This is a genomic window from Mesorhizobium sp. WSM4806, assembly GCF_055811635.1.
On the sequence record NZ_JBVVQZ010000005.1, the window covers coordinates 1 to 112,038 of the forward strand.

General features: G+C 60.6%; 104 protein-coding genes, 1 tRNA gene and 6 pseudogenes (1 of these 111 only partly in view). 58 read left to right on the plus strand and 53 right to left on the minus strand.

Annotated features, from left to right (window positions below):
• Positions 1–221: 221 nt before the first annotated feature.
• On the minus strand, positions 222–716 hold the full coding sequence (locus AC0L2M_RS09470; RefSeq protein WP_473534665.1) for an FxsA family protein: 495 nt from the start codon (positions 714–716) through the stop codon (positions 222–224).
• Between the two features lie 199 nt (positions 717–915).
• Here AC0L2M_RS09470 and AC0L2M_RS09475 point away from each other — a divergent pair, with 199 nt between their 5' ends.
• Genes AC0L2M_RS09475 through AC0L2M_RS09490 form a run of 4 tightly spaced genes read left to right on the plus strand, consistent with a single transcriptional unit; the run spans position 916 to position 3,710 of the window.
• The gene (locus AC0L2M_RS09475) at positions 916–1,617 is read left to right on the plus strand and encodes a Tim44/TimA family putative adaptor protein (RefSeq protein WP_473534666.1); all 702 of its coding nucleotides are present in this window, start codon (positions 916–918) and stop codon (positions 1,615–1,617) included.
• A gap of 24 nt (positions 1,618–1,641) precedes the next feature.
• Positions 1,642–2,775 (plus strand): murein transglycosylase A, encoded by a 1,134-nt coding sequence (gene mltA / locus AC0L2M_RS09480; protein WP_473534667.1) that lies wholly within the window; start codon positions 1,642–1,644, stop codon positions 2,773–2,775.
• On the plus strand, positions 2,772–3,302 hold the full coding sequence (locus AC0L2M_RS09485) for a Smr/MutS family protein (RefSeq protein WP_128176589.1): 531 nt from the start codon (positions 2,772–2,774) through the stop codon (positions 3,300–3,302). Before mltA ends, AC0L2M_RS09485 begins: the two co-directional genes overlap by 4 nt.
• A 42-nt stretch (positions 3,303–3,344) precedes the next feature.
• Positions 3,345–3,710: a helix-turn-helix domain-containing protein gene (locus AC0L2M_RS09490; RefSeq protein WP_023802676.1), complete on the plus strand. Its 366-nt coding sequence runs from the start codon at positions 3,345–3,347 to the stop codon at positions 3,708–3,710.
• 269 nt (positions 3,711–3,979) lie between these two features.
• On the opposite strand, the gene AC0L2M_RS09495 is transcribed toward AC0L2M_RS09490, so the two are convergent.
• From AC0L2M_RS09495 to AC0L2M_RS09505, 3 genes are all read right to left on the minus strand, one after another.
• Positions 3,980–4,597, minus strand: coding sequence for a transglutaminase-like cysteine peptidase (locus AC0L2M_RS09495; protein ID WP_091592049.1), 618 nt, complete (start codon positions 4,595–4,597; stop codon positions 3,980–3,982).
• A gap of 161 nt (positions 4,598–4,758) precedes the next feature.
• On the minus strand, positions 4,759–6,036 hold the full coding sequence (locus tag AC0L2M_RS09500; RefSeq protein WP_128171021.1) for a polyhydroxyalkanoate depolymerase: 1,278 nt from the start codon (positions 6,034–6,036) through the stop codon (positions 4,759–4,761).
• A 267-nt stretch (positions 6,037–6,303) separates the two neighbouring features.
• The gene (locus AC0L2M_RS09505; protein WP_023802673.1) at positions 6,304–6,663 is read right to left on the minus strand and encodes a septal ring lytic transglycosylase RlpA family protein; all 360 of its coding nucleotides are present in this window, start codon (positions 6,661–6,663) and stop codon (positions 6,304–6,306) included.
• A gap of 305 nt (positions 6,664–6,968) precedes the next feature.
• On the opposite strand from AC0L2M_RS09505, the gene AC0L2M_RS09510 reads away from it, so the two are divergent.
• The 10 genes from AC0L2M_RS09510 to AC0L2M_RS09555 all read left to right on the plus strand — a co-directional run bounded on the left by AC0L2M_RS09510 (position 6,969) and on the right by AC0L2M_RS09555 (position 18,207).
• Complete coding sequence (locus AC0L2M_RS09510; protein ID WP_473534668.1) at positions 6,969–7,154, plus strand: hypothetical protein; 186 nt, start codon at positions 6,969–6,971, stop codon at positions 7,152–7,154.
• 458 nt (positions 7,155–7,612) lie between these two features.
• Positions 7,613–8,065: an RrF2 family transcriptional regulator gene (locus tag AC0L2M_RS09515; protein ID WP_023802671.1), complete on the plus strand. Its 453-nt coding sequence runs from the start codon at positions 7,613–7,615 to the stop codon at positions 8,063–8,065.
• A 37-nt stretch (positions 8,066–8,102) separates the two neighbouring features.
• The gene (locus AC0L2M_RS09520) at positions 8,103–9,452 is read left to right on the plus strand and encodes an FAD/NAD(P)-binding protein (RefSeq protein WP_473534669.1); all 1,350 of its coding nucleotides are present in this window, start codon (positions 8,103–8,105) and stop codon (positions 9,450–9,452) included.
• A 192-nt stretch (positions 9,453–9,644) separates the two neighbouring features.
• Positions 9,645–11,072, plus strand: coding sequence for a pyridoxal-phosphate dependent enzyme (locus AC0L2M_RS09525; protein ID WP_473534670.1), 1,428 nt, complete (start codon positions 9,645–9,647; stop codon positions 11,070–11,072).
• On the plus strand, positions 11,069–12,250 hold the full coding sequence (locus tag AC0L2M_RS09530) for a cystathionine gamma-synthase (protein ID WP_254017567.1): 1,182 nt from the start codon (positions 11,069–11,071) through the stop codon (positions 12,248–12,250). Before AC0L2M_RS09525 ends, AC0L2M_RS09530 begins: the two co-directional genes overlap by 4 nt.
• Before the next feature lie 129 nt (positions 12,251–12,379).
• Positions 12,380–12,568 carry a DUF1059 domain-containing protein gene (locus AC0L2M_RS09535; protein ID WP_023802667.1) on the plus strand — a complete coding sequence of 63 codons (189 nt, stop codon included), beginning with the start codon at positions 12,380–12,382 and terminating at the stop codon, positions 12,566–12,568.
• A 197-nt stretch (positions 12,569–12,765) separates the two neighbouring features.
• Positions 12,766–13,743 (plus strand): GlxA family transcriptional regulator, encoded by a 978-nt coding sequence (locus tag AC0L2M_RS09540; RefSeq protein WP_473534671.1) that lies wholly within the window; start codon positions 12,766–12,768, stop codon positions 13,741–13,743.
• Positions 13,744–14,049: 306 nt separating this feature from the next.
• Complete coding sequence (locus tag AC0L2M_RS09545; protein WP_473534672.1) at positions 14,050–15,354, plus strand: M24 family metallopeptidase; 1,305 nt, start codon at positions 14,050–14,052, stop codon at positions 15,352–15,354.
• A 142-nt stretch (positions 15,355–15,496) separates the two neighbouring features.
• Positions 15,497–16,177, plus strand: coding sequence for an isochorismatase family protein (locus AC0L2M_RS09550; protein ID WP_473534673.1), 681 nt, complete (start codon positions 15,497–15,499; stop codon positions 16,175–16,177).
• 389 nt (positions 16,178–16,566) lie between these two features.
• Positions 16,567–18,207 (plus strand): ABC transporter substrate-binding protein, encoded by a 1,641-nt coding sequence (locus tag AC0L2M_RS09555; RefSeq protein WP_473534674.1) that lies wholly within the window; start codon positions 16,567–16,569, stop codon positions 18,205–18,207.
• A 283-nt stretch (positions 18,208–18,490) separates the two neighbouring features.
• Here AC0L2M_RS09555 and AC0L2M_RS09560 read toward each other — a convergent pair.
• The 3 genes and pseudogenes from AC0L2M_RS09560 to AC0L2M_RS09570 all read right to left on the minus strand — a co-directional run.
• Positions 18,491–19,012: pseudogene (locus AC0L2M_RS09560) on the minus strand (pyridoxal-dependent decarboxylase); the annotation flags it as partial.
• 110 nt (positions 19,013–19,122) lie between these two features.
• Positions 19,123–20,394 carry an aminotransferase class I/II-fold pyridoxal phosphate-dependent enzyme gene (locus AC0L2M_RS09565; RefSeq protein WP_473534675.1) on the minus strand — a complete coding sequence of 424 codons (1,272 nt, stop codon included), beginning with the start codon at positions 20,392–20,394 and terminating at the stop codon, positions 19,123–19,125.
• A 20-nt stretch (positions 20,395–20,414) separates the two neighbouring features.
• Positions 20,415–21,503, minus strand: a complete 1,089-nt coding sequence (locus AC0L2M_RS09570) for a PLP-dependent cysteine synthase family protein (RefSeq protein WP_287283823.1) — start codon at positions 21,501–21,503, stop codon at positions 20,415–20,417.
• 232 nt (positions 21,504–21,735) lie between these two features.
• On the opposite strand from AC0L2M_RS09570, the gene AC0L2M_RS09575 reads away from it, so the two are divergent.
• Positions 21,736–23,790, plus strand: coding sequence for a BTAD domain-containing putative transcriptional regulator (locus AC0L2M_RS09575; protein ID WP_473534676.1), 2,055 nt, complete (start codon positions 21,736–21,738; stop codon positions 23,788–23,790).
• Between the two features lie 616 nt (positions 23,791–24,406).
• On the opposite strand, the gene AC0L2M_RS09580 is transcribed toward AC0L2M_RS09575, so the two are convergent.
• The 5 genes from AC0L2M_RS09580 to AC0L2M_RS09600 all read right to left on the minus strand — a co-directional run bounded on the left by AC0L2M_RS09580 (position 24,407) and on the right by AC0L2M_RS09600 (position 27,740).
• Positions 24,407–24,646 (minus strand): hypothetical protein, encoded by a 240-nt coding sequence (locus tag AC0L2M_RS09580; protein ID WP_473534677.1) that lies wholly within the window; start codon positions 24,644–24,646, stop codon positions 24,407–24,409.
• A 240-nt stretch (positions 24,647–24,886) separates the two neighbouring features.
• Positions 24,887–25,105 (minus strand): hypothetical protein, encoded by a 219-nt coding sequence (locus AC0L2M_RS09585; RefSeq protein WP_036263676.1) that lies wholly within the window; start codon positions 25,103–25,105, stop codon positions 24,887–24,889.
• A gap of 184 nt (positions 25,106–25,289) precedes the next feature.
• Positions 25,290–25,982 carry a L,D-transpeptidase gene (locus tag AC0L2M_RS09590; protein WP_027155339.1) on the minus strand — a complete coding sequence of 231 codons (693 nt, stop codon included), beginning with the start codon at positions 25,980–25,982 and terminating at the stop codon, positions 25,290–25,292.
• The gene (locus tag AC0L2M_RS09595; protein ID WP_473534678.1) at positions 25,979–26,947 is read right to left on the minus strand and encodes an ABC transporter substrate-binding protein; all 969 of its coding nucleotides are present in this window, start codon (positions 26,945–26,947) and stop codon (positions 25,979–25,981) included. Before AC0L2M_RS09595 ends, AC0L2M_RS09590 begins: the two co-directional genes overlap by 4 nt.
• 370 nt (positions 26,948–27,317) lie before the next feature.
• The gene (locus AC0L2M_RS09600; RefSeq protein ID WP_473534679.1) at positions 27,318–27,740 is read right to left on the minus strand and encodes a hypothetical protein; all 423 of its coding nucleotides are present in this window, start codon (positions 27,738–27,740) and stop codon (positions 27,318–27,320) included.
• Positions 27,741–28,064: 324 nt separating this feature from the next.
• On the opposite strand from AC0L2M_RS09600, the pseudogene AC0L2M_RS09605 reads away from it, so the two are divergent.
• Positions 28,065–28,670: pseudogene (locus AC0L2M_RS09605) on the plus strand (magnesium chelatase domain-containing protein); the annotation flags it as partial.
• A gap of 348 nt (positions 28,671–29,018) precedes the next feature.
• Here AC0L2M_RS09605 and AC0L2M_RS09610 read toward each other — a convergent pair.
• Complete coding sequence (locus AC0L2M_RS09610) at positions 29,019–29,501, minus strand: SRPBCC family protein (RefSeq protein WP_473534680.1); 483 nt, start codon at positions 29,499–29,501, stop codon at positions 29,019–29,021.
• Positions 29,502–30,280: 779 nt separating this feature from the next.
• Here AC0L2M_RS09610 and AC0L2M_RS09615 point away from each other — a divergent pair.
• The 8 genes from AC0L2M_RS09615 (at position 30,281) to AC0L2M_RS09650 (ending at position 38,096) form a co-directional block, all read left to right on the plus strand.
• Positions 30,281–30,511 carry a hypothetical protein gene (locus AC0L2M_RS09615; RefSeq protein ID WP_473534681.1) on the plus strand — a complete coding sequence of 77 codons (231 nt, stop codon included), beginning with the start codon at positions 30,281–30,283 and terminating at the stop codon, positions 30,509–30,511.
• Entirely contained in the window at positions 30,508–30,702 is a 195-nt protein-coding gene (locus AC0L2M_RS09620; protein ID WP_473534682.1) for a hypothetical protein, read from the plus strand. The genes AC0L2M_RS09615 and AC0L2M_RS09620 overlap by 4 nt, the downstream gene beginning before the upstream one ends.
• A 580-nt stretch (positions 30,703–31,282) precedes the next feature.
• Positions 31,283–31,510, plus strand: coding sequence for a hypothetical protein (locus AC0L2M_RS09625; RefSeq protein WP_473534683.1), 228 nt, complete (start codon positions 31,283–31,285; stop codon positions 31,508–31,510).
• A 61-nt stretch (positions 31,511–31,571) separates the two neighbouring features.
• The gene (locus AC0L2M_RS09630; RefSeq protein ID WP_473534684.1) at positions 31,572–32,513 is read left to right on the plus strand and encodes a hypothetical protein; all 942 of its coding nucleotides are present in this window, start codon (positions 31,572–31,574) and stop codon (positions 32,511–32,513) included.
• A gap of 218 nt (positions 32,514–32,731) precedes the next feature.
• On the plus strand, positions 32,732–33,541 hold the full coding sequence (locus tag AC0L2M_RS09635) for an encapsulin (RefSeq protein ID WP_473534685.1): 810 nt from the start codon (positions 32,732–32,734) through the stop codon (positions 33,539–33,541).
• Positions 33,542–33,601: 60 nt separating this feature from the next.
• Positions 33,602–35,506, plus strand: coding sequence for a (5-formylfuran-3-yl)methyl phosphate synthase (locus tag AC0L2M_RS09640; RefSeq protein ID WP_473534686.1), 1,905 nt, complete (start codon positions 33,602–33,604; stop codon positions 35,504–35,506).
• An 89-nt stretch (positions 35,507–35,595) separates the two neighbouring features.
• Positions 35,596–37,599 (plus strand): carboxymuconolactone decarboxylase family protein, encoded by a 2,004-nt coding sequence (locus tag AC0L2M_RS09645; RefSeq protein ID WP_473534687.1) that lies wholly within the window; start codon positions 35,596–35,598, stop codon positions 37,597–37,599.
• Positions 37,600–37,697: 98 nt separating this feature from the next.
• Positions 37,698–38,096: a YybH family protein gene (locus AC0L2M_RS09650; RefSeq protein ID WP_473534688.1), complete on the plus strand. Its 399-nt coding sequence runs from the start codon at positions 37,698–37,700 to the stop codon at positions 38,094–38,096.
• Positions 38,097–38,144: 48 nt separating this feature from the next.
• Here the strand turns inward: AC0L2M_RS09650 and AC0L2M_RS09655 are convergent, their stop codons facing one another.
• Together AC0L2M_RS09655 and AC0L2M_RS09660 are read right to left on the minus strand one after the other, a co-directional pair.
• On the minus strand, positions 38,145–38,462 hold the full coding sequence (locus AC0L2M_RS09655; protein ID WP_473534689.1) for a hypothetical protein: 318 nt from the start codon (positions 38,460–38,462) through the stop codon (positions 38,145–38,147).
• A complete protein-coding gene (locus AC0L2M_RS09660) occupies positions 38,459–38,791 on the minus strand; it encodes a hypothetical protein (protein WP_473534690.1) in 333 nt (110 codons plus the stop codon). Before AC0L2M_RS09660 ends, AC0L2M_RS09655 begins: the two co-directional genes overlap by 4 nt.
• 259 nt (positions 38,792–39,050) lie before the next feature.
• Here AC0L2M_RS09660 and AC0L2M_RS09665 point away from each other — a divergent pair, with 259 nt between their 5' ends.
• Both AC0L2M_RS09665 and AC0L2M_RS09670 read left to right on the plus strand, forming a co-directional pair.
• Entirely contained in the window at positions 39,051–40,133 is a 1,083-nt protein-coding gene (locus AC0L2M_RS09665; protein ID WP_473534691.1) for an endonuclease/exonuclease/phosphatase family protein, read from the plus strand.
• Positions 40,134–43,121: 2,988 nt separating this feature from the next.
• Positions 43,122–45,878 (plus strand): hypothetical protein, encoded by a 2,757-nt coding sequence (locus AC0L2M_RS09670; protein ID WP_473534692.1) that lies wholly within the window; start codon positions 43,122–43,124, stop codon positions 45,876–45,878.
• Positions 45,879–47,213: 1,335 nt separating this feature from the next.
• Here the strand turns inward: AC0L2M_RS09670 and AC0L2M_RS09675 are convergent.
• Positions 47,214–48,008 (minus strand): class I SAM-dependent methyltransferase, encoded by a 795-nt coding sequence (locus tag AC0L2M_RS09675; RefSeq protein ID WP_473534854.1) that lies wholly within the window; start codon positions 48,006–48,008, stop codon positions 47,214–47,216.
• A gap of 226 nt (positions 48,009–48,234) precedes the next feature.
• Between AC0L2M_RS09675 and AC0L2M_RS09680 the strand changes: the two genes are divergently transcribed.
• From AC0L2M_RS09680 to AC0L2M_RS09695, 4 genes are all read left to right on the plus strand, one after another.
• Positions 48,235–49,665 (plus strand): radical SAM/SPASM domain-containing protein, encoded by a 1,431-nt coding sequence (locus tag AC0L2M_RS09680; protein WP_473534693.1) that lies wholly within the window; start codon positions 48,235–48,237, stop codon positions 49,663–49,665.
• A gap of 33 nt (positions 49,666–49,698) precedes the next feature.
• The gene (locus tag AC0L2M_RS09685) at positions 49,699–50,118 is read left to right on the plus strand and encodes a tail fiber domain-containing protein (protein ID WP_473534694.1); all 420 of its coding nucleotides are present in this window, start codon (positions 49,699–49,701) and stop codon (positions 50,116–50,118) included.
• 131 nt (positions 50,119–50,249) lie between these two features.
• Positions 50,250–51,248, plus strand: a complete 999-nt coding sequence (locus AC0L2M_RS09690; RefSeq protein WP_473534695.1) for a glycosyltransferase family 9 protein — start codon at positions 50,250–50,252, stop codon at positions 51,246–51,248.
• Between the two features lie 156 nt (positions 51,249–51,404).
• Positions 51,405–52,736 (plus strand): glycosyltransferase family 9 protein, encoded by a 1,332-nt coding sequence (locus AC0L2M_RS09695; protein WP_473534696.1) that lies wholly within the window; start codon positions 51,405–51,407, stop codon positions 52,734–52,736.
• Between the two features lie 55 nt (positions 52,737–52,791).
• Here AC0L2M_RS09695 and AC0L2M_RS09700 read toward each other — a convergent pair.
• Positions 52,792–52,899, minus strand: a pseudogene (locus AC0L2M_RS09700) (transposase); the annotation flags it as partial.
• Between AC0L2M_RS09700 and AC0L2M_RS09705 the strand changes: the two are divergent.
• Positions 52,891–53,808: pseudogene (locus AC0L2M_RS09705) on the plus strand (IS256 family transposase); the annotation flags it as partial. The pseudogenes AC0L2M_RS09700 and AC0L2M_RS09705 sit on opposite strands and share 9 nt — an antisense overlap.
• Positions 53,809–54,485: 677 nt before the next feature.
• Here AC0L2M_RS09705 and AC0L2M_RS09710 read toward each other — a convergent pair.
• Complete coding sequence (locus AC0L2M_RS09710) at positions 54,486–55,979, minus strand: hypothetical protein (protein WP_473534697.1); 1,494 nt, start codon at positions 55,977–55,979, stop codon at positions 54,486–54,488.
• Between the two features lie 770 nt (positions 55,980–56,749).
• On the opposite strand from AC0L2M_RS09710, the gene AC0L2M_RS09715 reads away from it, so the two are divergent.
• Entirely contained in the window at positions 56,750–57,256 is a 507-nt protein-coding gene (locus AC0L2M_RS09715) for an HNH endonuclease (protein WP_473534698.1), read from the plus strand.
• Here the strand turns inward: AC0L2M_RS09715 and AC0L2M_RS09720 are convergent.
• The gene (locus AC0L2M_RS09720; RefSeq protein WP_473534699.1) at positions 57,248–57,922 is read right to left on the minus strand and encodes an HNH endonuclease; all 675 of its coding nucleotides are present in this window, start codon (positions 57,920–57,922) and stop codon (positions 57,248–57,250) included. The two genes, AC0L2M_RS09715 and AC0L2M_RS09720, sit on opposite strands and share 9 nt — an antisense overlap.
• Before the next feature lie 266 nt (positions 57,923–58,188).
• On the opposite strand from AC0L2M_RS09720, the gene AC0L2M_RS09725 reads away from it, so the two are divergent.
• Complete coding sequence (locus AC0L2M_RS09725) at positions 58,189–58,827, plus strand: hypothetical protein (RefSeq protein WP_473534700.1); 639 nt, start codon at positions 58,189–58,191, stop codon at positions 58,825–58,827.
• 180 nt (positions 58,828–59,007) lie between these two features.
• Here AC0L2M_RS09725 and AC0L2M_RS09730 read toward each other — a convergent pair whose 3' ends face one another.
• Positions 59,008–59,808 carry a thermonuclease family protein gene (locus AC0L2M_RS09730; protein ID WP_473534701.1) on the minus strand — a complete coding sequence of 267 codons (801 nt, stop codon included), beginning with the start codon at positions 59,806–59,808 and terminating at the stop codon, positions 59,008–59,010.
• A gap of 421 nt (positions 59,809–60,229) precedes the next feature.
• Positions 60,230–61,393: an endonuclease domain-containing protein gene (locus AC0L2M_RS09735; RefSeq protein ID WP_473534702.1), complete on the minus strand. Its 1,164-nt coding sequence runs from the start codon at positions 61,391–61,393 to the stop codon at positions 60,230–60,232.
• A gap of 851 nt (positions 61,394–62,244) precedes the next feature.
• On the opposite strand from AC0L2M_RS09735, the gene AC0L2M_RS09740 reads away from it, so the two are divergent.
• Together AC0L2M_RS09740 and AC0L2M_RS09745 are read left to right on the plus strand one after the other, a co-directional pair.
• Positions 62,245–62,724: a bifunctional DNA primase/polymerase gene (locus AC0L2M_RS09740; RefSeq protein WP_473534703.1), complete on the plus strand. Its 480-nt coding sequence runs from the start codon at positions 62,245–62,247 to the stop codon at positions 62,722–62,724.
• A gap of 1 nt (position 62,725) precedes the next feature.
• Complete coding sequence (locus AC0L2M_RS09745; RefSeq protein WP_473534704.1) at positions 62,726–64,330, plus strand: phage/plasmid primase, P4 family; 1,605 nt, start codon at positions 62,726–62,728, stop codon at positions 64,328–64,330.
• Between the two features lie 137 nt (positions 64,331–64,467).
• On the opposite strand, the gene AC0L2M_RS09750 is transcribed toward AC0L2M_RS09745, so the two are convergent.
• Positions 64,468–64,665: a hypothetical protein gene (locus AC0L2M_RS09750; RefSeq protein WP_473534705.1), complete on the minus strand. Its 198-nt coding sequence runs from the start codon at positions 64,663–64,665 to the stop codon at positions 64,468–64,470.
• Between AC0L2M_RS09750 and AC0L2M_RS09755 the strand changes: the two genes are divergently transcribed.
• The gene (locus tag AC0L2M_RS09755) at positions 64,664–64,939 is read left to right on the plus strand and encodes a hypothetical protein (RefSeq protein WP_473534706.1); all 276 of its coding nucleotides are present in this window, start codon (positions 64,664–64,666) and stop codon (positions 64,937–64,939) included. The two genes, AC0L2M_RS09750 and AC0L2M_RS09755, sit on opposite strands and share 2 nt — an antisense overlap.
• Positions 64,940–65,090: 151 nt before the next feature.
• Here AC0L2M_RS09755 and AC0L2M_RS09760 read toward each other — a convergent pair whose 3' ends face one another.
• Together AC0L2M_RS09760 and AC0L2M_RS09765 are read right to left on the minus strand one after the other, a co-directional pair.
• Entirely contained in the window at positions 65,091–65,807 is a 717-nt protein-coding gene (locus AC0L2M_RS09760; protein ID WP_473534707.1) for a hypothetical protein, read from the minus strand.
• Between the two features lie 79 nt (positions 65,808–65,886).
• Positions 65,887–66,111 (minus strand): hypothetical protein, encoded by a 225-nt coding sequence (locus AC0L2M_RS09765; protein ID WP_473534708.1) that lies wholly within the window; start codon positions 66,109–66,111, stop codon positions 65,887–65,889.
• 161 nt (positions 66,112–66,272) lie between these two features.
• On the opposite strand from AC0L2M_RS09765, the gene AC0L2M_RS09770 reads away from it, so the two are divergent.
• Together AC0L2M_RS09770 and AC0L2M_RS09775 are read left to right on the plus strand one after the other, a co-directional pair.
• The gene (locus tag AC0L2M_RS09770) at positions 66,273–66,494 is read left to right on the plus strand and encodes a DUF6471 domain-containing protein (protein ID WP_473534709.1); all 222 of its coding nucleotides are present in this window, start codon (positions 66,273–66,275) and stop codon (positions 66,492–66,494) included.
• Between the two features lie 566 nt (positions 66,495–67,060).
• Positions 67,061–67,909 carry an SDH family Clp fold serine proteinase gene (locus tag AC0L2M_RS09775; RefSeq protein ID WP_473534710.1) on the plus strand — a complete coding sequence of 283 codons (849 nt, stop codon included), beginning with the start codon at positions 67,061–67,063 and terminating at the stop codon, positions 67,907–67,909.
• Positions 67,910–68,040: 131 nt separating this feature from the next.
• Here the strand turns inward: AC0L2M_RS09775 and AC0L2M_RS09780 are convergent, their stop codons facing one another.
• From AC0L2M_RS09780 to AC0L2M_RS09825, 10 genes are all read right to left on the minus strand, one after another.
• Positions 68,041–69,657: a tyrosine-type recombinase/integrase gene (locus AC0L2M_RS09780; protein WP_473534711.1), complete on the minus strand. Its 1,617-nt coding sequence runs from the start codon at positions 69,655–69,657 to the stop codon at positions 68,041–68,043.
• 156 nt (positions 69,658–69,813) lie between these two features.
• Positions 69,814–69,898 (minus strand) — tRNA-Leu (locus AC0L2M_RS09785).
• Positions 69,899–69,971: 73 nt separating this feature from the next.
• Positions 69,972–70,592 carry a 2,3-bisphosphoglycerate-dependent phosphoglycerate mutase gene (locus AC0L2M_RS09790; protein WP_287237800.1) on the minus strand — a complete coding sequence of 207 codons (621 nt, stop codon included), beginning with the start codon at positions 70,590–70,592 and terminating at the stop codon, positions 69,972–69,974.
• Positions 70,593–70,625: 33 nt separating this feature from the next.
• On the minus strand, positions 70,626–71,456 hold the full coding sequence (dapB, locus tag AC0L2M_RS09795; RefSeq protein WP_287237798.1) for a 4-hydroxy-tetrahydrodipicolinate reductase: 831 nt from the start codon (positions 71,454–71,456) through the stop codon (positions 70,626–70,628).
• On the minus strand, positions 71,453–73,306 hold the full coding sequence (locus tag AC0L2M_RS09800) for an ABC transporter ATP-binding protein (RefSeq protein WP_473534712.1): 1,854 nt from the start codon (positions 73,304–73,306) through the stop codon (positions 71,453–71,455). The genes dapB and AC0L2M_RS09800 overlap by 4 nt, the downstream gene beginning before the upstream one ends.
• A gap of 114 nt (positions 73,307–73,420) precedes the next feature.
• Complete coding sequence (locus tag AC0L2M_RS09805; protein ID WP_287225135.1) at positions 73,421–74,437, minus strand: glucokinase; 1,017 nt, start codon at positions 74,435–74,437, stop codon at positions 73,421–73,423.
• A gap of 338 nt (positions 74,438–74,775) precedes the next feature.
• On the minus strand, positions 74,776–75,960 hold the full coding sequence (gene mepA, locus AC0L2M_RS09810) for a penicillin-insensitive murein endopeptidase (protein ID WP_287237794.1): 1,185 nt from the start codon (positions 75,958–75,960) through the stop codon (positions 74,776–74,778).
• Between the two features lie 59 nt (positions 75,961–76,019).
• Positions 76,020–76,922, minus strand: a complete 903-nt coding sequence (locus tag AC0L2M_RS09815) for an SDR family oxidoreductase (protein ID WP_287237793.1) — start codon at positions 76,920–76,922, stop codon at positions 76,020–76,022.
• Entirely contained in the window at positions 76,919–78,079 is a 1,161-nt protein-coding gene (queG, locus tag AC0L2M_RS09820) for a tRNA epoxyqueuosine(34) reductase QueG (protein ID WP_473534713.1), read from the minus strand. The genes AC0L2M_RS09815 and queG overlap by 4 nt, the downstream gene beginning before the upstream one ends.
• Positions 78,060–78,752 (minus strand): glutathione S-transferase family protein, encoded by a 693-nt coding sequence (locus AC0L2M_RS09825; protein WP_128169289.1) that lies wholly within the window; start codon positions 78,750–78,752, stop codon positions 78,060–78,062. The genes queG and AC0L2M_RS09825 overlap by 20 nt, the downstream gene beginning before the upstream one ends.
• 181 nt (positions 78,753–78,933) lie before the next feature.
• Between AC0L2M_RS09825 and AC0L2M_RS09830 the strand changes: the two genes are divergently transcribed.
• On the plus strand, positions 78,934–79,740 hold the full coding sequence (locus tag AC0L2M_RS09830) for an undecaprenyl-diphosphate phosphatase (protein ID WP_023803684.1): 807 nt from the start codon (positions 78,934–78,936) through the stop codon (positions 79,738–79,740).
• Between the two features lie 279 nt (positions 79,741–80,019).
• Positions 80,020–80,346, plus strand: a complete 327-nt coding sequence (locus AC0L2M_RS09835) for a hypothetical protein (protein WP_287237790.1) — start codon at positions 80,020–80,022, stop codon at positions 80,344–80,346.
• A 16-nt stretch (positions 80,347–80,362) separates the two neighbouring features.
• On the opposite strand, the gene AC0L2M_RS09840 is transcribed toward AC0L2M_RS09835, so the two are convergent.
• From AC0L2M_RS09840 to rsmI, 4 genes and pseudogenes are all read right to left on the minus strand, one after another.
• Positions 80,363–81,667, minus strand: coding sequence for a tetratricopeptide repeat protein (locus AC0L2M_RS09840; protein WP_473534855.1), 1,305 nt, complete (start codon positions 81,665–81,667; stop codon positions 80,363–80,365).
• Between the two features lie 486 nt (positions 81,668–82,153).
• Positions 82,154–82,279, minus strand: a pseudogene (locus AC0L2M_RS09845) (winged helix-turn-helix domain-containing protein); the annotation flags it as partial.
• Positions 82,280–82,668: 389 nt separating this feature from the next.
• Positions 82,669–83,046, minus strand: a complete 378-nt coding sequence (locus tag AC0L2M_RS09850; RefSeq protein ID WP_473534714.1) for a YraN family protein — start codon at positions 83,044–83,046, stop codon at positions 82,669–82,671.
• Positions 83,039–83,968, minus strand: coding sequence for a 16S rRNA (cytidine(1402)-2'-O)-methyltransferase (rsmI, locus tag AC0L2M_RS09855; RefSeq protein WP_473534715.1), 930 nt, complete (start codon positions 83,966–83,968; stop codon positions 83,039–83,041). The genes AC0L2M_RS09850 and rsmI overlap by 8 nt, the downstream gene beginning before the upstream one ends.
• A gap of 166 nt (positions 83,969–84,134) precedes the next feature.
• On the opposite strand from rsmI, the gene AC0L2M_RS09860 reads away from it, so the two are divergent.
• The 3 genes from AC0L2M_RS09860 to AC0L2M_RS09870 all read left to right on the plus strand — a co-directional run bounded on the left by AC0L2M_RS09860 (position 84,135) and on the right by AC0L2M_RS09870 (position 85,646).
• The gene (locus AC0L2M_RS09860) at positions 84,135–84,332 is read left to right on the plus strand and encodes a hypothetical protein (RefSeq protein ID WP_473534716.1); all 198 of its coding nucleotides are present in this window, start codon (positions 84,135–84,137) and stop codon (positions 84,330–84,332) included.
• A 7-nt stretch (positions 84,333–84,339) separates the two neighbouring features.
• Positions 84,340–84,528, plus strand: coding sequence for a hypothetical protein (locus tag AC0L2M_RS09865; RefSeq protein ID WP_023803680.1), 189 nt, complete (start codon positions 84,340–84,342; stop codon positions 84,526–84,528).
• Between the two features lie 212 nt (positions 84,529–84,740).
• Positions 84,741–85,646: an FHA domain-containing protein gene (locus AC0L2M_RS09870; RefSeq protein ID WP_473534717.1), complete on the plus strand. Its 906-nt coding sequence runs from the start codon at positions 84,741–84,743 to the stop codon at positions 85,644–85,646.
• Between the two features lie 113 nt (positions 85,647–85,759).
• On the opposite strand, the gene AC0L2M_RS09875 is transcribed toward AC0L2M_RS09870, so the two are convergent.
• The 5 genes from AC0L2M_RS09875 to rph form a co-directional block, all read right to left on the minus strand.
• Positions 85,760–87,166, minus strand: coding sequence for a caspase family protein (locus AC0L2M_RS09875; protein WP_473534718.1), 1,407 nt, complete (start codon positions 87,164–87,166; stop codon positions 85,760–85,762).
• Between the two features lie 193 nt (positions 87,167–87,359).
• Positions 87,360–88,523 carry a radical SAM family heme chaperone HemW gene (gene hemW, locus AC0L2M_RS09880; RefSeq protein WP_287055311.1) on the minus strand — a complete coding sequence of 388 codons (1,164 nt, stop codon included), beginning with the start codon at positions 88,521–88,523 and terminating at the stop codon, positions 87,360–87,362.
• Positions 88,520–89,182 carry an RdgB/HAM1 family non-canonical purine NTP pyrophosphatase gene (gene rdgB / locus AC0L2M_RS09885; RefSeq protein ID WP_473534719.1) on the minus strand — a complete coding sequence of 221 codons (663 nt, stop codon included), beginning with the start codon at positions 89,180–89,182 and terminating at the stop codon, positions 88,520–88,522. The genes hemW and rdgB overlap by 4 nt, the downstream gene beginning before the upstream one ends.
• Entirely contained in the window at positions 89,182–89,592 is a 411-nt protein-coding gene (locus AC0L2M_RS09890; RefSeq protein ID WP_023803675.1) for a VOC family protein, read from the minus strand. The genes rdgB and AC0L2M_RS09890 overlap by 1 nt, the downstream gene beginning before the upstream one ends.
• A gap of 199 nt (positions 89,593–89,791) precedes the next feature.
• Positions 89,792–90,508, minus strand: coding sequence for a ribonuclease PH (gene rph, locus AC0L2M_RS09895; RefSeq protein WP_023803674.1), 717 nt, complete (start codon positions 90,506–90,508; stop codon positions 89,792–89,794).
• A 135-nt stretch (positions 90,509–90,643) separates the two neighbouring features.
• Between rph and hrcA the strand changes: the two genes are divergently transcribed.
• From hrcA to cysK, 3 genes are all read left to right on the plus strand, one after another.
• Positions 90,644–91,759: a heat-inducible transcriptional repressor HrcA gene (gene hrcA / locus AC0L2M_RS09900; protein ID WP_027155899.1), complete on the plus strand. Its 1,116-nt coding sequence runs from the start codon at positions 90,644–90,646 to the stop codon at positions 91,757–91,759.
• Between the two features lie 81 nt (positions 91,760–91,840).
• Positions 91,841–92,038, plus strand: a complete 198-nt coding sequence (locus tag AC0L2M_RS09905; RefSeq protein ID WP_023803672.1) for a hypothetical protein — start codon at positions 91,841–91,843, stop codon at positions 92,036–92,038.
• Between the two features lie 305 nt (positions 92,039–92,343).
• Positions 92,344–93,324: a cysteine synthase A gene (gene cysK, locus AC0L2M_RS09910; RefSeq protein WP_023803671.1), complete on the plus strand. Its 981-nt coding sequence runs from the start codon at positions 92,344–92,346 to the stop codon at positions 93,322–93,324.
• A gap of 334 nt (positions 93,325–93,658) precedes the next feature.
• On the opposite strand, the gene AC0L2M_RS09915 is transcribed toward cysK, so the two are convergent.
• Positions 93,659–94,909 (minus strand): RNA polymerase sigma factor, encoded by a 1,251-nt coding sequence (locus AC0L2M_RS09915; RefSeq protein WP_473534720.1) that lies wholly within the window; start codon positions 94,907–94,909, stop codon positions 93,659–93,661.
• Positions 94,909–95,262: a YciI family protein gene (locus AC0L2M_RS09920; protein WP_027155901.1), complete on the minus strand. Its 354-nt coding sequence runs from the start codon at positions 95,260–95,262 to the stop codon at positions 94,909–94,911. Before AC0L2M_RS09920 ends, AC0L2M_RS09915 begins: the two co-directional genes overlap by 1 nt.
• A 242-nt stretch (positions 95,263–95,504) precedes the next feature.
• On the opposite strand from AC0L2M_RS09920, the gene AC0L2M_RS09925 reads away from it, so the two are divergent.
• The 3 genes from AC0L2M_RS09925 to AC0L2M_RS09935 all read left to right on the plus strand — a co-directional run bounded on the left by AC0L2M_RS09925 (position 95,505) and on the right by AC0L2M_RS09935 (position 99,088).
• Positions 95,505–96,464 (plus strand): TAXI family TRAP transporter solute-binding subunit, encoded by a 960-nt coding sequence (locus AC0L2M_RS09925; RefSeq protein WP_128169299.1) that lies wholly within the window; start codon positions 95,505–95,507, stop codon positions 96,462–96,464.
• A gap of 162 nt (positions 96,465–96,626) precedes the next feature.
• Positions 96,627–98,729 (plus strand): TRAP transporter permease, encoded by a 2,103-nt coding sequence (locus tag AC0L2M_RS09930; protein ID WP_287246943.1) that lies wholly within the window; start codon positions 96,627–96,629, stop codon positions 98,727–98,729.
• The gene (locus AC0L2M_RS09935) at positions 98,726–99,088 is read left to right on the plus strand and encodes a DUF1850 domain-containing protein (protein ID WP_473534721.1); all 363 of its coding nucleotides are present in this window, start codon (positions 98,726–98,728) and stop codon (positions 99,086–99,088) included. Before AC0L2M_RS09930 ends, AC0L2M_RS09935 begins: the two co-directional genes overlap by 4 nt.
• A 114-nt stretch (positions 99,089–99,202) precedes the next feature.
• Here the strand turns inward: AC0L2M_RS09935 and AC0L2M_RS09940 are convergent, their stop codons facing one another.
• Entirely contained in the window at positions 99,203–100,198 is a 996-nt protein-coding gene (locus tag AC0L2M_RS09940) for a nucleoside recognition domain-containing protein (RefSeq protein ID WP_473534722.1), read from the minus strand.
• A 119-nt stretch (positions 100,199–100,317) separates the two neighbouring features.
• Between AC0L2M_RS09940 and AC0L2M_RS09945 the strand changes: the two genes are divergently transcribed.
• Entirely contained in the window at positions 100,318–100,770 is a 453-nt protein-coding gene (locus AC0L2M_RS09945) for an Lrp/AsnC family transcriptional regulator (protein ID WP_473534723.1), read from the plus strand.
• Between the two features lie 289 nt (positions 100,771–101,059).
• Here AC0L2M_RS09945 and AC0L2M_RS09950 read toward each other — a convergent pair whose 3' ends face one another.
• Positions 101,060–101,206, minus strand: a complete 147-nt coding sequence (locus AC0L2M_RS09950) for a hypothetical protein (RefSeq protein WP_023801394.1) — start codon at positions 101,204–101,206, stop codon at positions 101,060–101,062.
• Between the two features lie 419 nt (positions 101,207–101,625).
• Here AC0L2M_RS09950 and AC0L2M_RS09955 point away from each other — a divergent pair, with 419 nt between their 5' ends.
• Both AC0L2M_RS09955 and ligD read left to right on the plus strand, forming a co-directional pair.
• Positions 101,626–102,132: a YciE/YciF ferroxidase family protein gene (locus AC0L2M_RS09955; protein ID WP_027154740.1), complete on the plus strand. Its 507-nt coding sequence runs from the start codon at positions 101,626–101,628 to the stop codon at positions 102,130–102,132.
• A 43-nt stretch (positions 102,133–102,175) separates the two neighbouring features.
• A pseudogene (gene ligD, locus AC0L2M_RS09960) lies at positions 102,176–103,214 on the plus strand (DNA ligase D); the annotation flags it as partial.
• Between the two features lie 11 nt (positions 103,215–103,225).
• Here the strand turns inward: ligD and AC0L2M_RS09965 are convergent.
• On the minus strand, positions 103,226–103,900 hold the full coding sequence (locus AC0L2M_RS09965; RefSeq protein ID WP_473534724.1) for an ArsR/SmtB family transcription factor: 675 nt from the start codon (positions 103,898–103,900) through the stop codon (positions 103,226–103,228).
• A 68-nt stretch (positions 103,901–103,968) separates the two neighbouring features.
• Between AC0L2M_RS09965 and AC0L2M_RS09970 the strand changes: the two genes are divergently transcribed.
• From AC0L2M_RS09970 to AC0L2M_RS09980, 3 genes are all read left to right on the plus strand, one after another.
• On the plus strand, positions 103,969–104,196 hold the full coding sequence (locus AC0L2M_RS09970; RefSeq protein WP_023801397.1) for a DUF1127 domain-containing protein: 228 nt from the start codon (positions 103,969–103,971) through the stop codon (positions 104,194–104,196).
• A 97-nt stretch (positions 104,197–104,293) separates the two neighbouring features.
• Positions 104,294–104,626, plus strand: coding sequence for an NIPSNAP family protein (locus AC0L2M_RS09975; protein WP_023801398.1), 333 nt, complete (start codon positions 104,294–104,296; stop codon positions 104,624–104,626).
• A complete protein-coding gene (locus tag AC0L2M_RS09980) occupies positions 104,623–104,967 on the plus strand; it encodes an antibiotic biosynthesis monooxygenase family protein (protein WP_473534725.1) in 345 nt (114 codons plus the stop codon). The genes AC0L2M_RS09975 and AC0L2M_RS09980 overlap by 4 nt, the downstream gene beginning before the upstream one ends.
• Before the next feature lie 201 nt (positions 104,968–105,168).
• Here AC0L2M_RS09980 and mbfA read toward each other — a convergent pair whose 3' ends face one another.
• Positions 105,169–106,152 (minus strand): iron exporter MbfA, encoded by a 984-nt coding sequence (gene mbfA / locus AC0L2M_RS09985; RefSeq protein WP_287237768.1) that lies wholly within the window; start codon positions 106,150–106,152, stop codon positions 105,169–105,171.
• 173 nt (positions 106,153–106,325) lie between these two features.
• On the opposite strand from mbfA, the gene AC0L2M_RS09990 reads away from it, so the two are divergent.
• The 3 genes from AC0L2M_RS09990 to AC0L2M_RS10000 all read left to right on the plus strand — a co-directional run bounded on the left by AC0L2M_RS09990 (position 106,326) and on the right by AC0L2M_RS10000 (position 108,450).
• Positions 106,326–106,649: a hypothetical protein gene (locus AC0L2M_RS09990; RefSeq protein ID WP_023801401.1), complete on the plus strand. Its 324-nt coding sequence runs from the start codon at positions 106,326–106,328 to the stop codon at positions 106,647–106,649.
• A 127-nt stretch (positions 106,650–106,776) separates the two neighbouring features.
• Positions 106,777–107,754 (plus strand): threonine/serine dehydratase, encoded by a 978-nt coding sequence (locus AC0L2M_RS09995; RefSeq protein ID WP_128245705.1) that lies wholly within the window; start codon positions 106,777–106,779, stop codon positions 107,752–107,754.
• A gap of 42 nt (positions 107,755–107,796) precedes the next feature.
• Positions 107,797–108,450 carry a glutathione S-transferase family protein gene (locus tag AC0L2M_RS10000; RefSeq protein ID WP_023801403.1) on the plus strand — a complete coding sequence of 218 codons (654 nt, stop codon included), beginning with the start codon at positions 107,797–107,799 and terminating at the stop codon, positions 108,448–108,450.
• Between the two features lie 69 nt (positions 108,451–108,519).
• Here AC0L2M_RS10000 and AC0L2M_RS10005 read toward each other — a convergent pair whose 3' ends face one another.
• The 4 genes in view from AC0L2M_RS10005 to AC0L2M_RS10020 are tightly spaced (at most 8 nt apart) and all read right to left on the minus strand, a layout consistent with a single transcriptional unit that may run on beyond the window.
• Complete coding sequence (locus tag AC0L2M_RS10005; RefSeq protein WP_023801404.1) at positions 108,520–109,656, minus strand: ABC transporter permease; 1,137 nt, start codon at positions 109,654–109,656, stop codon at positions 108,520–108,522.
• A gap of 8 nt (positions 109,657–109,664) precedes the next feature.
• Positions 109,665–110,585, minus strand: a complete 921-nt coding sequence (locus tag AC0L2M_RS10010) for an ABC transporter ATP-binding protein (RefSeq protein ID WP_473534726.1) — start codon at positions 110,583–110,585, stop codon at positions 109,665–109,667.
• Positions 110,582–111,535: an HlyD family secretion protein gene (locus tag AC0L2M_RS10015; RefSeq protein WP_473534727.1), complete on the minus strand. Its 954-nt coding sequence runs from the start codon at positions 111,533–111,535 to the stop codon at positions 110,582–110,584. Before AC0L2M_RS10015 ends, AC0L2M_RS10010 begins: the two co-directional genes overlap by 4 nt.
• Positions 111,532–112,038, minus strand: partial view of a CerR family C-terminal domain-containing protein gene (locus AC0L2M_RS10020; protein ID WP_473534728.1) — the 3' portion only. 222 nt of this gene lie beyond the right edge of the window; 507 of the gene's 729 nt are visible here — the last part of the coding sequence; its start codon lies beyond the right edge, outside the window; the stop codon is at positions 111,532–111,534. The genes AC0L2M_RS10015 and AC0L2M_RS10020 overlap by 4 nt, the downstream gene beginning before the upstream one ends.

The window sequence follows — 112,038 nt, forward strand, 5'->3', positions numbered from 1 at the left end:
CATACCAAGGGGTGTACGGGCTTCCGCCGCAGCGGGTGATCCGGTCATGACCCGGGTCACCCGCCAACCCGATCATGATTCTAGAGACACAAGGGGTGTTGGAAGCATCGCCGTCGGTGCCAAGCTGGAACACCCCTCATCCGACCTCGCTTCGCGAGGCCACCTTCTCCCACAAGGGGACAAGGAAAGAGCCGCGCCGGGCTACTCGTCCTCGAGGCGATCTACTCGTCCTTGAGGCGGCTCCAGGGGGAGTTGTGCTCGGGGCCGTGCTCGTCGCCGCGCGAATAGTCGCTGTCATCGAGGTCGATGGTCTTGTCGCGTTGCCGGGCCCGGAATCCGCCGGTGCCGAAACTGGTGGCCATCACGATGCGGCCTTTCAGCCGGCGCCAGGCGAGGTCGCGGACCGGCGGCAGCAGCAGCAGAATGCCTAAAATGTCAGTGATGAAGCCGGGAATGATGAGCAGGATCGCCGCCAGCACGACCATGGCGCCATGCGCGAGCTGACGGCTTGGATCTCGTCCGGCGTCCATTTCGGCACGGACCCGGGTCATGACGCCGAACCCCTGGTATCGCAGCAACAGCGCGCCGGCGATGCTCGAAGCCAGCACCAGGCCGACCGTCGCCAGGGCGCCGACCTCCCGGCCGACAACGACGAAACCGGCGATCTCCAGCAGCGGAAGCGCGAGGATGAACAGGGGAAGCAGCGAAATGCGCAAATCTTGACCGATCGTTTCGATGTTTTGCCGGCAGGCGGGCAATCGCCGCTGGCACTGAACCTTTTAGATAGGTATGCCTGCCTTTAATTTGAATGATTGCAGCTTGCGTTCTATATGCTTTGGATGTTGAACGCTATGCGACCGCAGCCATTGCCTGGCCGGGCGGTCCGGCCGGAGTAGGGATTGATTGGCGGAAGATATGGGATTCTTCGACTTCGGCACGATTTTCTTTCTGGTTGCGGCGGTTGTGATCTTTTTCCAGCTGCGCAATGTGCTAGGCCGCCGCACCGGCAGCGAGCGCCCGCCGTTCGATCCCTATACGGCGGGCCGCACCCGCGACGACGCCCAAAAACCCGAGAATGTGGTTTCGCTGCCGCGCAAGCGAGCGCCGGGAGAGCCGGCAATCGACGCCTATGCGGCGATCGACGCCTTCGCCAAGCCTGACACCGATCTCAACAAGGGCCTGCGCGCGATCAAGGACAATGATCCGCAATTCGACCCCAAGACCTTCGTCGACGGCGCCAAGATGGCCTATGAGATGATCGTCATGGCCTATGCCGATGGCGATCGCAAGACGCTGAAGAACCTGTTGTCGCGCGAGGTCTATGACGGCTTTGTCGCGGCGATCGGCGACCGCGAGGCGAAGTCGGAAAAGATCCAATCCTCCTTCGTCGGCATCGACAAGGCCGACATAGTTTCCGCCGAGATGAAGGGCAGCGAGGCGCATATCACCTTGCGCATCGTCAGCGAATTGATTTCGGCAACGCGCGACAAGGCCGGCGCCGTCATCGACGGCGATCCCGAAACCGTCGCCGAGGTCAAGGATGTCTGGACCTTTGCCCGCGATACGCGCTCGCGCGACCCGAACTGGAAGCTCGTCGCCACCGAAGAAGAAGACTGAGCCCGGACCACGGCGGGGTCTGTCGTGTCGCTTTCTCAGGCGTTCCGCGAAAAGTCGTTTGACGATCTGCCCGGCTGGGACGAGGACGACCATCTGGCTGCGTTCGCCGCTTTCCGGCGTTCGGCTTTTCACATCCTGGCGAAACCCTATCGCTCCGGCGGGCTCGGTGTCGACTTCAATGCCTTCACCGAGGCCTATGCTGCAGCCCGCACCGTGTCGCCAACCGACCGGCGCGAAGCCCGCGCCTTCTTCGAGCGGCATTTCATCCCGGCGCACATAGCGGCGGAAAGCGGCGGCGCCGGCCTCGTCACCGGCTTCTATGAACCGGTGGTCGACGCTTCGCCGGTGCGAACCGAACGATTTACGGTGCCGCTGCTGTCGCGTCCGGCCGATCTCGTCGACATCGACGACGGCAACCGGCCCGTCGGCATGGATCCCTATCTCGCCTTCGGCCGCGCGACGCCGGACGGACCGGTCGAGTATTTCGACCGCGGCGAGATCGAGCGCGGCGCGCTCGTCAAGGGTTTGGCCCACAGGGGATTGGAAATCGCCTGGCTCGCCGACAAGGTCGACGCCTTCTTCATCCACGTACAGGGTTCCGCGCGGCTCACCATGACCGACGGCCGGCTTTGCCGCGTCACCTATGCCGCCAAATCCGGCCAGCGCTTTACCGGACCGGGCAAGATCCTGAGTGAGCTAGGCGAAATCCCGCTGGAAGCGGTAACCATGCAGTCGGTCCGCGCCTGGTTCAAGGCGCATCCGCAGCGCATCGACGAGATCCTGTGGCGCAACCGCTCCTATATTTTTTTCCGCGAGATTTCGGTCAGCGAGGCGGCGGTCGACGACCCGGACCTCGGGCCGATCGCTGCCGCAAAAGTGCCGCTGACGCCGGGCCGCTCCGTCGCTGTCGACCGTCTGCTGCATACCTTCGGCACGCCGTTCTACATCGATGGGCCGTCGCTGACCGCTTTCGACAACAAGCCGTTCCGGCGGCTGATGATCGCGCAGGACACCGGCTCGGCCATCACCGGCCCGGCCCGTGGCGACCTGTTCACTGGTACGGGAGATGCGGCCGGCGAGATCGCCGGCGTTGTCCGCAACCCTGCCGATTTCTACGCGCTGATCCCGCGTCGGCTTGTGCCGGGGGCGGGGCGATGACCCGGCGCATCGACAGGCTGAGCGAGGACGACCGGGTGCTGTGGAACCTGGTGGCGCGCACCGCCAAGCCGCTGAAGGGCAAGTCCGCCATCGACATCCCAGATATTGGCCCGGACATCGCTGATGGCAGCAAGCCAATGCTGCGTGACCAGGCGATGGCTCCTGCTACGGCCACGAAAGCCAGGACGCAGCATGTCTCGCATGCGCTCGACGAGCCGACGCTGGAAAAACTGTCGAAGGGTCGGCTGCCGATCGAAGGCCGCGTCGATCTGCACGGCCTGAGCCAGGACGAAGCCTATTCGCTTTTGTTCTCCTTCCTGCACCGGGCGCATGCCGGCGGCATCCGCTATGTGCTGGTGATCACCGGCAAGGGCTCCTCGTCCGGCGGCGACGGCATCCTGCGGCGCGCCGTGCCGGCCTGGCTGTCGACACCCGCATTCAGGCCGCTGGTCTCCAGCCACGACCACGCCGCCCGCAAGCATGGCGGCTCGGGCGCGCTCTATGTCCGCCTGCGGCGCGCGCGCTGATGCGGATGCGCGCATGAGAATGCACCCGACGAGGATGGACTTGTGACCCCGTTCGGCGAAAAGCTTCGCGCCCTGCGGAGCGAACGCGGCGTCAGCCAAAAGGCCATGGCCAGGGCGATCGGCGTCAGCGCCGCCTATCTGTCGGCGTTGGAGCACGGCCGCCGCGGCGCGCCGACCTGGACGCTGATCCAGAAGATCATCGGCTATTTCAATGTCATCTGGGACGATGCCGAAGAACTTGCGCGGTTGGCCGAGACCTCGCACCCGCGGGTAAAACTCGACACGTCGGGCCTCAGCCCCGCCGCCACCGAGCTTGCCAATGTCTTGGCCGAAAACATCGAAAAACTAGACGAGGCGGAGCTTCGCCGCATCACCGCATCGATCCGCGCCGCGCTGGGGCGGACGTAGGGTTTGCCCGACTCGTGTGGAGGCGATCAATTGTCGATGTTGGCGCCGCCCCTCATTGCCCTGCCGGGCATTTCTCCCCGTAAACGGGAAGAAAGAGGCTGATCGCGAACGTGGCCTGCAACGCCGGCGATTGGCGAAATCGTCAATGACAGCACCCCTCTCCCCGTCCCTATACGGGGATAGGATGCCGGCAGGCAGGTGAGGGGCAGCGCAAACGCCTGGAACAGGTAACGCGAAACGCAGCGATCCAGTGGTCGCTTGCAAGAACCTTACTGGACCGCGCCGACCAGAACCGGCTGGCCATCACGGATCGACACCCAGCGACCGGTATTGTCGATCGCCTGCCGCTTGAGGAAGCGGTAGCCGGTCCGGTCCCATGAGCGGACCTTTCCGTCGAGATTGTCGAGGACGTAGTCGCCCTTGCTTGTGCGCACGGTCAGCACGGCATGGCCCTCGCCGTCCGGCTTGCGCACGACGGTCATCAGAAGATTGGCATAGGACACGCCCAAGCGGTTCAATTCGCGGCGCTTTTCCAGGACATAGTCCTCACAGTCGCCAACGCCCCTGACGGGGTAGGCCCAGACCTCGTCCTTGCCGTAAATATCGATGTCGCTTATCGGCTTGACGGCGTTGTTGACCCTGGCGTTGACGCTGAGAATCTTGCGCCAGAGCGCGCCTGTCATGGTGGCGGGGGCGAGATTGCCCGGGTGGATCGAGCATTCGGCCGGACTGGTCTTGCAGAAATCGTAATGGCCGATCGGCTGCGATGTCGGGCCGCCGGTTGCCATTGGCCCGGCCGCCGAAGCCGCCGTAGACCAGCCTGTCGCAAGTGCCAGCCCTAACAGGGCGCACACGCGCAGCCCTCTCGCCATTGGTGAGGAAATCATTGTCCCCCTCGTCCCTTGTTGTTAATGAAACGTTAAGGGCGATCTACAGTCCCTGTCAATTATACCAACGGCCAGTTTTGCGATATGGTTACCCGCGCCGCCGAAAGCGCGGCTATTGTGCAACAGGTCGACTTGAACGGCGGCTGCCATCCGGGACATCTTTACTTTTTGGCGGTGCGAACCAGCTTCGGCCTCACCGCAACGCGGGTCTGGCGGCCATAGCTGGTGATGAAGTCGACGATGCGCGGCACGATTTCGGAGCGGAAGCGCGAGCCGTTGAAGACGCCGTAATGGCCGACCGCCGGCTGCATGTAGTGGGCGTGCCTGTCCGCGGGGATGTTGATGCAGAGGTCGTGCGCGGCCTGGGTCTGGCCGAGGCCGGAAATGTCGTCGTTCTCGCCCTCGACCGTGAACAGCGCAACATTGCGGATATCGGCGGGATCGATGGCGACGCCGCGATGCATCATTTCGCCCTTGGGCAGAGCATGGCGTACGAACACGGTGTCGACCGTCTGCAGGTAGAACTCCGCTGTCAGATCCATCACCGCCATATATTCGTCGTAGAAGTCGCGGTGCTTCTCGGCACTGTCGCCGTCATGCTTCACCAGGTGCATGAAGAAGTCCTTGTGGGCGATGATGTGGCGGTCGAGATTCATGCTCATGAAGCCCGAAAGCTGCAGGAAGCCGGGATAGACCTCGCGGCCGAAGCCCGGCACCGGCCATGGCGCCTGCATGGTGACGTTGTCGCGGAACCAGTCGGTGCCCTTTTCCTCGGCCAGAAGGTTGACCGCAGTCGGATTGCGGCGGGTGTCGATCGGCCCGCCCATCAGCGTCATCGTCGAGGGAACGAACGGGTCGCCCCGCGTTTCCATCAGCGCCACCGCCGCCAGCACCGGGACCGACGGCTGGCACACCGCCATGACATGGGTGTCGGGGCCCAGCGCATGCAGCATGTCGACGATGTAGTCGATATAGTCGTCGAGATCGAAGCTGCCCTCGCTGATCGGCACCATGCGGGCGTCGACCCAATCGGTGATGTGAACGTCGGCATGCGGCAGCATCGCCTCGACCGTGCCGCGCAGCAGCGTCGCGTAGTGGCCGGACATCGGCGCCACGATCAGCAGCTTCGGATCAGGCCGGCGGCCGGCGGGAACCGCCCGCTCGAAACGGAGCAGATTGCAGAACGGCCGCGACCACACCGTCTTTTCGGTGACAGCGACGCTTTTCCAGTCGACGACGGTCCTGGTCAGGCCGAACTGCGGCTTGCTGTAGCGACGCGTCGTGCGCTCGAACAATTCGGCCGTCGCCGCGACCGAGCGGCCCCAGGACGTGTGCGCAAACGGATTGAGCGGATTGGTGTAGAACATCCGCACCGCATCGGCATAGACGCGGGCCGGCTGCACGGCGGCGTGGTTCAATTCGTAGAGCTGGTAAAACATCGAGAACTCCGCTGCTGCGACCGAAGGGACGACAGCAGTGCCGAGCCTTGAATCTCTCGCGCAAAGGTTAACAACAAACTGCTGCGATGCAATACGTCAATTGAATTGATTTATGCTTATACTTTTGTCTAAGGCGTTGAAAAACGGTTTTGAACGGCGGCAGCCGGCTTATTGTGCAGCTGCGAAAGATGCCGGAGAGAGCATGGGCAATCGCTTCAGGGTTTGCGCTGCCCCTCATCCGCCTGGCCGCAAAGCGGCGCGGCCATTTCACACGCGGTCGGTGCACACAGCAGCATGGCCTGAGCTGATGAAGCCGAGCCGCCCCGCGGCGCCCTTCGACAGGTCGATCACGCGACCCTTGATAAACGGGCCGCGGTCGTTGATGCGCACGACGACGCTGCGGCCGTTTTTGCGGTTGGTGACCTTCAGTCTGGTGCCAAAAGGCAAGGTGCGGTGCGCGGCGGTCAGCGCCGACGGGTTCATCCGCTCGCCGGAAGCGGTCTTCGAGGTCAGCGCGTACCAGGAGGCGCGGCCGCATTGCGCGGCGGCAGGGGAGGTGGATGCGCCGACCATCAGGCCGGCCGCTATCGCCGCCGCGACAAGCGCGGTCCGGTTGGGTTTCTTCATCTGCGGCAAGGGGCTCCGTTTGACAGACCCGGCCGTTACGGATGGAATGTGGCACCAAATGCGGCAGTCGTCTGGCGGTTCCATGACAATAGTACACGTTTGGAGTCGGCGCGAAACAGTCTGTCATGGAATGTCGGGATTGCGCCGATGTATGTTTGGTGGTCTTCGCACCAGCACCGGGGTGTTTCCGGCAAGACCCGGCTTTATCATGCAAGTAGATGTGACAGCGAGCGGGTCGCTTCCTTTCGCCTTGCCATCGCGGCCATGGCGGAATTGACGATCGACTTGGGAAGGGAATTCCGGTGATGAGATTGATCAAGAATCTGCTGGCGCTGATTGTGCTCGCCCTCGGTGCGCTGTGGTCGCTGCAGGGCATCGGCTTCGTCGGCGGCAGCTTCATGACCGGCCAGTCGCAATGGCTTTATATCGGCATCGTCACTGCGCTGGTTGGCCTGGGCGGGCTGGTGTGGGCGAACCGTTCGCTCCCCTGACACTCGAACGGCCCTGGCGGCGTTTCGGTCAACCGGCGAATGCGCGGCCCGCCGCAAACACGCATTTCCTGTTTTGCGCGCAGCTTCGGCAAATGAATGCTGCGAATGGCCGACGATTTAAAAACCGGTTCCTGTATCGCGGCTAAGTATAGTAGTCTTATCGACATTACAGGAATTGGGAGAACGATGAGCGATGTCCATATCGCGGCGATCACCCGCATGAGTGCCGAGCGCCGGCTGTCGCCATTGCCGTGCCTCGCGGCTTCAGGAGGAAAAACGTCCGGCAAGTCGTCGCAGCGGCTTAAAAAATCAAGCAAAATCAATGGTGCCGTCTTGTATATCATGTCACTAGAATTTATGTGTCTTGAAAGCCTGGACGCGGACGCGGTGGGGACGCACGCCAGGCGTTTCGCAACCGGTGGCCCTTCGCCATCGCATGACAGAGAAACGTTCGGTCTATGCTCACAAAAAAGGGCAAGTACGGCCTCAAGGCGCTCGTCCATCTGGCGCGGCTGCCGGTTGGTCAGCTCGCCTTCGTCGGCGATATCGCCGCCGGAAACAACATCCCGAAGAAATTTCTCGACGCCATCCTCGGCGAACTGCGCAATGCCGGTTTTGTCCAGAGCCGCAAGGGCAAGGAGGGCGGTTACCGCCTGGCGCGGCCGGCGGATGAAATCAAGATCGGCCACGTCGTGCGCGTGCTCGACGGGCCGCTTGCCCCAATTCCCTGCGCCAGCCGCACCCGGTATCAGCGCTGTGAAGACTGCAACGAGGCGACATGCCAAGTCCGACATCTGATGCTGGAGGTCCGGCAAGCGATCGCCGAGGTGCTGGATCAGCGCAGCCTCGCCGAGATGCGCGATATCGCCGGCGACGACGACCTTTCGGCTGCGTTGAAAATCCAGGCCTGAGCCGGAACGGACGGCTCCTCAGGCAATTGGTGCGCGCATGACCGGCCGCGCAAATTCGATTGTCCCAAGTTCGATCATTGTCGTCGGCGGCGGCGCCAGCGGCGTCGTCCTTGCCGCGCATCTGTTGAAGTCGCCCAATCCCGATCTGCGTGTCACGCTGATTGAAAAGCGCCCGCATTTCGGCCAGGGCATCGCCTATTCCACGCTGCTGTCGGCGCATGTGCTGAATGTCAGCGCGGCCGGCATGAGCGCCCATGCCGATGACCCCGGCAATTTTTGGCGCTGGCTGCTTGAGCGCGGCCTGGCAACGCCAGAGCAGGCGCCGGTCTACGCACCGCGCAGCGTCTACGCCCGCTATCTGAAGGAACTGCTGGACGAGCTCGAGGCCCGCGAGACGGGGCGTCTTCGCCTGATCCGCGAGGAGAGCCTGTCGATCTCGCCGACCGGGTCCGGGGTCGAGGTGGCGCTGGCCAACGGTACCAGCGTCGTCGCCCACCTTGCCGTGCTGGCGACCGGACATGACGAGGAGCCAGGTGCCGGCCACGGCCATGCGATCAGGATGGGATCGGAGGCCGACACCGTGCTCGACGGGGAAGCCCGGGTCCTGGTGCTGGGCACGGGGTTGAGCATGGTCGATGCCTTCCTGTCGCTTGAACAACGCGGCCATCGCGGCGAGATTATTGCGGTGTCGCGGCGCGGCCTGATGCCTTCGCCGCATCGCAAGGGCAATCCGATCAAGCTCGACGTCGCCGACATTCCGCTCGGCACCCAGCTCTCCTATTTCGTCGGCTGGTTTCGCGACCTGATCCGGGAAAACCAGAAGGCCGGCATCGACTGGCGCGACGTCGTCGACGGTCTCAGGCCGTTCAACCAGAAGATCTGGCAGAACTGGCCGTCTTCGGCCAAGCGCCGCTTCGTCGAGCACACCAAGGCGTGGTGGGACATCCACCGCCATCGCATGGCGCCAGAAGTCTATGCCCGTGTCACCGAGGCGGTGAAGTCGGGCCGCATCCGGCTTGTCGCCGGGCGCGTCGTCGGCATCACGGCGGGCGACGAATTCAGCGTGCAGGTCCAGTCGCGTCACACGCAAAACATCGAGACGTTCGACGTCGCCCGCATCTACGATTGCACCGGCATCGCCAGGGACATCTCGACAACGTCGAACAGCGTGGTGCGGTCGCTGGTCGACCGCGGGCTGGCCCGGCCGGATCCGCTTCGCCTTGGCCTCGACGTATCGGACAATTGCGAGGTCATCGCCAGCGACGGCACCGTCTCGGCCAAGATCCTGGCGGTCGGGCCACTGACCCGCGGCACCTTCTTCGAGATCGACGCCATACCGGATATTCGTGTGCAATGTGCAAGGCTGGGGAAGCGGTTGCTGGGGTGAGGTCGGCGCTCTACGGCGGTGCTGTCCCGCGACCTTATCGTGATTGGCGTGACGGAGCGGCCCCACCGGAATCCCATTCCCCGTCTGGCCAATGGATTGGCACGATCTATCTTCTTTCAGACTGCAAACGGCTGGAAAAGAAGATAGGCTGACAGCCTGCCCAAGGCGGTCGCTTGACCATGGAGCATCAGCATGAGCGTGCACAAGATTGCCCTCCCGGACAGGGAAATGTCCCGCCTGCGTCCGCCCTATGCATCGGTTCTCGACCTGATCGGACAGACGCCGGTTGTCGAGCTGACCAAATTCGACATCGGCAAGTGCCGGCTGTTCATCAAGCTCGAAAGCCAGAATCCCGGCGGCTCGATCAAGGACCGAATTGCGCTGTCGATGATCGCCGACGCCGAAAAACAGGGCAAGCTGAAGCGCGGCTGCACCATTGTCGAGGCGACCGCCGGCAACACCGGCCTTGGCCTCGCGCAGGTCGGCATCCCCAAGGGCTACCGCATTATCCTGGTCGTGCCCGACAAGATGTCGCGCGAAAAGATCCAGCATTTGCGGGCGCTCGGCGCGGAAGTGCGCATGACCCGTTCCGATGTCGGCAAGGGCCACGCCGAATACTATCAGGACATGGCCGAAAAGATCGCCGCCGAGCTGCCCGGCGCCTTCTATGCCAACCAGTTCGCCAATCCGGCCAACCCGGACGCCCATGAAACCACGACCGGTCCGGAGATCTATTCGCAGCTCGGCGGTGACGTCGATGCAGTGGTCGTCGGCGTCGGCTCGGGCGGCACGCTGACCGGGCTTGGCCGCTATTTCGCAAAAACCTCGCCGAAGACCGAGATGATTCTCGCCGATCCGGTCGGCTCGGTGCTGGCGCCCCTGATCAAGACCGGCAAGATGCAAGAGGCCGGCAGCTGGACGGTGGAGGGCATCGGCGAGGATTTCGTCCCGCCCAATGCCGATCTGTCGCTGGTCAAGAAGGCCTACTCGATCCCCGACAAGCAGAGCATGCTGGCGGTGCGCGACCTGCTCTCCAAGGAGGGCATCCTCGCCGGCTCGTCCTCCGGCACGCTGCTTTCGACAGCGCTGCGCTATTGCCGCGAGCAGACCGTGCCGAAGCGGGTCGTCACCTTCGTCTGCGACAGCGGCAACAAATATCTGTCGAAAGTGTTCGACGATTTCTGGCTGATCGAGCAGGGCCTCGCCGAGCACGAGCAGCATGGCGATTTGCGCGACCTGGTGATGCGCACGCACCGCACCGGCGACATCGTGTCTGTCGGCCCGGACGAAAGCCTGCTCAACGCCTATGGCCGCATGCGCCGTTCGGATGTCTCGCAGCTGCCGGTGCTGGACGACGGCAAGCTGGTCGGCATCGTCGACGAAAGCGATATCCTCGCCCACGTCGAAGGCCCCTATGACAGCCGCTGGGACCGTTTCAAGGCCCCGGTGCGCACGGCGATGACTTCCAATCTGCACACGCTGCAGGCCAGCCAGACGCTGGACGCGCTGCTGCCGGTGTTCGACCGCAACGAGGTCGCCATCGTCTTCGACGGCGACGAATTCATCGGCCTGATTACCCGCATCGACCTGATCAACCATCTGAGGCGCCGCGCAAGATGACCATCAAAGCCACCGTTTCGGGCAGCAACCGCCTGGCCTTCTCGACGCGCACCATCCATGGCGGCCAGAGCCACGACCCGACGACCGGCGCGGTGATGGTGCCGATCTATGCGACCTCGACCTATGGCCAGCAGAGCCCGGGCGTGCACAAGGGTTTTGAATATGCCCGCAGCCAGAACCCGACCCGCTTTGCCTTCGAGCGCGCGGTGGCCGATCTCGAAAGCGGCGCAGCCGCCTTCGCTTTCGCCTCGGGGCTGGCGGCGATCGCCACGATCTTCGAACTGCTCGATTCCGGAGCCCATGTCGTTGCCACCGATGATATCTATGGCGGCACGTTCCGGCTGCTGGAGCGGGTGCGCAAGCGCTCGGCCAATTTGCAGGTCGACTTCGTCGACTTCACCGATCTGGCCGCGGTCGAAGCGGCGATCCGCCCGGAAACCAAGCTGCTCTGGGTCGAGACGCCGACCAATCCGCTGCTGCGCGTCGTCGATCTCGAAGCGGTCGCAGCCCTGGCCAGGCGCAAAGGCGTGCTCTCGGTCGCCGACAACACCTTTTGCAGCCCCTACCTGCAGCGGCCGCTGGAGCTCGGCATCGACATATCGGTGCATTCGACGACGAAATACCTCAACGGCCATTCCGACATGGTCGGCGGCGTCGCCGTGGTCGGCGACAACAAGGATCTCGCCGACCGGCTGAAATTCCTGCAGAACGCCATCGGCGCCATTTCCGGACCGTTCGACAGTTTTCTGGCGCTGCGCGGCCTCAAGACGCTGGCGCTGAGGATGGAGCGCCATTCGTCGAACGGCCAGAAGATCGCGCACTGGCTGGAAAGCCGTCCCGACATCCGCCGCGTCATCTATCCCGGTCTCCCCAGCCACCCGCAGCACGCCATCGCCAGGCGGCAGATGCACGCCTTCGGCGGCATGATCACGGTCGAGCTCGACCGCGACCTCGCCGGCACCAAACGCTTCCTCGAACACACGCAACTGTTCACGCTGGCCGAAAGCCTCGGCGGCGTCGAAAGCCTGATCGAGCACCCGGCGCTGATGACACATGGCTCGATCCCGGCCGGGAAGCGGGCCGAGATCGGGATTTCCGATTCGCTGGTGCGGTTGTCGGCTGGCATCGAGGACGGCGATGATCTGATCGCCGATCTGGATCAGGCGCTGGGGGGGTGAGGGGGGGTCCGTGCCCTGTTGGATAGTGGCGTCAGTTTGAAATTTCCCGGCTGACTGGCGCATCCAACTGTGAATTGACAAAGGCGACGTACCCTCGCTTTGCTATCGGGGCAACCTGGAGGGAAAGTCATGGCTTACTCGTATCGTTGCAGGGATTATCCGGGAAACGAGGCCTGTCCAGCGATGTTCACGGCAGAGACCGAGGCGGAAGTGATGAAGCACGTCGAGCTTCACGGCGCGATCGCTCACGGGGAAGACCCGAAGCAATGGTCGCCGGAAGACCGTAAACAGGTCAAGAAGCTAATTTTAGCGACCTAAACTCGCTTCTTATACGGGCCGCGCAGTGCGACCGTCACTATCTCCAATGCTACGGCAAGCATTTAGGAGTTCGGCCGATAGGCGACAACGCCTAGGCGCGATGAAATTTTCAAACTGACCCAACCGCCCGTTGACCTGAGTGGCATCCGGCGGAATTGTGGCCTTCCCTGCAATTGCCCACAGGCACGGTTGAAGTCATGACTACTCGAGAGCGAGACCAGCCGACGGCAAACGACGCCCCGCCCACCTTCGCGGTGCTGGTCTTCCCCGGCTTTCCGATGATGGCGTTCAGTTCGGTCATCGAGCCGTTGCGCGCGGCCAACGTGCTGGCCAAGAAAGAATGCTACCGCTGGATCATCGTCGGCGCCGCTGAAGGCCCGGTCGCGGCCTCGAACGGGGTCGTCATCCAGCCCGGCTTTTTTGCCGGTGATGCGCCGAAGGTCGACCGCATCGTCGTCTGCTCGGGCGGCGATGCCGATCATCTAGTGGCCGAAGACGCGGTGAGCTGGATCCGCAGGAGCCTGCGCGGCGGCGCCCATATCGGCGCGGTGGCGGACGCCGCCTTCTTTTTGGCGCGGGCCGGCCTGCTCGACGGCCATGCCTGCACCTTGCACTGGACCAGCCAGGCGGCGTTCACCGAGGCGTTTCCGGACGTCGAGCTCAGGCGCGATCTCTACGTGATCGACCGCAAGCGCTTCACCTCGGCCGGCGGCGTCGGCAGCCTCGACATGATGCTGGAGATCATCACATCAGACTATGGCGCCGAACTCGCGGCCGGCGTCGCCGAATGGTTCGTGCACAGCCCGCTGCGCTCCAGCGTCGACCGCAAGCTGATGCCGCTGCGGTTACGCACCGGCGTCCAGAACGAGCTGGTGCTGGCGGCCATCGCCATCATGGAGGATGCGGTGGAGGAGCGGCTCGGCATGGCGGCGCTGGCGGAAAAGCTCGGCGTCTCCTCCGACAAGCTCGAACGCAACTTCCGCTCCGAGCTCGCCATCTCGCCCAACGGCTATTACCGCCGCCTGCGGCTGAAGCGCGCCGCCGACCTCCTGGCGCATTCGACGCTGATGGTTCGCGACGTGGCGCTGGCCTGCGGTTTTGCTTCGATGTCGAGCTTTGCGCGGGCGTTTCGGGAGGAGCATGGGCATGCGCCGAAGGTGGCGCGGAGGCATTAGGCGTCCGCGCGCTGACGCGGCGCAACGACGGCGGGACAGCGCCCCCCTCTGGCCTGCCGGCCATCTCCCCCACTTGGGGGGAGATCGGGTGTCATCGCTGATTTCGCCAATCGCCAACGTTACAGGAATGAGCGGAACGCCGAAGCTGCCAATCTCCCCCCAAGTGGGGGAGATGTCCGGCAGGACAGAGGGGGCGCCCTAGAGCATCACGGAACGGCTTCAAGCGGTATCCGGCACAACATCTGCGGGATTCCGCACAGCCTCTTCGCGGTGCACCGCTATGTTCAGGGCTTCCAGGAGGCACCCATGAGCATTGTCGTGTTCGACCCCGACAGCACTGAGGACGTCGACTTCAAGAACCGCATGCGCCACCCGGCGGCGGCCGATCCGGCCGGCGGCATGTGGCTGTCCGACACCGAGCCGTCCTTCATCGATGCGGACGCGCTGCGCAAAAGCCGGCTGGCGAAGCTGCGTGCCTGGATGCGCGAGGCCGGCTATGGCGGCGTCGTGCTGTTCGACCCCTACAACCAGCGCTACGCCACCGGCTCGCGCAACATGTTCGGTTATTTTCTGCGCAACTCGACCCGCTACTTCTTCATCCCGACCGAAGGGCCGATCGTGCTGTTCGAATATCCGCAGAGCTATCATGTCTCGATGGTGCTCGACACGATCGACGAGGCGCGGCCGTCGAAGCTGGTGTGGTCTTCGGTGTCGGGCCGCGACGACGAGACCGCCGGCCCGTTCGCCGACGAAATCACGGAGCTGGTCAAGGCGCATGGTGGCGGCTCGATGAAGCTCGGCCTCGACCGCTGCGGCCATCTGCAGGCGCTGGCGCTGGAAAAGCGCGGCTGTGAGGTCCGGGATTGCCAGGGCGAGATCCTCGCCGTGCGGGCGGTCAAGACGCTCGAAGAGGTAAAATGCCTGCAGGTATCGATGGCCGGCGCCGAGGCGGCCGTCTATGCGGTGCGCGAGGCGATCAAGCCCGGCGTGTCCGAGAACGACCTGTTCGCCATCATGTATCACGAGGTGATCCGCCAAGGCGGCGAGTTCATCGAAACCCGGCTCTTGACCTCGGGCCAGCGCACCAACCCGTGGTTCAACGAAGCCAGCGGCCGCAAGATCAGGCCCGGCGAACTTTTGGCGCTGGATACCGATACGATCGGCTGCTACGGCTACTATTCGGACTTCTCGCGCACCTTCCGTTGCGGGCCGGGCAAGCCGACGGATTATCAGAAATCGCTCTACCGCATGGCCCACGACCAGGTTCAGCACAACATCTCGATCGTCAGGCCGGGCATGGCGTTTCGCGAAATTGCCGAAAAGGCCTGGAAGATCCCGGATCGCTTCGTCGACCAGCGCTACACGTCTGTCATGCACGGCGTCGGCATGCATGGCGAGACGCCGTTCATCGCGCACGCCATGGACTACGAGACCTATGGCCGCGACGGGTTTGTCGTGCCCGGCATGGTGGTCAGCGTCGAGAGCTATATCGGCGAGAAAGGCGGACGCGAGGGCGTCAAGCTCGAGGACGAGATCCTGGTCACCGAGACCGGCACCGAGCTTTTGTCGCGCTTTCCCTATGAGGACGACTTTCTGGAGAAAGAAGTTTGATCCCAGCATCCACCACCAATCGAGGTGCGGTATCGCAAACCTTCGGGAGTAGCCGCAGAGCCCATGCTCTCGTCATCCTAGGGCCTTCGCGACGCCGCTTCGCGGCTGCTTCGCCCTGGAATGACGAAGTTCAGGTGTCCGCATGAAGGGCCCGGTCTCGATCAAACGCGGCACGGTGGCCGCGGTGTTCGTCGACCTCCAGGAGGAGCATCGGCAGGACAAGCGTTACCTGGTCGAGGGTTTTGCCGACATCCTCGCCAACGTCCAGCGCCTGCAGGCGGCGGCACGGGCCAACGATGTGCTGCTCTATCATTCGGCCTATATCGTCGATCTCACCAGGGAGGCGCGGCGGTTCCATCCGGTCGATGCCAATGGCAGGTCGGCCTTCTCCGACAAGGACGATCCGCTGACGGCGATCTGTCCGGAAGTGGCGCCGGTCGCCGGCGAGATGATGCTGGTCAAAACCGAGGCCAGCGCCTTCGGTGCGGGCCCTGCCGCCGGCCGGCTCAAGGCCGAAGGCATCGAGTGGCTGGTCGTTGCCGGCGTATGGACCGAGGCCTGCATCGACGCCACCGTCAGGGATGCGGTGTCATCGGGCTTTCGGGTGCTGCTGGTCAAGGACGCCTGCGGCAGCGGCAGCACGGCGATGCACCAGACCGCCATCCTCAACCTTGCCAACCGGCTCTATGGCGGCGCCGTCACCACAACCGACGGCGCCTGCCGATTGATGGCAGGCGAGACGGTCGATGGATGGCAGGTCGTGGGCTCGGTGCCTTTGCGCTTCACCTATGAAAACGCCGCCCGGCTATACGCCGAGCTCTGAACCAGGAAGGCTGGCGATCCTTCGCGCCCCCTCTGTCCTGCCCTCCCTGCCAAAACTTGGCATCTCCCCCACGAGGGGGGAGATTGGCAGTTTCGGCGCTGCGCTCCTGCTGCGATGTTGGAAATTGGCGAAAGCCGGGACGACAGCCGATCTCCCCCCAAGTGGGGGAGATGCCCGGTAGGGCAGAGGGGGGCGCTGTCCCGCCGGCGTCTCGAAAGGTTCTGCGCCGCAGTAGCGCAAGCTTCTGCGGAACAGCGCACAACGCCTGCGGAAACCCGAACACTTTCCCGCTGAATCCCGCACTATCATCGCCTATGGCCAAGGGCGCCCGGCGACCGCATCCGCCCCCGCGAAGCGGTCGACCGGGCGCCGACAGGGAGGATTCGACGATGAAGTTGATGCTGACCGAAAGAGCGCTGCATCCGCAGGCCGAGCCCGTCGCCGACGGTTTTAAAAAAGGCAGCATGAACCGGCGCGAATATCTCGCCACCATGGCAGCACTTGGCGTCAGCGTCGCCGGCGCGCTGGCGCTGGTCGGTCTCGCGCCTTCCCCGGCCAGGGCGCAGGAGCCGAAGCGCGGCGGCGTCTTGCGCGTCGCCATGAACGTCAAGGGCTGGAAGGACCCGCGCACCTTCGACGGCGTCGAAATGTCCAATGTTGCCCGCCAGTGCAACGAGTATCTGGTACGCTGGAACCGCGACTTCACCTTCGAGCCGTGGCTGCTCGAGAGTTGGGAGACCAGCGACGACGCCCGCGTGCTGACGCTGCACGTCCGCAAGGGCATCACCTGGTCGAACGGCGACACTTTCAACGTCGACGACGTCGTCCACAACCTGACGCGCTGGTGCGATGCGAGCGTTGCCGGCAATTCGGTCGCCGAGCGGATGGGGGCGCTGGTCGACGCCGCCACCAAGAAGCCGATCGACGGCGGCATCGAGCGTGTCGACGACTTTACCGTCCGGCTCAATCTGCCGAAGCCCGACATTTCGCTGATTGCCGGCATGACCGACTATCCGGCGCTGATCATGCACCGCAGCTACGACGGCGACGGCGATCCGCTGAAGGCCTTGGCGATCACCACTGGACCTTGCGAACTGGTGGCATGGGACGCCGAGGTCGGCGCCGAGGTCCGCCGCAAGGACAAGCCGTGGTGGAAGGGCGATTTCTGGCTCGACGGCATCCAATGGGTCGACTACGGCTCCGATCCCAATGCGATGTTTTCGGCCTTCGAATCGGGCGAGATCGACACCAACCACGAAACCGCCGCCGATACCGTCTCGCAGACCGACGCCATGGGTCTGAGCAATTCCGAGCTTGCCACCGGCTCGACCATCGTCGCGCGCTTCAACGTCGGCAATCCGCCCTATGACGACATCAGGGTGCGGCGCGCCGCCCAGCTCTCCGTCGACAATGCCGCAATCCTGAAGATCGGCATGGACGACCGCGGCAAGCCGGCCGAGAACCATCATGTCGGCCCGATGCATGCCGAATACGCCGATATCGGCCCGTCCGTCCGCAATGTCGACGAAGCCAAGTCGCTGCTTGCCGAGGCCGGCAAGTCCGATCACGAATACGAGCTCATCTCTGTCGATGTCGACTGGCAGAAGAACACCGGCGACGCCATCGCCGCGCAGATGCGCGACGCCGGGCTGAAGGTCAAACGGACCGTGCTGCCGGCGGCGACGTTCTGGAACGACTGGAGCAAATATCCTTTCTCCTGCACCGAGTGGCTCGGCCGGCCGCTGGGCGTCCAGGTGCTGGCGCTGGCCTACAGATCGGGCGCTGCCTGGAACGAGACCGCCTACGCCAATCCGGAGTTCGACGCCTTGCTCGACAAGGCGCTGGCCACACCCGACGCCAGCGCGCGCAAGGAGATCATGGCCAAGATCGAGCGGAATCTGCGCGATTCCGGCATCATCATCCAGCCCTACTGGCGCTCGGTCTACCGGACGTTCCGCAAGGGCGTGCACGGCTGCGAGCAGCATCAGTCTCTGGAGCAGCATTTCGAAAAGGTCTGGCTCGAGGCGTGATCCTCGTTGCGGGGCACAGGGGCAATCGTTTCAGGTTTGCGCTGCCCTCATCGCCCTGCCGGGCACTTCTCCCCGTATAGTGACGGGGAGAAGGGGCTGGCCTCAATGCCGGTGCCCTTCCAGTAACGCTGGTGATTGAATGAAACCATTAATGAAAGCGCCCCTCTCCCCGTTCTACGGGGAGAGGATGCCGGCAGGCAGGTGAGGGGCAGCGCCGACATCAACAGTCGATCACCCCACACGCTTGGGCGCTGTGATTTGTCTGAGGTGATTGCCAGGATCCTTAGCCGGCGACGCCAGGCCTTGAAATCTCCTGCCCAAGCCGCACCGTCTCCCGCACCAACAACAGGTCGTCGCGCCGGGTGCGGTGGTTGTTGATCGCTACCCTGAGGCAATGCTGGCCGTGCACCGTCGTATCCGAAAGGGCGGCGATGCCGTCTTCCTGCAGCCGCAGCATGATCTCGGTGTTGAGCGCCTTCTGCCGCTCTCCCGTCAGCCCGTCGCCACGGTAGCGGAAACAGACGATGTTGATGCTCAGTGGCGCGACCCGTTCCAGCAGCGGTTCGGCGGCGATCAGCGTGCCGAAATAATGTCCTTGTGCGATGCTCTGGTCGATCAGGCGGCCGAATTTCTCGATGCCGTGCTGCTTCAGCGCCATCCACACCTTCAGCGCCCTGAAACCGCGTGACGTCTGCAGGCCAAAATCATGCAGCCACTGGCCCGACGCGAGGCCGCGCGGCGTCGATTCCAGATATTCCGGCGTCACCGCGAAGGGTTTGCGATGCGCTGAAGCATCCCTGACTAGGATCAGGACCTATTAATTTGGCATTCAGCAGTCGATTGCAACGGGCCGCCAGCCATCGCTCAAGCGATGGACCAGAAGCCCTTGTGTGAGCTCCTGCTCGCCAGGAGGAGTTAGGCTGCGACTTCCCGGATCGCTCGCGCAAAGACGGGCAAAGAGCGCTCCACCATGCCGTCGTTTGCAGTCAAACTGATCCGCAGACGTCCAGGCAATTGGGCGACGCTGCCGGGCAGCACCCAGACACCGTCACTTGCGAGGCGTGCCGCGAAGGCCATGTCGTCCGGTATTGGGGAGCGTGGAATGAGATAGAAGGTACCTTCAGGCACCGGCAGGTCGTATCCCGCTGCCCTCAAGCCTTCGACCATGCGATCGCGGCGCCGCGCAAGGGCTGCGACATCTATGCTGAGCTTCTCGAGATCAGGCAGTGCCCGCTGCAGGGTACGGCCGGCGAAAGCCCAACCGTGCGAAACCTGCGCTATGTCGACAGCCTCGCGCAACAGTATGCGATCGGCCTCGGGCATGTCCGCCCCGAGTGCGAGCCAGCCCAGGCGCTCGCCGGGCGCGAGCAAGGTCTTGCCGAAGGAATAGGCGATCAGCGTGTGCGGATAGCTCTCGGCCGGACTGATATGCGCATGGCCGTCAAACACCAGTCGCGCATAGGGCTCGTCGGCAAGGAGATAAATCACCTTGCCAAATCTTTCGGACGCGGCCGCGAGCTTGTCGGCGAGCGCGTCGAGTTGAGCGCGGGGAAAGATGCGGCCGGTCGGGTTGTGCGGCGTGTTGACCACCACCACGCGGGTGCGCGGGGTGATCGCTGCCTCAATCCTTTCGAGATCGAGGTCATAGGTTCCCGGTGCTAGGTCGACGGCGACGGGTGTCCCTGCCGCGCCGCGAATCTGGGCACCATAGGCGAACCAGCCGGGACGCGGATAGATGACCTCCTCTCCAACCTCGAGCACGGCGAGCAGCGCAGCCGCTATCGCGCCGAACCCTCCCGCGGTGATCGCAATGTCGTCTGGCTTGTAGTTTCGGCTTCGCGCCTGGCTGAGCGAACGGGCCACCGTTTCGCGCGCCAGCGCATCGTACTTTTTATAACCGAACCAGTGAACATCCTGTGGCTCGACGTGGCGGATCAATGCATCGACAAATCCACGCAACGGCGTTTCCTGCGGATTGCCGAACATGAAATCGCAGGCATCGGGCCCCAGGCCGTCGCCCTCCAGGACGTTTCGCGCAAAATCCATGACCGTGCGCATTTCCTCTGTGACGGCGAGCATCCGGCTGGACACGGTGGCGATTGGCACGACGCACTCCCCCTGCTGCAGGCGGGGCATGTCGAGCGTTTCTTCGAAAGCCATGCCAAAGGATTTTGGCGTCGCGTCCATGGTGGTTTCTCCCTCTCCTGCTACTCGGCCGGGAACTGGCCGCTGGGTGTCGACTGCGAAAGAGCCATTTCCTCCGCGTCCATCTCGGCTTCGATGCCGTCGAACAGCGGCGTCGTCATGTAGCGTTCGCCGGTGTCGGGAAGCATGCACAGGATCACCGAGCCGGGTGCAGCTTTTTCGGCGATCTGGCGTGCCACGGCAAAGGTCGCTCCGCCGGAGATGCCGGTGAAAATCCCTTCCTTTTGCGCCAGCGCCTTGGCCCATTTGATGCCTTCGGCCCCGGCAATCGGCACGACCTCGTCATAGAGGCTGGCGTCGACCGCCTCCTGCAGGACGTTGGGAATGAAATCCGGCGTCCAGCCCTGGATCGGGTGCGGCTCGAAGGCCGGATGGCTGGCGGCGGGTGCGCCGTCGGCGCCGCGCTCCTGCGCCTTGCCGCTGCCGATGAGCTGGGCATTGGCGGGTTCGGCCAGCACGATCCGGATCTCGGGACGCTCGCGGCGCAGCACGCGCCCGACACCGACGACGGTGCCGCCGGTTCCGTAGCCGGTGACGAAGCAGTCGAGCCGCGATGCGGCGAAGTCGTTGATGATCTCGCGCGCCGTCGTCGCCTCGTGAATGGCGGCATTGGCCTTGGTCTCGAACTGGCGGGCCAGGAACCAGCCATTGGCCTTGGCGAGCTCGACCGCCTTGTTGTACATGCCAAAACCCTTCTGGGCACGCGGCGTCAGCACCACCTTGGCGCCCAGCATGCGCATCAGCTTGCGCCGCTCGATGGAGAAACTGTCGGCCATCGTCACCACCAGCGGATAGCCTTTTTGCGCGCAGACCATGGCCAGACCGATGCCGGTGTTGCCGCTGGTCGCCTCGACGACGGTCTGGCCCGGTTTCAGGGCGCCGCTGCGCTCGCCCTCCTCGATGATGTTGAGCGCCAGCCGGTCCTTCACCGACGCTGCCGGATTGAAGAACTCGGCCTTCACATAGATCGTCACATGATCGGGGCCGAGATTGTTGATCCTGATCACCGGCGTATCGCCGACCGTGTCGATAATGCTGTCGAACAGGCGGCCGCGACCGGCCGTGGTCCTGATTTTCCGTTGCTGCAACATGTCTGCTCTCCCCTTTTTGTTGTCGTCACGAGGTGTTCGTTGTCACGAGCCGGTTACAAACCGGCGGCTTGGGCGGCGAGGTTTCGAGACCTTGCCGCGATACGGTCCGTTGCCGTCAACGCGGCCCGGAAAGCTGGCAATGCGGGCAACCGGCGCGGAAAATTCGTTGCCGGATGCCCTCGATCGCTTTCGATGGTAAAACAGAGGACAACTGGCCAGCGTGGGAGCAAGCGTGGAAACGCACGTGGAATCCGCTCGATCGAGCCTGGACGGCGCAGCGGCCGGGCTGTCCGTGCGGCTGCTCGGGCCGCTGACGGTCATCGGTGACGGCGCCACCGTGCAACTGCCGGCATCGCGCAAGCTGCGCGCGCTCTTCGCCTATCTGGCGCTCGCGCCGCATGCCGTCGGCCGCAGCCGTCTGTGCGAGCTTTTGTGGGATGTGCCGAACGATCCGCGCGGCGAGCTTCGCTGGTGCCTCAGCAAGCTCAGGGGCATTCTTGACGAACCGGATCGCCACAGGATCGAAACATCAGGCGACACGGTCGCGCTCGATCTGAAGGGCGTTTCCGTCGACGCCTTCGATGTCGCCTCGGCCGCCGCCACGGGCATCGAGACGCTCGATCTTGAGCGGCTGCAGGCCCTGTCCAGACTATTCGTCGGCGACTTCCTCGACGGGCTGGAGATCGACCGCAGCCCGCATTTCAACAGCTGGCTGATCGCGCAACGCCGCCGCTTCAGCTCGTGGCACGCCGCCATTCTGGAACAGCTGGTCAGCAAGCTGCCGGCGGATGCCGACGAAATGTCCGCGCATCTGGAGACATGGCTGGAACTCAATCCGTTCGACGAGCGCGCGCACGTGGCTCTTCTGACAAGCCTGGCGCGACGCGGGCAGATCGCCGCCTGCGAGGACCATCTTGCCTCGGCGGCGCAGCTGTTTGCTTCGGAGGATCTGGATTTCGGACGCGTTCGTGAGGCATGGCGGTCGATCCGCAGCGAACGACCTGCCGCGACGCTCCGGGCGCAGCCGGCGCTGTTGCCGGCAGCCGCGCAAGCGTCAATTGTGCTTCCCCATGCCGATACTGCTACGTCAAAGGCCTCGCTCGCGGTGATGCCGTTTGTCGAGGAAGCCGGGATCGGCGGCCCTCGCGGCGGCCCCTCTCGCGGTGGATTGGCCGACGGCCTGAGCCACGACATCATCACCCGTTTGGCCAAGCTCAGGGATTTCTTCGTCATCGCCCGCGGCTCGGTCTTTGCGCTGGCCGAAAAGAACATCGCGCCGGAAGATGCCGGCCGGCGACTCAACGTCGACTACGTCGCCACCGGGACGGTGCGCAGCCAGGCTGGCCGTGTCGCCGTCAGCGTCGAACTTGTCGAGGTGCGCACGGCCAGGATCGTCTGGGCCGAGACCTTCGAACGCAGGCCCGACGACATCTTTGCCGTCCTCGACGACATCGGCGACAGCATCGTCTCGTCGATCTCCGCCGAGATCGAGATGGTCGAGCGCAACCGCGCCATGCTGAAAGCGCCCAGCTCGCTGAATGCCTGGGAGGCCTACCATCGCGGCCTCTGGCACATGTATCGCTTCACCCGCACGGAAAACGAGCAGGCCCGGCATTTCTTCGACATGGCCCTGAAGCTCGATCCGACCTTCGCCCGCGCCTATGCCGGCCTGTCCTTCACCCATTGGCAGAACGCCTTTCAGCGCTGGGGAGACCGCGACCAGGAAAGCGCGCTCGCCTTCGAGACTGCCGGCCAAAGCCTTCTGGTCGACGATCACAATCCGGCCGCGCACTGGGCCATGGGCCGGGCGCTGTGGTTGCGCGGAGAGCAGGACGGCTCGCTCATCGAGCTGGAACGGGCGGTGGACCTCAGCCCGAACTTCGCGCTCGGTCATTACGCGCTTTCGTTTGTCCACTCGCAGTCGGGTGATCCGAACGCGGCGATCGGTTCATCCGATCACTCGCGCCATCTCAGTCCGTTCGATCCGCTGCTGTTCGGCATGCTCGGCGCCAGGGCGATGGCGCATGTCCGCCTCGGGCAGTTCGACGAGGCCGCCGAATGGGCGCTGAAGGCCGCCGCCCGTCCCAACGCGCATGCCATCATCCTGGCGATCGCGGCGCACTGCCTTGCGCTGGCGGGGCGGCTTGACGAGGCCCGCACTTTCGCGGCCGCCATCCGCAAGACGCTGCCGAACTACTGCGCCGACGATTTCATCGGCACCTTCCGCTTCGAGCCGGACGCCGAGGCCATGTTCCGGCAGGGCGCCAGGCGGATTGGGCTGGGGTGAACCAACCCACGCGGCCCTGACTCGGCCTAGGTAGCGTTTGGTCCTGCTCCGCTGGAGCACTGCCGCAAGGCAACGGCATGGATCCTAGGGTCTGCGCCGCGTCGCTTCGCTCCTTGCTTCGCCCTAGGATGACGAAGTCGTGGTGGTTTATGCCAATCGCCAGCGTTGGAGATTTGTCTGCCCGACTGGCCGGCAGCGAAGGTCCACAGCACTTTCAGCGGCGAATCTCAGTGGCAATCGCAAACCTCCAGGATTAGCCGAAACACCCCTCCCTTCGTCATCCCAGGGCGGAGCAGGAGCGAAGCGACGTCGCGGAGACCCTGGGATCCATGCCGTTACATCAGAGCGTCACGACGGTGCAGAACCTTTTATGGCGGAGCGAGGCGCCCCCCTCTGTCCTGCCGGACATCTCCCCCACAAGGGGGGAGATTGGCAGCTTGGGCGCACCGCTCGCTCCTGCAACGGTGGCGGTTCGCGAAGGCGGTGATGACGGCCGATCTCCCCCCAAGTGGGGGAGATGTCCGGCAGGACAGAGGGGGGCGCGAAGGATCACTACAGATCAGCATTTATCCTGAGCCGCTGCATTCTCGCGCTTCTCTCAGCTGGCTTGCCGCAATTATATGCCGAGCATCGACTTGGCTTGGTTGAGCGCAGCCTCCGATCCTGCATGATCGCCGGCGGCGTGCAATTTCTCGCCCTGGGCGCGCAGTTCCTTGACTTTGGTCTTGTCCGCCTCGGCGATGGTCGCGGTCGGCAATGCCGCGTCGATCTTGGCCATGATGGTCGGGCATGAATTCGCAAAGGCTGTCGCAGGAATGACCGCCAGGAAAACCGCAAGCGAAATTGATCGTAACATGGACGTTTCTCCCTTGCCGGAACGCGCAATTTCGCCGACCGGCGCAGGAATGGTACAGCCAATGCCCGAACCTGCCAATCGCGATGATGCCGCTGGGTTGAGACACGCTGCCGTCGGCCGGGCTTTTCTCCTAGTGTCTGAACCTCGCCGCGGCTGGTCGCCACCAATCGTCACGTCCGAAGCCGACGCCACGTTCGCGGCAATCGTCAGATCGCCGCAAAATCCTTCGACCAGAGCGGATCAGGTGGGCTGAACGGATTTGACATTGCCTTCGGTATCGACAAGGCAGCTTGTCTTCTTGCCGCTGGCATCGAGTTCGACCCGATAGGTTGTGGAATCGATCTTGCTCGACGAAACCGGAAGTATTTTGCTGCTGTCGGCACCGCTCGCCTTGGCGGCTGCGTCGGCGCAAAGCAGCTGAAGGTCGGCCGGGGCCGTCTCGACCTGGGTCCTGGACATCTGGTCCTGAGGCGGCGGCGGCGGCGGCGTGCTGACGCAAGCGCTCAAGGCCCCCGCCAGGAATCCAATTGCTGTTGCCCGGATCGAAGTTCTCACTGCAGGTTTTGCCGACATTGCTTGTCCCTCTCCGAATGCCGCTTCACACACCCCGGCTTCACACACCCCGGCTTCAAACACCCCGGCTTCAAACACCCTTGTAAAGTGCCGCCCCCTGCATGAGAACGATGACCTTGGCCCCAACCTTGACGCGTGATGCCAGGTCGGTGATGTCGTCGTTCCGCATCCGGATACAGCCTGATGACACGTCGAGCCCGATCGTCCACGGCTCCGGCGTGCCGTGTATCCGGTAGATCGTGTCCTGGTCGCGCTCATACAGATAGAGCGCCCTGGCGCCGAGCGGGTTGTCGGGCCCTCCCGGCATGCCTCCCGCATGTTTGACAGCATTCGGATCGCGAGCGACCATTTCGGCTGGCGGCGTCCAGGTCGGCCATTCCGCCATGCGGCCGACGCGCACGATTCCGGCCCATCCAAAGCCTTCCCGGCCGACGCCGATACCGTAACGCATGGCGCGCTGACCCGGCTGCACAAGGTAGAGAAAATGCTGGTTGCCGTCGATGATGATCGTACCGGGCGCTTCCGCGGTGCGGAACTTGACCATCTGCGGGCGAAACGCCTCTGGCACCTGATTATGCGCGGCATAGTATTTGCGCGCCTTGGCGCGGTCATAGTCCACCCATTTGCGGGTTTTCGGATCGAAAACCTGGGTTCCGGCAGCCAGCGCCGCCACCGCGACAAGACCGAGCGCTACCGCGACAATTGCCGTCAGGGAGCGCCGCTGGAGAGCGGTGCGTCCCGCGATCGTCAGCTTTCCGGTCATGGATTTGCCCACCCTTGCACCCGAGCGCCCTGCGCGGCGACCCATTGTTTGGCGTACTCGTAAGGATCCTGGCGCTCCACCTGGAGCGCATAACTCATCTTGGTGGCGTCCTCGGGCTTGAGGGCGACCCGTTCCAGGAACGCGACCACCTCAGGATATTTCTTGCGCAGCGAGGTGGCGTAAGCGATGTGGAAATGTGCCGTATCCCATGACACCGGCGCGCTGGACTTCGCGACCCAGAGCGGGTCCTCGGAAGGCAGCACGATCTTCCACTTTGCCGGGTCAAAACGCGGCTCGGTAAGCCGGACAATTTCGTGCAGTTCAAACACGTGATGCGGTGCATAGCACGCAAACACCATCGGTTGAGCTGTGGCGACAGCGGCATCGACAGCGGCCATTCCGACATCCTCCGGCGTCTCCAGCAATGTCATTGTCTCGGCGTAGCCATAGCTGTTGGCGCGGACACGCTCGATAGCCGTCGAGGACCAACCCTCGGCGCCAATCCAGAGTTCTCCGCGTCCGTCCCGATCAGTGTCCAACGCGGCGGTTTTGCGCGGGTCGGTGAGATCCGAAATGTCGCGAATGCCAAATTTGTCGGTCGTTTCGCGGGTAGCGCATATGCCTTGCCATGCCGGCACACCGATGGGACTGATGGCTACCGTGCCGGCGCCGTCGACATACTTCTTCACCAGATTGTCCAGGTTGGGCAGCCAGATTTCGGGATGAATATCCACCTCGCCCGAATCGAGGCCGGCAAAGGCAATAAGCGTCCCCATCTCGCGCACATCGGCATCGAGCCCGAAATGTTGCTTCAGGCTGACCTTGAGAATGTTTGCCGTCGCCTGGCCCGACGGCCAGTTCGGCATCGCAATGACGAGATCAGCCGCGTGGACCGGGATGTTTACCGCCAGCATCAATGCCGCAAGCGACATTCTCCGCAGGCACTGCCGCAATCGGTTGTGCATTTCTTTCCCCTCGCTTCGGTGCTGAAATGAACCGGGACGGGAACAAATTGTCTCGGCAAGCACCGGGTTGTGACAGCAGCCCAATGGTCTGACGGCAACTGCTGAAGGTGCAGCAGTGCATTCGCCAAGGAGAGCGCCGTCACAGCCGCGCCTGCACGCTACCCGATGACATTCCGTATGGGAAGATGCTGACAACGCGGCCGCCAGGCGCCGACTGGGCCGATGATCTCATTGGTCACTTTCCGCTCCGAGAAGGCGCCGCCAAGCGGATTGGATTGAAGTGTGATCTTTCAGCATGGAGACTCGCTCTCGCAAACGGAGAAACTGCTCCACCGCGCCAATGCCGCAGTGTGGGCGCCGATTTCTATCGCTACTTTAGCTGGCTGCGAATTTGCAACCTGTTGAAGAAGGCGCCCGCTACCGCGGAAATTGCGACACTTGGAATAGCAGCGACAGCAAGCACGCCGGTTAAGTCGGTGTAATGCTCCCACGCATTGGGTGGGGGCAGAGGAGAAGTGAGCGCCATTCCTCCCCACAAAAGAACATTCAGGAAAACACAACCGGCAAAACCGATCATCCATGCCAGGTTGGTGCGAGGTCGGAGGGAATAAAGCGAAACAAAGACACCGAGAACGAGCAGTCCCGGACCATGAATTGCGACGAAGGCCAGCCCGAAATCTCGCAGTGCAAGATTTCCGTTCCAAGGCCGAACCAGCATGAGCGCCAGCAAAGCACTTGGGACTGCAACCATCAGGATGCTGAGCAAGCCGTTGAGAAGGACATGTTGTTTCAATCGAGCCACGCTCCCGTAACGACTGGCATCTTGACATCAGTCCAAGAAAAAAAGCCCGGCAAAAACCGGGCTTTTTTCTTGGGGTCTCTGAACCTTATAAAAGGTCCGAAACGGGAATTTGGTGCCCAGAAGAGGACTCGAATAGCCTTCGCACTAGCCCTTGATTATGTTAGATATTTCCTTCGGTCATTTGGAGCTTGTGTAGCAGTCACGTATAGCATTAGCGATGCCCTGACAATCAGCAAAACGTCGGGAATCGATAGCATACTAGAACATGCACGCCTCCACATCTTGCGCACCAAACGCGCTGCCAGCGGCACTGGTATGACCGTGCCGGTCGACGTGCAGGTGATGATCGCGCCCGGCAAGGTCAACATGCACATCGTCGGCCTCGGCGACAAGGCGGTGGCCGAAAGCCGTGAGCGGGTGCAGGCTGCGCTGCTTGCGTCGGGCCTGTCGATGCCGTCGAAGAAGGTTACGGTCAATCTGGCGCCCGCCGACCTGCCCAAGGAAGGCAGCCATTACGATTTGCCGATCGCACTAGGCCTGATGGCGGCGCTTGGCGCCATTCCAGGCGACATGCTGGCCGGCTATGTCGTGCTTGGCGAGCTGTCGCTCGACGGCACCATTGCCGCGGTGGCCGGCGCGCTGCCGGCGGCGATCGGCGCCAATGCCGAAGGCAAGGGCCTGATCTGCCCTTTCGCCTGCGGCCCGGAAGCGGCATGGGCCGGCAAGGATTTCGACATCCTGGCGCCGCGCAGCCTGATCGCCATCGCCAATCATTTTCGCGGCACGCAGGTGCTGTCGCGGCCGGAGGCCGGCATCCATGCCTCGGCGCGCGACCTGCCGGATCTTGCCGACATCAAGGGCCAGGAGACCGCCAAGCGGGCACTCGAAGTGGCGGCCGGCGGCCATAACATGCTGATGTTGTGCTACATTAATCCACTCATTTCGGGCCGTGGATTCTGCAGTCTACTGGACTGTCTTGAATGGCCGGAGTCGACCCTTTGCGGAAGTTCATTCGCCCTCGGACGAATTCACGCCCATGGCCCTTCTCGGACCTTGCCGCGGAGATGTTGACGGGCAAGTTCCGGTCGTTCAATGCCCATCGTCGCACGACACTGTGTATGTCTCAGGGGCCCACGCTTTCCCCATTCCGAGAATAAAGCCCGGCACGACAGCCGGGCTTTTTTCTGCACGAGATCAATAGCTGCTGAAGCACAGCCTAGCACAAGAATTCTTTGTCCTTGTCGCGTTGCCTGTTCATCGACAGCCGGATCAGTTGCCGCTCATTTTGGCGATCTCGTCGAGGCCGGCTTTGAAAATGCCGCTGATCACGTTCTTGGCCTCGTCATCCGACTGGCCCTTTGAGTCAAAGCTGCTTTTCCAGTCCACCCTGGTCCCATCTCCTTCTGCCGAGACGCTAATCGTGGCGCGGTAATTCTCGACGGGAAGCGGAGAGTCGATGATGTCATAGGTGTAACTGGTATCCGTCTGCTCGACGAGTTTCTCCTTGATTGTGCCGCCGTCAGTAGTCGTGAGCGTGCGATAGGTCGCGCCACCTTCTTCGCTCTGCTCGCACTTCGATACGGCGGGATGCCAGGTCTGAATAGCGCAGAAGTCGCCGATCTTCTGCCAGACTGTATCCGGTTTGCCCGCCACAGTGGCGAAGCTGGCGACTTCCAGCGCGGCGGCCGATCCGACCAGAAGACCCATTGCCGCAATGGTGGAAACCAAGGTTCTTGGAGTTCTTGTTGTCATCTGCGGGTTCCTCCCTACGATAGCCCCACCACCATCTATTTTCTCATGAATGTCGGCTTCCCGATAGAGACGCATGCCCGACTACAACGATGGCCGCGAAGGTCGGGATGTGAGCGCACCTTGCTCCTTCCAACAGCCTCCCCCGTACGGCAAGTTTCCACCCGTTGCCGTCGTTTAGTGTTCTCTAATGTCTGGCGTCCTACTCGCTGACATTGTGGCAAATTAAACGGCGCGTCATGGTCATTGGGCTCCTCGATAGCCCATCGGCACGACATTCAATCTGCACGCTCGCATCCAAGCCGGTGGATTGCCAAGTCGCGATTGAGAAATGGATCGCGTAAGCGGCGAATCGAGTAATAAGCTGGAGGTGTCCCCCTTTCCCAATTCCTTCCATCCTGATTGAACATGACTAAAGCCAAGAGATTCCTCCCGCTAGTATTGGTAGCGCTTGTGATTTTGATTGCGCCTGATGCAGGGGCGATCGAGCTTTCAATAGAAAGGGGCAATGCCACCTCGAAGATCCTAGTTACGGGACCTCTCGAGCGTGGTGATGCGGAGCGATTCAAGAACTATTGGGAGAAGAACGCCTACGACTCGTGGCACTTCATTGTTTCCCTTGACAGTCCGGGCGGCAACCTTTTGGACGGGCTAGAAATCGGGCGTTCCTCCGCAAAGTCCGGGCGGGCACAGAAGTGCAACGCTATACACCCTCCGTTCCAGGTCGCTATGCAGAAGGAATACCGGGCGCAGAATGCTACTCAGCTTGCGCGCTTGCGTTCATGGGCGGTGTTGAACGTGATATTCCCGAAGGCGGAACGATCGGTTTCCATCAATTCTATGGGGGTGTCGGCTCGTCGACCGATGAGGCGATGAAGCTCACCCAGCAGATCGCCGCTCTGATTGCAGGCTATCTCCGCGAGATGGGAGCGAAGCCGGAGCTGTTCGAAATAATGTCGGGAACCTCGCCTGGCACGATGTTTGTTCCAACACGCGACGAGATTGCGGCGTGAACATCGTTCCACAGCTTGGATTTCACGACTTCCGACTCATGCCGAAAGATGGGCTGATCGTTGCTACGGCAACAGACGAACGAAATCCGGGCCTGCTTGAGAAGGTCTACGAAATCGAAACGCTGTGCTGGAAGCGGTTACCCATCATCAACCTGTACGCCGCCAGTGATCAACACGGACTGGCACCGTAATCTGCGTAGCCGGCTTCTCGACGATCACAAGCGCATCATCTGGCGCCGTGCGCTGTGGCCGCTTGGCTTCCGACCAACGGCGCGTTGAGCCACATCCGTTTCCTCTTGCGTCGCTAGGATCACCGGTATCGCCTTTCTCGTGGTTCGAATACCTCTTTAGATTTGCTGTAGGACAGGCTCGACGCGTGCGTCACATCGCATTTCTTGGAATGCTGTCCCGAATATGTGACAGAATGCGACTTTCGGCAGCGGGAATGCGAAGATGCGTGCTAATGGCTTAGCGACCTTTTTAATTGTGATGCTTTCGTCGCCGCACGCCAAATGCGAAGCGTTGTTTTCATACTTTTCACAGCTAGGCTTGCGCATGCCAAACTTCATTGCGGTTCCTCCCACCCCTACATAACGTGATACAAATTCTTGTGTCGAGCTTTAGGTGCCTTCGCTGCCGCGCTCACGCGCGGCGACGGCACGCGGCAAGCTCGCAGGTGCGAATTACGACCGGCAAAAAGATTCTAGTAGAGGTTTGCTTCTTCTTTCGTTATAGTTGCTTAACTTTCGGGGCTCTTGAGGGAGGGGGTTCATGAAGATTGCGTTCGCTTGTCTTGTTGTTGCGCTATTTCTTTCAAACAACACTCTCGCCGAGAATGCTAGCTTTGGCGCGATGGGGTTCGAACTGAAATCCGCCGAGTTAAGGCTGGTTTCGCGGAATGTTCAGGAGCTTGCGATCGACGTTTACGGTCGGTCCTTGCTCACCGGCCACAAGCTTAACGCCGGCCGAACGATCACTGCCCAATCCAACCCAATATGAACTTCAATGGTCATGGGTTCGCAACGATCCCAGTGATGAATTTTCCATATGGGAGCCTGAGGTGCCTTTTTTCGAACCGATCAAATTCGAAGGAAAAGGGAATTTGGTATCAGCTCGACCCGTCGCTGATTTCCCAATGCAATTTAGGTGGTGGCGGGAGTGGGAGCCAATATTCGATCGCCAGATCGATTTGGTGCGCCAGGACATCGCGCGGGCAAAAGCTGAGGACAAATTTGTTCTTTATCTGAGCTGTCCGATATCGCCACGCGGCGGAAGCCATTCTCTGACTAACGTTGCGGTAGCGCGCTTCACCGAACGGCACCTCATTGCGGAGTGGGGCCAGCGCTTCTGGTTTTTGAATCCGGCGCAGTACCAACTTGAGTCGAAGGAAGGCACCGGACTGATTTTTGCCCATGCGAAGGCGCTTGGCTTGTCCGTCAAAGACCTCGCCAAGCTGCCGCCTCCGAGTGGCGGCGACTATATGCGTATGTGGACCAAGGTTCTGGTCGAGGACGATGATCTGCCTTTCACAAGGGCCGAGGACCGCGGAAAATTTAAGAACTGCGGCCGCAACTTCGACGCTTATTACTTTATCGGCGCCGCCGATATGCGCCGGTACTTTACGTCAGACGGAACGACGAATATTTCCGCCGCGATCGAAGAGAATTTCGTCCGTCAGTATGGCACCGATCCAGACTTCGCGGACGAATTTTCCATTGACGGAATAAATTGGGGTCAACAACCGCCTGCAAAGAATGCCCAGCAACTCAGGTTCGAATGGGAGCGCAGGAGGAAGGATTTCTTTCGTTATTATTCCTTACGCGCCGGTGTTTTTGCGAGCAAAGGCTCGCATGACGAATGGAATATCTTGCGTCACCTGAACGAAAAAAGGATGACGAGCATGCCCGGATCTGTGGGTGACCGGATAGCTGCCTTCTACGACGGTCGCCAAGTCGATCTGGGATCAATGATCGCCAGCGTACCGAAAGGTTATGAACTCTGAGGCGTTGAGGGCGGAATGAGTGTCACCGCGTCCGAAAGCATCATTTTGCGCCGATGGCGGTGGAGACTGGTGCAATGATCTGCAACTTGGATCATTTGAGTTTGATCTCTGGCGGTCATTGCCTTCAGTTCATCTCTTGGAATTGTGTTCGGAAGCTGGTGGCAGGCCTGGCTTGGCTGACATCCGTAGCATTGAAAGAAAGCAATACGGAGGGGTACATGAGCAGCGACGTTTACGATCTCAAGTGGGGCCAGGAGCTGGCCAAAAGAATCAGCGATCAGATCAAAACCGAGATCGGAAGGATCAGAGCACATCCGCCCCTTATTCCCATTGTACCGGGTGGCTCACGGTATGAAGATGTCATCCAGAGTTATGCGGTAGACTTGGGGCCACCCTTTAGCATCAGGCCGAACAAGAAGCTTGCGCCTATCAAGATCGCATCGCGATTTGTGCTAGCACAGCAACAGTTTGCAGATGAACTGCTTGCGAGCCGGCTTGCTCTTCGCCCCGCCAGCGATCTGGCGTTTGCCGAAGATGCTGTTTTGTTGCACGGCGCTGCCGCGGCGCCGACTCTCGCGGCTTTGAACATTGACGATGAAAACAGGACTTTGGGCGAGCAACAGGGGCTGTTTGCAGGCGCGCCAAGGTCGCTGCCGCCTGCCAGGGACGTCTTTGACAGCATTCGTCAAGCGCTTGAGGACCTGCAACGAAACCAACAGCATGGACCGTATTGCGTAGTGGTTTCCCCCGATTTGCACCGGGAGGCGATTACGCCATCGGGGACGGGCACAACTCCGAGGATAAACCCGATCCTGCCTCAGATCAGGGAGCACGGCTTTAGATGGAGTGAAGCCGCGCCTCCGAGGACAGGCGTTGCTTTCTCCCTTGGGGCAGGCGCTCTGGATTTGTCGATTCCCTGGGACGCTCACGTTGAGTGCCGGAAGGTGGAAGGCGACGCTACGTTCGTTGTCGTCAAGCAATTTTGCCTGCGGATAAACGATCCCAGGGCTGTCGTACCACTTTCGTAGCGAAGTTTGTTGTGCGCTGCACTGCGCATTGCCCGGAATGAACGTACAGGTCATTTTCACATGCAGTTCGAGCAAGACGGCCTGACGCTCTGGTTCGGCACATCGGATGCTCCAGCACCTGAAGCAACCATTCCGGCCGGCGTTTCGCCCTACATAACCATCGGTGTAAAGCCGCAGGACGCAGGTCACCAGGTGTCTGTCGAGTTCCGTGTGAACGGCGGTCAATTGCAGACGCTATCGGCGGACTGGATCAGGTCGGACTTTGCCGGCTTGGCTCAGTACTTCCGTGCGCAATTTCCCGCGTTTTCAGCCGGAGACAGGATTGAATACACGCCCGTCTGCGTATCGGGCGTCCGAAAGGTCACACCTGACACAATCTCCAACAAGCCCGCTGCATCATTCTCGATCGCCGATGCCCGGGATCTGATTGAGGCGGATGTAAATCGCGGTGCACCCAAAGTGGTGGCGAGGCGAACGGAGCCGCAAGCCGAGAGACATCGACCCGCGCCCGATAGAAGCGTTGGCCGCAAGACTAGCGAGAGCCAGAGTACGGGACCTCAGATGCAAATCGCCAATCGCAAACTGCTCGTCAGCGTCTTCAATGAACAGGAAGCCCGGGAAGCGGTGCTCGGTGGGGGGCGCATCATTGACAGCGAAGACCCTCGCAGTGCGCTCGGGAATATCCGGCCGATGCAGATCATGGCGGTTAGCGATGCGGTCTTGGACTTCAAGCGAGACTTTGATGTTCAACTTAGTACGAACATCGGTGAGGATCAGCTGCTATTTGATCGTTCGCCGACAGGTCGGGCAATCGAGAAATCACCCTACGAGATCGCTGGCAAGGCGTCGCAAGCCGCAATCGGCGTGGCGTGCTCCATGGGTACGAGAGTCCATCCTTGCAGTATCGTCAAGGTCGGGCTTGATGGCATGGAGCTGGACAAGCTGACCGAGGTTCTTTCGGAGGTGGTGACTACGCTTAGAAGAACCGAAAACTACAGCCACACACAGGTCATGGCCGTTCTCTTTGCTCAAGATCTCGCGCTTTGGGAGCAGCGCAAGAGCAACGATGCGGTTCGGCGGGTGTTGGTCGAACTCAGAGAGTTTTTCCCTTCTGGACCAGGTGGCGACTCGTTCGACTTGCGATCCCTCGCTGTCGGCACACTGCGTGACTCCCAAAATCGCGTGCTATTTGGCCAGGCTGAACAGGTATCGCTTGGAAGTCTGGTGCGTGAGGGAATCTTGCCCAGCGGCTCGAATGATGCCCTAGTGGAGCTTAATCCGCTTTTCGATCACAATCAGTTCTTCCCTGGATTGGCTACGGGGAACAAAACAAACAGGGCGGTGATCCAGGCGATGGTCGACGCGACCGCGGATTCCGGTGCACAGGCGATCATGCTGGATACATCAATCCTCATGAAGGTCAGCAACGTATGCCTTGTCGACACATCTGACAGTGAAATGGTGGACCTCAATCGCTTCCGTATCTCCAATGGAATGGTCCAACAGGGGATTCTGCATCTCGACGATATTCGTTTCTTTGTGGACTACTGCCACTATCGCGGCGTCGGGGCTAACGTCGCTGGGTCACTCGAGAGCTACCAGGCGCAGCAACTGTGGGTGCTTGTTCCAGAGCTTGACCAACTTTCAACACGAGGGTCAGCATCTGCTGTTGATGTTAACCCTACCGGTGCCGGGGCCGCGGCCGATACGCGCCAGCATAGGGTCATCAAGCGCAACCTTGTCCGCGGCCTCGCGCCTCCTGAGCATGGAGGCGTGCTTAACTTACCCGCCGCGTGGGTGGACAACGCCGAGGCGCGATCGGCCTGCCAGGAGGCTCGCGAGCTTATAGCCTCCAAGCGGCGCAATTTCGGTTGGCCAGACCTAGAGACGTACTTTGTCAACTCGAGAGGACAACGTGTTGCAAGCATGGACGAGCAAGATCGTTTGAACACTTTTGATGTGTAGGTTCGCCTGGCTCTTGCCAAATAGGAGATCACCGATTGGCGATATCGAGCGTAGCGCCCCTGAGTCAGGCGGGAAGACCACCTTGTTCCTTGCCGCTCGATGACGCGGATCTTTCGCTCGGCAATGCCAATTGGACAAAAGGGCTGCAGGCGATGAGTGACTGGTGCTGGAGCGGTCATCTAAATCCGGCATCATTCCCAAACAACCTAGCCCGGTTTTTTCTCCACACACCTGGCATCTTCGAACAGCAGCTCAACTTCTCGACGTCACTGATCTTCGACGAGCCGTCTTTTCGCAACGGCATTCAAATGTCTGGGTTCCTGAATCGAGTGAGCCGAGAGCTTGCCATAAGCTTGATCGGGCAAACTCGGCGGTGCTGGTACAGCATGACCCACCATGCCGTGCTCGGCCAGCTGACTGCGAAAAAGCACGGTCTCTCCGACTCCAGCTTTGAAGCGAAGTGGGTAAATCTCACTCGTTTCCGGGAAGCGCCAGGTGTTTACACCGAGGTCGAACTCGCGGTGCTTGAGTTCGCCGAAGCTTTCGCAACAAATCCAAAGCAGTTTTCTGACGCCCAGTACACACGGTTGCGGGATGTCCTCGCGAGAGACAACGAGGCTCGATACGTCCGTGAGGGCCTTTGGATGCAGCGCCTGCAAGCAGCCCGGAAGGCTTGGGCAGTCGCCGCGGGAGCCGGGAAGACCCGGGAAGAGGCGGATCGAGCGGCTGCTGAGGCTTCTTCATTCGTGAGCAGCAAGATTCCGGACGACATCGCAGAGGCCAAGCTGAATGCGCAGATTGTGGAGCTGACATTCGTATGCCTGCAGTTTGTAGCGCTTTCGGGGGTATTTACCGCGCTCAACATTCCGGACGAGCCGTTCCTTGCAGACCTTATGCAAAGCTCGCTGCCGCCCCTCCTCATTAAGAAAATCAACTCGCTCTGCGAACTCGGTGATCAGGGCATGTCCCCGCTTGTGCCTGGTGCCATCAATCCCCCGATCAGGGAGATTGCTGCCGGTGGAGTGATTGTTGAGCCGAGTAGACCAGTAGGTCGAAGGATCCCCCTGGAATCTTACGAAACAAGAATGGATCGAGATCCCGACAAGGGGCTGACGGTTGGTGGAGTACAGGTTGGAACATACGGCTGGAACTTTGGATTCCACTTTCCGGGCAATCTGGTTTACTGCCTGATGCTGCATCCTGAGCTGGCGCGGCACGAGCCGCCGTATTCACTGCCTTTGCTTTTCAATGAAGACGAATGGCGCAATGGGGTCCATACAAGCGGCTTTGTCTCGCGTGTGCTCAAGGAACTTGTCTATCAGAAGATCTACAAGATCACCCGGAGCAGGTATGGGCTCGAACATCATACGATGTTCCTGTTCAACAGCTATCTTGACCTGTATGGAGTTGGACGCGAGCCGCGTCCGTCGATGAGCAGCGAGCAGCAGGAGCAAGCGCGAAGAATCGCAATCAGGCGGGCGGAAGAGGCGGCGTTATACATTCAGGACCACAATAATGCTCCCGAGAACGTCTTTGATCCTATGGAACGAGCTGTGTTGAGCTGGGTCGAAGCGTTCCTGACGAAACCGCACGAAGCCTATCGTCTGGAACGTGAAATGCGAGACGAATTGGACAAGGATAACCAGCGGCAGATAGCTGCAGGCACGCGCATTTTGGACCTCTCTCCTGGTCTCGGCCAGCGCGCCGCGCTCGACCGCTTGCTAAATCGGCAGGTGGCGGAATTGTCAATGCTGACGGGTCATATGGATGGATTGGGGCGTGCGCTGACGATTTTGCAGCTCTTTTCAGAGGGACCAGTACAGATTGTGGAAGGAACGATTGACCCTGCCACGCTTGGAATCAAGCCCAAACTCACGAATACTGGCGAAGTGAAGCCGACCGGTTACTTCAATACGAGACCTGGCCTGCTGGACTTTATGCGTGGGGTGGTAGGAGTGACGCCCAAAGCGCTTACAGCCAATGAACTGATGGTAAATCCCAAATTGAATGCTGAGGTTCGCCGTCGGCTAAGTGTCGGAGAACGCAACATCCATGTATCTGCAGCGCTAGCTGAGATGTCTGCCGAGTTTTGAGGCTCGAATCCCGCATGCATTAGGTCTGGTTCAGGATTGCCGTGATCACATGAAAGACACCGTTTCAAGGTTTTTGGCGATCGCTTGGGAGAATATCGATGAATGATCCCAGCGAGGACGAAGCAGCGCTCATCGCTATGTACGATGAAGCCCTGGATGCGTTTAGAAAAGGCGATTTGGAGACGGTGCTGGATCATTGGGAGGATGACGGGGCGTATCTGTGGCCAGCTGTACCTCCTGCAATAGGAAAGCAAGAGATCCGTGCGGCCTATCAGGGATTCTTTCGAAGCTGGACGGCGGAAGAGGTCTTTTACAGGCACGAGCTATCGGTCAGCGGGGATTTGGGTTTCTGTCGATTTGGGACCGAACTGACGCTTCATCCAAAAGCAGGTGGCGTGCCGACACAAATGACGTTGCAGGGGACTCACATATATCGACGCAGTTCGAAGGGCTGGCGCTTCAAGGTGGTTATCGCGATAGAAGTCGCCCGCCCCTAGGCGGTATGGACGGATGCCGCATGAAGCGGTTTGAGGGTTCCTCCGCCGCTATTCATCTGATTCATGGAATGCCAACTGATTGCGGTCGTCCATGGTTTTCGTGCTCAAATGCGAGGCCGATCCGTCGCGGCGGCCTCCATTAGCATCGCGCAGATCGGGGCCAAAGTTGATCTTGCGGTCGGGCTTGAACGTCGTCGGCCGGTGGATGCCTTGTATCCAGAGCTGCTTCGACGTGCCCCGAATGAGCGTTCGTTCGAGCAGCTCGAGCTGAACGGGCGCGAGCGGAACATCTGCGGAAAAGACGTCCCCGACGAGCCCGTCGGCGAGCCAGAGGCGGAGGTTCGTGACCGGTGTATCCTGGGTCACATGGTTGGCCGCAAGGCTTTTTGCACGGCGACAAGGTGGTGCGTGCGATTGACGAGCGGTGGGTCGTCCTTAGCTTCGGCCGCGCCGCATGGCGCGGCAGCCACGCTGGTGGGCATTCGACGGCATAGTGCGCGGCGGTAACGAGCCAGCCCTCGCTGTACCATGACGGCATTGTGGGGATGTCGCGCGCGTCCTTGTATGCCGTCCGTCGCCGCGTTCACGCCAATGTGGTGATCCCAGCGATCGGCCACCGCTTCGATGGCCGCGTTGGTACTAACGCCGTCCGCCACGCGATAGAGGACAACAACCAGCTGCGGGCGAAGATCCAAGATCCTCGATACCAACGTCCTGCGCCACATTTCCCCCGCTCGCCGGCTCCGAGCCGTTATCTGCTTATCCGGAATGCTGCGGGCTAGAATGCTGGTAGATGCGAAACGATTTCTTGCCCCGGAGCCATGTCGTGACAAGAACGATACGACTGCGAGTGCGTTAGGAAATTGGCGACCTCAGAGTTTTTGCTTGCTTATGACAACACGCTAGGCACTAAATGTATTTAGAACGCCGCTCCAATATTCTCGGGGAATGCAGATGCTCCGGTCTGTCCTCTTCGTCTTCGCCATAGTTCTGTCGTCCGCTGCGATGGCGCAGGAAACCCTAACAATCGCGTCCTGGAACATCGCGAATCTCGGGTCTGGGCCGAACGTGGAGCTTCGTGGCCATGCGCGAACAGCAGAACAATACCAGCAAATTGCGGACGCGATCGCCTCGCTCGACGCCGATATCGTCGCTCTGCAGGAGATCGGCAGCATGCCTGGCGCAAGGGCCGTGCTCGGTTCCGATTATGAAATTTGGTTCGAGACACGCTGCGTGGCGAACGCGGCCAAGTGCTCGGCCGATGTTGACGACATTTTCACGGCGATCGCTGTGAGAAAGGAACTCGCGCAAAACGTCGAGGTCTTCCAGATCGACGAACTCGCCATCATGCACAATGACGAATGCGGGGTGTCACGACCCGTACGCGGTGCGGTAGGTGTCAAAGTCAGGCTCGATGGGCGGACCTATTGGATTCCTTCCATCCATCTCAAATCTTCCTGCAATAAGGGTACGACAAACCAAGAGGATGTGAAGGACGATTGCGCTACGCTTTCCAAACAGATCGACATCCTCAAAGCCTGGATCGAGTCACTTCCCGCGGGTGACGCTGTCGTCCTTGCTGGTGACTTCAACCGGCGCTTCCTAGAGGTGCCCGAGCCGCGGCTCGAGGCAATTTCCCCCGCGCCTAAGTTTCTGCCAGCGATAAGCGAGCGGCAGTGCTGGGGTAACTACCGCTTTGACTTCAATCAGCTGAGGGACGAGGCGCGCGCCAATCTCCCTGGTGTGTTTGAAAACGGGCTAAGCCCCAATATTTACACACCCAAGCAGTTCGGGCCCATTGATTATTTTGTGGTCGTCAACGAGGGTGAAGAAATCCCACTTACCAGCGAGATGATCGAACTCGATGATCTCAACAGCTTCGGCAATCCCAACAGCTACCTGCAAGATTGCTCGGGTAAGCCCAAGCCGTTTGGGAACAAGGTACTCACCTTCGGTGAGGCTGATCCGAGCGATCACTGCCCGATCCGGCTCGTAATCGAAGGTGCCGAGTCGCTTTCGATAAATCAGGCAGAATAGCGCGGCTGGGTTACGGCCGCTGGCTATTCACGACCGAAGGGCCCGAATAAGGTTCGACCGCTGCCCTCATGAGCAGCGCTCATCTCTCACTGGATTGTCAAAGGTAAATTTCCGGCAAAAAATAAGGCTTGCTTACTATTTCCAAACGAAATCGGGGCAACTGGCTCCTGCTGAGTCAACGGAAACCAACGCCAGTTCTTCCATGGAGCTTTTCTCGGCGGACGCGGACCGGCCCACGCTGTGAATAACCCATTGAAATATCGTTACAAATTGGCGCGCCCGACAGGAATTGAACCTGTGGCCACTGCCTTCAGAGGGCCCATAACCCCCGCCAAAGTGGCACGTTTCTGCGGTATTGCTATCGGCGAAACCACGGTCGAGAGGTGTTTGTGCCCGTCCCGTTCACAGTTACCGGTTCAATTGAACCGGCGGCTCCTGCCCGAATAAATGGCAGCGACTCTTGTATCGTCGAGAATGGCTACCATCGCCGTGGTCTTCAAACTCAGAGCTTGGCCCCGTTGCCGACGGCGACCATCCGCACCTTGAATCAGCTAGGAGAGGAAACCTCTGTACACCGCAAGCGCGTTCTCTCCCCGCCTCCATGCGATCCTCCCTGAAAGCCGTTTCCGACCTGCGTCGCATTTATCGCACCGATTATGCGATTTGTGGTGCCGTGGTCCGGCGGAAGCAGGCCCGCAAAATCCAGCCATCTGTAGCTCCCGTCCCGATGCTTGAATCGACAACCTTTGGTGCAATAAAACCATTTTCTCGTAGAATTAGAGAACCGCATGTAAGCGATATTGTATTCGTGATTTCTCCATATTTCTCCATCGTATCCGCACTCCACTCTCGGGGAGTCTTGCGTTCTTCCCGTTGTGGTCGATGACAATATTGTCAATGCCAACAATGAACTCTGCAGAGGTTTGAACATTTCGATCTCCCGCCCTCAAGCACTTCGAGTTAGGATGAAGCGGCAATGTGGGTGCTGTACGTGACTATTTGAACAGGGCACTTTTTTACGAAACGATGCATTCACCGTCAGCGGAACACCTGGTCCAGCTCTGTTGCAGATCTGATGACGTGTTTAGAGGGTCGGCTGTCCGGCGCCAACAAACATCAACGCCGCTGCTCCCGGCTTCTGGAAACGTTCCCAAAGACTGCCCACGACTTGCAGGCCCGTCGAAGCGAACTGGGTTGGCTCCGCAATCCTGATTGTTGCCAACAGAAACCACCACCCGAGGAATGTAGTCCCAGCCCTCCATCCGAACGGCTATCGCCGCAAGCGCCACGGGTACACCCAGAATAGAAAACGCCATTCCACCAACGATAACCCTCAAACTGGCTCGCATCGGGGGGCGAAGAATTGGGTTCATGTAAGCCCAGTGTGACATCATCATATTACCCTCCTTGGAAGCTACACAAGCACGCGACCTAGCAGCGTCTGCTAAAGGGCGAATGGGACTGCCATGATGGCCCGTGCCAGATGTTCTATTGCATGGCAGACGGGTCCCGAACTGTGATTGTGGCTGTGTAAGGCGAGGTGTATGATGTCATGCACCGCCCACCAATTTCCATCATCCGCTCTTCCGAATAGGCATACACAGTCGCAATCGCTACTCCGAAAAGTTGCGGTCGAACTTCGATGATGTGACCACTTCGGTTTCGCCAATTCAGGCATCTGTCTGCCGCGCGAACTATGACGATATGGGGACAACCATCACCCCCTGTGCAACTTTGGGCGAACGCGGAATTCGCCGATATCAGGACGTATGCGGCGATGACTGCATACCCTAGAAGGCAAGTTTTCATTTGTTCCGCCCTCCAATAACCTCCGCTGCAGCCCGACGGGTGTTTCAGCCTCAAAAATGAAGCTGACGTCAGTCAAATCGCACCGATCTGATCCTGTTCCGCCAATCGCCTGCGCCGGCAAAACAGTCCTGCAGTTCGCAGGCTATTCTGTTGTTGAGTATTCGCATGCATGGGTTGCCATAGTTCTGTCTCTCACACAGCGAGACAGGGCCTCCGTTGACAAGAACGCGTATGCTCTTTGCATCGATATGCGCTGGTAGTGTAGGCGCATTGGATTCGATGCGCTCACGAACGTTCCCGTCCGCAATCAGCGTGACCGTGCGGGACGGTTGACCAACCGAAGAAGTGGAAAGAAGCGATGCAACCGCAGCGGCAGTAAATGCCGCTGTCCAGCATTTACTACCCATTGTTTTAATGGACATCTAACGCTGCCATCCTCGCTGGAGTGGAATTCGTTATCAGGGTGTCGAATCTCGTCGCGCTATGCCGCAGCACTTTTTCTCGAAAGGCGTAGCTATGACTTGTCTCGAATTAGAGCATAACGCTGAACTCCGATCTCTCGCAATGCGGGAAAAAGGAATTGCGGGATCAGCCTTTGGGATTAGCCGTGCGCGAGAATGCTTCTTGCGATAGGGCGATTCCATTTGTGTGGCGATCACGAGGCGCGCATGGTCCTTGTTCCAGCCAAGATGGGAACAGGGAGACCCTTTCATTGAACCGTCTGCAACGGGGTGGGATTTTGCCGTTGCCGTCGTGGATCAGAACGAGCGTGAAGCGCCACGAGCGGGCATTCCGCTTGAGCAGCACGAATGGCGAGATTGGGTGTGAAAAGCGGACGCAGTTGACAAGGTTCTGACCAAAAAAGACGTCGGCGGGCGGGGACGGCAAATCAGGCGCGCCGGCTGGGCGTGAAAACACCGGTCGCGGCGTTATGCTTGAACACGACTCATCCCCATCCGCCCCCATTGCGAACCTCTTACTGTCTTAAGAAACCTAGCTGGTCCTCCGGTCACCCGCAGATCGCTAGTATCGAACCTTCCGTGAACCTGATTGCTTTCCATTCACCCAGTAGACAACCCGTGTTACGTCTTACGTGGAAGTCACCCTCGACTGTACACGGTATCCGGTTCGATTATGGGTTTCTTAAGGGGCATCATGTCGTGCCGTCGCAGTTGGGCCATGAGCCTTGCAGTATTCCTCCTTTGCTCTCGAGCAGCCTTTGCGGCACAGTTTGACTGCCTCGTGCCTGTTCCGCCCGGCGACGCGATTGGCTCCGTCTTCTTCATTGGCCCAACCGGGGATGGCACCCGGCTGGTCAGTGCCGAGAGAGGGCTGTTCCGGCTCAATGCGGCAGGGAAGCTCGCGCAGGTAGCAAGCGACGAAGAGATCGGCCTCGTCCTTGAAATCGTCGCGGCTGAAAACGGCACCTGGCTAGTCGGAGCCATGAACGGGCTGTTCCGGCTCGATGCGGCAGGGAAGCTCGCGCGGGTAGCACGCCGCGAAGAGACCGTCAGCGTCTCCGAAATCGTCGCGGCTAAAAACGGCACCTGGCTAGTGAGAGCCCAGCGGGGGCTGTTCCGGCTCGATGCGGCAGGCAAGCTCGCGCAGCTAACTAGCGACGAAGAGACCGGCTTCGTCAATGGAATCGTCGCGGCCGAAAACGACACCTGGCTAGTCGGAGCCTTCAGAGGGGTTTTCCGACTCGATGCGGCAGGGAAGCTCACGCAGTTAGCAAACGACGAAGAGACCGGGCGCGTCAGGGAAATCGTCGCGGGTGAAAACGGCACCTGGCTAGTCAGTCCCGAGAGAGGGCTGTTCCGGCTCGATGCGGCAGGGAAGCTCGCGCGGATAGCAAGCGACGAAGAGATCGGCGGCGTCTATGAAATCGTCGCGGCTGAAAACGGCACCCGGCTAGTCGGAGCCACGAAGGGGCTGTTCCGGCTCGATGCGGCAGGGAAGCTCGCGCGGGTAGCACGCGAGGAAGAGACCGGGGGCGTCGGGATCGTCGTGGGTGAAAACGGCTCCTGGCTAGTCATCGCCGAGAGAGGGCTGTTCCGGTTCGATGCGGCAGGCAAGCTCACGCAGTTAGCAAGCGACAAAGAGACCGGAGGTGTCCGTGGAATCGTCACGGCTGAAAACGGCGCCTGGCTAGTCAGTGCCGAGAGAGGGCCGTTCCGGCTCAATGAGCCCGCAGCGGTCACGGCTGATGCGGATATGCGGCTCGATGCCAGGAACGGTGTCCAGCATCTCTTCGAATGGATTGCCCAGCATCCCTGTGCGGCGGTCTTCCCGCAAACTGGGCTATTCGCCGTAGAGTTTGGCAGCGGAGGGGACTGGAAGCCAGCCGTCGTACAGCTGCCCGAACCCGACGGCCCGGACAACAAGGTTCGGGTCCAGCTCCGGCAGCTGATCAAAGGGGCCGATGGAACAGAGATTACGGCGCGCCTCGGATTCCGGCCGACTATCAACGACACTTTTCAGTCGATTGGTGGGTCGGAGGTTGAGGTGAGGGTCGGATGGGGATTTTGGGACTACGTGATCGATTATCTCCGGCAGTACGGCCCCTGGCTGGTTGCCGCGCACACGATAATCTTCGCCGGGATTATGCTTGCAGCCCGGCGGTCACGGTGGGCTTGGGATGTGATAACCGATCCCTGGTGGGGGAAGATCGGGGCGGAGTTCTGGTTCCTGCTCCGGCACGTGCCGCGACTCCAGCGTTGGATGCTGGTGCGCTGGCTCGATAGCCTCCGCCAGAAATACCCATCAGGCGTGTATCTGCCGATGCCGGTCGCCGGTGCGCAGGACGCCAGCATCGAGTCGTCGGAGCTTGTTGGCGCTTTGAAGCCAGGTAAGCGAATCTGGCTGCAGGGGGCGGCCGGCATGGGCAAAACAGAGCTGGTGCGGTGTGCGATAGCAGACTACTGCAACGCCGCGGCTGCGGGCAGCCTGGAGCGAGCCTTTTCCCGATGGGGCTACATTCCGGTGCCAATCGCGCTTCGGGACTTCGCGGCGGTAACAGTACCCAAGCCGCCGGAGGACTGGCTGTTCGACCTTGCAAGGCGGCGCCTAGAGGCCGCAGGGCTCGAAATCCAGGATGTGCGGCTGTTGCGCGGCATCATCACCGCTGGGTATTGGGTTCTTGTGCTCGATGGCGCGAACGAGGTGAACGATGGCGGAGCGATCCAACAGTTTGCGCTGCGCTATCCAACGGTTGGACTAATGATCACGTCGCAAGCAGAGCCGCCGGCTGACGCGGCCAACCTGTTCGAGGTGTGGCGGCTTCCACTGGACATTCACGAGGCGATAGAGCCTCTGCTCAAGTTGTACCTGCCGGATCGGGGCGCTGAGGTCTCTGAGGCCTTGGCGGACTCGCCGATCATCCACGAGATCAGGTCGGGCTACGACGTACGTCTGATCGCGGATTTGATCGAGGCAGGTACTGCGCCCGATGATCTTCCGCGCACCCGCATCGGACTCTACAGCGCGATGCTGGCGGCGGCGCGGACCCCGGACAGATTGGCGTATTCGGTCGCCGAACTGAGCCGGGTTGCGTGGGACTGCTGGGTGGAGGGACATCGTGACCTGGTTCCAGGAGAGAACATCTCGGCGGAGCTGCTGGAACCGCTGCGGCAGCCTGGCGTGCGTATCGTTCGGGCGCGCGGCGGTGACACCTACCAGTTTCGGCATGATCAGATGCGCGGCTTCTTAGCCGGGCGGTGGGCGGCGATAGAGGCAGTGTCGCCGGTCGACCTTTTGACCAAACAGCCCAATATCTGGTTGCTCGGACGCAGCGAACAGCAGGTTGTCTGGGAGTTCTTTGCCGAAATGGTGGGCGCTGACAGAGGTCGTACCGTTCTGGATTGGGCAGCTCAGGAGGCAGAGCGCGCCGAGCTGCAAGTCGCCTTACGCAGAATTCTTGTTCCGGCCTCGTCCTAGCGCCGATGGCGCAACGACCCTGAGATCTGCGTTGTTGATCAACGCATAACCTTGGCAACCGCTTGCTGGAGGGCTTGCAATGCCTGGCAAAAATGCGCCCTCACTACCTTCAAACTGATTGTCCGCTGTAGCGCGGTGAGCGGTCGATGGTAGCTTGACGGTCGAGCGTCCACGTAGGGGACTTAGCTGCCATTTAGCACCGAGAGGGCGGATGGCAGCTATTGCCAGAACCGGACATCACCTCGCGATGCACGGACGATGACCATGAAGGATGCGTTCCGCTAAACTCCTCGGCCCGGGGAACAAGCCCGATCGAGGCGAGCAGCCAGACGGACTTGATGACTGTTAGGTCGAGATTGGGAATGGAGGCGAATGTCTGGCGTCTCCTGCTCAGTATAGAAGGCCAGCCCTTTGCCAGCTTCGCGGATTGTGAAGCACGAAAATCCTCGCGTGCTCTGGCCGCAGCGCGTTGGTCACGAACAGGATGCACGCGCTCTGGGGCGCTATGGCGCAAATCCAGTGTCGACCGTCGTTTGCATTACATCGCTTCCGCCCTTCCCAAACTCAAACTCTTACTCTCTCCCGATGCGACTATGCTGCCACGACCTGTGGCTCCCTGTAACGTTCGCCGCTCGTCATGATAGCCCAGATCATCCGCGCCATCTTGTTGGCGAGCGCAACCGCAGCAATCTTCGTGGTACGACGAGCGAGCAGCTGGACCAACCAGGGCCGCGTTGTTCCATGCCGTTGGGCATAGCGGATGACTGCGAGCGCGCCGACAACAGCGATTGGATCACTACCCGTCGCGCGGATCGGCTGTCGGCTTTGGACCGAGGATGCCGAGCGCCGCGGGAAGCGGCCTCGCCGCTCCCCTCATTTCGCCGTGCTGCCACTCCACAACCTCAGGGGCGACGCCGCTCACGACTCGCCGACGGCATCGTCGAGGACCTGATCACCGCGCTCAGCCGGTTCATCCGTAATCTCGCGCAACTCGTCGTTCGTCTACAAGGGACGGGCGGTGGACGTTCGAGAGATCTACCGCGAACTCGGCATCCGCCACGTGCTCGGCGTTGAGCATTTCACAGCGAGCGAGATTGACGGCCGCCATGAGGACGCATTGTTAAATCGGTCTTTCGATTCATTTAATTCGATCACAACTCCTTCACGCTTCTTGAAATCGCCTGAGTTCAACGCAAGTTCACGCAATCTTCGGATAATTTGAAACTGTCAAAGGTGTTGTAAGTGCCGCCCGCCTGCAGGGATAGTCTTGGCTGGGTTGCCACCATTTGTGATACTTTGCCAAAGTAATCTTTAGATCTATGACGGAAACGAAAATTAAGCCTTTTCAACCACAACTTGGATGATACGTCGTAGTTTGCGGGGACCCCAATCTGGAAGCGCATCGATTTCTTTGAGAAGGATGACATTGAAATTCTTGTAAGCTGCAATCAGGTGGTTGGGATCGATTGAACCGAAGGACCTATTGGGGTTTGAAATTTCGTCACTAAAACTTTCGATAACAACCATTCCACCATTTTTCAAAGATCTCCGCAATCGATCGGCATTGGCGATGGAGGCAATATCCAGGGTTCCATATAGATAAACGATCAAGTCCCACTTGTCGAAACCGTAATCAAATGCTTCATGGGCCTTATGCATCGCGTTGATTTTGACGTGAGCTATATCTGCATTCTTCCGCGCTCTTCTGAGCGCCATTTCGCACATATCAAACCCCGTGACCTCCCAACCTTTCAATGCGAGAAATACTGAATTTCTGCCTTGTCCCATTTCAATGTCTAGAGCCCGGCCCGTTTTGCGACCTTCGACGCTGGATACGAGCAACGCATTTGGTTCCAGCGAAAAGCTCGGAAGTTTGCTCGAATAAATGGCACTGTACATGCTTCGCTGCTTTGCGAGCTTCGCGCTGTTCAGGCACTTAATTTTCTCGAGCGTTCGGTCTGCTTCTCGCGGCGGGGCACCGCGTCCGATAAGTCGGGATCGGTATTGGCTGAAAATTATGTTCGACTGATCCGGCGTTGGAGGGCCAGACATCCATTCCATGAATTCTTGCCAAATCGCGCACTGAGGTTGAGCCTCTCCAAGTTGAAATTCTTCGTTGCCCTCCTTCATTTCACGCACAACATCAATCCCCCTAAATTCCAAGCTGTGATGGGGGTCTGGTAGGGTAACACCACCCCCAAAACAAGAAGCCAACAAAAAGCTGCGTATGCCCTACTTTCGGCCAGTGCTGATCAATATGTACATGCTGACTAGCGGTGGAGTCACGCTGGTCAATTCATGCTTGATCGTAAGGGCAATACGTGTCACGATACCCCAATCTTTTCGGAGCTATTGCATGTTCCTCGAGAAGTCCTTTTTGTTAGATCAATGCGTGCAGCTGCCCCGAGACACGCAGATTTTGACATATGACGCAAATCTTCCCGGAACATCAAGTGGGTGCGGCGGCGGAAATTGCTCCAAATCTGGGCCCTGTCTGGATGCGGACGCAGCCAAAGTCGTAGCAACACGATTTTTAGCGGTTTCGCCGGGGAAAGCTTCTTATATCGCATTGGATAACGAGCTTCTTGAAAGCTTCCGCGATCTTTTAAGTGGGAAAGCACTTAGGTCTGTAAGAGATAATCTTGCAACTCGATTTGGAGATGCTGAAGGGCGACAAAAACTCGAAGTCTTGCTGCGTAATATTGCCGGAAGAAATTTTTTGGAAGATGCGGAAACTGAGGAATCTCAGTTGCAGTACCCGTTTTTACAGCTTTACGTCACAAACCGCTGTAATCTGCGCTGCCGCCATTGTTATATGTCATCCGGGGATCCACTACCCGGCGAAATTGGCACGCTGGATCGGTTGAAGGCTCTGGAAATATTCGCAGAAATCTGTCCTGGCAGTAAAGTCACGTTTACTGGCGGTGAGGCGCTGTTAGATCCAGATATTTTTGAATTATTGGCGTTTGCCAAGCAAAAAGGTCTAAGGACTGAACTGTATTCCAATGGCCTTACTGTAAAAAATCAACGGACTGCCGAACGAATAGTCAATCACGTAGATACAGTGCAGATTTCCATAGATGGTGCGACAGCGGAGATAAATGACGCTATACGAGGGCGTGGCACGTTTCATAAAATTGTGAGAGGTATTCGTCTCCTAGACCGTGCAAAAGAAGAACTTAGAGCAGATAACTTTCACTTCCGCCTTGCGATGACTTTAACAACGCTAAATGTAGACGATATCAGAAACAACATGTCTAGTTTTATAAATATGCTCAATTTGCGCGTACGGCCAGAGATTCGTATAGGTACAGTTGGCAAATTAGGAAGAGCGAAGGAAAATCCTGATCTCGCAGAGGACCATGATGGATTGCAGATGGTCCAAGCCGACATTGTCAACAGGTTCGCGCGAGAGGGTATGCATCGTATGCAGATTAGTACAATAAACAGGTTTACAAAAACATGCGGTATGGGGCTTACCATTACAATTGGTGCAGACGGTAAAATTTATCCGTGCACTATCACTCAGCAACGTCCTATAGGCAATATCCGGGATGACGACGCACGACGAGTATTGGGGTCGGTAATCGCGTATAATGAAGCGACGAAAGTTGATAACGTGCAGGGTTGTCGAGATTGCAGCATTCGCTATTTTTGTGGCGGTATTTGTAGGATTTCGAACTCCTATAAAATGGGTTCGATGCAAATTTCTGCATGCACTCCTTCTTATAAGAATGTTCAAGTTCGAAATCTGATTTCTCGTTACGATTCTTATGGGCTGTCTTGAGGACTAAAGTAGATCAATCGAAAGGAGATCACCATGTCGCCGACAGATTTGCCAAAAGACGCTGGAGACCCGGAGGTTCCAGAATCTGGACATGTGGGCGTTCCCGAAGAAGAGGAAATAAAGGTATTCATCGAGGCCCCTGCACCCTCAGAAGGGAACATCGTGTTTACGGCAGTATCGAGTAATCACAGTTCGAACTTTAGCACTGCAGATACGTGCTGTACGTGTACAAGTTCGGATGCTCGTCTCAAGGAGGATATTCGCCGCGTCGGCACTACTGCTCATGGATTACCGCTTTACAGATTTCGCTACATTGGCGAAGCGGGCGTTTTTGAAGGGGTTATGGCTCAGGACGTGGTGGAAATTCGCCCCGATGCGGTGATCGTCGGCGCAAACGGATATTATGCCGTTGACTATGCCAAGCTGGGAATAGAGTTTCGCCGGCTTCATTGAAGTTTGGCCCGCCCTACGAACGAGAAAGAGCTGCTGAAGAATTCGGCAGCTTTTTTTTTACACCTTCGCTCAGGCAAACTTCGCTCCATGACAGCGTTGAACCCGTTTAAATCCTGGATTAAAATTCTGTCATGAGATCTGACTACAAGACTGTCACCGTCTTACTGGTGAATGGTGTGGGCGATCAGCTTATCGCGTTACCTGCCGTGCGCGCCCTTGGTCAGCTATTTCCCGGAGGCATCCAACTTCTCCTGGGCGAGCGAATGCCTTTGCATGTGTGCCACGAAATGTGGTCGCGAGTGGAGACCAATCTTGCTTGGTGGGCGGAGCCAAACACCCGAACCCTTGATGTCGATCGAATTGTCGGAGAGGCAAATTCGTGTGATTTATTCATTTCCCTATCCAATTGGTACAGCTCATCAATCTCAGAACTCGCTCGGCAACTTGGGGCCCGTCACACTGTGGGCTTTTTTGATTTTTTTGATGATTGGATCCGACCCGATCCGGAAATACATATGTTCGACCGGCTTTTTGCGGTTCCGCAACACTTCAACTCTTGGCTGCGCTTGGAGAGTTTTGCGGAGCCGCCCTTATTCTCGGCATCCGCAAAGGCCGCTGCTGAGGGTTTCGTACAGGCGCTGCGGCTCCGCGGTGAACGAATTCTCTTTGTTCACCCGGAAACGCAGCCTTGCAAAATGTGGCGATGGGAGAAATTCCTATGGGTGATAACCCGGTTCCTCGCTGAACGCCCAGAGTATACTGTGGTTATTTCGAGCCTTCAGCCGTTCAATATCGAGGTACTACGAAGCCAAGCTTCGCGAATAGTAGCTCCCATTGAGGAGGCTATGGCAATCGTGCGTCACGTCGATTTGTTTCTCGGAATTGATTCATCCTTTCTTCACGCAGCGGATTTGTTCCGCGTACCGGGGGTGGCCTTGTTCGGTCCTACCTCGCCACGTGAATGGGGATTTCGTTTGTCTCCAGTCAGTCAATGCGTGATGGCGAAAACGATGGACGAGATCAGCTGCGAGGAGGTTCTGGACACGCTTTTGAAAGTTGCTAGCGGAGACTCAAGTTCCGCTGCGTGCGAAGAGGTCTACCTAGGGCGGGCCGAGCGGGCGGCCAGATAATTTTGAGATGGTAACCATTCAAGTGCGAAAGCACTGCTTCGGTCGTTGTGCAACAGGAAAAAGGTTGGTGACTGATCGATTTTCGCCAAGGCAAGATCCTCCGGCCTTGATATACATATACAAAGTCGGTGCGCGACCTTTCGTAGGATTCGTAGTGTGGGAAATAAAGTAAAAAAAGTTTCCGAACTGGGTTGCTTGATCTGCAACCAAATTTCAAAGATCGCACACGCGGAAAATCGTAGTCCGCGTACCTTGGTTGTCTTTGCTAATCCATTTGGCAACGCCATCGGTGACACTGTCATGGCCACGCAGCACATACAATTTCTGCGGAACATTCCTAATAACAGAATAACGATTTGGACATCCAATGGATCAGTCTGGCGGACCATGTCTGGTAGGGATCTGAAAACCATAGTCACACTAGACAGAAGACAAATACAGAGGGGATTTGACCTTATTTTGATGGACTGGATTAATATTGGGTCTGACCTTCGCGATATTTTGGAAAGGTCTCGGGCTATAGTTCTGGACTGGGGGAATAGAAACCTGATCAGAATCAATTTACCGGGATCGCCATGCATTGAGATTCCGTTGCCTGCCTCAGCAAATCATCCCTCTCATATAATGACCATGTATGCCGCTCTCGGGTGGCCCGCCGTTATTGCGCCTGAACAGAAACCATTGGACAAGCGGAAAACATTGTACTTCAATCCTTATGCCAGCACCGCAGAGAAAGGAATGTCGGCGTCATTGGCCGGAGGATTACTTAGGAGTATAGATAAGAGATTGCCGGATGACGGTATTATTTATGTTGGACCGCGCCCAAAGGCACTAAGTGCGAATGACATTTCGGCTTTCAACTCAGTTGAACGGTCAGTTAATTCAGTTGTAAGTGATCGAGTCAAACTAGGGGTGGAAACCGGGTCGATAGAGGAGTATGTCGAAAAAATTCGCCACTCTCTGTGCGTAATTTGTCCAGATACTTCCACACAGCATATTGCCGCCGCAGTTGGAACGCCGGCCATAGTACTCTATATGAAGGGAAAATCTTATAACCACTATGCTTTCGGGTGGCCAGATGCAGAGTATTTCAGCTTCGAAATGCCGGCCGGATCAAATGCAGGGTTTGAAGAGATTATTTGCCATTTAGTCAGCACATTCTTTCATTTACCGCCACCCAGTGCGTTTGGAGATGTCCAACAGATCAATCGACTAGTTAATGAGTTTGTTGTTATTCTTCGAAAAGTTAGGGATCCGCGGTTCTTCGATGTCGAGTCACAAAAAGTCTTACGCGATCTGGTGACAAAGATTGATGAGAGTATACCAGATCATTGGCGGCCACATTTGATGCCCGAATTGCGACAGGTTGCCATCGAACTACGCAACCCGAATATCGTGAATAACCTTGGAGCCGATTTGATTGAAACGCGAATTAGCATGATTGCGCCGATCCGAGTAATGTTGAGACTTACAACCAATAGACGCTGAGCCATAGATAGTATAAGTGGAGGGTATCCTTTACCAACTTATACTGAATGTTGGATGATCTGGTGAAGTCGTGAGCTGAACTCTGTTCGCACATGTCCAGCACCTCGCGCTGGCCGTCCGCGTTGACGCCGATGGCAATGATGACGGCGACCGAGACGATGCGCTGACCGCCGTCATCCAGGAGGCCTACGTCCAGGGTATCTCGACGCGCTCGGTCGACGACCTGGTCAAGGCGATGGGCATGAGCGGCATCTCCAAGAGCCAAGTCAGCCGGTTGTGCGAGGAGATCGACGGCAAGGTGAAGGGCTTCCTCGACCGGCCGATCGAGGGCGACTGGCCATACCTGTGGATCGACGCCACCTACCTGAAGGTGCGTCGCGGCGGGCGCATCGTCTCGGTCGCCGTCATCATCGCGGTCGGCGTCAACGCGGACGGCCGGCGCGAGGTGCTGGGCATGGAGGTCGGCACGTCTGAGGCCGAGCCGATCTGGACGGAGTTTTTGCGCAAGCTGACCCGGCGCGGCCTGCGCGGCGTCAAGCTCGTCGTCTCCGATGCCCATGAAGGCATCAAGGCGGCCGTCACCAAGGTGCTGTGCGCGACATGGCAGCGCTGCCGCGTCCATTTCATGAGGAACGTGCTGGCGCATGCCGGCAAGAGCGGGCGCCGCGTCGTCTCGGCTTTCATCGCCACCGCCTTCGCCCAGGAGACGGCCGAGGCCGCAAGCACGCAATGGCGCGCCGTCGCCGACCAGATCCGGCCGAAGGTGCCCAAGCTCGCAACCATCATGGACGACGCCGAGCCCGACGTGCTCGCCTACATGACCTTCCCGAAGGAACATCGTGCCAAGCTCCACTCGACCAATCCCATCGAGCGCCTCAACGGCGAGATCAAGCGCAGGACCGAGGTCGTCGGCATCTTCCCCAATGACGACGCCATCGTCCGTCTCGTCGGCGCCTTGCTGCTCGAACAGAACGATGAATGGGCCGTGCAGCGGGCCCGCTACATGACGCTTGAGACCATCAGCCAGATGAGCGATGATCCACTCATCAGCCTGCCGGCAGTGGCGCGCTGATCAGTCCGGCCCCATGCCGGAGAGCACGGCGTCCAATGCCGTCAGCTACACCACGCCAGTGGGCACGATCTTGTGAGAAATTTCCTAATAGCTGTCGAAGCTTAGTCTATAGGGATTGGATTATTTCTCGCTCACCATGAGGGATGGAGCGTGCAGGGCGGGTGATGCCGATCGCCAACATAAATGCTGAAACACGTCCGACGCGAATGGCATGCATCAACATGTACTCTCGGTCGTATCAAATATGCAGGCCATACAGGCTAGGCCTCCTCGACTAACTGGCCGGGAACGCCCAAGACCTCAGTAGCCGAACCAGGATGGTGATGGGGACCACTCCAACAAAGGTATAAGGACCTGAACGATCTCATGGGAATCATCGTCACGAACTCATGAAAGTGGCCGAGGCAAAGGTTCGGAAGCTGCGACCTGTAAGGCCGAAAGTGACTGTCCAGGTTTCCTCAGGTGGTGCGTGATGAGCCGAAGGGGGCACGGGGGCTTGAGGTCAGAGCAGCCGAAGAACGACAGCATTTGACCTCTTCATTCGATTTCGGCCGTTCGTTTGGGGCGATGATTTTGAACTGATCACGGTATCCCTTCCGACGAAGGTCCGTTCTCAAAGCCTAACGAGCGCCAAAGAGGGCCGGCTTGGGGTGAGCGGCACCGTTCTGTTGATGGGGTCATTCTGAGGGTGGAGGCCCGCTCGGGGCCGCCACTGCAGCAGGCATCGCAGCGGGGGAATTGCGGCCGGCGGCGCCAGCATTGACCAATTCAATAACTCTCCGCCGATACGAAAAGACACCAAGCCACAATACAATATTCAGAACGAATACCGTTCCATAGCCTGCATAAAAATGCTTGTTAGCAGAACGAATGATCCCATTCTCAATATCATACAACAATGGGCCAAGCGGGATAGCGAGACCTTTTATCTCGACGGAGAACGATTGTATCGTCGGAGAAAGCGCGATCCCTTGGGGTGTTTTGAGCTGAGCTACGACACCTTCAAGGTAGACCGGCGGCCATAGCCAAAGGGTGGCAAGGCCGATGACAGTAGGTAGAAGCAACATGCTGTGGTTGAACACTCGGTGCGTTCGGCTTCCCGCTCCTGGTAGAAGCAGGACAGTGAGCCAGTTCGGATCCTGTTCCGAGCTTCCAGCCGCCCGGAGTCTTGCATCGGCGCGGAGAGAGGCTGCAGCAGCTGCAGAAAGCAGAACGGCGCACCACGCCATTGCCCAAAGCGCCAAGGCGTAGGGCATCTGTGGGAATGGGTCGATCAGATTGATGAGATCGGCCCCCATTACCCGGTCGCGCGATCGTTGCAGGTCTTCGTCTGCCTCGCTTAACCTCCCAGCAAGTTCTGCAACGGTGTACGTGCCCATGCGCCTGCCATCAATGACCCCAGGTAAGGCGGACAAGCCAGCCAAAAGGTGGCCGGTCTCACCATAGAGGTAGTCGTTCTCACCATAATTGCGCTTCGCTTTCGACGCTTTGCCTGGCTCTGGCAGATCTTCATCTGCGGCTCGCAGGACGGTCGCGCATCGCTTAGCGACCTCATCGTCTTCCAAGGACACCAAAGTCCTGACATGCGTCTTCAACGTATGCACGCCCGCAGCCCATAAAAAGCCCGAGTACTCGTAGATGCAATCAAAGACACCGGTGCGTGCGCCATAAAGGAATCTCAACACCTGGTCGACAGGCTCGAGAAATGGGTCGCGCTCGGACCAGAACCGCCGGTTGCTGATAGAGAGACTATGGAGTTCGCGCAGAATCTGCAAATGGCTGGAAGCCAGTCTGCTCTTCTCAGCGTTCCGCTCGCCGATCTCGCGAGCGATTTCTGCAGCATCATCTCCCGATGAATTTTCTAATAACTTCACGATAAGCTGCAATCTAAAGGCTGTATCGGGCCAACTGCACAGGTAATAGTCGCTGGTCCTCTTCATAGGTGCCTCATCCGCGTCCCGGCGCATTCTGCAGACACGCTGAAAGTCGTCGATTGCTCTATAGGCAGAAAGCTCGACCGCTTTGGTGTAGAAGTAGCGTGGGTCTCGCTCCTCAACGAAGAACCATCCGATCAGAACAGAAATCGTAACGATCAAGGTGAACCCGAGCATGAGTAAGTACAAGCCGCCCTGGGCAAGTTTTATCTGAGACGCGCGGTGCCAGCGATCCATAGCTATTTCATCTTAGCCCATTTTGAACCTGGCGAGGCCAAGCGACGCCGTGATCTAATGAGGTATTATGCGCTCGGAGCGGGTCGTTGGAAAGGCCGACGCGTGGGCCTTGACCAACATGCTTGGATTCTCGAGCCGGCCATCAGAAGTTCTTTTGCGAGGATCTCGCGGGGTTTTGATACACGCATGACTGTTGTCGCCAGAAGCTCCTTCAGCCGCTTGGCCTCCGACCCTTCCATGCCGCCCCTCCTCTTCCGCCGAGTGCACATGTGGGATCAGTAATCCGCGTTTGCAGCTCCTCACGCGAGGACAAATTTAGGCGAGCACGACTAAGCGATGAGAGATGAGAGTTGACAGCAGGCGATCTCAGGCGGTGTTCTGGTTCGGGTGATCCTGAAGATACCGACAAGAACCTTGCGATAGACTTGTGGAGATATCGCTCGCCTCGGACCGTTCTTCGATCAGGAAAAGGCGATGCCCCTTCGGTCGACCAGCCGACCTGTGCTACACTAGTCTAAACGCTTGAGTGATGGCTCCGTCACGACCCGCTACAACCGTCTGTCACTCAGCTCTCTTGGCTTCGCCCAGATTGCAGAGATTCGGCAATGAATTCAGGGCGATCCGCAGATCTAATTAGTGTTTGCTTTGCTGCCACGATGCTGGGTGATTCGTAAAGAAAGGATGTGATAGATTTAGCGCACTGCGAGGCATTGGAAGGGGGCAACGTGCGTCTAAGCAGCATTCGGAACCACCTTCGCAAGCAGCCAATAATGAACAGGAAAAGTACTCTTGCAGCGGCATTCGCATCCGCCCTCGCGCCGTTCGATGACTTTGCGCTTGATACCGTGGCTCAGGCCATTCGGGACCTCGAGCAGGACCCTGAAGGCGAGCTTGAGTGCGTGTATTGCGGCCAGCCTGCCGCCACCTGGGATCACGTGTTTAGGCGCGTGGTCAAAGGTGAGTTTTCGGGGTACGGGCATCGGGTGCGAAACCTCGTCCCCTGCTGCCGAAATTGTAACGAGCGCAAGGGCGCTAGATCCTGGGAGGTCTGGCTTGAGATGCGCTCGCCCCCCGACATTGAGAGACGACGGGCGAACATGGTTCGCTTCCTGAGTGCGCCCGGTGCCCAGCCGACGACTATGGAAGACTTACACCGCGAAATGCCCGATGAGCTAAGGCGCTATGTGGAAATCAGGGCTGAGGTATTCCGTCTCCTGGACGAGGCCGACCGGCTCGCCAACCGAGTCAGGAACCGCAGCACGACTCCGCTACTTTAGCATCGTCTTCAGCGCCTCAACCGTCAGCCCGTCGTCCACCGTATGCAACATGGCGTGGCAGTTGGGGCAGACGGGTATCAAGTCCTTCACAGGATCGACCTCGTGCCTTTGGCCCCGCTTGGAAACGGCGACCTTGTGGTGGACGTGGATGAAGCCGGCACCTCGGGGGCCGTATCGCTTCTCAAAGTCCATCCCGCAGGCCGCGCAGATTGCCTTGTGATGGGCGATGCATGCCCTACGTGCGGCGGGGTCGCGCTCATAGCGGTTGATGGGGATCGTAACCACGGCGCCTTCGTAGAATAACGGAGAAGCCGGCAGGACCTCTTCGGCAAAGATCGGCCCTCTAATCCTAGTCTTGTCCTGTGCCCAATGGCGAATAACAGGACTTCCCCAGTTGGCCGCCTTAGGTGATTGCTCGTACTTCAGTTTGTCGATCAGTCTCCTGCCGGGCTTGGTCCAATAGTCAAGTATCCGAGAAACGCGGGAGTATGCGCTGTATGGCTTTCCGGCACCTTTGCCGCCCTTTCCGTATTCCTTCACTAAGGACAACCACGTTTCGGGATGGCCCTTTTTGACCACCTCGATGAACTCGTATGTCGAGAAAGCTCGCCACTCGAATTGATCGACCAGATGCCTGAATTCTACGTCAGTAAATGTAATAGCCACTTTCCGCCCCCCGGTTTGTGTAGCAAAGGATGGCCGCGACCCACGATAGTCAAGCCCAGCGGCCGCACCTGGGCTGTTTTGAACTGACGGAAAAATCTGAGGGGTCGAACTCGACGGTTGTTGATCGCGCGACCCCCGTGCCCTTCGTTTCACGCGCGCCAGCGTCGGTTACGCGGCATTTATCAGTCACAACGAAGCTTGCCGTTCGACACCCCCATTGCGTTCCCAAGCTCTGCGATGAATGATCGTCGCTTTTGGGGATGCAAATGCTCGACGTCGCGGCTCAAATGTTTATTGGGATCACCGTTGCTCTGTTGGCCTATGTTCAATGGCGCATTTCTCGCCAAGACGAACGGGAAGCCCGACGGTTGCAGGGTGAGGCAGAAGCGCTTCATCAGAAGCGGCAAGACGACCTAGAGAGACTTCATCAGGCCCGACAACGGGACGCCAACATGTCAAAATGGGGCGGGATGGTCATCGACTTGATGGCCGATCTCGAAACCGCCTGCAATCCTTTGGCTGGGGGCTTTGTTTGCAAGCCAGGTGAATTTGATCAATTGGGAAGCAGGGCAAGCTCCTTGGTTGACCGAGGGCGCCTGTTTTTTCCTAATGTGAAAGGCAGTTCCGAACAGTTTGATGACGAAGGGATTAGGGTGGAAATCCTCGACCACGTGCTGCGGGCATGTTACGTGGCCCGGTTTGTCGCAAAAAATGGAACAGACAATCCTCTTCTGATGCGGCATCAAGTTTGGCAGGCCCGTCGACGTTTCGTAAGCCTTCTTCAGTCCGAGATGCGTCATTCCCTCCGGGAAGTGAACGAAGACAGCATGGGTAAAAGTGTGCCCGTTGACCCACGTCGATGGGACAACCCTACCAGGCCCTTGCGACTGCCCGATCTAATCTAAGTCATCACCAGCAGTGCCGCATAGCCACGGACGGTCGTGCCTCGGTGGGATCCCGAACCGCAGGGGCTGCTTCCGCAAGGTGAGTAGGGGCGAACGCTGTGCCTCTATTCCTCAATGCTCGGCTCTGTTAGCTGGAACACCATCGTGAGAGCCACCACCTGTTCGCACTCGGGCTCGCGCTTACCCACACCAAGGACGTGGCGTAGGCGGGCAGCTCGTCGCGTCGCAGACAAACGTAAGGGCTAATCCCTCTGACACCAGCACCTCGCCAACATCGCGGCCATCAGCAAAGAGAGAGCCGCAGCTTCGGCCGTAGTTGCAGGCGTCCGTGCCCTCGGTTCCCGGCGGGCAAGAACACGGAACCATCTTTATTTCCAGCTTCGCAGCAGCAACCAACTCTTTGAGGCGCGCCTTGGCTCGACGCCCCAGGTCAGCCTCAGCTTTACATCTTGGCTCGATGCTTTCGGGCGTGTTGAAGCCGACCAGCCGGATTCCCTTCGGGGCACCCTTGAGCCGAATGGTATCACCGTCCGTAATCGTGAACTGGCTCCTCGCCAATGGCTTCAGGATTCCAGCGTCTGGCAATGCAAGGGCGGGACTGCTTGGGGAGGTCGTGTGGGAGCTGTCGACGTAGGAGTAGATTAGGGAACCGACGACCAAAGCCAGCGCGAACCCAAATGCTCGGACAAACCGGCCGGCCAGATACCGGACCTCGCGCACGAGCGGGTTCCGGCGCCGCCGCTGCCTCCACCGTGGCGACTGCGAGCTGTTCGGGCGTGGCTGTGGTGGTGCGTGGTTGCTTGGCGGGACGCAGCCGATAGTTTCGAACAGCTTGGCGCGCTGCTTGTCGGTCAACCGCGTGTTGGGACCGTACTTCACCAGGCGGGCGTGAATGTCGACGAGGAATTGTCTTTGCCATTGGCTGAGGCGACCGCGACCCAGCGCAATCTCGATGCGGGACTTCAGGTCCTCGGGTTCCATGCGTGAATGCCCCCCGGCCTCACAAGGCAAACTAACGCCTGCGTTGCCTCAAGCAAGCGAGGTCCAAGTTCCAGGCTACCATCACACCAAGCCGATGCACAGACCGCCTCCCGTGCCCGTAAAGTCATACCACACGCTGCTGCTGCACGGCTGCGACCCTAGGTTTGCTGCTCATCCATCGTTCCCAGCGGGTCTAGGGTGAAGTTCGCCCGATAGGGGCCGAATAGACGATCAACCTGATCGACGCGAAAATACCGCTCCGATGCGGTTTTGCTGGTAGGCTGGTCCCGCCTGGCCAACTCGCTGGCGCCTGCCAACGCGCCCTCCGCGAGGGGAATGACGCGCCTTTCTGAGCGGCGACCTAGTGGTGAAAGCCTGACGCTTGACACCCCTCGGAACGGCAAGGTTGGGTGGAAAGCGGTCACTCGCCGTTCGTCGCCGTGATGTTGGCTTCGCGCCGAATCACTGATGTTCGAAAGGCCGACAGCGGTATAATCCTCATTGCCGGAAACCCCTCCTCCTCCAGCCTTCGATAGAGAAGTCGCGTGAATACAGGGGCTTTCAAGCAGCGCTTCCCTAGCACCGAAAACCGCTCGCTGCGCTCTTTCATCGCGCTTTCGTACGCAGCTTCGATCTGCTGCTGGATCTCCGCATCTTCTACAGGCGCGGGTTTAGCAATTTTCTTCCATTTGTAGATCTCCTTGAGAGGCTTCTCGTCTTCAACGAGTTCCCTCGTATGACCACAAGCCGCATCGTAGCCCTCTCGCTCTTCGGGCGACATCTCCTCTACCCGCTGATCCCTCTCGGCCATTGCTACTATTGCCTCGAGAATGAGCTGTTCATCGCTGATTGCTGACAGGAAGCCTTCCGTAGCCTTCTCCGTCTCTCGCGCGATTTCTATTTGTCGAGTGAGTTGGTCCACTCCATCAGCGAGTTTGTCCACTCCATCAACGAAGGCGTCGAAGTACTGCGCAATCGTCTTTTTCTGGATCGCGGGCTTCATTCTCTGCGGTTTGGTAAAGGTTGGCGTTTCGGCAAGAGCCGCCTTTACCCTTCGTATCGCTTCATCAGGCGTCTTGAACACGACGATTGCGGGTATGCGAAGAACCTTGTAGCCGCCTTGCACAGAGTACTCATCTCGGGTGCGGTCGCGTTCTACCTGCTCGGTGGATGAGTGATAGGCCGCACCGTCCACTTCAATGATCTGACGACCGTTCGCCAGAAAGTCGTAACGGTAGTTCTCAACCTTGACCTGCATCGCCAGTGTCAGCTTTCGCGACTTCAGCACGCCGCTGTCCGGTTTAAGGTCGAACTCCTTCACCATCGCCCGGAGGAACTGTTCTTCAGCCGGAGATTCGCAGCCCTCGCAAAATAAGGTCAGCCAGTCGTCGTCCTCAGGTTTGGCATCGCGCCATGTTCGTGGCGGCGGTAAATCCGGATATTCTGGAGGCTTCAGATCTTCGTAGATGGTCCATGCCAAAAATCCCACCAGCAACAATGCTAACGGGAAGAAAAGGCAGATCGGCAACAAAATTGCGATCAGCCCAATCCTACGCCAAATGGTCTTATTAACCCGGCCTTGCACACAACACCTCACTGCTCAAAATCCAATAGTTACAAAGCGGACCGGAATGTTCGAAACAAAACATTACCGGGCCTTTTGTTCGATGACCACGGGCAATTTTCGACAGAGAGCAAGGTGTTTCCGGCGACCGGTTGGGGTCGGCTCTTGCCGTCCACCGGTACCAAGTGTCAGACTTTCACCACTAGCATGCCTGCATCCTAAGCTCCTGCACGCCTGCGACAGAAGGATTTGGGGTGAAAGCCGGCGCCGCCAGGCTATTTCAGGTAGCAACTGGGAACAGCGAAGCGTGATATCACAGGCTAATTCGAATTTTTTTTCGCGCCACGTTTCACACCATAGATGGCGCTAGCCCGATGCCTGCCAAAAAAACGTGTACACCTTCCTCCCCATGTGCTCCTTCCTCCCAGATCGGAGTGCATTTGTTCGCGTGGCAAAACCGATGATCCGCGCCGAGAGCACAATTCAAAAATCCGCCAAGCGGTGGTAATCCGCGCCGAGGGTGCAATTCAAAAATGCGTTTGGCGGGTTTTCATTCCAAAGGCCATGTGGAGGGCAGTGCGCATTGCTAGGGCGAAAAAGAGCGCTTGATGCCACCGGTCCGGTCGGCCGCCATCGGCAACACCCTAGACAGTCTGGAGGGTTGAGGTGGATTGCCGTGGTGCTCTTCGCGGGTCCGTGCTGTAACGGTGCGCAATGCTGTCCGTTGGTATGAGATCGCAACAATTCAACGTCAAAATGTCGGACTTCCAATAGATCACGAAAAAGGTTATCCCCAATAGATGATCATTTGTATTCTCTTGTAGTCCGTCTTGTTGTGCACAACCTAAGTGTCCTACGTGAAAGGACACAAAATGAATATGTTAAAAGAAGCTCTACTTCTGGCCACAGCGCACAAATTCCGTGTGCTTCCGGTCAAACCGCCGGCCTGGGGCGGTCCCTCGATGGGAAAAGTTCCCCTAATCAAAGATTGGGTTCGCCTGGCTACAACCAATGCGGACCAGATCGAGAAGTGGTGGTCGCAGTGGCCGGACGCGAACATCGGAATAGCGACTGGCAAAGAGTCGGGGATCTTCGTTCTGGACGTCGACGTCGCCACAGGCGGATTAAAGTCCGCGGAGCAGCTTATCGGGCAATCGGCTTGGCCTGACCCACCCATGGTTCGAACGGGCTCTGGCGGCCTTCACCTCTATTTTGCCTATGATGGTTCATTTCCGCTCCGTAACTCCGCATCCAAGATAGGACCAGGCTTAGATATCCGAGGCGAAGGTGGGTACGTCGTTGCGCCTCCCTCACTGCATGAATCTGGAAACCGTTATGAATGGATTAATTGAGATGGACCTCAAACCCGCGCCTGATTTTCTAATCAATATGCTCGGCCGAAATTCTGCCGATCCGGAGACTCCTAGATCCGGCAGGAGGGTGTCGCTGGGGTTTCTGCAGGCTGGTAGCCGAAACAGCAGCCTGACCAGTCTCGCTGGGTCGCTGAGGCGAAAAGGCATCCGTTCGGCCGATATTGAGCGCACGTTGCTCGCCGTGAACGGTGACTCTGATCAGCCCCTTGATGAGGCGGAGGTAATGAAAATCTCGGCTAGCATCCAACGCTATGATGCACCCCCTGATTTGTCGGAACAGGGAGTCTCACAGATTTTTGCGTCAGAAGCCGAAAATAGAATGAGTTTCGGCAGAACTGGCTGGCGGATCTACGATGGTAAGAGGTGGGTCAGTGACTCGCGCGGTAGCCGAGTTCAGGAAGCGATTAAGAATCTATTGGATAAACTCGCCGAATCCATCGATGCAAATCAAACATTCGATAGCGACGAGCGAAAAAGCCTGCAGAAGGCGGCGGTGAGGCTCCGCAAAAAGGCAGCTATAGGGGGGATTGCACAACTCGCATCGTCCGCTGCGACAATCTTCGAAGATGAAGTCCTGGACGAGCCTCCGATGATGCTCAACTTCCAGAATGGGACACTGAAGCTCCCATCGCTTACTCTGGAGCCGCATCGCCCTGAAGATCGTCTGACGCAAGTCCTGCCATACGATTATAACCAGCAGGCAGAGTGTCCCACATTTGATCGGATACTTGCGGACGTGCTCGAACCTGAGGTTGCGGATTTTCTGGTCCGGTTGGTCGGTTACTCGCTCAAGGGCACCGGTGAACTCCAAAAAATGGCCCTTCTGGTCGGAGCAGGAAGGAACGGGAAAACGACTATCGTAGAGGCAATGGCGAACGCCATGGGCCAGTACGCCGTCTCGGCAGACCCAAACTCCTTTATGAAATCTCAGTTCAGAGGATCGATCAACAATGACATCGCCCGGCTCGCACATGCACGACTGATCCGCACGGCCGAGATCAATACCGGACAGGTTCTGGACGCCTCACTTATCAAGCGCATGACAGGTGAGGACGAGATCATCGCTCGCTTCCTCCATCAAGAGTATTTTTCGTTCAGGGTGAAAGCGCTGCTGATGATGGTCGCAAATTTTCTTCCGGTGTTCGACGGAAGCGATTTGGCCGTTGCCCGGCGGCTACTTGTATTCAAGTTCAATCGCGTGATCGACGCAGACAAGGTTGACTCGGATCTTCCAGCGAAACTCGCTGGTGAGGCGGCCGGCATCATGAACCGATTGCTACAAGGCATGCAGCGTTATGAACAAGACCGAAAGTGGGTGCCCCAGGCCATCTTGGATGAAACAGACAAAGTGGTGCGGGACGGCAATCAGGTAGGTCAGTTCATCGATGAGTGCTGCGAACGTGTTCTAGGAGCTAAGGCACGTGCCAACGACCTCTTTGACCGCTACAAGGTCTGGTGCCTGATGGAGGGCAGCAATGCGATGACTGTCCATTCATTTCGGGCGGCTCTGCAACGCACCCTATCGATTGACCAGTCGCGCGATGGGCAGGGGAAATATTGGCCGAATCTTCAGCTAAAAACGTGAGTTCAGGATAAGCCACTGGGTTTTTTTGTGTAGGAGATGTAGGCTGTACTCCTTGGGTCTCATATTTTTTGGAAATAAAATAAATGAGATGCCAGGGAAACCTCTTACACGTCCTACACAAAAAGCCAGCTGCCTACTCAGGTTTCAGTACCTAATCTTTGGCGTTTTAAAAAACTTGTCGCTTTGCCAATCTGGGTAGTCCCATAGACTTCCAGGATGCCGCATAGTGCGCCCTTCCGGCACGGTTGGCTCGCATTACCGTCAATCGCGGACGAGGTAGCAAACCCAGAGGCCGAGAGCGCCAGCACACCCATCAAAATAGGATCGCCGATCATGCCTGAAAACGCTCATTTTCGTGCTCTTATTCGAGAAAAGGCCCGCCTGGCGGTGTGTCGAGAGATTGCACTTCTAATGGTGGACCAATCGCTCACCTTAAATGAAGCTGCTGGCCGGGTAGTCACAGAGCCAAGCCTCTATGAAACTTTCCTCAATGCGCGGTGGAATACGCACAGCATTGAGGAACCATTGCCCAGCACTGTTGCGGCGTGGTTCAGAGATCTGAGAGTTACTCCAGAACAGATTGTCCAGCATCTCCGCGCAAAACCTTGACCGCTGCCGGGCCTTGGATCGCTACTCGCGATCTTGCTGACGTAGGAGTACACGTGGGCGCCGCAAAGGCGACTGGTGCCAGAAGACGGAAGCCTGGAGGAAGTCGGCGCTGTAGGGTGTCCGTATGTGTCGAGCAACGGTCATTGCTCCTTCAATCTGTTCCATCCGCATTGTTCGGCGCTTTCATGTCCAGCTGATGCAGTGATTCAAGCGCCTGTATCGCGGCCTGCAATCGCGGCTTCCTTTGCTCGCGTCCGTCTTCCCGCAATTCCTGAAGGCGATCCAATGAAACGGTCGGGACAAATTCAACCGATGTCAGACTGCCATGCAGATATCGAAACCCCATCTCCATCGCACCTACCAAATTCACGTCTCTGGCGATTAAAGCAATAAGTTCATTCAGTCGGGCTGCAAATCCAAAGAGCAAGGCCGTCGCCGCAGGGCATTGACGGTAGGCAACATTGTCGACAAGCATCCGAAACCCCTTGATCCACATGACCTCCCCAATGCCTCGGCCAGGGCCTTCGTTCGGAGACTGGGCTGCGTGCAGGTAAGGGCGCACGAAATCCTCTTCATAGAGGATTCCTTTCTCCCCTCTCGCCCATCCGATTTCCGCGTTGCCGGTCTGGTTGACTCGTGCATCTAGGAACACGCGGGCCTGTCTTTTCTGTTGGCCAACCAGTTCACTCCATCCAAGAGGGTCAAGGAGAAGATCGACGTGTCTTGGTTGGACACCAAAGTCGAATGCAGCGTTGTCCAACATCCACTTCAGTTCGGGATAGATCTTGGAGCGTCCGGCTATGTGACGCTTTCGGGCGATAGCGAGATAGTCGGCACTCGAAATACTGGGGTCAAATTTGTGAGGCATTTCAAAATCCTTAGGGCCCGACAAGTGAGCGGCTATGAAGCTCACCTTTGCGTCGGATGGAATTGTTGATGACCGGGTACTATTTGTCCGAAGGAACGCTTCGTTCGAAACGCCGAACAATGTGCTGATAAGAATCCGGTGCTGTGTAGCCGGCGTCTGTCACCAACTTGGCAGCACGCTTCATCACGTCGATCGTCGGTTCGATCGCATGAAAGACGGCGTCGTCATAGTGAAGGTCTAGCTCTGATGCGAGTTCAGACAAGAGATCGTTCAGCGCGCTCGCCGCGATTTGGTCGATTTTCATTTTGGAATTCCCGCGTTTGGCTGTCGGCTTGGCCGGAAGCTTAGGTAAGAGACGATCAGGGATGGTAATATCGAAAATAGTAGTTTATTACTATTTTCGATATGTAAGCTTCTGAACCCGTCGTTCAATACGCGAATGGAAATTTATTTTTGGAGGTTTGAATGCCGACGACAGACTGGGAACGCCTGCTTAGCAATTTTCTGAAGGCAGAGTTGAAAGTGAAGGGTATGACGTACGGTGAGCTAGCTGAAAGATTGGCAGCCCTCGGAGTTCACGAGAAGGAGGCTAACATCGCCAATAAACTTTCCCGAGGGCGTTTCAGTGCTGTCTTTCTCGCCCAATGTCTGCGGGCCATAGGGTCTGAAAAACTGCGGCTAGACTGATGGGCCGGAAGCACCGGGCAAGGCAGACGTCTTTCGAGACTAGCTTGTCAAAGGCTTCCCAACCGCACGTTGGTTTCCCTTGTGAGACGGACGGCGGCCGAGCCTTCATGATCGGACACTGCTTATCGTGCCTAACTGGCCGGTACCATACCCACAGGATCAGCGTGCTCGGGCCGGCGCGAGCAGTCGTGATCTAGCCCGACCAAGTTTGACAACAAACAGTCGCTCAAGTAGGGAGCAGCGCTTCTTCGCACTCTCACAACGGAGATCATAGTTGCGCATTAAACATCCAATCACCAATGATTCGATACCCTGTTGACACGGAGTCAACAACGGATTCGAATGGAAATTGGCTGATTTGGGGAGAGAAGCTATGGACTGGACAAGTATCGCCGCCACCAAAGTCAACGATTTGACGAAGACTCGCTCTGTCGGAAGGCCAGTTAATTCTCATGTCGTACTGTCGCGACCGGCCCCTAAGCCGGATTATGACCTCATGAAAAAAGCAATCCACAACGCTCCCGATCCGGCTCCGAGCAAGAGCAGCGAGCGAAAGTAGCCGCGTGGTGGCCAAAGCGCCGCCGGTTGAACTGCCATTTCCGCGAGGAAACGGGCTTCCGACGCAGTCGCCTCTTTATTGGGTTGGACAAAAGGACCGATATCTTCGGCAGGTGCTCATTCGAGATATCGAGGAGCTGACAGGTAGACGCCTTATCGTTTATTTTGCAAATCGCTTCCGCGACGAGGCCGGCATTGACGACGCCGACCCAGTATACCTGATGGAGCTACTCAGCGACATCAGCACTGGTGACCCGGTTGACCTTCTGATCGAGACCAACGGAGGGAAGACAGATTCGACCGAAGCCTTGGTGACGCTTCTGCAGAACAGATTGGTGGACTATCGTGCCATCGTAGCCAATGCGGCGAAGAGCAACGGAACTCTTCTTTGCCTTGCAGCAAAATCAATCATTATGGGCGCGCCATCCGAACTCGGTCCGATTGACCCGCATCTGAATGGCATTCCCTGCACGGTCTTATCTGATCCCGTCGTGGCCCAGTCGAACTTCCCCCTCCATAGCCTTGCGCTGCTTGCGATGAAGCAGACCAAGAAGCTCGCCGAGAGTCTCCTGCGAAATGGCATGCTGCAGGGTAGCGCGCCGGGCGAGGTCGAACGAGTTGCGCAGGCGTTGGGTAGTCGGGATACATATTTCTCCCACGGGTCGGTGATAGATCATCGCGAAGCGGCTCAATTGAACCTGAAAATCCAATACCTTCCGCCTGGTGATGAGCTATGGGAACGGATTTGGCTCCTCTATTCGATGTACGATTTTGATGTTCGTCGCGATAACTACCTGAAGATATTTGAAGGACGTGCCCGGAGTACAGCGATTGGAGCCCCCCCGAAGGTTGTGTAGTATAGACGCCTCGGCCACCTCGTCGCCTTGGCAGGGACTAGCGTGACCCACTAGTGGGTCATCAGCTTGAGAGAAGTCCGAAAACAGCTGCTCGCTTCGCGCAAGGGCTCGTAGCAGCCTTCTTGCGATGCCTACACTTCGGTGGCTTCCTCGCCACAAGCGGCGAGACGGGGCGAAGTTAGTTTGGGGAGCTGAATTTTCTCTACTGCTTTTGCGAGGGGTTCGATACCGAAGTGTCGATACTTACCCGCCTCCGATTTAGCGGAATGGCCCTGGATATGGTCGGCTACGCTATCCAGAATTTCGGCCTCAACGGCTTGTGACTTCCACCAATGTCGGAGCGCGTGATTCGGTGCCTTGCGTGGGTCCTCAAAACCTTGCTCACGGATCCACGACGAAAGATGGTTCGTTGTACCTTTTGAGGCGTGAGTCTTTGCTGGTTTGCCAGAAGATCGCTTATAGAAAAGCGGTCCTTCACCGCGCTGTTCGACGAACTCCAGAAAGCCGGCCGCGACTACGGCTGAATGGATTGGAACCGTACGTTCGGAGCCCTCGTTCTTTAATGAACCGCCGTCGGGCGCGGGCCTTATGTGCATAACATCTACGCCGTCTTCTCGGCCTATTGAAGTGCCCCAAAGCTGAGCTATCTCACCTATTCGAGCGCCACTGGTGGCAGCAAGCCAGATCAGCCAACGCCTTGGAGGTGTTGCGGTATGCTCTGCTATGGAAAGAAGGCGACCGACCTCCTCGGTCGAATAAGCCAACATCCTCGTGCCAGCTCTGTTTGTAGTCGCGGCACGAATGCTGCTTGCAGGGTTTTCGGTGAGAAGCTTGTTTGCGATAGCGAATACGAAAAGGACATTAACGGCTGCCAGGTACGAGCCGTTGATCGTCTTAGCCGACAAGCCAGACGCTACTAGTTCATCTTTCCAAGAAACGACGTCGGTGTCTCTAATGCGGCGCGCGTCATCATGGCCGACGTGGCCTCCCAATGACCTGATGGCAGAGCGCCATGTCGTCAACGTACTGGCCGCCGGCGACCGTTCCTTGGCCCATTTGTCGAACAGGGATTGGAGTGAAACATTGTTCGTATACGCAAAAACGGGAAAACGGGCCGCTTTCGGATCCGGTGAATAGTCACCATCCGCATTTCGCTTAAGCGCAAAAGCAGCGTCGGTCACCGCCTGATCAACTGCCATCAAAAGCTTTCTTCGGCCCTCTGAGTCCACAATGATGGCATGAAGCCCTAATACCCAAGAGACGAGACCGCCAAACCGCCCCTCAATTGCGGCCGGGTTATTCGACGGCTGCAGCGCGTTCACTCCTTCGGTAAGATCCTCCCCAAAAACGGACGCCGCAATATCGTTTTCGTCGGGAAACGACAATCCAATGGATGGAAGATTATCCAATCGTCCTTCGCGTGCTGCTCGATTTAGCGCCTTGAATGATGCCCAGTCCTTCGGCGTGCCGGGGTTCTCTTGAAAGGCATCGATGTACAGCCGATAAATCTCTCCTGACAGTGCTATGATCTGTCGTTGAGATAGAGTTGTTGGACCGACCCGTATTGCTTCGTAAGCTCGTTCGAGCTGGGTCACAGCTATACTGGTCCGGACCTTTGCGAGGAGTTTGTCGCTCGTCCCCAGCGAAAAACCGATTACGTTGCCTAGCTTGGGTTGAATGAACAGCGGAGGGACAGACTTGCCCCTTGGAAAATGCAAAATGACGCGGTGGTCTCGTGCAAGCTTCAAAATGTCGGCCGGGACTCGTCTAACGAACTGATGGAACGTCGAGCTGGGTCGCTTGGTCGGGGAGGTCATTCGCAAGGCCATGTACAGCACCTTTGTGTAGCAGTCGATGCCCCGGAAACCGTGGGTTTCCAGGAAATCAAGAGCTTACAAAGGGATTGGTGCCCAGAAGAGGACTCGAACCTCCACGCCTTGCGGCACACGGACCTGAACCGTGCGCGTCTACCAATTCCGCCATCTGGGCTGGTGCGCGCTCATTAAGCGGGCGAGGCATGAGTGTCAACGCGCTTTTTTGAAAGGCGCGAACCACTGCCGGCTTACCCCTCCAGCACTTCCTTGGATGCCACCGTCGAATCGGCGTTGAGCTTGTAGATGACCGGCACGCCGGTGCCGAGCTCTAGTCTGACGATCTCCTCGCCCGACTTGCCGTCCAGCGCCATGATCAGCGCGCGCAGCGAATTGCCGTGCGCCGCCACCAGCACCGTGCCGCCGCGCAGCACATGCGGCTGCAGGTCGTGCAGATAATAGGGCCAGACGCGCGCGCCGGTGTCCTTCAGGCTTTCGCCGCCGGGCGGCGGCACGTCGTAGGAGCGGCGCCAGACATGCACCTGCTCCTCGCCCCATTTCTGGCGCGCGTCGTCCTTGTTGAGGCCTGAGAGGTCGCCATAGTCGCGCTCGTTCAGCGCCTGGTCGCGGATGGTCTCGAGATCGCTCTGGCCGACGGCGTCGAGAATGTGCTGGCAGGTCTTCTGCGCCCGGATCAGCGACGAGGTGAAGGCGATGTCGAATTTCATGCCGCGCGCCTTCAGCTTGGCGCCCGCGTCTTTGGCCTCGGCATGGCCCAGCTCGGTCAGGTCGACATCGCGCCAGCCGGTGAAAAGGTTCTTCAGGTTCCATTCGCTCTGGCCATGGCGCACGAGCACGAGAGTTCCCGACATTTTTGCTCCTTAGGTTTGGTGGATCAGATCGTCTCAGGCGAGTCCGAGCACGTCGCGCATCGAATACAGTCCCGGCTTCTTGCCGTGCGCCCACAGTGCGGCCCTGACCGCGCCGCGGGCGAAGATCGCCCGGTCCTCGGCGTGATGGGCAAGCGTGATGCGCTCGCCGGTGCCGGCCAGCACGACACTGTGGTCGCCGACCACCGAGCCGCCGCGCAGCGTGGCGAAGCCGATCGCGCCGGTCTTGCGCACGCCGGTATGGCCGTCGCGCGACCGCACGCTGTTCCCGTCAAGGTCGATGCCGCGCCCGGCGGCGGCGGCTTCACCGAGCAGAAGCGCCGTGCCCGACGGCGCGTCGACCTTGTGCCGATGATGCATTTCCAGGATTTCGATATCGAAATCGTCGGCATCGAGCGCGCGCGCCGCCTGCTCCACCAGCACCGCCAGCAGATTGACGCCGAGGCTCATATTGCCTGATTTGACGATCGTCGCGTGGCGCGCCGCAGCAGTGATCCTTGCATTGTCGTCCGCCGAGCAGCCGGTGGTGCCGATGACATGGGCGATGCGCGCCTGCGCCGCGTAGCCGGCGAATTCGACGGTCGCCGCCGGGCTGGTGAAATCGAGGACGCCGTCGGCCCTGGCGAAAGCCGGCAGCGGATCGTCGCCGATCACAACCCCGATAGTGCCGATGCCGGCCAGTTCGCCGGCATCCTTGCCGAGATGCGGCGAGCCGGCCCGCTCGATCGCGCCGGCGACGCGGGCGCCCGGAATGGTATGGATGGCGCGGATCAGCGCCTGGCCCATCCTTCCGGCCGCGCCGACCACCACCAGGCCCATTTCATTGACGTCGTTTGTACCGCTCATAAAGTTCTCCCGACCGCCTTCTTCGCGCGTTGCCCCGGAGTTTGGATTGGCTTGCCGTCGTCGACAAGCCCCAGCCCCTTGTTGCCCTGCACCCGGTGGAACCGGGCATAGACGCTGTGCGGGTCGGCCATCAGCGAGGCATGCGTGCCCTGCTCGACCAGCCGGCCCTGTTCCAGCACGATGATATGATCGGCATTGACCACGGTCGACAGCCGGTGCGCAATGACGATGGTCGTGCGCCCCGCCATGATCTGGGTCAGCGCCTGCTGGACGCGCGCTTCCGCTTCGATGTCGAGCGCCGAGGTCGCCTCGTCGAGCAAAAGGATCGGCGTCTGCCGCACGATGGCGCGGGCGATCGACAGGCGCTGGCGCTGGCCGCCCGACAGCGTCAGGCCGCCTTCGCCGACAGGGGTGTCATAGCCCTGGGGCTGCTGGCGGATGAAGCCATCGGCCTCGGCCTGTTGCGCGGCCAGCTCGATCTCGGCGTCGCTGGCGCTCAGCCGCCCGTAGCGAATGTTGTCGCGAATGGTGCCTTCGAACAGATAGGGCTGCTGCGAGACATAGGCGATGGAGCGGCGCAGCGACTGCTTGGTGACTTTCGAAATGTCCTGGCCGTCGACCTCGATGCTGCCTTCGTCGACATCGTGGAAACGCTGCAGCAGCGCCACCAGCGTCGACTTGCCGGCGCCCGAGGCGCCGACGATGGCCGTCATCTTGCCGGCGGCGGCAACGAAGCTGAGATCCTGCAGCACCGGGGCGTCGGCGACATAGCCGAACGACACATTGTTGAAGCGCACCTCGCCGCGGGTGATCTTCGCTTCGGCCGCTCCGGGCGCGTCGCCCTGCTGCGGCTCGAGGTCGAGCAACTCGTAGATCATGCGTGCATTGACCAGCGCCCGTTCCATGCCGACTTGCATGCGCGCCAGCCGCCGGGCCGGGTCGTAAGCAAGCAGCAGTGCGGTGATGAAGGAAAACACCGCACCGGGCGGCTGGCCGCCGACGGCTGCCCGGTAGCCGGAATAGGCGATGACGCCGGCGACGGCGAAACCGGCCAGCATGTCGGAGATCGGCGATAACCGTTCCGAGACGCGGGCGATGCGGTTTGCCCGCTGCTCGGCGCCGGCGACAAGATCGCTGATGCGCCGCGACAGCTCGTCCTCCAGGGTAAACGCCTTGACGATGGCGATGCCTTGCGTTGCTTCCTGCATGGCGCCGATCAGCCGCGCGTTTATCTGCACGGCTTCCCGCGTGGCGCGCCTTATCCTGCGGGTCAGGTAGACGACGGTGTAGATCAGCGGCGGCCCGACCAGCAGCGACATCAGCGACAGCATCGGATCCTGCCAGATCATGACGCCGATCAGCGCGATCAGCGATACGGCGTCGCGTGCCAAGGATGTCAGCGTCATCGACAGCAGGTCGCGGATGCCGTTGACGTTCTCGTTGATCTGGGCGGCCAGCCGTCCCGAGCGCGTGTCGTTGAAGAAACCGATGCCGAGCTTCATCAGATGGGCGAAGATGCGGCGCTGGTAGCGCGCCACCAGATTGTTGCCGATCCTGGCCAGCATCACCGCCTGGCCGTAGGTGGCCAGCCCGCGCAGCATGAAGGCGCCCAGGATCAACAAGCAGATCAGCGCGATGAGATCGCCGCGCTGCTGGTAGAATATCTGGTCGACGACATCTTTCATGATCCAGGCGGTGAAGGCGGTCGTGGCCGCAACCATCACCAGGCACAGAACGGCCAGGGCATAATACCAGCGATAGTCGCGGCCGTTCTCAGTGAGAATGCGGCGGATCACCGCCACGACCTCGCCGGGCCGGGCTTTGGCTTGGTGGTTTAGCGACTGGTTCAAGTCGGGATCGTTCCGTGATGTCGGTCCGGCTCCGCGGCCGGGTTAATTCGGCAATCCTCTTAGCGCCCCGGTGCCGGCTTGCCTATGGCCGAGGCCGGCAAAAACTCTGTGGGGTCACGCCCGCCAGCGTCGCCCCGCCGTCTGGACGCCGAACAGCGATGGGTTTCTGGCAAAGGCGGCAAGGCCGGAAAGCGCTGCCAGCGGATGGGTGATCACATAGACCGGCATGGTGCGCATCAACTCGCTGTGCGGCGCCTTGTCCTCGAAGGCGGCGCGGAAATTGCCGGTTTTCAGCGCCGGCAGGATTTTCTGCGCGATGCCGCCGGTCAGGAAGACGCCGCCGCGGCTCATGAACACCAGCGCAAGGTCGCCGGCAGTGCGCCCCAGGCAGGTGACGAACAGCGACAGCGCTTCCTCGGCCACCGGATCTGACTTCGCCAGCGCCGCGGCGGTGACCTCGGCCGGCGTGGTCAACGGCGCCGGCTTGCCGTCCGCCTTGGCCACCGCCCGGTAGGCATTGACCAGGCCGCGCCCGGACAGGATCTGTTCGCCGGAGATTCTGCCCTCGAGCTTCTCGATATGCGCAAACACCTGGAAATCGCGCGGCGAGCGCGGCCCGATATCCATGTGCCCGCCCTCGCCGGGCACCGGGATCCAGTGGTTCAGCGCGTGCACCAGGCCGGCGACGCCAAGCCCGGTCCCGGGGCCGAGCACCACGCGCCCGGCATTCGGCTCCGGCGCATCGCCGCCGATCTTTTCCATATGCTCTTCGCCGAGCGCCACGACGGCCAGCGCCTGCGCCTCGAAATCATTGAGCACCACGACGTCGCCGAGGCCGAGGCTGGCAAACATTTTTTTCGGCTTGACGATCCACGGGCAGTTGGTGAGCGGGATCTCGTCGCTGTCGACCGGGCCGGCCACCGCCAGCACGGCGGAGTTGGGCCGCATCGACGAGCGGTCGAGCACCGCCGCCTGGATCGCCGCGTCGATCGTGTTGAAATTGGCGGTCTGGACGATCTGCGGTTCGGTTGATTCCGAATCCGCGTCGAGCACGATCGAAAAGCGCGCATTGGTGCCGCCAATGTCGCCGATCAGGACCGGAAACTGCAGCACGGTGTCGTCGTCTGGCATGCTCTCGTCCGTCCCGGTTCCCAGTGGCGTTCCGTTCTTTCGTTGACTACCGCATGACCCGGGAAAGGGAAAGTCGCTTCAGGGTCAGTTCCGGAGCAATCACTTCCGGTCCGAATTTCGTACTAACCTCATTCAGCGTTGGCGCTGCCCCTCACCTGCCTGCCGGCATCCTCTCCCCGAATAGTGACGGGGAGAGGGACGCTCTTGTCACCGGTTTCGCCAATCACCAGCGTCGCAGGCAGGGCGCGAAGGCAGCGGCCAGCCCCGTCGCTATACGGGGAGAAATGCCCGGCAAGGCAATGAGGGGCGGCGCCGACCCCAACAGTTGGTTGTTGGCCTCAATACCCCGGCCGGGGTCGCGGCAGCGGAATGCCGATCTCGGGCGTTTCGGCGTAGGCGTTGGCCGTGGCCGGGAGGGCTGCCGCGCCGCTTGCCGATGCCCGCGCCGGCGACGGAGCCTTGGTGAGAACGGGTGCAGCCGCGACCGGCACCCCGTCGCCATGATAGTCGCCATAATAGGTGACCGCCTCCGCCGAAGCCGGATTTGGCCCGTCGAGCACGGCCTGGCATGCTGCGGGCAGGCTCGCCATCGTCATCAGGTCGCGCGCTTTCGGCCTGTCCGGGTTCTTGTTGGGGCGCCACGGCTCCTCGGTGAACCACCATGCCAGCGACTGGTCGCAGCCGTCGCCTGGCGCGGTGTTTTCCTGCGCCTTGCATTTGGGCGAGCCGGGCTGGCAGCCGATGCGGATGTGGAAGTGATAGTCGTGGCCCCAGAACGGCCTTACCTTGCGCAGCCATCCACGGTCGCCTTTCACCGTGTCGCAGAGCTTCTTCTTGATGCCGGGATTGACCAGGATGCGCTCGACTTCCGCATAGCTTGCCGCGCGCTTCAGCAGCCGCCTATGCGCCGGCGCCCAGAGCGCATCTTTAACCAAATGGGTCTTTTCGTCGACAAGCAAGGTGGCGCTCATGTTTTCGCGCTGCTCGAGCGAAAGCTTGCGGTCGGGCATTGGCGTCAGCCAGATGTCGGCGTCGAGGCCGATCTGGTGCGAGGCATGGCCGGTCAGCATCGGACCGCCGCGCGGCTGCGAAATGTCGCCCACCAAAAGGCCGGGCCAGCCATCGGCCGCGGCGTCGCGCGACAGTCTCTCGATCAGCGCGATCATCGTCGGATGGCCCCAGCGGCGGTTGCGCGACGGCCGCATCACCTCCCATTTCGGGCCGTTCAGGGGTATGGCGACGCCGCCGGCAAAGCAGCCCTTGGAATAAAAACCGATCGACTGCGGCAAAGCCACGGCCGGCAGTTTTTTGGCGCCGAACAGGTTTTTCGCCAGTTCCTCGGCCGCCGCAGGTCGCGCTGCAAGCCCCGCCACGGCGAGGACGGCGAGTGCTGCCAATGCATGTCGCCCAAAAGTGCGCAGCGGTTTTGGGACAACGACATGCGTGAACAGAGATCTAAAGCGCGTTGCGACGCGCTTCTGCAGCAGCGATTTGCCGCGCAATGATCGCTTCAACATCGTCATGAAGCAGAACCCCTCTGCAAATTAAGTCGAATCATAGCACGCCCGGCACGCGATTTCGATCACGACCGCTTCATCGGGCTGCGCGCCTCGCCATCGCGCCAGTTGCCCGAAATCCACATATGGTCGAAGGCCGACCGGTAGTCGGGAAAGCGGAAGCGATAGCCGGCCGCCTTGATAGCCGTGTTGGCGACGCGCTTGTTCTCGCCATAGAAGGACCGCGCCATGGGCGAAAGTTGGGCGGTCTCGAACGGAATTTCCGGCGGCGGTGTGACGCCCATCAGCTCTGCGGCATAGGTGACCACGTCCTGCGGCGGCGCCGGCAGGTCGTCGGTGACATTGAAGATGCCGCCACTGGTGTGCTTGAGCAGATGCCAAAGCGCCCCCGCAATGTCGTCGCAATGGATGCGGTTGAACACCTGGCCCGGCTTGACCAGCCGCCGCGCGGAGCCGTTTTCGAGATTGACCAGGGCATTGCGGCCCGGCCCGTAAATGCCGGAAAGCCGCAGGATCGCCACCGGCCGCCCGATGTCGCGACCCAGCTTCAGCCAGTCCTGCTCGGCGGCGACACGCAGCATCGAGCGCTTCGACAGCGGCCTGCATTCGGCGGTCTCGTCGACCCAGCCGCCGCCATGGTCGCCGTAGACGCCGACGGTGGACAGATAGGCGATCCATTCGAGCGCCGGCATTTTCGTGATTGCCTGGCGCGCCGCATTCAGCACCGGGTCGCCGGCCTCTTCCGGCGCCACCGAGACGACGAGGTGGGTTGTTTTCTCGAGCGCGTCGCTGATTTCAGGCGTCAGCGCGCCATCGAAAAGGAGCGGCTGGATTCCGGCTTGCCGCAGCGCTTCGAATTTCTCCGCTGCGCGTGTCGTGCCAAGGATGGTGCCGGCATCCTTGCCGGCGCGGGCAAATGCCTTGCCTGAATAGCCGGCGCCGAAAATGAGGATCTGCTTCTCGCTCATGCACGCGCCTCGATCTGGTTTGCCAGCGCCAGGCGCCATTCGCGTCGCACGGCCTCGTCGCCTTCTGCTTTTACCGCAGCGCTGGCCGATTTGGCGAATTCCGAAGTCGGCACAAGCCGTGACAGCGCCCAAACCGCTGCGCCGCGCACCAGCGGCGAGGCGTCACCGAGCAGCGCACGCACGGCGTTGCCGAGCGACGGTTCGCCGGAATTGCCGGCGGCGATCAGCACATTGCGGACAAAGCGGTCGCGACCGATGCGCTTGACCGGCGAACCGCTAAAGAACGACCGGAAAGCAGCGTCGTCGAGCGCCAACAGATCGGCGAGCGGCGGCTCACGCAAATCGGCGCGAGCGACGAGCTTTTGCTCGGACGCTGCCCGGGCAAACTTGTTCCATGGACAGGCGGCCAGGCAATCGTCGCAGCCATAGATGCGGTTGCCGATTTTTTCGCGGAACTCGAGCGGGATCGGCCCCTTGTTCTCGATGGTGAGGTAGGAGATGCAGCGTCGCGCATCGAGCCGGTAGGGAGCCGGAAAGGCGTCGGTCGGGCAGGCGTCGAGACAGGCGCGGCAAGAGCCGCAATGGTCGTCTTCGGGCGTATCGGATGCAAGCTCGGCCGTCGTGAAGATGGTGCCAAGGAACAGCCAGGAGCCGTGTTCGCGGCTGACCAGATTGGTGTGCTTGCCTTGCCAGCCGAGGCCGGCGGCTTCTGCCAGCGGCTTTTCCATTACCGGGGCGGTGTCGACGAACACTTTTACGTCGCTCCCAGAGCGCGCCACGATCTTGCCGGCGATCTCTTTCAGCCGGCCCTTGATCACGTCGTGATAATCGCGGTTCTGCGCATAGACGGAGATCGCGCCGCGCCGGCGCTTGCGCAGCACCGCGCGCGGGTCGTGGTCGGGGCCGTAGTTCATGGCCAGCACGATGATCGAGCGAACTTCGGGCCAAAGCGCCATCGGCTCGCCGCGGCGTTCGAGCGCCTCGGCGATCCAGTCCATCGAGCCGTGGAAGCCGTCGGTGACGAATGCGGCAAGCCGGGCCGGCGCCTGCGGGATGGCATCGGGCGTGGTGACGGCAACGGCAGCGAAACCGGCGCGCCGCGCCTCGCGGTCGATCAGCGCGCGCAAGTTTTGCGCTCTAGAAATCGAGGTCCGCATAATGTGACACCGGTGACAGGCCGCGCACCCGGTCGGACAAAAGCGGCCGGAACGATGGCCGTGATTTCACCCGTGCATACCATTCGCGCGCGGCAGCGTGTTCGCGCCAGTCGATCTCGCCGAGATAGTCGAGCACGGACAGCGCAGCCGCAGCCGCGAGGTCGGCATAGGTGACCTTGCTGCCGGCCAGCCAATGGCGGGTGCCGGCCAGCCAGTTGGTGTATTTCATGTGCTGGCGGATGTTGGCGCGCGCGGCGCGGATCGCCGCCGAATCGGGCGAGCCGCCGCCCGCCGTTTCCGGCATGATCGGCTTCAGCACGCGCTCGCGCACCAGGTGCCGCGTCACCTCGCTATCGGCCTTGCTGAGATACCAGTCGGTCAGCCGGCGGATTTCGGCGCGCTCCATCGGGTCCTCGGCGAACAGCCGCTTGTCGCGCTTGAGCACGCCGCGCGTCTCGTCGAGATATTCGCCGATGACCATGGCGCCGACGATCGGCACGTCGCCCTCGGCAAGCAGGATCGGCAGCGTGCCGGCCGGGTTCAGCGCCAGGAACTCCTTGCGCCGCATCCACGGCTTTTCCTCGATCAGCGCCAGTTCCTCGCCATACTCGCCGAAAGCGAGGCGAACGAAGCGGCAGGTGGCGAACATCGGGTGGTGGAAAAGCGTCAGCATGGTCCCGCGATAATAGAGCGCACTGGCAAATCGCCGGCTGCGCCGGTAAGTCTTGGCCGCCCCGATTCAGGGGGCCGCCCCGATTCAAAGGGCCGTCAGGGTGCTGCGACCTATAGGAGGAGTTCCGCGCCATGACAAGCAAGCCGTTCTTCAAAGCTCTCACTCGAACGCCGAGGTTTCCATGGAAAGCCAGACCATTGTCGAAGCGCTGCTGCTCGGCATGATCGAGGGCATGACCGAGTTCATTCCGGTCTCGTCGACCGGCCATATCCTGCTTGCCGGTCATTTTCTCGGCTTCCATTCGACCGGCAAGGCCTTCGAGATCCTGATCCAGCTCGGCGCCATACTGGCGATCCTCAGCGTCTATTTCCATCGCCTGTGGCAGATGCTGGTCGACCTGCCGCGTGATCGGGTGACGCGGCATTTCGTTCTCGGCATCCTCGTCGCCTTTCTGCCGGCGGCCGTCATCGGCGCGCTGGCGCATGGCTTTATCAAGACGGTGCTGTTTGAATCGCCGAGGCTGATCTGCGTCATGCTGATCATCGGCGGCCTGGTCCTGCTGTGGGTGGATCGCTTCAAGCCGAAGCCGCTCTATCACGACGTCGAGCGGTTTCCGCTCCGGCTCTATCTGCAGATCGGACTGTTCCAGTGCCTTTCGCTGATCCCCGGCACGTCGCGTTCCGGTTCGACGATCGTCGGCGCGCTGCTTCTGGGCGTCGACAAACGCGCGGCGGCGGAATTCTCCTTCTTTCTCGCCATGCCGACGATGGTCGGCGCCTTCGCCTTCGACCTGTTCAAGAACCGCAATGTGCTGACCAGCGCCGATCTGCCCATCATCGCCGCCGGTTTCATCGCCGCCTTCGTCGCGGCGCTTATCGTCGTGCGCTTCCTGCTCAACTACGTCTCGCGCCACGGCTATTCGCTGTTCGGCTGGTGGCGGCTGGTTATCGGCACCGTCGGCCTGGCGGCGCTGTTCGTCCGGGGGTGAGGCGGCATGCTTATTTTGTCGCCAAGGGCTCTATTTGTTCGTTTGGCCTAACAATATCGGCTGATGGTGGGGGACGACCAGCGTAGACCCGCCCCTCCAACCCAAGCCGTCAACGCGGGGTCGTTCTCGCCCGCTTGAATGCATCTGATGGCCGAATCGACTGTGTTCACCACTCTTCAGAACTTTTTCACGCCGATATCATGACTTCGAACGAGCCCTCGCGTCCTCTCTCCCACGACGTTCCCACACGGTTCGGGCGTCGAACTGAGGAGATAAAGAATGATCAACCGCATCTTGGGAGTTCTCGTGATCGGCGCCGCGACCACCGCGTCCGCTGGTGATGGTGTGAGCCGCCACATTCTCGAACGGGCAGCAAGCTGTTGGCCTACGCAGACGGCGATGCGCGGGGTCAGCTTCAGTGCAGATGTCCACGTCAGCTTCACCCGCGAGGGGCACGTCAGTGCCATCCAAATCGTCGACGTAGCGCCGCAGACCGAGACGTTCAAGGACTTGGCCAGGGATTTCGCGGATGCATTGAAGCGCTGTGGTCCGTACGTCACCGAAGGCAAGAGCGAAATGAACCTCAATCTCTCATGGCCGCTGTAAACGCAGCGAAGTGCTGCTACTTCGTCACCGAGAATTCATAACGCTTGAAGCGAGGCAGCAGGATGTATTCGTTCGGGGCTCCGGGTGTGACGCTCAGGTTGCGGAACACGGCGCCACAGCCCGTCAGTTTACGCGGATAGGCGGTGCACAAGCTGTCGCCCTGCACCCACATTCGACCGGTCACGACCTCCTCACCAACTGTTCGGGTCACGCTGCCGTCTGCCGCAATCACAGCATGGTAAGCCAAGACATGGGGCAGAACCTGGCGTCCCGTCAGCTCGTGTCCGATCATGAGATTGCCGATGTCGACGCCATTCATCCGTTCAGCGGATTCGGGTTCCATTCCGGCAGGAAGCTCAGAAACCCCTGCCTTCCTCAAGCCATCGAGCAGGCGAACGATATCTTCCTGTCGCTTGTAGACGAAGAACTGCTGCGCGATCAGCAGGTTCGGCTGACCCTCCTGCCTTTCCGACAGCACGCTTCGGAGCTGCTCCAGGGCAGAGGCCGCTTCCGGCAGGCGATCGAGATGCGCAAGCGCTGCGACAAGAACATGCAGGCCGTAGAACTTCGTCCAGGGATTGGGCGACCGAACATCGACCTGCTCAAGCTGCGCGACCGCCTCCTCGTAGCGGCCCTGGCCGAACGCCGCCAAGCCAGCCTGATAGTGTCGCCACTCCGTCCACCCGGGATCGACGCGTAGGGCCGCCTCGAGAAAGGTTCGCCCCTCAGCCGGCCTGCCGTTGAAGATGAGGGCCTGGCTCAGCCCTTCGTAGGTCCAGGAATCGCTCGGGTCGAGCGCTATCGCCTTTTGCAGGGCAGCCACCGCCTCGTCGGACCTATGCTCCCGGACCAGAAGCTCGGAAATCAGCTGGTAGTAACCGGGCGACGGATTTCCGGCAGCGATGGCCAGATTGCCGTAGAGCTCGTCGTCGATCTCGGTCCAACCAAGCCCTAGGGCCTGTCTCCTCGCGTCGTCGGCATCCCAGTGGAGCCATGCCAATTCCGCGGCCGCCGCGCCGAAATCGGCATCCAGCGCCAGGGCCTGGCGCAGGTAGCGAGATGCGTCCACGGTGCCTGATGGTGTATCCGTTCGTCGCGCCTCGATAGCGCGCCGAAAAGCCTGGTAAGCTTCCGGATCGTCAGTATCGCCGGACACGGCCAGGTTTGCTTTTCCCGGGACGAGCTTTAGCTGCAGCGCGGCGACAATCTTACCGGTCACCTGGTCCTGGAGCTTGAACACATCGCTGAATGGACCTTCGAACCGCTCGGCCCAGATCTGGCCAACCGTCGAGGCATCGACCAAGTGCGCATTGATGCGCACTTCATCGCCGAGACGTCGAACCGAGCCCTCCAGCAGGTAGCGGACGCCGAGCTCTTTCGCGATCTTCGCCGGCGGCAGACCGCTGTTGCGATATGCACGCGCGGCATTGTGCGAGACGACGAACAGGCCGGGAACGCGCGCCAGCTCTGTCGTCAGATCGTCCGCGAAACCGTTGGCAAGATAGGCCTGCTCCTCGGCTTCGCTGAGATTTGCGAACGGCAGAACCGCGATCGAGAGCGAGGTCGGCACTCCCGTATCAAATGTAGGCCTCCAGATGAACGCCGCGACTGCGGCAATGATTGCCAGTACAGCGCTTACAAATATCAGGCCTCGCCGGCTTTTGGTCTCGTGCTGGTCAGGAGAGGCAGTGCCGGGAACCTGCGGGTAGCGATCGTGAGGTATGCCGGGCGCTTGGCTTTCGGGGACAAAGCGATATCCCCGTCGCGCGACTGTCTTGAGCAGGTTCTGCTTCTCGTCGCCGATGGCTTTCCTGATTTCGCTGATGCACTGGGAAAGACTGTTTTCCGTCACCGCGATGCCAGGCCAGACAGCGTCCAGGAGCTCCTCCTTGGTCACGACACGGTTGGCGTTGGCGACCAGATGCTTCAGCACCGCGAGCGATTGAGGCCTCAGCGGGACATCTTCACCATGCTCGCCGTGCAGGAGACCGGCGTCGAAATCGAACTCGACACCGTTTAGAACAAGGCTCGGTGGATTGACCAGGTTCAAGGCTGCTCTCGATCATCGTGCTGATCGTTCGGGCGGCATGTTGCTCGGCAGGCCGCCTTTGACTTGAGAATCGGCGCCTGTCGCCGAAAGTCAACCAGCGTTTGAAAGTCGGCGCTGCTTCCCGGGACGAAACCTTCGCGCTGCGATCGCAAACGTCCGGAAATTCACGACCGAGCCGGCTGGCGCATCGACTTGGATTATGCCGCGATGGAGCGTTCTATGTGGAATGGTCAGTGCGCTGCGATCCGGATCCCACCGGCGACTTCCAGAGTCTAGCTCCGCCCGTAAAAAACATTCTCGACATGCACCGGCCAGCGCCACGGCAGCACCGCGACCATGTCGAAGCGCACCGACAATCTGCCATAGTCGGACTGGCGCGACAGCCAGAGATCGGCGGCGCTTTCGATGCGGCGCTCCGATTCGCAGCGAACAGCTTCCATCGCTTCCACCAGCGTGCGGCGAGCCTTCACCTCGACGATCAGCACCAGGTTGCCGCGCCGCGCGATCAGGTCGATCTCGCCGAACCGCGTGCGGTGGCGGCGGGCCAGGATCCGATAGCCCTTCACCATCAACGCCGCAGCCGCCAGCCACTCGCTGCGGTGGCCGCGCCGATAGGCCCGCTGGCGGCTGGCGACCGGGCGATCAGCCATTGCGGGCTTTCCCGGTGTCGCCCTCTTTCCCAGTGTCCTTGAGTTCGAGCAGCCGCCGGTAAAGCGCCTGCTTCTGGCCGCCGGTCATCTTGGCGGCTTCCGCCGCCGCCTTGGAGGCCGGCATCTCGGCGGCAAGCGAAAGCAGAAGCCGGTCGATGTCGGCCGGTTCGTCGGCCGTTGCGTCCGACGGGCCGACGCAGATGACGATCTCGCCCTTCGGCGTGTCGGCCGCCGCGTAATGATCGGCGAGCGACTGCAAGCTGCCGGTCCGTATCTCCTCGAAGGTCTTGGTCAACTCGCGACCGATCGCGGCCTTGCGGGCGCCGCCCAGCGCCTCGACCATGGCACCGAGCGTCTCGGCCAGGCGGCGCGGCGATTCGAAGAAGATCAGCGTCGCCGGCACGGTTTTAAGCGCTTCCAGCCGCGTCAGCCGCTGGCCGGTCTTCACCGGCAGGAAGCCGGCGAACAGGAAGGCGTCAGAGGGCAGGCCGGAGGCGGTCAGCGCCGCGAGCGGCGCCGACGGGCCGGGGATCGGCACGACGCGAATGCCCTGGTCGAGCGCTTCGCCTACCAGTCGGTAGCCCGGATCGGAGATCAGCGGTGTGCCGGCGTCCGAGATCAGCGCCACGCTCTGCCCTGCCAGCAAGGCTGCGATCAGCTTTGGGCCGGCCTCGCCGGCATTGTGCTCATGATACGCAGTGGTGCGGCGGCGGATGCCGTAGCGGTCGAGCAGCACGCGACTGACACGCGTGTCCTCACAGGCGACGATGTCGGCTGCGGCGAGCGTTTCAAGCGCGCGTAATGTGATGTCGGCGAGATTGCCGATCGGCGTCGCCACCAGGTAGAGCGCCGGCTCGAGCGGCCGGGCCGGTATCTCGGTCTGGCCGATCACGTAGCTGCGTTTTGCCGACTCGCCGGTCACCGGTGTCCCCCGTCAGGCTCTGACCTTGAATGCATTCGGCCCTGTTTGGCACGGCTCACGCCGGGTTGCAAAACCCATGCCGAAGTGACGCGGCTGTCATGCCTTTGCCACACTGCGGAACGAAACCGTGCCCGGCGGATTTATGCCTGATCTCGGGAGGAGCAGGATGGACAGCCTCAAGATACAAGACGTTTTCGAACCCTACTATGCAGGGCGCAAGCGCTTTGCCGTGCGAAAGGACAAGGGCCTGCCTGCCAAAGCCGGCGCCGGCTCGGCTAAAAAGCCGCGAAAGCGTCGGCCGTCAAAGGCAACCAAGCTCGAGATCGAGCCCTCGACCGGCACCGGCAACACGATGGAGCACTGACCAGACGATGCCCAATCGCTTCGACATTTTTATCACCCGCCTTGAAACCAAAAGCTCCCGCAATGGAGCGCCCCCACATCCGACAAGCGATCGATACCGCGCCCGCCGCGACAAGGGCGAGGCCAAGCCGGCTCGCGACGGCGAGGCGGACGCCGAGAAAGACCACGCCAAGCGCCTCCCCAAGCACGACGCCTGACTACCGCGACCTTCGCGATTGGCCGAGACACTTCTCTCTAAAGCGTGGGGGAAACGCTCGGCCACATCATTCAACCCGGATTGTTCGACACGCGCGCTTCCAGCAGACGCTGGGTCCACGAACTCATCGTCCTCTGGAATGTCGCCAGCCTCTGTTCGTAACGTGCTAATATTGAACCTGCGTGCGCGCGCTTGAGCGTACGGGAGAGGATCATGTCGGCAACTTTAACCGCACTGGGCAGCAGAGAGGCCTACAGGCTGGGAGATTTCAACCTGGTTGGTCGTGGCGAACATTCCACCATACGCTTGGAAGACGGGGAAGTTTCGCGCCAGCATGCAACGATCCGGCGCGACGGCGCGAACTACTGGGTTGTTGATGTCGGCAGTGCCAATGGCAGTTATGTGAATGACGTGGCGGTCACAACCGCGCGTGTGCTGCACACCGGCGATCGCGTCCAGTTCGGCAGATCGATTTTTCTTTTCGACCAGGGCACGACTGCCCCCGATCCAGATTCGCAAGTGGCGAACACAAAAACTCAATGGGGCAACCCGGCAGCCCCCAAGAGCCGGCCGGCCACGCTGTTCGTTGCTGATTTGAAGGAGTTTACCGGAATTAGCGCCAGGCTGTCCCCGGAACAGGTGGCGGCCCTCCTGGCCGAGTGGTATATGGACTGCAATATGATCTTGAAGCACTACGGTGCCTCGATCGACAAATTCATCGGTGATTGTGTATTTGCTTATTGGCACGAGACGGCAGCGGACGTCTGTGTCGCTGCGGTTCAGGCTGCCCAGGCGCTCCGCGCTGCGGAAGACGCGGCTACGTCGCCAACCCGAGTACTGGTCAGGGAACAACAAGACATCATACTCGACTGCCGCATTGGCCTTCATGTGGGTGAAGTTGCTATCGGCGCTATGGGCAAAGGCATCAACACCGCGCTGGGCGATGCCGTGAATTTGGCCTTTCGTATTGAGGGATTGACGCGAAAACTGGACAAGCCGCTGTTGGTCAGCGCCCAGTTCGTCGAGCACTGGCCTGAAGGTAGACAATATTTCAAGTCCTGCGGCTATCACGAGGTCAAAGGGCGCGCCGAGATGATCGAGGTATTCAGCCTAGAATAGGCGCGCCAGCAGGAGCATAGCTTTCTGCTGGCGCTTGCCGCCGGTTCTCGCCGGCTTCAACAGGGCTCGTGGCCGCTGAGGGACGCCAGATCGGCAAGTTCTGCCGAGGCACGTCACTCGCAGATTGTAATTCGATCGCGACAGAAGCCGCTGCCCCGGCGAGCCCCGGCGGCCCGCGCTCGGACCCTGCACTCATCGTGGGTTTCTGCCCTGCAAACGCGAGCTGGCCTGCTCGCGCTCGGAGCAGCGGCGGCACGCTTCTGTTCCGTTGTCGGTCGTGGCAGGGTATTCGGGCCATTTGCATGGCCGGGTTCTTGTATCGAATTCGGCCGGGCAACCACCGGACACACGCGCGCTGTGCTTCTTTCCAATATCTTCAAAGCAATTGTTGTCGGTTTCGCCATGTCGATCTCAGCGCCGGAGTGGCGAGCGAAACGGCGCAACGCCTCCCGGGTCCTTCCACCCCAGATGCCGTCTGGCTTTCCCGGATTACACCCAACGCGGCCAAGCTCGCGCTGTATCCGCTTCGCCAGCTCGTTCGGGGCATCTTCCTGGCTGGCGTCCGATTGATGATCTGCATTCTCCAACTGTTGAATTTGGAGTCTGGCGAGAGGCACAAACAGGCCCTCCGGGTACAGTTGAAGATAATCCTTTAACGCTCCGCTGCTTTTGGAGCCGCGGATTGAGGTCCACAACTCGATTTCCGTCAGGCTCGCATCTCGGCTGCTGTTGTTGGCTGGCGAGACTGCCGTTGGGCCACGAGGAGGGGCAATGAAAATTTCCCTGCCAGGCAGCGATCCATACGTGAATGGTTCCTGCTTGCCGCCTGTCGCGGCCAGAACAGTGTCGCGAACCTTGCGGAACACGAATTGGATGTCTACCCCGGGTTCACCCAAATGCGCCAACAGCCCTGCAGTGTAGGGACTGTTCCGTCCCGCTCCATCGAAAGCGGTTGTACCTTCCTTCGCAGCGTACCCGACCAAGGTTCCGGCTGCCGGTTCAATCGCAGCCAGGCCTCTGCCGATGGAACGCGTTGCGTTTGATCGTCGCATGGCCGCGATAAAAGGGTTGTCCCGGCAAGCATCAAGTAGAACCACCCGCACGCCGGAGACACGGGACAACGCGTTCATCACCAGATCCAGCGGGATTGCCTCAAACTCGACGTCGGAATCAGCGCTCAGGCTGACATCTGTAGGAACGAGAAAATTTCTATTCTCAACCTCAACCCCATGTCCCGCGAAGAAGATTATTGCGAAATCAGCACCTTCCGCCTCGCGACCGAACTCCTGCAGAGCTTTCCTGAACGCGGTATGGTCCAAGTCCATCTTGCGAGATACTTTGAACCCTACCTTTGAGAGCAAGGCAGCCATGTCAGCAGCGTCATTGTTCGGATTGGGAAGTCTAGCGACCCGTTGATAGCTCGAATTGCCGATCACCAGCGCAACACGTTTCTCAGCCCACGCCACCTCCAGCCCGCCGATCAGAGCAATGACAGCAAGCGCGATGTTGAAGAGGCGCATTTTAGCCCCGTGCTCTGCTTCAGCCGCATATTAGCGGCGCCCGACCGAAGCTTGACCAGTCAGGCCTACGCTTGCAAGTAATTATCGGCTGCGGATGGCAGTGGGATGGCCATTCGGCCAAGCAAGCCGAATTTCCAGCATCCTTGCGTGAGCCGACAAATTGTCTGGGACAGGCCAGCTCCTGGCCCAAGCTTTACCGCGCCAGATCCGCCACCACAGCGTCTAGCACGATCATGCCGGCCGGCGTGGCGCGCAGGCGGGCATTGCCGATCGGCGCCACCAGCCCCTCGCCCTGCAGCATGGACAGCCGCGCCGTCGACAGGCCGCGGCCGGAAAACGCTTCATAGCGAGAGAGGTCGATGCCCTCGGCCAGCCTCAGCCCCATCAACAGGAACTCGTCGGCCTCTTCCGAGCGCGTCAGGATCTCGCCGCCGGTGACGCCATGGCCCTTGGCCTCGACCAGATTGGCCCAGGTTTCCGGCATTCTTTCGGCGATCGTCACCACGCGACGGCCGTTTTCGACGAAGCGGCCATGCGCGCCGGGACCGACGCCGACATATTCGCCATAGCGCCAATAGGTGAGATTGTGCCGGCTTTCGGCGCCTGATCTGGCGTGGTTCGAAATCTCATAGGCAGGCAGCCCATGCGCAGCGGTGATCTCCTGCGTCAGCGCATAGAGATCGGCGGCATGGTCATTGTCGGGAATAGCGAATTTCCTGGCCGCATGCAGCGCGTGGAACGGCGTGCCTTCCTCGATGGTCAACTGGTAGAGCGACAAATGGTCGGCGGCATGGCCGATCGCCTGCTCGAGCTCCGCCTGCCACGCTTCCGCTGTCTGGCCGGGCCGTGCGTAGATCAGATCGAACGACAGCCGCGGGAAAATCTCACGCGCCAGGCCAATCGCGTGCAGCGCTTCATCGACATTGTGCAGCCGGCCGAGAAAGCGCAAATCCTTGTCGTTCAGCGCCTGCACGCCGAGCGACACCCGGTTGACGCCTGCCGCCCGATAGCCGCGAAAGCGCTCGGCCTCGACCGAAGACGGGTTGGCTTCCAGCGTCACCTCGATGCCGGCAGGCACCGTCCAGTTCTTCGCCACCGCGTCCAGCACCGTCGCCACGGTTTGCGGCTTCATCAGCGATGGCGTGCCGCCGCCGAGAAAAATGCTGGTCACCTCGCGCGGTCCGGTGCGGTTGCGCATCGTCGCAAGCTCGGTCTCGAAGGCGCGCGCGAAACGCTCCTGGTCGACCGGCTGGTGGCGGACATGGCTGTTGAAGTCGCAATAGGGGCACTTGGCCGCGCAGAACGGCCAGTGCACGTAGACGCCGAAACCGGGGCTGCGGTCGAGCAGCATGGTCATTTCACCGCCGATCGCGCCAAATCCAGTCTGGCCTGCGCGAATTTCTGGAAGGCGCGAGCGCGATGCGACAATGCCGTCGGCTGGCCGGGCTTCCAGCCATGTTTCTCCTCTGCGGTCATTTCGCCGAAGGTCTTTTCGAAACCGTCCGGCACGAACACCGGGTCGTAGCCGAAGCCGAGTTCGCCACGCGGCGGCCATACCAGCGTGCCCTCGACCTCGCCACGGAAATATTCGGCCGCGCCGTCGGGAAAGGCCAGGCAGATGACGGCGACGAAGCTGCCCTTGCGCTGCGCAGGCGCAACCGCGCCGATTTCCTGCAACGCCACTTCGGCTCGCTGCATCGCCATGCCGAAGTCGCGGCTCCCGTCGGGCGCCTCGGCCCAGTTGGCGGTATAGACGCCGGGCGCTCCGCCCAGCGCATCGACACACAGGCCGGAATCGTCCGACAATGCCGGCAGGCCTGTCGTCTTGGCGGCGGCAAAGGCCTTGATATAGGCGTTCTCCTCGAAGGTGGTGCCGGTCTCGTCCGGCTCCGGCAGGCCATATTCCTTGGCCGACTTCGCTTCTATGCCGAACGGCGCCATCAGATCGGCGAATTCGCGCAATTTGCCGGCATTGTGGCTGGCGACAACGATCTCATGTCCATCAAGCGAATGCATCAGATGCCCCAAATTCTTGGTTCGGCGAATTCGATCGAATTGCCGGAGGGGTCGCGAACATAGATCGAGCGGCCACCCTGCGGCCATTCGAACTCGCTTTCGATGGCGATTTTCTTTCGCTCAAGATGCGCTCTCCAGCGCACGATCTCGTCCGCGCTCGCCGCAAAGCAGAGATGGCCGTCGCCGACCGTGCCGTGCGGCGGCACTTTCAGCCTGGCATCGGGCGCCGGCGGCACCTTGGTCGCCTCGGCGTTGAAGATGAGCAGCACGCCGTCCCCGCAACGGAAGAAAAGATGCCTGCCGTCGACCTTGCCCAGCAGATCGAGCCCGAGCACATCGGTGTAGAATTTTTCCGCGGCATCGAGGTCGGTGACGTACAGCGCTGATTCGAGGATGGCAGAGGGTGTCACGAGGCACCCCCCTCTGGCCTGCCCTCTTTGCCAAAACTTGGCATCTCCCCCTCAAGGGGGGAGATTGGCAGCTTCAGCGCTTCCGCACATCCCACGCCGCCGACAGTTGGCGAAAGCCGATTGAATACCCGATCTCCCCCCTTGAGGGGGAGATGGCCGGCAGGCCAGAGGGGGGCGGACAAGCTCGGCATTTTCAGGACTACGCCACGGCCATCTGCTGCAGGCTGACCAGTCGCGCAATACCTTTCTTGGCCAATTCCATCAGCGCCGCAAATTGCTCTTCCGAGAAAGGCTCGCCCTCGGCCGTGCCTTGTATCTCGACAATGCCGCCCTTGCCGGTCATGACGAAATTGGCGTCGGTGCCGGCCGATGAATCCTCGAGATAGTCGAGGTCGATGACCGGCTGGCCGTCGTGGATGCCGCAGGAGATAGCCGCGACATGGTCCTTCAGCACCTTGGCGACGCTGGCCATCTGCCGGGCTTCCATCCAGCGCAGGCAGTCGTAAAGCGCCACCCAGCCGCCGGTGATCGAGGCGGTGCGCGTGCCGCCATCGGCCTGGATCACGTCGCAGTCGACGGTGATCTGCTGCTCACCCAGCGCCTGCAGATCGACCACTGCGCGCAGCGAACGGCCGATCAGCCTCTGGATTTCCAGCGTGCGGCCGCCTTGCTTGCCAGCCGAAGCCTCGCGGCGCATGCGCTCGCCGGTCGAGCGCGGCAGCATGCCGTATTCCGCCGTCACCCAGCCCTTGCCGGAATTGCGCATCCAGCCCGGCACCTTTTCCTCGAGGCTGGCGGTGCACAGCACGTGGGTGTCGCCGAACTTCACCAGGCACGAGCCTTCCGCGTGCTTGGAGACGCCGCGCTCAAAGGAGATGGCGCGCATTTCGTCGAATTGGCGTTTGGAAGGGCGCATTCAGGCTTCTTTCTTGTCGTTTTAGGAGTCGTGGCCGGCTTGTAGCCGCACGCGACGAGAGGCGCAAAGGAAAATGGACCAGTTGCGCGGGCGCGGCCGATGTCTATATCCTTGGGCCGGAGGTATTTGGCTCGAATGACCAAGGCAGTCGATCCCGGTTCCCAGTCGGCGGCAGCGCTCCAATCCCCCGCGCTTCAATCGCCTGCGCTTCAATCGCTCGACATGCGCTCGCGCGACATCTTTCGGCGCATTGTCGATTCCTATCTGAAGGACGGCGAGCCGGTCGGCTCGCGCAGCCTGTCGCGTATCCTGCCGTCTTCGCTGTCGCCGGCCACCATCCGCAATGTGATGAGCGATCTCGAGCATCTCGGCCTGATCTACGCGCCGCATATCTCGGCCGGCCGATTGCCGACCCAGGCCGGCCTGCGCTTCTTCGTCGATGCCTTCATGGAGCTTGGTGATCTCTCCGACGAGGAGCGCCGCACCATCGAGGCGCAGGTACGCGCCTCCGGCTCTGGTGCGACGCTGGAGCACATGCTCACCGAGGCGAGCCAGATGCTGTCCGGCATGTCGCGCGGCGCCGGCCTCGTGCTTGCCGCCAAGAACGAGGTGGCGCTCAAGCATATCGAATTCATCCAGCTCGAGCCGAACAAGGCGCTGGCCGTGCTGGTGTCGCAGAACGGCGACGTCGAAAACCGCGTCGTCGACCTGCCCGCCGGCATCACCGTCTCGCAACTGCACGAAGCCTCGAATTTCCTCAACGCCCATATCCGCGGTCGCACGCTGGCCGAGGCGCGGGTCGAGATCGCCCGCATCAAGGAAGAAACCAGGGCCGCCCTCGACACGCTGTCGCAGGATTTGGTCGAGAAGGGCCTTGCTGTCTGGGCAGGCGCCGAGAGCGGCTTGCCGGCGCGTCTCATCGTGCGCGGTCGCGCCAATCTGCTGGAAAATGTCACCGCCCAGGCCGACATCGAGCTGCTGCGGCATTTGTTCGAGGATCTGGAGACGCAGGACGGGCTGATCCAGCTTCTCGACCTCGCCGAGGAAGGCTCCGGCGTGCGCATCTTCATCGGCTCGGAGAACAAGCTGTTTTCGCTGTCGGGCTCGTCGCTGGTCGTGGCGCCCTATCGCGACAAGGACGCCCGCGTCATCGGCGCGCTCGGCGTCATCGGCCCGACCCGGCTGAACTACGCACGCATCGTGCCGATGGTCGACTATACCGCGCAGCTTATTTCCCGCATGCTGCGATAATGCATGTCGCCCAAAAAACCGAAGCGCGTCGCACGGATCCTTCCAACGCGACACGCTTAAGGGAACCTCAAGGAGAAAAAAATGGCGCTGGAATCATTCAAGGCTCAGATCAGCCTGTTGCTCGAGCAGATGATCAACCAGCCCGAGGATCAGCATGAAGTGCAGGAGCAGTTGCGCGAAAAGCTGGGGGAGATGCGCGCCATGGGCCTGCCGCTGCCGGCCGATCTCGTCGCGCTGGAAAAGCGCCTCGACGACGATTTCTACGCCGCCGGGAACTGAGCCCGAAAGGTGCAAGGACGGCTAGCCGACCGGCGAGCATGAGGATCTCGTGACCGGCTTCGTCGTCTCCGGCGACGCGGTCTGGGGCCGACCGGCAAGTGATGCGGTGCCCCGAGGGCGGCGGCGGTTGCATCTGGCCGTCACCTGCGGGCGAGGATGTATTCAGCATGCGACCCCGTCGGATATTTTCAAACGGCAGACTAGCTTGCGCGGCCGAAGGCTTTATCCTGCCTGGTCGAGACTTAGTTGCCTGACTCACTTGATTGCCTGACCCTTGCCCATCTGACCTCTTGGGAGCGAAACCAATGAACAAGCCCGCCACCACCGTGCCTGTGCCCGGCCGCGGCCGCATCTACAATTCGATCACCGAGACGATCGGCGACACGCCGCTGGTGCGGCTCGACAAGTTCGCCGGGGAAAAGGGCGTCGTCGCCAATCTGCTGGCCAAGCTCGAATTCTTCAACCCGATCGGCTCGGTCAAGGATCGCATCGGCGTCTCGATGATCGAGGCGCTGGAGGCATCGGGCAGGATTGCGCCCGGCAGGACCACGCTGATCGAGCCAACCTCGGGCAACACCGGCATCGCGCTCGCCTTCGCCGCCGCCGCCAAGGGCTACAAGCTGATCCTGACCATGCCGGAAACCATGTCGGTCGAACGCCGCAAGATGCTGGCGCTGCTCGGCGCCGAACTGGTGCTGACCGAAGGGCCGAAAGGCATGAAAGGCGCCATCGCCAAGGCCGACGAACTGGCCGCGACGCTGCCCGACGCCATCATTCCGCAGCAGTTCGAGAATCCCGCCAATCCGGAAATTCACCGCCGCACCACTGCCGAGGAAATCTGGAACGACACTCATGGCGAAGTCGACATCTTCGTCGCCGGCATCGGCACCGGCGGCACCATCACCGGCGTCGGCCAGGTGCTGAAGCAGCGCAAGCCCTCCGTGCATGTCGTCGCCGTCGAGCCGGAAGCCTCGCCGGTGCTGTCGGGCGGCCAGCCCGGCCCGCACAAGATCCAGGGCATCGGCGCCGGCTTCGCGCCGAAGATCCTCGACACGACCATTTATGACGAGATCGTCAAGGTCTCCAACGAGGATTCGGTCGCCAATGCGCGGCTTGTCGCCCGCCTCGAAGGCGTGCCGGTCGGCATCTCGTCGGGCGCTGCCCTGCAGGCGGCGATCGTCGTCGGCTCGCGGCCGGAGAACGAGGGCAAGAACCTGGTGGTCGTTATTCCGTCCTTCGCCGAACGCTATCTGTCGACGATCCTGTTCGAAGGGCTGGGGGCTTAGGCATATTTGTGCCGGCCTGCGGTTGCGGTTTCCTGCGCTTCCGTAGCGCCCGCCAATTGTCGAAGCCGGCGCCGCCCCTCACCTGCCTGCCGGCATTCGCACCCCGTAAACGGGGCGAGGGGGCGCTCTCATTGACGGGTTCGCCAATCGCCAGCGTTGCAGAAAAAAGTGCCGACACCGCGACCAGCCTATTTCTCCCCGTTTACGGGGAGAAATGCCCGGTCCACCCTCCGCAGCTGCTGCGGAGGACGGGCAGGGCAATGAGGGGCGGCACCAGCGGTCGGCCTTAGATCCCAAACATCGGATCATGTCTGACCCCGGCCTTTCCCTGACCTCATTCTTCGGCTGCGAGCCCAGCCCGTCGTGCCTGCAGGAACCGGCGCACGGCCGGGTCGCGTTCGAGGCCGATCGCCCTGTTATAGGCCTCGGTAGCCTCCCGAGTTTTGCCGAGCCTGGCCAGAAGGCCCGCGCGGGCGGCCCAATAAGGCTGATAATCATGCAGCCGTTTCTCGTCGCCAAGCTCATCAAGTGCACTCAATCCCGCCGCGGCGCCGTCGGCCTCGGCAAGGGTCACCGCGCGGTTGATCGAGACCACCGGCGAGCCGGCAATCACCGACAGCGCATCATAGAGCTGTTTAATCGCGGCCCAGTCGGTCCGGCCGGTCAGCCGCCTTGTCGTATGGGCGGATTGCACGGCTGCCTCGAGCTGGTAGCGGCCGACGACGCGCTTGGCCGCGGCGTGCTTCAGCAATGTCTCCGCTTCGTCAATCAACGCGCCGTCCCACAGCCCAAGCTCCTGCTCGGCCAATGGCACATAGTCCCCGGCGGCGTTGCGCCGCGCCGCACGCCGCGCCTCGGCAAACAGCATCAGCGCCAGCAGGCCAAGCGCTTCCGGCTCATCCGGCATCAGCGAGGCTACCAGCCGGCCGAGCCAGATGCCTTCGGTCGCGAGATTGCGGCGGCGGGTTTCGGTGCCGGCCGGGTCGGACCAGCCTTCGGCGAACGCGGCGTAGATCGCTTCCAGCACCGCATCCAGCCGCTCGCCAAGCTCTGCCCGCTCCGGCACGCGGAACGGAATGCCGGTCTCGCGGATGCGGCTTTTGGCGCGCACCAGGCGCTGGCCCATCGTTGCCGGCGATACCAGGAAGGCCGAGGCGATCGTCGCTGCGTCGAAGCCCAGAATGGCCTGCAGGATCAGCGGCGCGCGTACGCCAGCCTCGATCGCCGGATGGGCACAGGCAAACATCAGTCGCAGCCGCTCATCGGGCAGGTCTTCATCGATCATGCGGGCCTCGATCTCCTCGGCGATCAGCCTGAGATGGTCGCGGCTCGCCTCGCTGGTCAGCCGCCGCCGGATCGCGTCGACGCGGCGTCTGCACGCCACCGCCAGCAGCCAGGCTTCTGGCTTCTGCGGCACGCCGGTCTGCGGCCAGCGCTCCAGCGCCGCCACAAAGGCGTCGGCCAGCACGTCCTCGGCGCCGGCCACGTCGCGCGTGCGGGCGGCGAGGAAGGCGATGAGCTTGCCGTAGCTTTGCCGGGCGGCCGCTTCCGCCGCCGCCCGGGCGACCTCCAGGTCATTCGTCATCACATGGTTTGTTCCCAGATCGGCCGCACCTCGACTGTGCCGGTGCTGGCAGCTGGGCATCGCGCCGCCCAGGCAATAGCCGCGTCGGCGTCCTCCGCCTCGATCATGTAGAAACCGGCGAGCTGCTCCTTGGTATCGGCGTAGGGACCGTCGAGCACGTTGGTCTTGCCGTTGGCCATCCGTACCGAGGTCGCGGCTTGGGTCGGCTTCAGCCGGTCACCGGCCAACCAGGAGCCGGACTTCTTCAACGCCTCGGTATAGGCGCCATAGGCTGCGCTGATCTCGTACGTCTTCTCCGTCGGCGCGGCCGCCATCGCGGCTTCGTTCACGTAGATCAAAAGCATGTATCGCATGGTCTTCTCCATTTTCGAAGGCCGCATCGTTGCAAGCCGAACGTATGTCGCGCGGCCTCGCGCGATTTCGACAGGCTCTGCGAAAATCTTTCGGCTCCGATCGCACATCGCGCAAGCGGCTATGCGTTGCGGCATCACTCAGCCGTTCGTCTAATGGATATTATTGCGGGTTGGCATTTCCCGCCCGCTGTCTAAACTCGCCTCGGGTCGCGCGGTGGCAGATATTTCAGGGAGGAGATCACATGCACAATTTCAGGACGAAATTTATTGCTGCCGGCGCGCTGGCGCTGTCGCTGGGTCTTGGCGCGGTGTCGGCCATGGCGCAGGAATTCATCAACGTGCTGACCGGCGGCACCTCGGGCGTCTATTATCCGCTCGGCGTCGCACTGTCGGAAATCTACGGCAAGGGCATTGAGGGCGCCCGCACCCAGGTGCAGGCGACGAAGGCCTCGGTCGAGAACCTCAACCTGTTGCAGCAGGGCAAGGGCGAGATCGCCTTCGCGCTCGGCGATGCCGTCAAACTGGCGGCCGAGGGCAACACCGAAGCCGGCTTCCCGGGCAAGCTCGACAAGCTGCGCGGTGTCGCCGCCATCTATCCCAACTATATCCAGATCGTTGCCAGCAAGGAATCCGGCATCAAGACGCTTGCCGACCTCAAGGGCAAGAGCCTGTCGGTCGGCGCGCCGGCCTCCGGCACCGAGCTCAACGCCCGCGCCATCTTCGCCGCCGCCGGGCTGAAATACGAGGATCTCGGACGGGTCGAGTATCTGCCCTTCGCCGAATCGGTCGAGCTGATCAAGAACCGCCAGCTCGACGCCACGCTGCAATCGGCCGGCCTCGGCGTCGCCTCGATCCGCGACCTCGCCACTTCGGTGCCGATCAACGTCGTCGCCGTACCGGCGCAGGACGTCGCCAAGATCGGCTCGCCCTATCTTTCGGTGACCATTCCCAAGGGCACCTATGAAGGCCAGACCGAGGACGTCGCGACCGCCGCCGTCGGCAATTTCCTCATCACCCACGCCGACGTCTCCGACGAGACCGGCTATCAGATGACCAAGCTGCTGTTCGAAAATCTCGACCAGCTCACTGCTGCCCACGCCGCCGCCAAGGCGATCGACATGGCCAAGGCGCTCGACGGCATGCCGGTGCCGCTGCATCCCGGTGCCGAGCGGTATTACAAGGAAAAGGGATTGGTGAAATAGGGGTACTCCCTCCCCCTTGAGGGGAGGGTGCCGAGCGAAGCGAGGCGGGTGGGGTCGGTTCAGGCCGCGCACTGCCGCAACGACCCCACCCGTCCATCCGCCTTCGGCGGCTGTCCACCCTCCCCTCAAGGGGGAGGGATTGCGCCCGCCAGGAACCCGCCAATGACCGACGCCCATCCCGAAACGCGGACCGTTCTTTCCCCCACCGCCGAAGCCCCGCTCGAAGGGCTGCCGCCGGGTTTCGGCGACGGCTTCGCCGGCAAGGCCGCCTTTCTCATCGCCATCGCCTTCTCCGTCTTCCAGATCTACATCGCCGCCTATGGCAGCCTGCCGAGCCAGGTGGTGCGCGCCATGCATGTCGGCTTCTTGCTGCTGCTCGGCTTTGGCCTGATCGCCAATCTGCGCGCCACAAGCACACCGGCGAAAGCAGCATTCTGGACGCTCGGCCTGCTCGGCTTTGGCACCGGCCTCTACAATTGGGTGTTCTATGCCGATCTCATCCGGCGCTCCGGCTTCCTCAACACACCGGACCTGATCGTCGGCACGGTGCTGGTTGTGCTGGTCTTCGAGGCCGCGCGGCGGCTGATGGGGCTGCCGCTTGCCCTGATCGCCTTGATCTTTTTCGCCTACGCTTCCTTCGGCAATCACCTGCCGCCGCCCTTCATCCATCGCGGCTATGATTTCGCCCAGCTTATCGACACCTTCGCCTTTGGCACCGAAGGCATATACGGCACGCCGGTCTACGTCTCGGCCGCCTATATCTTCATCTTCGTCGTCTTCGCCGCCTTTCTCGAGCGCGCCGGCATGATCGCGCTGTTCAACGACTTCGCGCTTGGCCTGGTCGGCACATGGCGCGGCGGACCGGCCCAGGTCTGCGTTCTGTCCTCGGCGCTGATGGGCACCATTTCCGGCTCCGGCGTCGCCAATGTGGTGGCCAGCGGCCAGTTCACCATTCCGCTGATGAAGCGCTTCGGCTTCCGTTCGGCTTTCGCCGGCGCGGTCGAGGCGACCTCGTCGATGGGCGGCCAGATCATGCCGCCGGTGATGGGCGCGGTCGCCTTCATCATGGCCGAGACGCTGAACATCCCCTATGCCGAGGTGGTCAAGGCAGCGATCATCCCGGCGCTGCTCTATTTCGGTGCCTGCTTCTGGCAGGTGTACCTGGAAGCCGGCAAGGCCGGCCTGCAGGGCATGGCCAAGGCGGACCTGCCCAATCCGTGGCACGCGGTGAGACGACATTGGCCGCTGGTGCTGCCGCTGGCCGCGCTCATTTATCTGCTGTTTGCCGGCTATACGCCGATCTTCGCCGGCACCATGGGGCTGGCGCTGACCATCGTGCTCATCCTCGGCACGCCGCTGGCGGCTTTGATCGGGCCGCTTGCCTTCCGCATCGTCTTTTGGCTGGCGCTGGGGCTTGCCGCCGCCTCCTTCATGAGGTTCGGCGTCAACATCCTCAGTTTTGTCATCGCCGGGCTCGTCATCGCCTGCGTCACCTTCAGGGGCGGACGCGAGACGCTGCAGATATGCATAGATTCGCTAGCCGAGGGAGCAAAGAACGCGCTGCCGGTCGGCATCGCCTGCGCCATCGTCGGCGTCGTCATCGGCACCTTGACGCTCACCGGCATCGCCTCCACCTTCATCGGCTGGATCATCTCCATCGGCGAGAACAATCTGTTCCTGTCGCTGGTGCTGACCATGCTCACCTGCCTGGTGCTCGGCATGGGCATACCGACGATCCCCAACTACATCATCACCTCGTCGCTGGCCGGGCCGGCACTGCTGTCACTCGGCGTGCCGCTGATGGTCAGCCACATGTTCGTCTTCTATTTCGGCATTATGGCCGACCTCACTCCGCCGGTGGCGCTGGCCGCCTTCGCCGCCGCGCCGATGGCCAAGGAGAGCGGCCTCAAGATCGGGATCCAGGCCACCAAGCTTGCCGTCGCCGGCTTCGTCGTGCCGTTCATGGCGGTCTACACCCCGGCGCTGATGCTGCAGGACCCCGGTCCGATCGCCGCCCAGTTCGGTTATCCCGTCGAGGTCGCCTATATCGTCGCCAAGGCCTGCATGGGTATTGCCCTGTGGGGCGCAGCCGCCGTCGGGTTCCTGGCCCGGCGCATGGCCTGGTGGGAACGTCTCGTCGCCTTCGCCGCCGGCGTGCTGCTGGTTGCCGCACTGCCTGTAACCGACGAAGCCGGGTGGGCACTCTCTGTCGCCTGGATCGGCTGGCACTGCTGGCGGGCGCGGCAGGCCACCGGCACCGCATGAGCCTCTGTATCCTCGCAGCCGGCAAGACGGTGACGCTCACTGTCGCCGCCTTCACGCTCGCCTGGACGCATTCGGTGGAAAAGACGCATTGGCAGGAGGACTGGAAGGTGACGCCTTCCGGCTTGGAGATCGCCGAGGCACGGATCAAGGGCTCGGGCGCCGGCATGGAACCGCCGGAAGGCTCGGTGCTGCGGGACGGTTGGTGGATCTATAAACCCAAGATGGCGCCGCAGCGGCGCCTTGTGCTCGCGGCCTCCGGCGCGACCGGTGACGGCTGGACGCTGTGCACGGTTCAGGGCTGCCGCGAACTGGGCAAGGCGGCAGGCGACACGACGGTGCTGGAGCTGTGCGAAGGTTAGTACCAGCCGCGGTAGCGGCGGTCGGCAAGCGGGTGCGGGACCTCGTCCTCCAGGGCGTTGTCGGATGTCGAGTTCCGGGCACAGCCACATAAGCGGACCAAAGACGCTCCATCGTTAGCCGCCAAAACCGGATTCCGACTGAGCGAGCCGACTTTCTTCCTTGCGGAAGAATGCTTTGAAAAACAGAATGTCGGAAGCCGACCTGATTGCCCGGGCGATCAACGCGGTTGCGAGCACGGCAAAGATCAGGCGAACGAAAAACACACTGGTGAAGTCTGCACCCAGAGCGATGACAACCAGCGTGTCCTCTATGAGGCTGTGGGCAAAGCCCATGAACACGCAAGCGAGGAAGATCTGGCGCGGGTCTACGCCGGTCGTGCGCGCCTCGCGGATCAGCAGTCCCGCGCCATAGGAAATTCCAAGAAACAGACCGACCGCAGTGAACGGCACCGCTTGTGACTGGATGCCGGCAAGGCGAAACAGCGGTGAAAGCCCGTTGTTCAGCCAACCCAGGATGCCCGATATCTTGAGTAGCTCGATCAGCCAGCTTAGTGCGAGGAGGATCACGAGCATGGTTGCCAGGGTTTTGAGCATGCCTGGAAAAAAACTGCTCCAATCAGTGCCTTCGACCATTGGTATCCACGCCGGCTTCAGCGGCTCGGATAGCCATCCGGTTGCTGCGAATATCTGGTGCAGGAGCATGGCAAGGATCAGTCCGCCGCCAATGCGAAGTGCTGCAGTGACCACGAAGCTTGGCCCAACCTTCTGAATGATGCGTTGTTCAATCGGAATGGCATGCGCAAATAGCAAAAGGGTTGAAAGAACGGTCATGTCGGCAGTGCTCAACGTCGAAACCGGGGCCAGAGTGAACACGGTCACCACCGCGCCCCAAATTCCCACCAGCAATCCCGTTAGCCAGGCAAGAGCGAGCTCGGGCGGCAGTCCAACCAGCGTCATGAGAGGCGCGAAGAACGGAGAGATCGCCCGGATGACACCAAGATCCTGCAGGATCTGTGTGGCTATCGTGACCGGAACGATAATGCGAACCAATTCCCAATAGATTTCAAGCGTTTCCAGCGTCTTTCGATAGAGGGCGGTCTGCACTGCCATGGCGATTGTCTCCGTGATTGACGCCAAATGACTACCGTGAGACGGCTCGCATTTGTGGTCAAAATTTGCGGACTTGTGCAATAAAATTGCAGACCGGTAGACGACGACGGAGGACCGGAATGGACCGGATCGACAGGAAGCTTCTCAAGCTTTTGCAAGAAGACGCTTCGCGAACCAATGCCGACCTGGCGGCGGAGGTCGGGCTTTCACCCTCCAGCTGCTTGCGCCGCATACGGCGGCTAAAGTCAGTCGGTGTCATCGACCGCGTTGTCGCGCTTCTTGATCCGGCCAAGGCCGGCAGGGGGATAAAGGCTATCGTCACGGTCGAGCTGGAGCGCCACGGCGAGCAACACATGCGCCGCTTCCTCGAGCTTGCCGCCATGGAACCAGTGGTGATCCAGGCCTACAGCGTGAGCGGCTCGACCGACGCTGTCCTAATGCTGCGCCTGATGGATATGGACGAGTTCGACACTTTGTGCGAGCGGCTGTTCCGAGATCGGACGAATGTGGCGCGGTATTACACCATGTTTGTGATTCGAACCGCCAAGGAGACGACCGCAATCCCGCTCTAAGTTTTTCGGAGGCAACTTGGCGGAAGGGATCTTGCAGCTACTGGGCGGTCACGCCGGCTGCCTGGTGTCAAACGGGACTAAGCTTGCCGGCGGCGAGATCAAAGCCCCAGAATCTCGACGCCCCAGGATCTCAAAACCCCAGAATCTCAAAGCCTGGAATCTCAGGCCCTTGGCGTTGTCGCACACCGCCTGTCGGCGAGCCCGGGACGCCCCGTGCGATAGGTGGTCGCACGGTGATCGGCGGCTGGCCTGCATATCCGGCTGTCGTGACGGCTTTCCATGGTAGTCATCAGTGCGCGCTGATGCCGAGCGTATGGCCGCGGCGTGCGCATGCGGGGCCTGGGCCGCGCATGTAATAGCGCTCCGGCCGGTAGGTCGGCGCGACGAATTCGCGGATGGCGGCAGCGTAGCCGATGAGGTGCGTCAAGAAGTTCATTTTCCCTGTCCCTGTCCCGATTTCGGATGTCCCTTCCGAATTGCGTGGGATCATAGCGTCGAGGCGTGAATACTCGGTGAACACGATGTTAATCTTTGGTCAAAAAGGCCTTGGTTCGTGGCTGGAATGCGGCTGATTCGGGGTCTTTCCATGCAGTTCGTCGGCATTCCGGCTAGTGTGACTTTTGCATCACATATGTTTCGTTTGGATGTCGCTCCGACGCGCTTGTGTTTCAACTTTGGCCGGTGCCGCGAAATTTCCGTGCTTGCGCAAATTTCCCTGATTACTCGGGAAAGCCAGGAACCCGTCCGATAGAAGCACGTTGACGCTGAGAGCCGGGACCAACCCCGGCCCAGCGGCTTCCGAGCGGAACCGCCGCCGAACCCCCAACACAGCAAGAACAATGGAAAGGCAAAGCCATGGGTTTCTTTTCGAAAGACATCAAGACGCTGGACGACCTCTTCGTCCACACGCTGCGCGACATCTATTACGCCGAGAAACAGATCGAGAAGTCGCTGCCGAAGATGATCGACAAGGCGACCGACCCGCAGCTGAAAGCCGGCCTGGAGAAGCATCTCGGCCAGACCAAAGGTCATATCGAGCGGGTCGAGAAGGTGTTCGAACTGCATGGCGTGAAGGCCAAGACGGTCAACTGTCCGGCCATCGACGGCATTCTCGAGGAAGCCGATGAAGTCAGCGGCGACATCGACGACAAGGACGTTCTCGACGCCGCGCTGATCGCATCCGCGCAGGCGGTCGAGCACTACGAGATAACCCGTTACGGCACGTTGATCGCCTGGGCCAAGCAGCTTGGCCGCACCGACTGCGCCAATGTCCTGGCCAACAACATCAAGGAAGAACAGGCGACCGACCGCAAGCTCACCGAGATTGCGGAAGCCAAGGTCAACCTTCAGGCCGCCGAGTAGAAGCTCGATCGAGGCAACGCCGGACAACCGGCTTTGCCTCACTTTCCGTAGCTGGACGTCGACCGTACAATGGGCCACGCTCGTTCCAGGGATTGCGCGAGGACAAACCGGCGGAGGAAGTCGTGCAGGAAAAGCCGAAAGCACCCCCTGGCAGGGCCGACAGCAAGGCAAAGCCTGCCAGCGGCAAGGGCGAGACATCCGCCGCTGTCAAATCCACGGAGGCGGCAGACACCGTCATGAAACTTTCTCACCCGGACAAGCTTCTTTGGCCGCAGGAGAAGGTGTCGAAGCAGGGCCTGCTCGATCATTACGCTTTGGTCTGGCCGCGCATGCAACAATTCGTCGTCAATCGGCCGCTCAGCCTGGTGCGCGCGCCGGACGGCGTCGACGGCCAACGTTTCTTTCAGAAACATGCCTCGGCCGGCATGCATGACAAGATCGTCAGGATGAAGGATCCGGCCGACGGCGAGGAGATCCTGTTCATTCGTGATTTCGACGGTGTCGCTGTCTTGGTCCAGCTCGGCGTGGTCGAGATCCATATCTGGGGCTGCACCGTCGACGAACTGGACAAGCCGGACCAGATCATCTTCGACCTCGATCCCGACGAAGGCGTCGACGTGAAAGCGGTGCGCGCGGCGGCGCTCGAAATTCACGGCCGGCTCGATGCACTGTCATTGCCGAATTTCGTCAAGACCTCGGGCGGCAAGGGCTACCATGTCGTGGTGCCGCTGAAACCGTCGGCGGACTGGGATGAGGTGAAGGACTTCGCCCATGATTTCGCCCGTGCCCTCGAGCAGGCCGCCCCTGATCGGTATACAGCGACGCTGTCGAAGAAGGCGCGCACCGGCAAGATCTTCGTCGACTATCTGCGCAACGGCCGCGGCTCGACCACGGTGGCGCCCTATTCGTCGCGCGCCAAGAAAGGCGCTACGGTATCGATGCCGGCGACCTGGGCGGAAATTGAAGCCGGGTTGGCGCCGAACGCATTTCCGATCGGCGACAAGACGACGCTGAAACAGTTGGCGAAAGCCGATCCCTGGGTGGATTTTTTCAAGCAGGGCAAGCCGGTCAAGCGCGGCTGATCAGTTACTTTTTAGACGAGAAACACCTTCTCGAAGGCCTGCTTGCCCATCGGCGAGAAGATGACCGCGCGGCTGTCTTTCCCGCGCCGCGCCCATTTTTCCAAAAGGATCTTGTCGAGGATGGCAGCGCCCAACATGCCAGCCAGATGCGAGCGCCGCACGCTCCAGTCGAGGCAAGCCCGGCACATCGGTCGTCGCGCCTTGCTCTCGACATCGATGCCGATCGCGGCAAAATGCGAGGCGGCCGACGGCCCGAGCCGGATCTCCTTGTCGTCGCGCAGGAGCACTTGTCGAGCGACAAGACGGTCGAGCATCGCCACGGCTTGCTCGCCGGCGAGGTGGTCGTAGCAGACCCGCGCCACGCGCATCGCCGCATCACGCGGACCCGGCCGCACCCGCTGCGGTCCGACCGCAGCGGCCACGCCGGTGATCGCCTCAATCATGCCAGCCACCTGCGGCCCGGCGAGCCCGTAGTAGCGGTGCCGCCCCTGGCTTGCCAGCGTCAGCAGCCCGCCCTCCATCAGTTTCGACAGATGTGAACTGGCGGTCGGCAGCGACACGCCGGCCTCGAGCGCCAGTTCGCTCGCTGTCAGCGCCGTGCCACCCATCAGTGCGGTCAGCATGTTTGCCCGCGCCGGATCGCCGACCAGGCTGGCGATGCGGGCTATATCTGGTCCTTCACGCATAGTTCGTCCTTCATCGAAGCATGGGCGTCAGATAACCACTATCCTGCGCTGAGATCAAGGAGATGACGATGACCGCAAGAACCGCTTCCCACACCGTGCCTGTCAGCCGCTTCGGCCGGCGGCCGTCTCCGTTCATGATCTTGCGCCGGGCGCATCTGCGGCTGCTGGCGCGGTGGTATGACCGCCATCTGCAACGCCTCGACCTCGCCGAGATTGACGAGCATCTTTTGCGCGATCTTGGCCTGACGCCACAAGACGTTCGCCGCGAATGCGCGAAATCCTTCTGGCAAGCGTGATCAGCATGGAAAATTGCCTAGCACATAGAACCACAGAAGGTTTCGACACCGCTCGAACTGTCGCCGCAACAAATCAGATTCAGCAAGGAGACAAAAGATGACCATCACCTGCTTCATCCGCTACGAGATCGACCCGTTCGGCAAGGCGGCGTTCGAGGAGTATGCCCGCAACTGGGGCCAGGCGATCCCGCGCTGCGGCGCCGATCTGATCGGCTATTTCGCGCCGCATGAGGGCTCGGCCACGACAGCCTATGCCGCCTATAACATCGACAGCCTGGCGGCTTACGAAGCCTACCGTATCAGGCTCGCCGCCGACCCGGCCGGCAAGGCCAATTACGAGTTCGCCCGGCGTGAAAAATTCATCCTGAAAGAGCATCGGACTTTTTTGAAACTCGCATCCGGGCCGCATGCCTCTCTGGTGAAACTGTGATCGCCGTCATCTTCGAGGTCGAGCCGGCAGCGGGCAAGCGCGACGCTTATCTCGGCCTCGCCGCCGACCTGCGCCCGCTGCTCGACGGCATCGACGGTTTTCTGTCGATCGAGCGCTTCCAGGGCCTTGTCGACCCGAGCCGCATCCTGTCGCTGTCGTTCTGGCGTGACGAGGAAGCGGTGAAAGCCTGGCGCAACACGGAGGAACATAGGCAGGCGCAGAGGGCCGGCCGTGGCGGCATCTTTGCCGACTACCGTCTGCGCATCGCCCACGTGGTGCGCGACTATGGCCTGACCGAACGGGCCGAGGCGCCTGAGGACAGCCGGGCGGCGAACGGGTGAGTGGGGCGGCTCTTCCTTCTCCCCTTGTGGGAGAAGGTGTCGCCGAAGGCGACGGATGAGGGGTGTTCCAGCTTGGCACCGACAGTACTCCGTCCAACACCCCTCTTCCGTCTCGGCGCTGCGCGCCGATCCACCGCCCGGGGCGAGTCACGGGCCTCGCCCGCCCTTCGGCCCCCACAAGGGGAGAAGGCAAGAGGGCTGCTAGGCATTCCCGATCAGCACTCCAGCCGCAAACACCAGCGCGCCGCCCAGCACCACCTGGAAGGTGGCGCGCCAGAACGGCGTCTGCATATAACGGTTCTGCACAAAGGCGATCGCCCACAGTTCGAAGAACACCACCACGACCGCGAGAATTGTCGCGGTCCAGAAATACGGAATGAGGTAGGGCAAGGCGTGACCGAGGCCACCCAGCGCCGTCATCACGCCTGTGGTGATGCCGCGTTTCACCGGCGAGCCGCGGCCCGACAGCTTGCCGTCGTCGGAGGCGACCTCGGTGAAGCCCATCGAGATGCCGGCGCCGATTGAGGCGGCAAGCCCGACCAGGAAGGTCTGGAACGTGTCGTGCGTGGCGAACGCGGCGGCGAAGATCGGCGCCAGCGTCGACACCGATCCGTCCATCAGCCCGGCCAGTCCCGGCTGCACATAGGTCAGGATGAACTGGCGCTGCTCGGCCGCTGCTTCCTCGGCTTTCACCGCGCCCGACACATGCTTTTGCTCCAGCCGCTGCGCCAGCGTCTCGTGGCCCTGTTCGGCCACCGCCAGATTGTCGAGCAGCTTTCGCGTCGAGGCGTCGCTGGTGCGTTTCGCCGCTTCGACATAGAACAGGTAGGCCTGACGCTCCATAGACTCGGCCTGTTGGCGCACATGTTCGATGCCGAGCGGCCGGACCAGCCAGTCGGGCTTGCGCTCGTAATAGCCCTTTACGTGCTCGCGCCGGATCAGCGGAATGCGCTCGCCAAAACGCTCGCGGTGAAGCTCGATCAGCGAGTCGCGATGGCCATCCTCCTCCTCCGCCATTTCCTCGAACACTTTGGCCGAATGCGGAAACCTATCCGCCAGCCCGTCGGCATAGGCGCGGTAGATACGCCCGTCATCCTCTTCGGAAGAGATGGCGAGCGCCAGGATCTCTTGCTCCGAGAGCGACTCGAAGGGACGGCGACCAAAACCGAAAACACGGGAAAGCATGAGAAATCCGCCCTAGTTTAGAATTATTCTAAACTAGAGTTTGGTGCACCGTTGGTCAATCGCTTGTAGCCGGAGGTTCAAATTTATGGTTGCGGGAATCCTCCGCCAGCGCCCTTCATTATTGGCGAATGTTCACCTATATAGTGGGCTTAAGCCAAGCGAAAGGAACCCGGATGCCGGCAAAACAGCCCACCCATGCATTTGACCCGAAACCCGTTCTCGACCTGATCGCCAGCATCGAGGCCGATCTGCAGCGCCTGAAGGGCCTGGTCGAGCAGCAGGTCGAGAAATTCGACCCGGCCAATCCGCACAACAAGGCCCCCGACGGCAAGCTGACCGAGGAGGGCGTCGAATGCTGCTACCGCCTGTTCGACGAGGGCAAGTCGCGCTATTCGGTTGCCCAGCAGATGAAGATATCCTTCGCCGCCGCCACCCATCGCTTCAACACCTGGCGCAAGATGGGCGGCGCCAAACGGCAACGGACGCTTTTGGGGTGAGGAGCGGTCGGCGAGGAGCGCCACTCTCTGCTCGCAATCCACGAATTGTCTCGGTCACATTTTTCCAGTGGTGCGCGGCCTGGTTTTCCGTGCACCATGGGGCGGTTTCATTCTGCAGGACCTCACCATGACCACCCCTCCCGGCATCGCCGATATCCACCGCGCAGCAACGCGATTGTCCGGCCTGATCGTCGAAACGCCGCTGATCGAATCACCGGAACTGAACAAGCGTTTCGACGCCAGGATCCTGTTCAAGCCGGAGACGCTGCAGCGCACCGGCTCGTTCAAGTTCCGCGGCGCCTACAACAAACTGTCGTCGCTGAGCGATGAGCAGCGCAGCCGCGGCGTCGTCGCCTTCTCGTCGGGCAACCACGCGCAAGGCGTCGCCGCGTCGGCGGCGATGTTCGGCGTCAAGGCGGTTATCGCCATGCCCACCGATGCGCCGGCAATGAAGGTCGGCAATGTCAGGAAAATGGGCGCCGAAGTGGTTCCGTTCGACCGGTTTCGCGACGATCGCATGGCGGTGGTTCGCCCGTACATGGAACGGGGCATGGTCCTGGTGCCGCCTTTCGACGACCCGGCCATCATCGCCGGCCAGGGAACGATCGGCCTCGAACTGATGGCGCAGGCGAAAGCACTCGGGGTGAGCCTCGACGCGGTCGTCATCCCCTGCGGCGGCGGCGGCCTGAGCAGCGGCATCTCCATCGCGGTCAAGGACGCCTCGCCGGGCACCGCCGTCTGGGCGGTGGAACCCGAGCATTTCGACGACACCTGTCGTTCACTGGCCAGAGGTGCTCGGGTTTCGATCGAACCCGGCCACACTTCGATCTGCGACGCGCTCCTCACCGCCGAGCCGGGCGCGATCACCTTCGAGATCAACCGCAGGAATCTCGCCGGCGGCATTGCCGTGTCCGACAGAGCGGCGGCACAGGCGATGCGCGACGCCATGGCCCATCTCAAGCTGGTGGTCGAGCCCGGCGGCTGCGTCGGGCTGGCCGCGCTGTCATCGGGCGAGATCGAGCTATCAGGCAAATGCGTCGCCGTGGTGCTGTCCGGCGGCAATGTCGATTTCGGCACCTATGCGGAGATCATGGCGGCGGCTTAGGTGGCGACCTAACCGGCACCATTCAAAAAAGGCTGACACGAAATGAAACTGCTCTTCAGCCGCAATCCCAATCCTCGCCTCGCGGTCGCCGTGGCACGTTATCTCGACGCAAAGCTCGACTTTGAGTTCGCATCGCCCTTCGCTCCCGGGCAGGCTGAGCGATATCGCCCGCTGAATCCCAATCTTTCATTGCCGATACTCGTAGGCTCGGGAAACAGCCTCTGGGAGGCTGACGCCATAGCCTGCCGGCTTTCACGCGACGCGCATTCGGATCTCTGGCGCACCGGCGACGACGAACCCGAGATGATCCGATGGCTCAGTTGGGGTAAAGAGAGCTTCGCAAGAGCTTGCGACGTCGTGCATTTCGAACGCGGCACCAAGCAGCGCTATGGGATTGGCCCGATCGATCAGCACCGGGTTGAGGAGGGGCTGAGAGACTTTCGCACGGCCGCTGCAACACTTGAGGCCGCGCTTTCCGAGCGAGACTGGCTGGTCGAAAACTCGGTCTCCTATGCCGACTTTCGAATGGCGACGTTTCTGCCTTTCAACGATGTCGCCAGATTGCCGCTCGACGATTATCCTTCGGTCAGTCGTTGGTATCGCCAGCTTGAAGAGATCGACGCCTGGCGCGATCCCTTCAAGGGACTGGATGCGCCTGAATTGCCGCCGGTCCCGGATCAGGCCAGACCGGCATAAAATCTCGATCCGAATGGTCATGCATCCAAGGTGACATCTCGACCATTGCGTGAGCTATTGAGTTGGATCCTAATCCAGCGTCCGGCGGAACCGCACCAGCGCCACGCCGGCAAACAGCGCCACGAACACGACCAGCCAGCCGATTTCGGTCGCGACCGCCGGCAGGTCGGCGCCCTTCAGCATCACCGCGCGGATGATGCGCAGGAAATGCGTCAGCGGCAGGATCTCGCCGAAGATCTGCGCCCAGCCAGGCATGCCGCGATAGGGGAACATGAAGCCCGACAACAGGATCGACGGCAGGAAGAAGAAGAAGGTGAGCTGCAGTGCCTGCATCTGCGTGCGCGCCATCGTCGAGATGGTGTAGCCGAGCAGCACCAGCGCCAGCACGAAGACCAGAACCGCCGCAAGCAGCAGCGACAACGACCCGGTGAAGGGAACCCCAAACAGCAGCTTGGCCGCCGCCAGCACCACCGCCACTTGCACGGCGCCGACCACCAGATAGGGCAGCACCTTGCCGAGCATGATTTCGAGCGGGCTGGACGGCATCGCCAGAAGGTTTTCCATCGTGCCGCGCTCGGTCTCGCGCGTCAGCGCGATCGAGGTCATCATCACCATCGTCATCTGCAGGATGACGCCGAGCAGGCCGGGGACGATGTTGTATTGCGAGATGCCTTCCGGATTGTAGCGTCGGTGCACCACCACTTCGAGCTGGCCTCGGGCGGCTTCGGCGGCCGTCTCCTGCATGCCGCGCGCCCTGAGCAACGCCTGGTTGGCAACGGTGCCGAGCGTCGAAATGGCCCCGCTGGCGACTGCCGGGTCGGTCGCATCAGCCTCGATCAGGATTTGCGGCTGGTCGCCGCGCTCGACTCGCCGAGCAAAGTCGGCGGGAATGGTGACGACGAAGGCGACGTCGCCACGCGCCATCAGGAATTCCGCCTCGGCGGCATTTTGCGCGACATGGTCGAAGCGGTAGTAGCCGGTGGTCTGCAGCGCCGAAACCATGGCTCGCGTGTAAGGATCGCTGCTCATCGCCACCAGGGCTGCCGGCAGGCTCTTCGGATCGTTGTTGATGGCATAGCCAAACAGCACCAGCTGCATCAGCGGCACGCCCAGCATCATGGCGAAGGTGATGCGGTCGCGCCGCATCTGGATGAACTCCTTGATCAGCAGCGCGCCGAGTCTGGCGAAGGAAAAGACGCTGTTTATCCCGTTTTTCATCCCATATTGTCCTTCGAGCCGGACATGAACTGGATGAACACATCCTCCAGGCTGGTCTCGCCCGACGTCACCGTGACGCCCTTGTGGTCTTTCTCGACATCGGCGAGGGCGGCCTCGAGCGCCGTCTTGTCGGAACCGACGACATGCAGCGTCGCGCCAAACGGCGCCACCTGGTCGACACCGGACCGGCCGCTGAGTGCGGCAGCGACCTGGTCGAGCCGCGGACCCTGCACGACGAAGGTCGTCAGCCCGGCATTCCTGACCACCTCGTCGACCGTGCCGGTGGCCAGCATCCTGCCGTAGGAGATGTAGCCGATGCGATGGCAGCGCTCTGCCTCATCCATGTAATGCGTGGAGACCAGCACGGTCAGCCCGCCGCTGGCCAGCCGATGGATCTCGTCCCAGAATTCACGCCGCGCCTTCGGATCGACGCCCGCCGTCGGCTCGTCGAGCAGCAGCAATCTGGGCTTGTGCATGATGCAGGCGGCCAGTGCCAGCCGCTGCTTCCAGCCACCGGACAGCGTGCCGGCCAACTGGTCCTTGCGCGAAGTGAGGCCAAGATCCTCCAGCGTGCTGGCGACATGCTCGTTGAGCGGCTTCAATCCATAGAGCCGCGCCACGAATTCCAGATTTTCGGCGATGGTCAAATCCTCGTAGAACGAGAATTTCTGCGTCATATAGCCGACTTCGCGCTTGATCCTCAGACTGTCGGTGCGGATGTCGAAGCCGAGCACCGTGCCTTCGCCCTCATCCGGCGTCAGCAGGCCGCACATGATGCGGATGGTCGTCGTCTTGCCCGAGCCGTTGGGGCCGAGGAAGCCGACGATCTCGCCCTCGGCCACCGTCATCGTCACATGGTCGACGACGGTCTTGTCACCAAAACGCTTGACCAGGCCGTGGACGTCGATGACGTTCATTTGCCGATATCCGCCAGTTCGACATCGACGATCTGCCCCGGTTGCAGCACGCCGGCGTCGCCCTCCGGCCGCGCCTCGACCAGATAGACCAGCTTCTGCCGGGTCTCGAGCGAGTAGATCACCGGCGGCGTGAATTCCGGGTCCGGCGACACGTAGCTGACGCGAGCCTTCACGTCCGGCCCGCAGCCGTCGCAATGGACGTTGAGCAGCGTGCCGACTTCCACCGACGAGAACGCGCTTTCCGGCACATAGACGCTGAGCTTCACCGCGCCGTCCGGCAGAATCGAAATGACCGGCGCGGTCGGCCCGGCGGTGTCGCCGGGATAGCGGATCACATCGTTGATGCGGCCGGGCGAAGGCGCCGCCAGCACACGCTTCGACAGCCGCCAGCGCGCCTGCTCCAGCGCCGATTGCGCCTGCCTGACCTGATTGTCGGCGGCCTTGATCGTCTCGGGCCGCGCCGGCAGGCCTCCGACAGCGAGATTGGCTTCCGCCTGGCCGAGCTGCGCGTTGGCAATTTCCAGCGACGCCGAAGCCGTATCATGATCGGCCTGGGTGCCAGTGCCGCGTTTGAACAAATCGCTGGCGCGGGTGTATCTGCGTTTGGCGTCGGCGGCTTGCGCCTTGGCCATGTCGACCTGCGCCTTGAGCACCTCAATCTCTTCCGGCCGCTTGCCGACCTGCAGGTCGGCAAGTTGCGCCTGGGCCTGGGCAAGGGCCGCCTCGGCTTGCGCGACGGCTATTTTTGCGTCGGCGCTTTCCAGCGTCACCACTGGCGTGCCCGGCGCGACGCGATCGCCGCGCTTGACCGAAATCGTCTCGACCTGCGCCACCTCGATCGGCGCGAGCAGCACATAGTCGCCCTCGACATAGCCGACGGCGAGCGGCGCCGCCGGTGCGCAGGTGCTGAAAAGCAGGGCGGCGAGCGGCACAGAGCAGAGGAAACTCATGATCTACGATCCTTCCGGTCGGTTAAGTGACGCCGAGCCAAAATCGCGCCGAGATTATCCGTCACTGCCGCCGCGATCTTGGTGGCCTCGGCGTCGCCGATCGCGCGCCAGCCCATGCGGCGCATCACCGCCTCGCGGCCGATGCGGAAATAGACGACCTGGCCGATCAGCGTGAACACGGTGAGTCGGGTAGCCTCGCTTTCGGCCGCCTCGCCCGTCGCCTGCTCCCAGATCAGGCAGAGCCGGCGATGCGTCGGCTCGAACACGCCGTCATAGATGCGGTCGAGTGCCGCCGTCGGATGCGACAGCTCACGCAGGACGAACTGCACGATCTCGCCGGCCTCCGGCCGTGCCACGATGAAAGCCACCATTCGCTCCAGCGCGGTGAACAGTTGTGCCCGCGCCGCTTCGGGGTCGCCCGTTTCTGGTTCGCCCGCTTCTGATTCGCTTGGCTCCTGCAGATTGCCGATCGCCTGGCCGGCAATGGTCTGGATGGTGTCGAC

Excerpts from the sequence above, each read along its gene's own strand:
- AC0L2M_RS09475 (WP_473534666.1), top strand. The coding sequence starts at position 916 with ATGGGATTCTTCGACTTCGGCACGATTTTCTTTCTGGTTGCGGCGGTT.
- AC0L2M_RS09485 (WP_128176589.1), top strand. The coding sequence starts at position 2,772 with ATGACCCGGCGCATCGACAGGCTGAGCGAGGACGACCGGGTGCTGTGG.
- AC0L2M_RS09495 (WP_091592049.1), bottom strand. The coding sequence starts at position 4,597 with ATGATTTCCTCACCAATGGCGAGAGGGCTGCGCGTGTGCGCCCTGTTA.
- AC0L2M_RS09500 (WP_128171021.1), bottom strand. The coding sequence starts at position 6,036 with ATGTTTTACCAGCTCTACGAATTGAACCACGCCGCCGTGCAGCCGGCC.
- AC0L2M_RS09505 (WP_023802673.1), bottom strand. The coding sequence starts at position 6,663 with ATGAAGAAACCCAACCGGACCGCGCTTGTCGCGGCGGCGATAGCGGCC.
- AC0L2M_RS09510 (WP_473534668.1), top strand. The coding sequence starts at position 6,969 with ATGAGATTGATCAAGAATCTGCTGGCGCTGATTGTGCTCGCCCTCGGT.
- AC0L2M_RS09515 (WP_023802671.1), top strand. The coding sequence starts at position 7,613 with ATGCTCACAAAAAAGGGCAAGTACGGCCTCAAGGCGCTCGTCCATCTG.
- AC0L2M_RS09520 (WP_473534669.1), top strand. The coding sequence starts at position 8,103 with ATGACCGGCCGCGCAAATTCGATTGTCCCAAGTTCGATCATTGTCGTC.
- AC0L2M_RS09525 (WP_473534670.1), top strand. The coding sequence starts at position 9,645 with ATGAGCGTGCACAAGATTGCCCTCCCGGACAGGGAAATGTCCCGCCTG.
- AC0L2M_RS09530 (WP_254017567.1), top strand. The coding sequence starts at position 11,069 with ATGACCATCAAAGCCACCGTTTCGGGCAGCAACCGCCTGGCCTTCTCG.
- AC0L2M_RS09535 (WP_023802667.1), top strand. The coding sequence starts at position 12,380 with ATGGCTTACTCGTATCGTTGCAGGGATTATCCGGGAAACGAGGCCTGT.
- AC0L2M_RS09540 (WP_473534671.1), top strand. The coding sequence starts at position 12,766 with ATGACTACTCGAGAGCGAGACCAGCCGACGGCAAACGACGCCCCGCCC.
- AC0L2M_RS09545 (WP_473534672.1), top strand. The coding sequence starts at position 14,050 with ATGAGCATTGTCGTGTTCGACCCCGACAGCACTGAGGACGTCGACTTC.
- AC0L2M_RS09550 (WP_473534673.1), top strand. The coding sequence starts at position 15,497 with ATGAAGGGCCCGGTCTCGATCAAACGCGGCACGGTGGCCGCGGTGTTC.
- AC0L2M_RS09555 (WP_473534674.1), top strand. The coding sequence starts at position 16,567 with ATGAAGTTGATGCTGACCGAAAGAGCGCTGCATCCGCAGGCCGAGCCC.
- AC0L2M_RS09565 (WP_473534675.1), bottom strand. The coding sequence starts at position 20,394 with ATGGACGCGACGCCAAAATCCTTTGGCATGGCTTTCGAAGAAACGCTC.
- AC0L2M_RS09570 (WP_287283823.1), bottom strand. The coding sequence starts at position 21,503 with ATGTTGCAGCAACGGAAAATCAGGACCACGGCCGGTCGCGGCCGCCTG.
- AC0L2M_RS09580 (WP_473534677.1), bottom strand. The coding sequence starts at position 24,646 with ATGTTACGATCAATTTCGCTTGCGGTTTTCCTGGCGGTCATTCCTGCG.
- AC0L2M_RS09585 (WP_036263676.1), bottom strand. The coding sequence starts at position 25,105 with ATGTCCAGGACCCAGGTCGAGACGGCCCCGGCCGACCTTCAGCTGCTT.
- AC0L2M_RS09590 (WP_027155339.1), bottom strand. The coding sequence starts at position 25,982 with ATGACCGGAAAGCTGACGATCGCGGGACGCACCGCTCTCCAGCGGCGC.
- AC0L2M_RS09595 (WP_473534678.1), bottom strand. The coding sequence starts at position 26,947 with ATGCACAACCGATTGCGGCAGTGCCTGCGGAGAATGTCGCTTGCGGCA.
- AC0L2M_RS09610 (WP_473534680.1), bottom strand. The coding sequence starts at position 29,501 with ATGACAACAAGAACTCCAAGAACCTTGGTTTCCACCATTGCGGCAATG.
- AC0L2M_RS09615 (WP_473534681.1), top strand. The coding sequence starts at position 30,281 with ATGGGCGGTGTTGAACGTGATATTCCCGAAGGCGGAACGATCGGTTTC.
- AC0L2M_RS09625 (WP_473534683.1), top strand. The coding sequence starts at position 31,283 with ATGAAGATTGCGTTCGCTTGTCTTGTTGTTGCGCTATTTCTTTCAAAC.
- AC0L2M_RS09635 (WP_473534685.1), top strand. The coding sequence starts at position 32,732 with ATGAGCAGCGACGTTTACGATCTCAAGTGGGGCCAGGAGCTGGCCAAA.
- AC0L2M_RS09640 (WP_473534686.1), top strand. The coding sequence starts at position 33,602 with ATGCAGTTCGAGCAAGACGGCCTGACGCTCTGGTTCGGCACATCGGAT.
- AC0L2M_RS09650 (WP_473534688.1), top strand. The coding sequence starts at position 37,698 with ATGAATGATCCCAGCGAGGACGAAGCAGCGCTCATCGCTATGTACGAT.
- AC0L2M_RS09665 (WP_473534691.1), top strand. The coding sequence starts at position 39,051 with ATGCTCCGGTCTGTCCTCTTCGTCTTCGCCATAGTTCTGTCGTCCGCT.
- AC0L2M_RS09670 (WP_473534692.1), top strand. The coding sequence starts at position 43,122 with ATGAGCCTTGCAGTATTCCTCCTTTGCTCTCGAGCAGCCTTTGCGGCA.
- AC0L2M_RS09675 (WP_473534854.1), bottom strand. The coding sequence starts at position 48,008 with ATGAAGGAGGGCAACGAAGAATTTCAACTTGGAGAGGCTCAACCTCAG.
- AC0L2M_RS09680 (WP_473534693.1), top strand. The coding sequence starts at position 48,235 with ATGTTCCTCGAGAAGTCCTTTTTGTTAGATCAATGCGTGCAGCTGCCC.
- AC0L2M_RS09685 (WP_473534694.1), top strand. The coding sequence starts at position 49,699 with ATGTCGCCGACAGATTTGCCAAAAGACGCTGGAGACCCGGAGGTTCCA.
- AC0L2M_RS09690 (WP_473534695.1), top strand. The coding sequence starts at position 50,250 with ATGAGATCTGACTACAAGACTGTCACCGTCTTACTGGTGAATGGTGTG.
- AC0L2M_RS09710 (WP_473534697.1), bottom strand. The coding sequence starts at position 55,979 with ATGGATCGCTGGCACCGCGCGTCTCAGATAAAACTTGCCCAGGGCGGC.
- AC0L2M_RS09715 (WP_473534698.1), top strand. The coding sequence starts at position 56,750 with ATGAACAGGAAAAGTACTCTTGCAGCGGCATTCGCATCCGCCCTCGCG.
- AC0L2M_RS09725 (WP_473534700.1), top strand. The coding sequence starts at position 58,189 with ATGCTCGACGTCGCGGCTCAAATGTTTATTGGGATCACCGTTGCTCTG.
- AC0L2M_RS09730 (WP_473534701.1), bottom strand. The coding sequence starts at position 59,808 with ATGGAACCCGAGGACCTGAAGTCCCGCATCGAGATTGCGCTGGGTCGC.
- AC0L2M_RS09740 (WP_473534703.1), top strand. The coding sequence starts at position 62,245 with ATGAATATGTTAAAAGAAGCTCTACTTCTGGCCACAGCGCACAAATTC.
- AC0L2M_RS09745 (WP_473534704.1), top strand. The coding sequence starts at position 62,726 with ATGGACCTCAAACCCGCGCCTGATTTTCTAATCAATATGCTCGGCCGA.
- AC0L2M_RS09755 (WP_473534706.1), top strand. The coding sequence starts at position 64,664 with ATGCCTGAAAACGCTCATTTTCGTGCTCTTATTCGAGAAAAGGCCCGC.
- AC0L2M_RS09750 (WP_473534705.1), bottom strand. The coding sequence starts at position 64,665 with ATGATCGGCGATCCTATTTTGATGGGTGTGCTGGCGCTCTCGGCCTCT.
- AC0L2M_RS09760 (WP_473534707.1), bottom strand. The coding sequence starts at position 65,807 with ATGCCTCACAAATTTGACCCCAGTATTTCGAGTGCCGACTATCTCGCT.
- AC0L2M_RS09765 (WP_473534708.1), bottom strand. The coding sequence starts at position 66,111 with ATGAAAATCGACCAAATCGCGGCGAGCGCGCTGAACGATCTCTTGTCT.
- AC0L2M_RS09770 (WP_473534709.1), top strand. The coding sequence starts at position 66,273 with ATGCCGACGACAGACTGGGAACGCCTGCTTAGCAATTTTCTGAAGGCA.
- AC0L2M_RS09790 (WP_287237800.1), bottom strand. The coding sequence starts at position 70,592 with ATGTCGGGAACTCTCGTGCTCGTGCGCCATGGCCAGAGCGAATGGAAC.
- dapB (WP_287237798.1), bottom strand. The coding sequence starts at position 71,456 with ATGAGCGGTACAAACGACGTCAATGAAATGGGCCTGGTGGTGGTCGGC.
- AC0L2M_RS09805 (WP_287225135.1), bottom strand. The coding sequence starts at position 74,437 with ATGCCAGACGACGACACCGTGCTGCAGTTTCCGGTCCTGATCGGCGAC.
- mepA (WP_287237794.1), bottom strand. The coding sequence starts at position 75,960 with ATGACGATGTTGAAGCGATCATTGCGCGGCAAATCGCTGCTGCAGAAG.
- AC0L2M_RS09815 (WP_287237793.1), bottom strand. The coding sequence starts at position 76,922 with ATGAGCGAGAAGCAGATCCTCATTTTCGGCGCCGGCTATTCAGGCAAG.
- queG (WP_473534713.1), bottom strand. The coding sequence starts at position 78,079 with ATGCGGACCTCGATTTCTAGAGCGCAAAACTTGCGCGCGCTGATCGAC.
- AC0L2M_RS09825 (WP_128169289.1), bottom strand. The coding sequence starts at position 78,752 with ATGCTGACGCTTTTCCACCACCCGATGTTCGCCACCTGCCGCTTCGTT.
- AC0L2M_RS09830 (WP_023803684.1), top strand. The coding sequence starts at position 78,934 with ATGGAAAGCCAGACCATTGTCGAAGCGCTGCTGCTCGGCATGATCGAG.
- AC0L2M_RS09835 (WP_287237790.1), top strand. The coding sequence starts at position 80,020 with ATGATCAACCGCATCTTGGGAGTTCTCGTGATCGGCGCCGCGACCACC.
- AC0L2M_RS09850 (WP_473534714.1), bottom strand. The coding sequence starts at position 83,046 with ATGGCTGATCGCCCGGTCGCCAGCCGCCAGCGGGCCTATCGGCGCGGC.
- AC0L2M_RS09860 (WP_473534716.1), top strand. The coding sequence starts at position 84,135 with ATGGACAGCCTCAAGATACAAGACGTTTTCGAACCCTACTATGCAGGG.
- AC0L2M_RS09865 (WP_023803680.1), top strand. The coding sequence starts at position 84,340 with ATGCCCAATCGCTTCGACATTTTTATCACCCGCCTTGAAACCAAAAGC.
- AC0L2M_RS09870 (WP_473534717.1), top strand. The coding sequence starts at position 84,741 with ATGTCGGCAACTTTAACCGCACTGGGCAGCAGAGAGGCCTACAGGCTG.
- AC0L2M_RS09875 (WP_473534718.1), bottom strand. The coding sequence starts at position 87,166 with ATGCGCCTCTTCAACATCGCGCTTGCTGTCATTGCTCTGATCGGCGGG.
- hemW (WP_287055311.1), bottom strand. The coding sequence starts at position 88,523 with ATGACCATGCTGCTCGACCGCAGCCCCGGTTTCGGCGTCTACGTGCAC.
- rdgB (WP_473534719.1), bottom strand. The coding sequence starts at position 89,182 with ATGCATTCGCTTGATGGACATGAGATCGTTGTCGCCAGCCACAATGCC.
- rph (WP_023803674.1), bottom strand. The coding sequence starts at position 90,508 with ATGCGCCCTTCCAAACGCCAATTCGACGAAATGCGCGCCATCTCCTTT.
- hrcA (WP_027155899.1), top strand. The coding sequence starts at position 90,644 with ATGACCAAGGCAGTCGATCCCGGTTCCCAGTCGGCGGCAGCGCTCCAA.
- AC0L2M_RS09905 (WP_023803672.1), top strand. The coding sequence starts at position 91,841 with ATGGCGCTGGAATCATTCAAGGCTCAGATCAGCCTGTTGCTCGAGCAG.
- cysK (WP_023803671.1), top strand. The coding sequence starts at position 92,344 with ATGAACAAGCCCGCCACCACCGTGCCTGTGCCCGGCCGCGGCCGCATC.
- AC0L2M_RS09915 (WP_473534720.1), bottom strand. The coding sequence starts at position 94,909 with ATGACGAATGACCTGGAGGTCGCCCGGGCGGCGGCGGAAGCGGCCGCC.
- AC0L2M_RS09920 (WP_027155901.1), bottom strand. The coding sequence starts at position 95,262 with ATGCGATACATGCTTTTGATCTACGTGAACGAAGCCGCGATGGCGGCC.
- AC0L2M_RS09925 (WP_128169299.1), top strand. The coding sequence starts at position 95,505 with ATGCACAATTTCAGGACGAAATTTATTGCTGCCGGCGCGCTGGCGCTG.
- AC0L2M_RS09930 (WP_287246943.1), top strand. The coding sequence starts at position 96,627 with ATGACCGACGCCCATCCCGAAACGCGGACCGTTCTTTCCCCCACCGCC.
- AC0L2M_RS09935 (WP_473534721.1), top strand. The coding sequence starts at position 98,726 with ATGAGCCTCTGTATCCTCGCAGCCGGCAAGACGGTGACGCTCACTGTC.
- AC0L2M_RS09940 (WP_473534722.1), bottom strand. The coding sequence starts at position 100,198 with ATGGCAGTGCAGACCGCCCTCTATCGAAAGACGCTGGAAACGCTTGAA.
- AC0L2M_RS09945 (WP_473534723.1), top strand. The coding sequence starts at position 100,318 with ATGGACCGGATCGACAGGAAGCTTCTCAAGCTTTTGCAAGAAGACGCT.
- AC0L2M_RS09950 (WP_023801394.1), bottom strand. The coding sequence starts at position 101,206 with ATGAACTTCTTGACGCACCTCATCGGCTACGCTGCCGCCATCCGCGAA.
- AC0L2M_RS09955 (WP_027154740.1), top strand. The coding sequence starts at position 101,626 with ATGGGTTTCTTTTCGAAAGACATCAAGACGCTGGACGACCTCTTCGTC.
- AC0L2M_RS09965 (WP_473534724.1), bottom strand. The coding sequence starts at position 103,900 with ATGCGTGAAGGACCAGATATAGCCCGCATCGCCAGCCTGGTCGGCGAT.
- AC0L2M_RS09970 (WP_023801397.1), top strand. The coding sequence starts at position 103,969 with ATGACCGCAAGAACCGCTTCCCACACCGTGCCTGTCAGCCGCTTCGGC.
- AC0L2M_RS09975 (WP_023801398.1), top strand. The coding sequence starts at position 104,294 with ATGACCATCACCTGCTTCATCCGCTACGAGATCGACCCGTTCGGCAAG.
- mbfA (WP_287237768.1), bottom strand. The coding sequence starts at position 106,152 with ATGCTTTCCCGTGTTTTCGGTTTTGGTCGCCGTCCCTTCGAGTCGCTC.
- AC0L2M_RS09990 (WP_023801401.1), top strand. The coding sequence starts at position 106,326 with ATGCCGGCAAAACAGCCCACCCATGCATTTGACCCGAAACCCGTTCTC.
- AC0L2M_RS09995 (WP_128245705.1), top strand. The coding sequence starts at position 106,777 with ATGACCACCCCTCCCGGCATCGCCGATATCCACCGCGCAGCAACGCGA.
- AC0L2M_RS10000 (WP_023801403.1), top strand. The coding sequence starts at position 107,797 with ATGAAACTGCTCTTCAGCCGCAATCCCAATCCTCGCCTCGCGGTCGCC.
- AC0L2M_RS10010 (WP_473534726.1), bottom strand. The coding sequence starts at position 110,585 with ATGAACGTCATCGACGTCCACGGCCTGGTCAAGCGTTTTGGTGACAAG.
- AC0L2M_RS10015 (WP_473534727.1), bottom strand. The coding sequence starts at position 111,535 with ATGAGTTTCCTCTGCTCTGTGCCGCTCGCCGCCCTGCTTTTCAGCACC.